The following is a 114,643-nucleotide window of genomic DNA, read 5'->3' on the forward strand; positions in this document are numbered from 1 at the left end:
CAGCCAGTTCGAGCAGGAGATCGAAAAGCGTCTGCGCTTTCCCGAAGACCATCGCGCCACCATCGACGAGATGTGGGCGTACCTGCAGTACATGGTGGACTTCACGTGGCGCTACCGCTTTCTCTATCGCGACCTGAACGACCTGCTCGCGCGCAACCGCACGCTGGAGATGCATTTCAAGCAGATCATCAGCCACAAGGTGCACTTCGCGAAGCAGTTCTGCGAGCAGCTCGTGGAAGACGGCGACATGGTCGCCACGCCCGCCGAGATCGATGTGATCTCGACCAACATCGGCGTGATCGCCACCTACTGGCTCTCGTACCAGTTCGTGATGAACCCGCGCAAGTACAACGACCAGGAAGCGATTCGCGACGAGCTGCACCAGGTGAGCGTGCAGATCGTCTCGCTGATGGCGCCGTATCTGCGCGGCCGCGCGCGCGAGCTGTTCGACGATCTCGTCTCGGGCAAGCTCCCGAAGCGCGAGTTCTACGACTACCTGCCGCCGCGCGAAGGCGCGGGCGCCGCCAAGGACAACCGCGAATAAAGGCCAAAGCCGAATGAAAGCAGTCTGCGTGTATTGCGGCTCCTCACCCGGAGCCAATCCGATTTATACCGAAGCCGCCCAGGCCTTTGGCCGCGCGCTCGTCGCCTCGAACCTCGCGCTCGTTTATGGCGGCGGCAAGGTCGGCCTGATGGGCGTGATCGCCGACACCGTGATGGCGGGCGGCGGCCGCGCCATTGGCGTGATTCCCGAGCTGCTGGTGGACAAGGAAGTGGGCCATGCGGGCCTCACCGAGCTGCACGTCGTGCCCGACATGCACCATCGCAAGAAAATGATGGCCGACCTCTCGGACGCGTTCGTCGCGATGCCTGGCGGCGCCGGCACGCTCGAAGAGCTGTTCGAGGTCTACACCTGGGCGCAGCTCGGCTATCACCGCAAGCCGGTGGGCGTGCTGAACATCGGCGGCTTTTACGATCCGCTGATGTCGCTGCTCGACCACACGGTGCGCGAAGGCTTCATGCGCCAGACCTACCGCGACATGCTGCAGACCGACAGCGATCCCGCGGCGCTGATCGCCAAGCTTCAGCGCTACCACGCGCCCGAGAAGGACAAGTGGGCGGACTTGCGCGAGAACGTTTGATCTAGCCGCACGCTTCTGTTCCCTCGACAAACCGCAGTCACTACGATGAGTACGTCGCAATGAGCAAGGTTGTCCTGATCACCGGCGCAAGCCGCGGCATTGGCCGCGCGACGGCGCGTCTGCTTGGCGCGCACGGCTGGACCGTGGGCGTCAACTATCTGCACAACGAACCGGCCGCCGACGAAACCGCCGCCGAAGTGGGCCGCGCAGGCGGCCACGCGCGCGTGCTGCGCGGCGACGTGGCGAACGAGGCGGACGTCATCGCGATGTTCGACGCGCTCGAATCGGCCTATGGCCGTATCGATGCGCTCGTGAACAACGCAGGCATCGTGGCGCCTGGCAGCCAGGTCGCCGACATGAGCGCCGAGCGCCTGAAGCGCATGTTCGACGTGAACGTGTACGGCGCGTTTCTGTGCGCGCGTGAAGCGGCGCGGCGCATGTCGAAGGATCGCGGCGGCGACGGCGGCGCGATCGTCAACGTCTCGTCTGCTGCCGCGCGGCTGGGCTCGCCCAACGAATATGTCGACTATGCGTCGTCGAAGGGCGCGGTCGACACGATGACAATTGGACTTGCCAAGGAACTCGGCCCGCAGGGCGTGCGCGTGAACGCCGTGCGCCCGGGCCTCATCGACACCGAGATTCACGCGAGCGGCGGTCGCCCGGATCGCGCCGCCGTGCTCGGCGCGCAAACGCCGCTCGGCCGGCCCGGCAGCGCCGACGAAGTCGCGCAAACGATCGTGTGGTTGCTGAGCGACGCCGCGTCTTACGTCACAGGCGCCCTGCTCGACGTGAGCGGCGGGCGCTGAAGCCGAGCGCAGGACTCAGCTAGAACGACGAACCGCGCTCGCGCAGGAACGCGGTCTCTTCGTCGGTGGACACGCGGCCCAGTTGCGCATTGCGATGGGGAAAGCGTCCAAAACGCTCGATGACCTTCGCGTGGCGCACTGCGTAATCGTAGTAGCCCTTCCCTTCAGGCTCTTTCGCCAGCTCGCCGAAGAGTCGCAGCGATTCGCGCTGCGCTTCGGCGCTTTCGGCATGCTCGAACGGCAGATAGGCGAACGAGCGGTGCTGCAGCGTGGGCAGACGCAGATCCGCGCCGCTCGCCACCATCGCACGCGCGACGGCAAGCGCCTTGTCGTCCGCGGAGAACGCGTGCGGCGTGCCGCGATGGCAGTTGCGCGAAAACTGGTCGAGCACGATCACGAGCGCGAGCGCACCTTCGGGCGTCTCGCACCATGCGTCGAGTTCGCCCGCGCACGCGGCGTCGAGCAGCGCGCCGAAGCGTTCGCGCAGCTTTGCGTCGAACGCTGCGTTCTTGCGAAACCACATCTTGCGCTCGCGGCCGAAAGCTTCCGAACCCGGCTCACCGAACCAGAAATCGAGCACCTCACGCGCTCGCGCGTCGAGATGCATTACGCCAGTTCCAGCACGAGACGCCGCGTGCGCGCGCTTTTCTTCTCCAGCTTTGCCACGCGCAGCGCACCGATCTCCTGCGTGTTGCGTACGTGCGTGCCGCCGCAAGGCTGCAAGTCCACGCTCTCGATGCGCAAGAGCCGCACACGGCCCAAGCCCATCGGCGGCTTCACGCTCATCGTGCGCACGAGTTCGGGGCGTTGCGCCATCTCTTCGTCGGTGATCCATTCGGTCGCCACCGCATGCGCGCCCGACACGAGTTCGGCAAGCCGCGCCTCCACCATGTCGCGCTCGATCGGCTCGACCGTGGCGAAATCGAGGCGCGCATAGTCGGTCGTGATGCTGCAGCCGTCCACGGGGTACGGCAGCACGGCGCACATCAGATGGCTCGCCGTATGCAGGCGCATGTGCCGGTGGCGGCGCGCCCAGTCGATCTCGGCGCGCACGCGCTCTCCGGCGGCGAGGCGCGCGAGCAGCGCTTCCTGGCCGGGCGCGGGAACGTGCAGCGCGTCGTCGGGCGTCGCGCCTTCGAACTTCGCCTTGCGGGTGTCGGCAATCTCGATGCGCGTGCCGTCGGCGAGCACCAGCGCGCCGGCGTCGCCGGCCTGGCCGCCGCCGAGCGGATAGAACACGGTCTGGTCGAGCCGCACGCCGTCCTCGCCAACGGCAAGCACGGTCGCTTCGCACTGCGTGAGATAGGCGTCTTCGCGAAAGAGCGCGCGGGTGGTCATCATCGTGGGTGTCTCCTTGTTTTGCTGACGGCTGGCCGCGCAAAGGCGGCCGCGATCCAAAGGGGCATTATGGCCGCCTCGTGGAACGCCCCGCTGGACGGCCGCGACGCGCGAGCGCCTGACTGTACCGGCCCACGGACCGGCACAATCGGGCGCGGCGAATCAACCCGGGTGATTGCGCATCCAGTCGGCGGTATCGAAGAACGAGTGCAGCAGGCGCTCGCGCAGCGGCTCCGGCAGGCCCACGTCTTCCATCGCCCACGCCATGCAGCGCAGCCACTGATCGCGCTCGGACGAGGCGATCGCAAACGGCAAATGGCGCGCGCGCAAACGCGGATGACCGAAGCGCTCGATGTAATGGTCCGGGCCGCCAAGCCAGCCGCAGAGGAACCAGAACAGCTTGTCGCGTGAACCGTCGAGCGTTTGCGGGTGCATCGCGCGAATGCCCGCAAAGTCGGCCTCGAGGTCCATCAGGTCATAAAAACGGTCGACGAGCTCGCGCACGCGCGCCTCGCCGCCGACGAGTTCGAAGGCCGTGGGTTTCTGCGGCGCTTCGTCGGCTGGATCGGTCATACGGTTGAATCAGAACAAAAAGAGGGACGGCAACACACTGCCGTAAACCAACAATTCTCGCATAGCGGCGCGTGGCGGCGGGTTGTCGCCTCGCGCCTCAGGCATCGCGCAGCGACTGCAGCGCCGGCCGCGCGAGCACGTGCCGCAGGCTGATCCACCCGCCCACGCCTGCGCACACCACGCCAGCGGCGATGCCGGCCGGGAAGAGCCACGGATCGAACGGGAGATAGAACAGAAACACGTGCGTGGCGAGCACCGAGCCGATCACCTGCGCGCCGATCGCCGCCAAGAGCCCCGCGAGCGCCCCCACGGAGATGAACTCGGCCACCTGCACCGCGCGCACCTGCTGGTGCGAAGCCCCGAGCGCGCGCAGCAGCGCCGACTCGCGCATGCGCTCATCGCGCGTGCCCGCGAGCGCCGCGTAGAGCACCAGCACGCCGGCGGCGAGCGTAAAGAGAAAGAGGAACTGCACCGCGCCGATCACCTGCTCGAGCACGCGCTCGATCTGCGCGAGAATCGGAGCGATGTCGATCGCGGTGACGTTGGGATAGCGCGCGACGAGACCGTCCACGACCTCGCGCTGTCCAGGCGGCAGGTGAAAGCTCGTGATGTAGGTCGCCGGAAAATCGCGCAGCAGCCCGGGCGGCATCAGCACGAAGAAGTTGACCTTGAACGAGCCCCAGTCGAGCTTGCGCACGCTCGTCACGGGCGCCGTGACTTCGAGGCCGGTCACGTCGAACTTGAGCACGTCGCCGGGCTTCACGTTGATGAGCTTCGCGAGACCCTGCTCGATCGAAAGCTGCGGCGTGCCCGAATCGCCATACCAGGCGCCCGCCTCGATGCGGTTGTCGTCGGGCAGCTTCGTCGTGTACGAGAGATTGAACTCGCGGTCCACCAGGCGGCGCGCATCCTCGCTCTTGTACGAGTCGGGATTCACGGGCTTGCCGTTGATCGAGATGAGGCGCCCGCGCACCATCGGCTGGAGATCGCTATCGTTGGCGCCGGCAATGCCATGCGTGCGCAGCCAGGCCGCCACGGCGTCGCGCTGGTCGGGCTGGATGTCGATGAGGAACTCATTGGGCGCGTCTGGCGGTGTGGACTTGCGCCAGCCATCGACGAGGTCGTTGCGCGTCATCGCGATCAGCAACAGGCACATGAGGCCGATGGCGAGCGCCGTGATCTGCAGCGCGCTTGCGCCCGGCCGCCGTTCGAGCGACGCCAGCGCATAGCGCCAGCCCACGCCCGCGCGCGCCTGGCCGGAGAGCCGCCCGCTGCGCGCCACGCGCGCAGCACACCAGAGCGCCACGCGCGCCACGCAAGCGAACAAGAGCAGCCCGATCGCGAAGCCGCCAGCGACGATGCCGCCGAGCTTCAACTCGCCCGCCGCGATCACGAGCAGCCCCGCAAAGAGCGCAATGCCAACGCCATACGCCGCCCACGCGGCGCGCCCTTCGTCGCCCCACTCGCGGCGCAGCACGCGCACCGGCGGCACGCGCGTGAGCGGCAAGAGCGGCGGCAGCGCGAAGCCGAGCAGCAACACGAGGCCAGCGGCGATGCCTTCGAGCACGGGCAGCGGTCCGGGCTGCGGCAGCACGACGTCAATGAGATTGCCGAGCCACGCCAGCAGCGCGAGGTGGCCCGCGTAGCCGAGCGCGACGCCTACCGCCCCGCCCGTGAGCCCGAGCCCAGCGAACTCCAGCACGAAGAGCGTGCGCAGCGTACGTTGACTCGCGCCGAGGCAGCGCATCGCCGCGCACGCATCGAGATGGCGGCGCGTGTAGCGATGCGCGGCCATCGCGATCGCCACGGCCGCGAGCAGCGCCGTGAGCAACGAAACGAGCGTGAGGAAGTGGCGCGCGCGGTCGAGCGTCTCGCGCACCTGCGGCTGGCCGTCCTGGAGCGATTCGAGCGCGACGCCGCGCATCTTGCCGCCATCCACACGCTCGCGCGACCAGGACGCGAACTGCGCGACGGCCGGATCGGCGCCCGCCACGAGCAACCGGTAGGTCACGCGGCTGCCATAGCCGATCAGCCCCGTCGACGCGACTTCGTCCGCGCGCATCATGAGGCGCGGCGAGAAGTTCACGAAGGAAAAGCCACGGTCGAGTTCTTTGGTGATGAGCGCGTTCACGGTGAAGGTGCGCGTGCCGACCTTCACTGTGTCGCCAATATGCAACTTGAGCGCTTCGAGCAGTTCGTCGTCCACCCAGACGGTGCCGGGTGGCGGAATGCCCTGCGCCGCATGATCGGGCGCGCCCGGCGCCGCGGCGATGCGCAGCGCGCCGCGCAGCGGATAGTTCGCCGACACGGCTTTGATGGCTGCAAGGCGCGTGGCCGTTGCGCCAGGAGCGGCGGAAGCGCCGGCCCCCGAACCCACCATGCTCGGAAAGATCGCCGTGGTCGCCGTGCGCAGCGAGAGCGACTGCGCCTCGCGCGCAAACATGGGATCGACCGGGTGATCGGCGCGCACGATGAAATCGGCGGCGATCATGCGCCGGGCGTCGCGTTCGAGACCGCGCTGCAGGCGGTCGGCGAGAAAGCCGACGCTGGCGAGCGCCGCCACGGCGAGCACGAGCGCGAGCAGCAGCATGGTCAGTTCGCCCGCGCGCCAATCGCGTGCCGTCATGCGCGCGGCAAGATGCACGAGATCGGACCAGCCTGGGGTGGTACGCACGGCCACGGGCCCACGACCGCCCTGGCCGCCGCCGGTTGCGCCGGGCGGCTCAGCCTGCACGAAGCCCGGGCCGCCTTCGCTGCGCGGAGGCTTTGCGTTGGAAGAAGGAGGCGCGCCGCCGCTCAATCGTGACGACCCCGCAACGAAAGACGCGAAACCATGTGCGTCGCCATGCCGCGAAAACCGCCTTGCACGCCGCGCCACAGGCGTGGCAGCGCCCAGGCCGCGAGCACGAGAAAGGCCACGAGCATGACAAGGAAGAGCAGCGGCACGAAGAACGCGAGCAGCACGCCCACGAAGGTCATGCCGTCCTCGGCGCTCGACGTGACGACGTTCGATACCGGCTCGGGAGAAAGATTGATGAGCGCGCGCGTGCCCGCCTTGGCGAGATGCGCCGTGCCTGCGAGTGTGCCGCCCGCCAGCGCGGCGACGGTCAACAGCGCCGGATCGGCGTGACCGAGCGCGCCGGCCGCCAGCACGGCTCCAGCCGGAATGCGAATGAACGTATGCACCGCGTCCCAGAGCGAGTCGAACGCGGGGATCTTGTCGGCGAGGAATTCGAGCACCGTGAGCGCTGCGGCAATGCCGATCACCCATGGCGAAGCGAGCACGACAAGCGTGTCGGGGAGGTGAATCAGGCCAAGACGTTGCAGTACGCCGGCCATCAGCACCGTGAGGTAGAGGCGCAGGCCGCTGCCCCAGGACAGGCCCGCTGCTAGCGAAAGTGGTTCCAGCATGGCTGCCTCCTCGCGCGGCGCGGCCGGGGCGCCGGCGCTCCACGCGCGAAACAGGAGAGCAGGCGCTGTGCGCACACGCTCGCCGCTCATGCGGCGCGGAGTGTTATCGGGTTATGACCGTTCCATTATAGCCACGCTCGCTGCGGTGCCGCAGCGGTGTTGCGCGGCCGCGGCACTGGGTGATGGCCGAAGTATGCACAGCGAATTGAATCAAGCCGCCGAAGAAAGCTTGAGACCGATGAGGCCAAGCACGATCAGCGCGGCACTCGCCACACGCGCGGCACTCACGGCCTCCCCCATCATGACGATGCCGAACACGAACGCGCCGACCGCGCCAATGCCCGTCCACACCGCATAGGCGGTGCCGAGCGGCAATTGACGCATGGCCATGGCGAGCAGGACAAAGCTGCCCAGCGCCGTGACCACGGTGAACACCGAGGGCCAGAGCCGCGTGAATCCTTCGGAAGATTTGAGACCGGCGGCCCACGCCACTTCGAGCAGGCCAGCGATGAGAAGAAGAAACCAGGACATGGGGAACGCTCCATTCAAAAATGGGGCCGTCCCCGATGACAAAGAACTGCAAGGCCGTCCTTACAGAACTGTAATTATAGCACCAGCTCGGTGCAGGCTCACTGCACGCCGACCAGCCGATACCCCACGCCTGTCTCCGTGACGATGTGCTCGGGCTGCGCGGGATCGCGCTCCAATTTCTGCCGCAGATGCGCCATATAGATCCGCAGGTAGTGGCTGCTCTCCACATGCGACGGCCCCCATACCTCGCGCAGCAGCTGCCGGTGCGTCAGCACGCGCCCCGCGTCGCGCACGAGCGTGGCGAGCAGGCGGTACTCGATAGGCGTGAGATGTACGGGCGCGCCTTCGCGCGTCACCTGGCGCAGCGCGAGGTCGACGTTCACCGCGCCGAAACTCACCTGCGGCGCCTCGTTCGCCCCGCCGCGGTTGCGCCTGCGCAACTGCGCCCGGATGCGCGCAAGCAACTCGGACACGCCGAACGGCTTGGTCAGGTAGTCGTCGGCGCCAGCGTCGAGTGCGGCCACCTTCTCGCTTTCCTGGGTGCGCGCCGAAAGCACGATGACGGGCAGGTCGCTCCAGCCGCGCAGCTCGCGGATCACGTCGAGGCCGTCGGTGTCGGGCAGGCCCAGATCGACGATCACGAGGTCGGGCTTGCGCGTGGCGGCCTCGACGAGGCCCTGCTTGCCGGTCTCGGCGTCGTGCACCACGAAGCCCTCGCCCTCCAGCGTGGCGCGCACGAATCGGCGAATCTGTTTTTCGTCTTCGATCAGAACAACGGCGATGCTCGGGTCACTCATTTGCGGGTTTGGGATCGAAGGTTTTTTCGGGGGCGGCCATCCGTGGGACGGCCATCCGTGGGGCCGGTTCGCCGCTGACGGGTTCAGTCGCGCTCGCGCGTTGCGCGTCGCCGGACGGCTCAAGCGGCTCAAGCGGCTCCAGCGGATCGAGCGCTTCATGCATCTCCGACGTATCGTTCACATCGGCGGGCAGCGGCGGCGGCGACTCCACGGGCAGCGCGAACCAGAACGTCGCGCCTTCCACATGGCCGTCGGCGACGACGCGATTAGCCGCGCCGATTGTACCCCCGTGCGCTTCGACGATCGCCCGGCAGATGGCGAGTCCGAGCCCGATACCGGGCTTGGCCGATTCCTTCTCGCCGCGCGTGAACTTCTCGAACACACGCTCGCCCATGCCGGGCGGCAAACCCGGCCCGTTGTCCTCGATGGACACGCGCACGAACGGCTGGCCGCCCTCCTCCACGCGGCGCGCCGCGATGACGAGCGGCGTGTCGGCGGGCGTGTACTTGGCCGCGTTCTCCAGCAGGTTCGAAAAGAGCCGCTCCATCAGCACGGCGTCGAGCTGGAGCAGCGGCAAGCCCTCCTCCAGCTTCACCTGGACCGGGTGCCGCGCAAGCACGCGGCGGCAAGCGGCGAGCGCCGCGCCCACGGTTTCCTCGAGCAACGTCCATTGTCGATTGAGCTTGAGGCTACCGGCCTGCAAGCGCGCCATGTCGAGCAGATTCGTGACGATGCCCGTCATGCGCAGCGCCTCGTCGTGAATTGCCTCGATCAACTCGCCCGAGCGGGGATCTTGCGCCTCCTCGGGCTCATGCGTTTGCGCGAGCATCGACGAGAAGCCAACGATCGCCGTGAGCGGCGTGCGCAGGTCGTGCGAAATGGCCGAGAGCAGCGAGTTGCGCAGGCGCTCCGACTCCATGTTGACGAGCGCGTCGCGCGCGATGTCCACGTAGTGCACGCGCTCGAGCGCGAGCGCGATTTGCGCGGCGAACGCGTCGAGCATGCGCTGCTGCTCGGGCACCTGCAGCTCGCGCGCGTCGCGCGTCACGACCGCGAGCACGCCGCGCGTGCGCATTGGCGCCTTGAGCGGCAAGTAGCGCGCAGCCGTGGCCGGCAGCGTATCGGTGCCGTGGCCTGCTGGCTTTTGCTGGTCGTACACCCACTGGCCCACGTCGATGTCGAGGTTTCCGGCGTCGAGCATGATCTTCGGATCGGGCTCTTCGATCTTCTGCTGCACCTTGTCGGCGCTATCGGGCAACAGCAGCGCCACGCGCGCGCCAAACACCTCGCTCACGTGACGGCTGCCGATCGCCACGATCTGCTCCGTGGTGAGCGCCGCGGCCAGCTCGCGCGCCATCGCGTACATCGCGCCCGTGCGCTGTTCGCGCCGCTGCGCAACGCTCGCCTCGCGGCGCAGGCTCGACGTGAGATGGCTGATGACGAGCGAAGTGAGCAGCATGCCGACGAAGGTCAGCAGATATTGCGTGTCCGTTACCGAGAACGACATGCGCGGCGGCACGAAGAAAAAGTCGTACGCCGCGACGCTCGCAAACGAAAGCATGACGCCCGGCCCGCGCCCGAGCTTCGTCGCCGCGAAGATCACGCCGAGCAGATACAGCATGACGAGATTCGCAAGGTCGATGCGGTCGATCAGCTGGCTAGCGACGAGCGTCACGCATGCGCAGATCACGAGCGCGGCCGCATATGCGCGCGGCGGCGAGCGCTCGGCCCCGCCCGCCGCGAGCGCCTCGCGCCATGCGTTGGCGGCGCGTGTTGCGGCGCTGACCGCGCCTGGCTCACTGCCCGAGCGCACCGCGTCGCCCGCACTCGCGCGCACGAGCGTGAGATCGACGTCGCCGGCCTTTTCGGCCAGGCGCTCGCCGAACGGGCGCTTCACCCAGCGCGAAAAACCCGTGCGCAACGAGCCGCCCGCCACGAGCTTCGATACATTGCGCAGCCGCGCGTAGCCGACGAGTGTCGTCGCGGCGTCCTCGCCCGCGAGCGTCGCCGTTTCGGCGCCGAGTTCGGAGGCGAGCTTGAGCGCGCCGAGCGTGCGCTCGCGCGTCGCGTCGGGCAAACGCTGGAGCTTCGGCGTTTCCACATACACGGCGATCCAGTCCGCTTTCAGGCTCGCGGCGAGTCTTGCGGCGGCGCGCACCAGCGCGCTCGCCTCGGGCCCCGGCCCCACGCAGACGACCAGGCGCTCGCGCGCCTGCCAGACGTGCTGGATCGAACGGTCGGCACGATACTCGCGCATCTGCGCGTCCACGCGGTCGGCCGTGCGGCGCAGCGCCAGCTCGCGCAGCGCGATCAGGTTGCCCTTGCGAAAGAAGTTGCGCACCGCGCGCTCGGCCTGCGCCGGCATGTAGACCTTGCCGTCGCGCATGCGGTCGAGCAGTTCTTCGGCGGGCAGGTCGACGAGCGTGACTTCGTCGGCGCGGTCGAACACGCGGTCGGGCACGGTCTCCCACACGCGAATACCGGTGATTTGCCCCACCACGTCGTTGAGGCTTTCGAGGTGTTGCACATTGACGGTCGTGTAGACGTCGATGCCCGCGTCGAGCAGCTCGTACACGTCCTGCCAGCGCTTCATGTGACGCGCGCCGGCCACGTTCGAATGGGCAAGCTCGTCGACGAGCACGAGTTGCGGTTTGCGCTCGAGCGCGGCGTCGAGATCGAATTCTTCGAGCAGACGCCCGCGGTAGGCAATGCGCTGACGCGGCATGACGTCGAGGCCGGCGGTGAGCGCGGCGGTCTCGCTGCGGCCATGCGTCTCGACGATGCCGACCACCACATCCACGCCTTCCTCGGCGCGGCGGCGCGCAGCCTGCAGCATTGCATAGGTCTTGCCGACGCCTGCCGACGCGCCGAAAAAAATCTTCAGCTTGCCACGGCGGCGTTTTTCTTCGTCGCGCTGCAGCCGGTCGAGCAGTTCGTCGGGATCGGGGCGGTTCATGCGGAAGTCGGAGTGGAATTCACGTGGATTGCACCTGGGGCACCAAAGATCGTCTCACCGTGGCACGAAAATGGCAAACCGCACGCTCGACGCACAAGGCATCGAGCGTGCGTTGCGACGTGGCAATCGTCGCTCAACCAACCTCTTTGCCGTCGAGCGCGAGGTTCAGCTCGAGTACGTTCACGCGCGACTCGCCGAACAGGCCAAACTGACGGCCCTTCGTGTAGCGGTCCACGAGCGCCTGTACGTCGTTTGCGCTCAGGTGGCGTGCCTGCGCCACGCGCGCCACCTGGTAGGCGGCGGCAGCCGGCGAGATCTCCGGGTCGAGGCCGCTGCCCGATGACGTCACGAGGTCGGCGGGAATGGGCTGCGAGACATCGGTGCCCGCGGCCTTCAAGGCGTCGATGCGGCCTTTGATCTCGTCGGCGAGCGCCGGGTTGGTCGGCCCGAGGTTCGAGGCGCCCGAACCCGTCGCGTTGTACGGCATCGGCGAGGTGGCCGAGAGACGGCCCCAGAAGTACTGGGGCGCATCGAACTGCTGGCCGATGAGCGCGCTGCCCACCACCTTGCCGTCGACTTCGACCAGGCTGCCGTTAGCCTGACGGTGGAACGCGGCCTGGCCGAATGCGGTCATCACGGCCGGATACACGAGGCCGGTGATGACCGTCAGCACGGCGAAGATCACGATCAGAGGACGAAACTGCGATTTCATTTTGGCTTCCTATGTATCTATCCGTGTCTATCCAGACGGCTCAAACCCAGCCGAATGCGGCAAGCGCCATGTCGATCAGCTTGATGCACGGGAACGGCAGCAGGATGCCGCCGAGGCCGTAGACCAGCAGATTGCGGCGCAGCAGCGTCGCCGCGCCGAGCGGCCGGTACTTTACGCCCTTGAGCGCGAGCGGAATCAGCATCACGATGATGAGCGCGTTGAAGATCACCGCCGAGAGGATCGCCGACGAGGGCGACGTGAGGTGCATGACGTCGAGCACGCGCAGTTGCGGATACGTCGAAGCGAACGCCGCCGGGATGATCGCGAAGTACTTCGCGACGTCGTTGGCGATCGAGAAGGTCGTGAGCGAGCCGCGCGTCATGAGCATCTGCTTGCCGATCTCCACGATCTCGATGAGCTTGGTCGGGTTCGAATCGAGATCGACCATGTTGCCCGCTTCCTTCGCGGCCTGGGTGCCCGTGTTCATCGCCACGGCCACGTCGGCCTGCGCGAGCGCCGGGGCGTCGTTGGTGCCGTCGCCCGTCATTGCCACGAGCTTGCCTTGCGCCTGGTGCTCGCGGATCGTCGCGAGCTTGGTTTCGGGCGTGGCCTGTGCGAGGAAGTCGTCGACTCCGGCTTCGGCGGCGATCGCGGCGGCGGTCAGGCGGTTGTCGCCCGTCACCATCACGGTCTTGATGCCCATCTTGCGCAGCTCGGCGAAACGCTCCTTGATGCCGCCCTTCACCACGTCCTTCAGCTCGATCACGCCAAGCACGCGCGCGGTGCCGTCGTGCATTTCGGCCACCACGAGCGGCGTGCTGCCACGGCGAGCCACATCGTCCACGGCGTTATCGACTTCGCCGGGGAAACGGCCGCCGTGGGCTTCGACATAATGCTTCACCGCGTCGGCGGCGCCCTTGCGGATTTCGCGACCCGGCATGTCCACGCCGCTCATGCGCGTTTGCGCGCTGAACGCGAGGAACACGGCGTGCAGCGCGTGCATGTCGCGCTGGCGAATGTTGAAGCGCTGCTTCGCGAGCACGACGATGCTGCGGCCTTCCGGCGTTTCGTCGGCGAGCGACGACAGTTGCGCGGCGTCCGCGAGCGCTTCTTCGCTCACGCCCGGCGCGGGAATGAACGTCGAAGCCTGACGGTTGCCGAGCGTGATCGTGCCGGTCTTGTCGAGCAGCAGCACGTCCACGTCGCCAGCGGCCTCCACCGCGCGGCCCGAAGTCGCGATCACGTTGGCCTGCATCATGCGGCTCATGCCGGCCACGCCGATGGCCGAAAGCAGACCGCCAATGGTCGTCGGAATCAGACAGACGAGCAGCGCCACGAGCGCCGTGATCGTGACCACGTGGCCCATCTTCGCCGCTTCGACCGAGAACATCGAGAACGGCAGCAGCGTCGCGGTGGCGAGCAGCAGCACGATGGAGAGCGCAACGAGCAGGATCGTGAGCGCGATTTCATTGGGCGTCTTCTGGCGCTTCGCGCCTTCGACCATCGCGATCATGCGGTCGAGGAAGGCTTCACCGGGGTTCGCCGTCACGCGCACGACGATCCAGTCGGAGAGCACGCGCGTGCCGCCCGTCACCGAAGAAAAGTCGCCGCCCGACTCGCGGATCACCGGCGCCGATTCGCCCGTGATGGCCGATTCGTCCACCGATGCCACGCCTTCGATCACTTCGCCGTCCGCCGGAATCGTGTCGCCGGTCTCGACCAGCACCACGTCGCCGCGGCGCAGGTCGGAAGCCGTCATGATGCGGATCGGCGCCTTCGGATGCGGCTCGTTGAGCTTCTTGGCCATCACGTCTTTCTTGGCCTGGCGCAGCGATGCGGCCTGCGCCTTCGAACGCCCTTCGGCGAGCGCTTCCGCGAAGTTCGCGAACAGCACTGTGAACCACAGCCACAGCGCGACCGCGAGGATGAAACCCGCGGGCGCTTCGGCCTGGCCCACGAGCGCCGCAATCCAGAGGATCGTCGTGAGCACGCTGCCCACGTACACGCAGAACATCACCGGGTTGCGCAACTGCGTGCGCGGGTTGAGTTTTCGGAATGAGTCCACGACAGCCGGACGCACCAGCGCCGGATCGAACATGGACCGAGTTGCACTATGCTGATTCATTTTCGTTTCGCTCATGTTGCGAAGGCCCCCGTTCAATGCACGCCCATCATGATCAGATGCTCGACGCCGGGACCGAGCGCGAGCGCGGGCACATACGTGAGCGCGCCGACCAGCAGCACCGTGCCGAGCAGCAGCACGACGAAGAGCGGGCCGTGCGTAGGCAGCGTGCCGCCCGTCACCGCAATGCGCTTCTTGCTCGCCAGCGACCCCGCGATGGCGAGCACCGGGATGATCGTGCCGAAGCGGCCGAACCACATCGCAATGGCGAGCAGCCAGTTGTAGAACGGCGTGCTCACGGTCAGGCCGGCGAATGCGCTGCCGTTGTTGTTGGCGGCCGAGCTGAACGCATACAGGATCTCGGAGAAACCGTGCGCACCAGGATTGGCGATACCGGCCTTGCCCGCCTCCGAGAGCACGGCGATCGAGGTGCCGAGCAGCACGAGCAACGGCGTGAGCAGCACGACGATCGACACCATCTTCATCTCGAACGACTCGATCTTCTTGCCGACGTATTCCGGCGTGCGGCCGATCATGAGCCCCGCCACGAACACCGCGAGCAACGCGAACACGAGCATGCCGTAGAGACCCGAACCGACACCGCCGAAGATCACTTCGCCAAGCTGGATGAAGAGCATCGGGACCAGGCCGCCGAGCGGCGTGAGCGAGTCGTGCGCCGCGTTCACGGCGCCGCACGAGGCGGCCGTGGTGGCGACGACGAAGATGCCCGTTTGCGCGATACCGAAGCGCGTCTCCTTGCCTTCCATGTTGCCGCCCGCCTGCAGCGCGCTTGCGTGCTGGTCGACGTTGAGCGACGTGAACATCGGATTGCCCGCCTGCTCGGCGGACAACACGCCGCCCACGGCCACGGCGAACGCGACCGTCATCACCGCGAGCACGGCCACGCCCTGCCTGCGGTCGCCGACCACGTTGCCGAACACGAGGCACAGCGCAGCCGGAATGATCAGGATCGCCAACATTTCGATGACGTTCGAGACCGGCGTGGGGTTCTCGTACGGATGCGCCGAGTTCGCATTGAAGAAGCCGCCGCCGTTGGTCCCGAGCATCTTGATCGCGACCTGCGAGGCGACCGGGCCCATGGCGAGCGTTTGCGACGTGACCTTCGTGTCGGCCGTTTCGGGATTGCCCTTCGCGTCCTTCACCGGGTTGCCCTGGGCGTCGAGCTTCGGCGCGGCGTAGGTCGTGGTTTGCAGCACCGGCACGTCCTGATACGCCTTGAAGTTCTGGATCATGCCCTGGCTCATCAGGAGCGCGGCGACGATCGCCGCCATCGGCACGAGAATGTAGAGCGTCGTGCGCGTGAGGTCGACCCAGAAGTTGCCGATGGTCTGCACCGAGTGGCGTGCAAAGCCGCGAATCAACGCAATCACGACGACGATGCCCGTTCGCCGCCGAAAGGAAGTTCTGCACGGTCAGACCGAGCATCTGCGTGAGATAGCTCACCGTTTGCTCGGGCGAGTAGTCCTGCCAGTTGGTGTTGGTGACGAAGCTCACGGCCGTGTTGAACGCGCCGTCCACCGTCATCGGGCCGAACTGCTGCGGGTTGCCAGGCAGCCAGCCCTGAATGCGCAGCAGCGCATAAAGAAAGCCCACGCCGAGCACGTTGAACGAGATGGTGGCGAGCGCATAGCGCTTCCAGTTCATCTCGGACTGCGGATCGACGCCCGCTACGCGATAGAGCAGGTTTTCGAGCGGCGCGAACAGGCGCACGACGCGCGAGCGCCCGTCGAGCACGCGCGTCATGTAGCCCGAGACAGGCACCGCGAGCGCGAGCAGGATGACGATGAAAAGCCCCGCCTGGAGCAGAGTGTTGCCGTTCATTCGATATCCTCCGCGCGCAGCAGCGCATGGACGAGATAGACGAACAGCAACAGCGTTGCCGCCCCCGATAGCCAGAAGATCCAGGTCATGGCCGCACCCCCTTCGCACCTTGATCGCGGCGGTACTGCATCAGCTTCTCGCAGCCTGCGATCAACGCGTATGTGAGCGCGGCGAAAACCACCAGCCCCCCGATATACAGCACATCCATTGTCGTGTTCTCCATTCGCGGATGACGGATGGCTGAAAGTTACCCGCTACGGCATTAAATCCGGATCAAAGGTTTTGGCGCGCGTATAAAAAACGCGTAAACGCGGGAGGCGAACGCGGGCGGGCGCGGAAAAGAAAAAAGGCGCGCAACATTGGCGTTGCGCGCCTTTTGGGTCTGGGTAACGGCGTAAAGAAGCGAAAAGGAACGAAATGGTCGAGTCAATACGCCGGCGCCGATGGCTCGTGCCATGCGACGCAACGGTGCATCAATTTTTACGTCACGGAATCAGGACGGTCGACCCCGTGGTCTTGCGCGCTTCGAGATCGGCGTGAGCCTGGCCGACGTCCTTGAGTGCGTAGCGCTGGTTGATCGACGTCTTGACCTTGCCCGAAGCGACCACGTCGAACAGTTCGGCGGACATCGCTTCGTAGTCGGCGCGCTTCGCGATATACGTGAAGAGCGTCGGGCGCGTGAAGAACAACGAGCCGCGCCCCGCGAACTCCGACGAATCGATCGGCGGCAGCGGTCCCGACGCATTGCCGAAGCTCACGAACAAGCCGAGCGGCGCGAGGCAATCGAGCGATTTCGTGTAGGTGTCCTTGCCGATCGAGTCGTACACAACGGGCACGCCCGCGCCGTTCGTGATCTCGCGCACGCGGGCGGTGAAGTCCTCGCGCGTGTAGACAATCGGATGGTCGCAGCCGTGCGCCTTCGCGATCTCGGCCTTTTCGTCCGAGCCCACGGTGCCGATCACGGTCGCACCCAGCGCCTTTGCCCACTGGCACACGAGCAGGCCCACGCCGCCCGCCGCCGCCTGGATGAGGATCGTGTCGCCGGCCTTCACGCGATACGTGCGGCGCAGCAGGTATTGCGCCGTGAGGCCCTGCAGCATGATCGAGGCCGCCGCTTCGTCGCTGATCGCGTCGGGCAGCTTGATCACCTGGTCGGCGCGCAGCACGCGCTCCTGCGCGTAGGCACCGGGCGGACGCGCGACGTACGCCACGCGGTCGCCCACCTTCAGCGCGCTCACTCCTTGCCCCACCGCCGTCACCTCGCCGGCCGCCTCCATGCCGAGCCCGGCCGGCAGCGGCTGCGGATAGAGACCTGTGCGGAAATACACGTCGATGTAGTTGAGGCCGCACGCGCTCTGGCGCAAACGCACCTCGCCCTCGCCGGGCTCGCCCACGTCGACGTCCACCCACTTCATTACTTCGGGGCCGCCGGCTTTGTCGTATCGGATTGCCTTGGTCATCACGTCTCCTTGGTGTTGTCCTGGCTAGCTCTTATCCACCTGCATGGCGCGGCGCGCCCGCGCGGGTCGGACCGCGAATCAGACCACAAATCAGGCCGCGTTTTTCTGGCGCAGCGTGAGCACGTCGAGGAGCATGCGCGCCGTCGAGATATTCGTCGCGCACGGCACGTCGTGCACGTCGCACGCGCGCACGAGCGCGTTGATGTCGGGTTCGTGCGGCTGCGGCGTCATCGGATCACGCAGGAAGATCACGATATCGACGTTGCCTTCCGCAAGCCGCGCGCCGATCTGCAGGTCGCCGCCGTGCGGGCCCGACAGCATGCGCTCGACGTTGATGCCCGTCGCGGCCTCGATGCGCGAGCCGGTCGTGCCGGTCGCGATGATCTCGCAGTGGCGCAGCGTCTCGACGTACTCGCTCGCGAGTTTGACGATGTCGTCCTTCTTGTGGTCGTGCGCGATCAGTGCGACGCGGGTTGGCATGGCGTAAGTCTCCTTGACGTATGGGTTGCGTGCTTGATAGTCGTAATGCGTGTGGTGACGCGGCGCGAGGGCGCCGCGGCTGCCCGGAAGCTGACTCAGTAGGTGCCCGGATAAGCCCCACCGTCGATCAGCCAGTTCTGCCCGGTGATATAGCCCGCGTGCACGCTGCACAGGAATGCGCAGGCGCGCCCGAATTCGTCGGACGTACCGAAACGTCCGGCCGGAATTGCCTTCATGCGGCGCGCGCGCGCTTCATCTTCCGAAATATGGCTCGCCTTCGCCTGCGCGACGATGGTGGCCTGAATGCGGTCGGTGTCGAAGGCGCCCGGCAGCAAGTTGTTGATCGTGACGCCGGTGGCGGCGACCTGGCGCGCCACGCCCGCGACAAAGCCCGTCAGGCCCGAGCGCGCGCCGTTCGAGAGGCCGAGCACGTCGATCGGCGCCTTCACCGAGGAACTCGTGATGTTGACGATGCGCCCGAAGCCGCGCGCGATCATGGCGTCGATGGTGGACTGGATCAGCGCGATCGGGGTGAGCATGTTCGCTTCGAGCGCCGCGATCCACGCCTCGTGCGTGTACGTGCGGAAGTCGCCCGGCGGCGGCCCGCCCGCGTTGTTCACGAGGATGTCGGGCGACGGGCAAGCGGCGAGCGCGGCGGCGCGGCCGGCTTCCGTGGTGATGTCGCAAGCCACGGCCTTGACGTCCACGCCTGTGCTCTTGCGGATATGCGCGGCGGTTTCCTCCAGCGTCTGCGCGGTGCGCGCGACGATCGTCACGTTGACGCCTTCGGCGGCGAGCGCCTCGGCGCAGCCGCGCCCCAGTCCCTTGCTGGCCGCGCACACCAGTGCGTTGCGTCCTGCGATGCCCATGTCCATTGTTTTCGTGTCCTTTTTGCGTGGATGACCGTCGTGTGACAGGGCGGACACGGCCAGACCTTGCGCCGCCCGCCCCGCGACCTTTTTGGGATTCTAGAAGAATCGGGCGCGGCGCGTGGAAGGCCGATGGCGGCGAAGCGCGTCAGCCGTGCGCGAAGTGGCGTCGCAACGCGCCATGCGCGCGCCGGTACGCGCGTGCTTACCGTATACTTGCGGCTGTAGCGCGGCCCGGCGCCTTCGCAAGCCACGAGCGCTTGCCGCGCGCGGCGGGCCGTGCTCGCCGCAACCGTACAGCCCGGGCGCGCCGCGCCGGGCTCGCGCGGCAGCGGCACGACCGATTCCCCGATTCCCTTGCAGCCTTGTGCGCCCCGCCATGAAACAGGACAGCCGTTTCCCGAATCTCTTCATCCTCGATCACCCGCTGATCCAGCACAAGCTCACGCATATGCGCGACAAGGACACGTCCACGCGCACGTTCCGCGAGTTGCTGCGCGAGATCACGCTGCTGATGGGCTATGAAATCACGCGCGACCTGCCCGTCGCGTCGCGCCGCGTGAAGACGCCGCTGGTCGAAGTCGACGCGCCCGTGATCGCGGGCAAAAAGCTCGCCATCGTGCCGGTGCTGCGTGCGGGCGTGGGCATGTCCGACGGCCTGCTCGAGCTGGTGCCCTCCGCGCGCGTCGGCCATATCGGCGTTTACCGCGCCGACGACCATCGCCCGGTCGAATATCTCGTGCGCCTGCCCGACCTCGAGGACCGCACCTTCATCCTGTGCGATCCGATGGTCGCGACCGGCTACTCGGCGGCGCACGCGATCGACGTGCTCAAGCGCCGCGGCGTGCCCGGCGAGCGCATCCTGTTCCTTGCACTGGTGGCCGCGCCCGAAGGCGTGGACGTGTTCCAGAAGGCGCACCCGGACGTGAAACTCTACGTGGCTTCGCTCGACTCGCATCTGAACGAGCACGCCTACATCATTCCGGGCCTCGGCGACGCAGGCGACCGGCTGTTCGGCACGAAGAACTGACACCGGCAACACAGTTGCATAAGGGCGGCCGGCAAGACCGGCCGCCCTCCCCCGTTCCCTGCCTTCTGCGGACATCCCTGATCCCGCCCCCTATGTACCCTGCGCGGCCGGCGCAACCTGCCATCGCCTGACGCCCCGTCACGTAGGCAGGCGAAGCCGGACGGTCCCGGCGTGATAAAATTCAGATCCACCTGAACGGGCGCTGCGTCCCGTCCTGCCGGCACAGGCTGCCGCACAGGCTTTACGCGAGAAGTGCGAGAGAGGCGAGAGACGCGCGAAGCATCACGCGCGCCGCGCGAACGACGCACGAAGACCGCGCCCGGGAACATCGCAGCGACAACAGCACATTGCACACTGCACGCGCACGGCGCGTGAGACGGAGAAAGGTATGGCGGGTCATTCGAAATGGGCCAACATCAAGCACAAGAAGGCTGCTGCTGACGCGAAGCGCGGCAAGGTCTGGACGCGGCTCATCAAGGAAATCCAGGTCGCGGCGCGCATGGGCGGCGGCGACGCCGACACGAACCCGCGCCTGCGTCTGGCCGTCGACAAGGCGTACGACGCCAACATGCCCAAGGACAACATCAACCGCGCCATCCAGCGCGGCGTGGGTGGCGTCGACGGCGCGAACTACGAGGAAATCCGCTACGAAGGCTACGGCATCGGCGGCGCGGCCGTCATCGTCGACACGATGACCGACAACCGCACCCGCACGGTCGCCGAAGTGCGCCACGCGTTCTCGAAGTTCGGCGGCAACATGGGCACGGACGGCTCGGTGGCGTTCATGTTCGATCACGTCGGCCAGTTCGTGTTCGCGCCGGGCACGCCCGAGGACGAGCTCATGAACGCCGCGCTCGAAGCCGGCGCCGACGACGTCGTGACGAACGAAGACGGCTCGATCGAAGTGGTCTGCCCGCCGTTCGACTTCACGAAGGTCAAGACCGCGCTCGAAGCCGCGGGCTTCAAGGCGGAAATGGCCGAAGTCACCATGAAGCCGCAAAACGAGGTCGAATTCACGGGCGACGACGCCGTGAAGATGCAAAAGCTGCTCGACGCCCTCGAAAACCTGGACGATGTCCAGGACGTGTACACCAACGCGTCGATCGCCGAGGAATAAGGCGTCGGCCCGGGAGGCCGCGCATGGGCGCCGCTTAGGCCCCGCTCACGCCCCGCCTCCTGCAAGCGATTTTCACGGCCGGCGCACTGTGCGCCGGCCGCAACTGTTTCTGGTCTTGGTCTTTCGGGGATTCTCATGAAGTTACTCGTCGTCGGTTCTGGCGGCCGCGAACATGCGCTGGCGTGGAAGCTCGCGCAGGCGCCACGCGTGCAGCTCGTCTACGTCGCACCCGGTAACGGCGGCACCGCGCAGGACGAGCGGCTCGCCAACGTCGACATCACGGACATCCACGAGCTCGCCGATTTCGCCGAGCGCGAAGGCGTCGCCCTCACCGTGGTCGGCCCGGAAGCGCCGCTCGCCGCGGGCATCGTCAACGTGTTCCGCCAGCGCGGCCTGAAGGTGTTCGGCCCGTCGAAGGAAGCCGCGCAGCTCGAAAGCTCGAAGGACTTCGCCAAGGCGTTCATGAAGCGCCACAACATCCCGACCGCCGCGTACGAGACGTTCTCCGACGCGACGGCCGCACACGCCTACGTCGAGAAAAACGGCGCGCCCATCGTCATCAAGGCCGACGGCCTGGCTGCCGGCAAGGGCGTAGTCGTGGCGATGTCGCTGGAAGAAGCGCATCAGGCCATCGACATGATGCTCGCCGACAACAAGCTCGGCGACGCCGGTGCGCGCGTGGTGATCGAAGAGTTCCTGGCAGGCGAAGAAGCGAGCTTCATCGTCATGGTGGACGGCAAGCACGTGCTCGCGCTCGCCTCGAGCCAGGACCACAAGCGCCTGCAGGACGGCGACCAGGGCCCGAACACGGGCGGCATGGGCGCGTACTCGCCCGCGCCCATCGTCACGCCGCAGCTGCACGCGCGCGTGATGCGCGAAATCATCCTGCCGACCGTGGCGGGCATGGAGAAGGAAGGCATCCGCTACACGGGCTTCCTCTACGCCGGCCTGATGATCGACGCGCAGGGCAACCCGAAGACGCTCGAGTTCAACTGCCGCATGGGCGACCCCGAAACGCAGCCGATCATGGCGCGCCTGAAGGGCGACTTCTCGAAGGTCGTGGAGCACGCCATTGCCGGCACGCTCAACCAGGTCGAGCTCGAGTGGGACCGCCGCACGGCGCTCGGCGTCGTCCTCGCCGCCCACAACTATCCGGAGACGCCGCGCAAGGGCGACCGCATCAGCGACATCCCCGCCGAGACCGCCGATTCGGTTACGTTCCACGCGGGTACGCAGATGGTGGACGGCAAGCTCGTGACCTCGGGCGGCCGCGTGCTGTGCGTGGTCGGTCTCGCCGATTCGGTGCGCAGCGCGCAGAACGTCGCGTACGAAACCGTGAACCGCATCTCGTTCGACGGCATGCAGTATCGCAACGACATTGGCTATCGCGCCGCGGGGCGCAAGCAGTAAGCAGTGCTTGCCTGGGGCCGCGAGCATCGATGCGGCCCCGAATGCAGTGAATGGCCATGGGCAGCCACCTGGCTGCTCGCCGTAGCAACGCGCAACGGCGCGCTCACGGTTTTCGTCTGCCCGCTTATGCTCGCCGCAAAGCCGGCGAGCGCGAGCCAAACAGCGCAGCAGCCTGAGCGCGCCCGGCAGGCAGCCCACGATGGCGCCGGGCGTCGCGCCAATCGGCGCTACACTGCCGCTGTCAGGCCGCCCCAGGCGGTCTATCCGAATAGCCCAACGAGCAAGCCGACGAGTAACCCGATTCCAGCGCCAGTGCGCTGCCGTCCCCATTTCATCGATGACCGACTCCCCTAACAGCGCCTCCCCCGACAGCGCCGCCGTCCGCGCCTGGCTCGCCAGCCTGCAGACGCAGATCGCCGACACCCTCGGCGCCTTCGACGGCACGCCGTTCGCCACGGACAACTGGCAGCGCGGGCCCGGCGAGAAGCTGCGTGGAGGCGGTTGCACGCGCATCATCGAAGGCGGCCAGTTCTTCGAGCGCGGGGGTATCGGCTTTTCCGACGTTTCCGGCGACGCCCTGCCGCCCTCCGCCACGGCAGCGCGCCCGGAACTCAACGGCCGCGGCTTCGAGGCGATGGGCGTTTCGCTCGTGCTGCATCCGCGCAATCCGTATTGCCCGACGGTGCACATGAACGTGCGCATGCTGCTCGCCACCAAGGCAGGCGAGGCGCCGGTGTTCTGGTTTGGCGGCGGCATGGATCTCACGCCCTACTACGGCTTCGAGGAAGACGCGCAGCACTTCCACCGCGTCTGCCGCGACGCGCTCGCGCCCTATGGCGCGGACCTCTACCCGCGCTTCAAGCGTTGGTGCGACGACTACTTCTTCCTGAAGCACCGCAACGAAGCGCGCGGCGTGGGCGGCATTTTCTTCGACGACTACGCCACGGGCGGCTTCGACGAGGCGTTCGCGATGCTGCGCAGCGTGGGCGACGGTTTCCTGAAGGCGTATCTGCCGATCATCGAAAAACGGCGCGCCACGCCCTACGGCGAAGCCGAGCGCGAATTCCAGGCGTACCGGCGCGGGCGCTACGTCGAATTCAATCTGGTCTGGGACCGCGGCACGCATTTCGGCCTGCAAAGCGGCGGCCGCACAGAGTCGATCCTGATGTCGATGCCGCCGGGCGCGACCTGGCGCTACGACTGGCAGCCGCAGCCCGGCACACCGGAAGCGCGCCTCTACAGCGACTTCCTGCCCGTGCGCGACTGGGTCTGACGCCGTGACGCAAGCTTTCACTGCCCCGCCCAACGCGCTCGAGAGGCGCGTCGGGCTGCTCGGCGGCACCTTCGATCCGATCCACGAGGGCCATCTCGCGCTCGCGCGTCATTTTGCGCGCGTGCTGGGCCTGAACGAGCTGATCCTGCTGCCGGCCGGCCAGCCGTGGCAAAAGCCGGGTGTGACCGCAGCGCAGCATCGGCTCGCCATGACGCGCGCGGGCGCGGCGTCGCTCGCGTTGCCGGGCGTAACGGTGACGGTGGACGCCGACGAAATCGAGCACAACGGTCCGACCTACACGGTCGAAACGCTGCGCCGCTGGCGCGCAAAAAGCGAAAGCAACGGCACCGCCGCGCTCACGCTGCTAATGGGCGCCGATCAACTGCTGCACCTCGATTCCTGGCACGAATGGCGCGAGCTTTTCGCGCTCGCGCATCTGGGCGTGGCGAGCCGTCCGGGCTTCGACTTCGCGGCGCTGCCGCCCGAGGTCGCGCGCGAGGCCGCCGCGCGCCGCGCGAGCGCCGCCGCGCTTGCGGCAACGCCGCATGGCCACTTGCTGGTCGACGACACGCTCGCGCTCGACGTTTCGGCGACCGAAATCCGGCGCGACCTGCCGGCCTGCGTGGCGAGCGGGCAACGTCGCGGCACCGCCGCCGACAAGCTTCCCGCAGCCGTGTGGGACTATATCCTTCAACATCATCTCTATCTGCAACACGAGTAACTATGGACATCCGCAAACTTCAACGCGCCATCGTCGACGGTCTCGAAGACGTCAAGGCACAAGACATTCGCGTCTTCAACACGAGCCATCTGACCGAGCTGTTCGACCGCGTGGTCGTCGCGAGCGGCACCTCGAACCGCCAGACCAAGGCGCTCGCCAACAGCGTGCGCGAGAAAGTCAAGGAAGCCGGCGGCGACATCGTGAGCACCGAAGGCGAGGACATCGGCGAATGGGTGCTCGTGGATTGCGGCGACGCAGTGGTCCACATCCTCCAGCCCGCGCTGCGCCAGTACTACAACCTCGAGGAAATCTGGGGCGACAAGCCGGTGCGCGTGAAACTCGCGACCAACACCGGCTTCGTGGGCGCGCGCCCGAGCGAGCCGATGGACGACGAGGACGAAGACGAGGAAGCCGCGCCGGCCGTGAAGAAGCCCGCACGCAAGACTGCAGCGCGTAAGACCGCGAAGTAAGCGCAGCGCGCTTACGAACGCCAATCGTCACGCACGATGAAACTGCATATCGTCGCCGTCGGCCACAAGATGCCGGACTGGATCGCCGAGGGCTTCGAGGAATATACGAAGCGCATGCCGCCGGAGCTGCGCATCGAGCTGCGCGAGGTGAAGCCCGAGCAGCGTTCGTCGGGCCGCTCCGCCGAGAGCGTCATGGCAGCCGAGCGCGTGCGCATCGAAGCTGCGCTGCCCAAAAATGCGCGCATCGTCGCGCTCGACGAACGCGGCAAGGACTGGACCACGATGCAGCTCGCGAAGGCGCTGCCGCTCTGGCAGCAGGACGGCCGCGATGTGGCGTTCCTGATCGGCGGCGCGGACGGGCTCGATCCCGAGCTCAAGTCGCGCGCCGATACGCTCCTGCGCCTCTCGTCCCTCACGCTGCCGCATGCGATGGTGCGCGTGCTGCTCGCCGAGCAGCTTTACCGCGCGTGGACCATCACGCAGAATCACCCCTATCATCGCGTGTGATGCAGGTGTAAAGCGCGCCCGCACCGCTTTTGGTCGTGCGCCTGCGGCTCGCTTTTGGCTCGCTAATGGCCCATTGAGCCCCGCCCAAGCCCCGGAAAGCAGGCGCGCACGTCAACCCGAAGTCCGTAACGACAAAGACGCTCCGATGCCCACCAACGCGCCCTATCCGTTCGTCTATCTCGCCTCGCAAAGCCCGCGCCGCCAGGAACTGCTGCAGCAGCTCGGCGTGCGCTTCGAGTTGCTGCTGCCGCGTCCCGACGAAGACGCCGAAGCGCTCGAAACCGCGCTGCCCGGCGAACAAGCCGCCGTTTATGTCGAGCGCGTGTGCGCCGCGAAGGCAGACGCCGCCCGCGCGCGCCTCGTCGCGGGCGCGCACAAGCATGCGCCGATTCTCACCGCCGACACCACGGTTTCCATCGACGGCCATATCCTCGGCAAGCCGCACGATGCCGCCGACGCCTATGCGATGCTCGAACGCCTGGCCGGGCGCGAGCACGAAGTGCTCACGGCGGTGGCCGTGGTGAACGCCGAAGGCGTGTGTCTGCCGGTCGCGGTCTCGCGTTCGCATGTGCGCTTCGCGGCTGCGCTGCCCGCTGCGATCGCGCGTTACGTGGCGAGCGGCGAGCCGTTCGGCAAGGCCGGCGCGTACGGCATACAAGGCCGCGCGGCGGAATTCGTCGAGCGAATCGACGGGTCCTATTCGGGTATCATGGGTTTGCCATTATTCGAAACGGCCGCCCTCCTGCGCGCCGCGGGCATCGACTTCTAGAACAAATCATGAACGAAGAAATCCTGATCAACGTCACGCCCCAGGAGACGCGCGTCGCATTGGTCCAGCAAGGCGCAGTACAGGAGCTTCACGTCGAGCGCACGCTGTCGCGCGGGCGCGTCGGCAACGTCTATCTCGGCAAGGTCGTGCGCGTGCTGCCGGGCATGCAGTCCGCGTTCATCGACATCGGTCTCGAGCGTGCCGCGTTCCTTCATGTGGCCGACATCTGGCATCCGCGCATTGCCGGTGAAGCGCATGCGCCCATCCATCATCAGCCGATCGAAAAGACCGTGTTCGAAGGGCAAACGCTCATGGTGCAGGTCGTGAAGGATCCGATCGGCACGAAGGGCGCGCGGCTTTCCACGCAGGTGAGCATCGCGGGACGCACGCTGGTCTATTTGCCGCAGGAGCCGCACATCGGCATCTCGCAGAAGATCGAGAGCGAGGCCGAGCGCGAAGCGGTGCGTGCGCGCCTCACGGCCGTGCTGCCCGCCGATGAAAAAGGCGGCTATATCGTGCGCACGATCGCTGAAGACGCCACGAGCGAAGAACTCGCAGCGGACGTCGCGTATCTGCGCAAGACGTGGGCGACGATACTCGCGCAGGCGCAGCGCGTGCCCGCCACGAGCCTGCTCTATCAAGACCTGAATCTCTCGCAGCGCGTGCTGCGCGACTTCGTGAACGACGAGACCTCGCGCATTCAGGTCGATTCGCGCGAAACGTTCCAGAGGCTCACGGAGTTCGCCACCGAATTCACGCCCGCCGTGCTGCCGAAGCTGCATCACTACTCGGGCGAGCGGCCGCTCTTCGACCTCTACAACATCGAGGCCGAAATCCAGCGTGCGCTCTCGCGCCGCGTGGACCTCAAGTCGGGCGGTTACCTCGTGATCGACCAGACCGAGGCGATGACGACCATCGACGTGAATACGGGCGGCTATGTGGGCGCGCGCAACTTCGACGACACGATCTTCAAGACGAATCTCGAAGCGGCGCATACGATCGCGCGGCAATTGCGTCTGCGCAATCTGGGCGGCGTCATCATCATCGACTTCATCGACATGGAAAACGTCGAGCATCGCGACCAGGTGCTCGGCGAACTGAAGAAGGCGCTCTCGCGCGACCGCACGCGCGTGACCGTGAACGGCTTCTCGCAACTGGGGCTCGTGGAGATGACACGCAAGCGCACGCGCGAATCGCTTGCGCATGTGCTGTGCGAGCCGTGCCCGACTTGCCTTGGCAAGGGGCAGGTGAAGACCGCGCGCACGGTTTGCTATGACGTGCTGCGCGAGATTCTGCGCGAGTCGCGGCAGTTCAATCCGCGCGAGTTTCGCGTGGTCGCTTCACAGCAGGTCATCGACCTCTTTCTCGAGGAGGAGTCGCAGCATCTCGCGATGTTGATCGACTTTATCGGCAAGCCGGTGTCGTTGCAGGTGGAGTCGAATTTGAGTCAGGAACAGTACGACATCGTGCTGATGTAGCACGACACCGTAGCAGGCATCACCGGAGCACCGCAGTTGAACCACCAGCGCGTCACCATCGAACAGATTGGCGAATTCGACGAGATCGTCGATGTACGGACGCCGCTCGAATTTGCCGAGGACCACGTTCCCGGCGCGATCAACGCGCCCGCGCTCAGCAACGAGGAGCGCGTGATCGTCGGGACGATGTACAAGGAGTCGCCCTTCGAGGCAACGCGAGTGGGCGCCGCCATGGTGGCGCGCAACATCGCCATGCATCTCGATACGCTGTTCGCCGACCGTCCGCGCAACTGGCGTCCGCTCATCTATTGCTGGCGCGGCGGCAAGCGTTCCGGGTCGATGACGGCGTGGTTCAACATGATCGGCTGGCGCGCGCGTCAGCTCGAGGGCGGCTACAAGGCGTACCGGCACACGGTCGTGGAGGCGCTCGGCACGTTGCCCGGAGCGTTTCGCTATATCGTGCTGGCCGGTCCGACCGGCAGCGGCAAGACGCGCCTGTTAAAGGCGCTGGGACAAGCCAACGCGCAGATGCTCGATCTCGAAGCGCTTGCCGCGCATCGCGGTTCGCTGCTGGGCGCGCTGCCCACGCGAGCGCAGCCCTCGCAGAAGTCGTTCGACACGGCGCTCGTCCAGACGCTGCGCGCCCTCGACGCCACGCGCCCCGTGTTCGTCGAGGCGGAGAGCCGGCGCATCGGCGCCATTACGCTGCCGCCCGCGCTCGTGGACCGTTTGCACGCCGCGCCTTGCGTCGTACTCGATGTGGCGCGCGAGGAACGGATCGACCTGCTGCTCGAGGAGTACGGACACCTGTTCGACGAGCGCACGTATTTCCAGGAGCAACTGAACAAGCTCACGCCCCTGCATGGGCGCGAGCGCATCGAATCGTGGTGCAAGCTGCTCAACGAAAATCGCAGGGCCGAGCTTTACGAGGCGCTGGTCGCTCAACACTACGATCCCGCCTACACGCGCAGCACGCGGCGCCACTTTGCGAAGCTCGAGAAATCGCTGCACTTCGCGTTTCAGCCGATGAAGGGCGACACGCTCGCCCAAGCCCGCACGCTGCTCGCACAACTCGAGGAAACGTCATACGCGGCAGAACCCGCGGGCAGCGAAGCCGAAGCGCCTCGCGCCGTTTGACGTATCCCCTTCCCTTCGCGCGCTTCACAATAAACGCGCGCGCCGCGATGGTTTAGCGCGAGTACATCGCGTTCCAGTCTTCAGGCGAAACCGTGGCGCGGCCGCCCGATTGCGAGGCGTTCGCTACGCCGCCGTAACTGCTGTTTGCACCATTCAATGCAGCGACCTTCGCCTGGGCGGACTGAATCGCTTCGGGATAGTGGGCGTTGTCGCCATCGCCCACGCGATAACCTACTTGCTGAAGCTGAACGAGTTCGGCGCGCACCTGGGCGCGGGTAATGGTCGAGTGCGACTGCGCGAACGAAGCGGTGGGAAGAGCGGCAGCGGCAACAACGGCGGCAACAGCAACGGCTTGAATCAGGGACTTCATGGAAACGACCTCCAGTTGGATCAGGCGGTCGACGTGCGACGGTATGTGCATGCGACCGATGTACGCATCGTATGCTTGTGATTTCCTAGGGTTAACCCCTAGAAATCTAAGGCACTGTTCCAAATCGAGGCAAAGTCTGCGCGATTCATCGCCAATGGGCTCAGCCGGCGCCTCCGCGCCAGCCGGCTCCCTTGGGACAACGCAGCGTTAACGCGATGACTTGCGCGGCGTGGCGCTGTCAGGCAACGAAGCGGTGTGCTGAAGCTGCGCGGGCAAATCGGGCTCCCACGCTTCGAGATCTTGAGTCGGGTAAAGGCCGAACGCGTACATGACTCGCTTCAGACGGCTCTTGAAGTTGGGCCGCGGCACGTTGGGAAGTGTGCCCGGCGCGGCGTCGGCCGTGCGTGCCATGTAGTTGTACTTGAAATCGCGCTGCGTCACGCCCCACTTCATGAGGAACTCGCGGCCGCCGCGATTGCGGCGAATGCGTCCTGTCGTGCGGCAGCCGAAATGGTAGACACGGCTCGCGCCAACCGAGCGGAACGTGCGGCAGCCGACCAGCCAGAGCTTCATCAGAAAGTCGTCGTCGCTGCTCATGCCGGGCCCGAACTCGATGCTGTAACCACCCACGCGCAGCCAGAGTTCGCGGCTCACGAGCGTCGGCTGCAGTGCGATGCCGTTGCGGTCGGCGGTGTTCATCTTCGCGGCGAATTCGAGTAGTCCCGCCTCGTTGAAGTCGGCAGGACCGGTGCCGAAATGGGCGACCGTCACGAGGTTGTTGCCCGTGTCGGTCGGTTCGATGATCTGCGAGGCGAGATAGGCGGGCGCTGCGCCGATTTCGCGCAATGCATCGACGAAGGCCGAATCCCAACCGGGCGTACAGAACATGTCGTCGTTCATGAACAGGATCCACTCGCTCGAGGCAAGGCGCGCCACATCGTTCACGGCGAGGCATACGCCCACGTTGCCCTTGCTCCACGTATGGCGGATGCCCTGTTCGCGGACCCAGTCGAGCGTGCCGTCGCTGCCGTCGTTCACATGCACGAGGATCTCGTGCTCGTACGCGGAGTGGCGCCGGATGCTGTCGACGCACAGTTTGAGGTACGGCAGATTATTCCAGGTCGGGATCAGAATGCTGAACATGAAGATTAGCCCTATAAAGGGTCTGAGCGATGCATGACGAGAAACGCGATATTGTACGCACGCCCGGACGTGCCGTAGAAGTTCATACCTCACGATGCCGTGCTGGACGCTGCCCCTGATTATTTGCGCAGCCTGCGAGCAAATATCATGGGATAATAAGCGGTTACTTCAAATAACAACTAAACCCGTGTTTCAGCAGACCAACTCAAACACTTCGTGGGTTTCGCCGGCAAGCTGGTTCGATCACGCCGTATCCCGGTCCTGCACGATCCCCTATCAGGGCGTGCCTTACGAGCCGGAAGCGTTTCTTCGTAGCACCAGTCGCCTCAAGATCGCGAAGAAATACCTGCACAAGCAGTTTCTTCTGAAGGCGCACGGCCAGACGCGCCTCGAACAGGCGCATCTGGACGCTTCGCAGCGAATCCTGTGGGTCTATGCCAAACGCAACTTCGGCGACGCGGCGATGGACATGGCCGGCCGCGCGCTGCTCAAGGGCCTGGGTGTGCGCATCGATCTGCTCGCGCTGCCGTCGCTCGTACCGCTGTTCAGCGAAGACGACGTATTCGGCAAGGTCTACGGCGACCCCAGTGAGGTCGATGCGCGCCGCTACGACGCGATTCTGCTCTCCGAGTACAACCTGCCCTCAATCCGCATCAAGACCCAGCACTTCGCGAAGCTGCCCTACGCGGGCCTGTTCCGTTACTTCAACGGGCCCGACCGCAACCAGACCTGCTTCAGCTTCGCGAGCGTGAACGACGTGTTCTCGCTCGGCCACGACGCCGGCACGCTCGCCGCGCTCAGCAAGCCTTATCTCGCCAGCAAGCCCGCAACGCGCGAATCCGTGCGCGCGCTCTTGCCCGCGCGTCCGTTCATCGCGCTCGCGGCGGGTGGCGTGGACCCCGATCGCACCTACAACCGCTGGTCCGAAGTCATCGAATTGTTGAGCAAGTACGACAACGCGAGCGCCGCGAAGGAAATCGTCGTGCTCGGTTCGGACAACGGCACGGACATCGCACAGCAGTTGTGCGCGAGCGCGCCCGCGAACGTGCGCATCCGCTCGCTGACCGGCAAGCTCGCGTTCCTTCAGGCGCGTGAGATCGTTGCGCACGCCGAGCTGTTCCTGGGCGCGGACGGCGGCCTGATGCACGTCGCCCACACCACGCAAACGCCGAGCGTTTCGCTGTTCAGGCATCAAGAGCCGCCCTCCCTGCGCTTGACCGAAGCCTGCCGATCCATCGGCCTGCAGGGCAGCGGCAACGTCGACACCATCCCGCCCGCGCAGGTCGTGGGCGCAGTGTTGCGCCAACTCGCTGCGCTCGTCCCCGCAACGGCGCCCGCCGCCGCCTGATCGCCCCAAACAGGGCTCCTCAAGCTCACGCCGCGCGCCAGCGCGGTTTCATGACGGTGGCGCGCCCAAACTCGCGCGCCGCCGTCATGGTCCATGCGGGTCAGGCCGCGCTCTGCTGATACTGGATCTTGTGCAGGTGCGCGTACATGCCGCCCTTCGTGAGCAGTTCCTGGTGCGTGCCCGATTCGACGATATGGCCGCCATCCATCACGAGGATGCGGTTCGCACGCTCGATCGTCGAGAGACGGTGCGCGATCACGAGCGTCGTGCGGCCGCGCATCAGCGTTTCCAGCGCCGCCTGCACGTGGCGCTCCGATTCCGAATCGAGCGCCGAGGTCGCCTCGTCGAGAATCAGGATCGGCGCGTCCTTGTAGATCGCACGGGCAATCGCCAGACGCTGGCGCTGGCCGCCCGAGAACTTCATGCCGTTGTCGCCGACCAGCGTCTCCATGCCTTCGGGCAGGGCCGAGATCGTCTCCCACAGGTTGGCGGCGCGCAGCGCGCGTTCCACGCGCTCGCGGTCGGCCGTCTGGCCATAGGCGACGTTGTTCGCGACCGTGTCGTTGAACAGCACCACGTCCTGGCTCACCATCGCGATCTGGTTGCGCAGCGCATGCACGTCGTAGTCGGCGATCGATACGCCGTCGACCATCACCTGCCCGCCGCTCGGATCGAAAAAGCGCGGCAGCAGGTTCACGAGCGTGGTCTTGCCGCTGCCCGACGGGCCCGCGAGCGCCACCATTTCGCCGGGATTGATGCGAAACGACACATGGTCGAGCGTCACGCGATGGCTCGCGCCATAGGCGAATGACACGTCGCGGAACTCCACCTCGCCGCGCGCGCGTTCGAGCGGCAAGCCGCCGCCGGCGGGCTCGGGCGGCTCGTCGATGAGCCCGAAGATCAGCTCGGCCGCGGTCATGCCGCGCTGCAGCGGCTGGTTCACGTCGATCAGGTGCTTGAGGGGCGAGATCACGAGCAGCATCGACGTGACGAACGCCACGAAGCCGCCAACCGTCGTCTGGTCGTTCGAGGCCTGCACGACCGCAATGGTGATGACGATCGCCAGCGCGATCGAAGCGAGGAATTGCGTAAGCGGCTGCGCGAGCCCGCCCGACACCGTCATGCGCATCTGGTAGCCGCGCAGGCGCTTGCTCATCTCGCCAAAGCGGTCCTTTTCGTATTGCTCGCCGTTGTGAACCTTGACGACCTTGTAGCCGCCCACCGTCTCCTCGACGATATAGGACAAGTCGTTCGTGAGCATCTGATGCTCGCGGTTCAGCCGGCGCAAACGCCGGTTGATCTTGCTGACGAGCCAGCCGATGGCCGGCAGCAGCACCGCGACGATCAACGTGAGCCGCCAGTTCAGATAGAACAGGTAGCCGAGCAGGAAGATGACTGTGAGCGAGTCGCGCACGATCGTGACGAGCACGCTGAGCAGCACGCCGAGAATCTGGTTGACCTCGAACACGATCGCGTTGATGACCGTGCTCGCAGTTTCGCGCTGGAAGAAGCCGACGCTCGCATGAATCATGCGCTCGAACATCTTGAGCCGCAGCGCGAGCAGCACGCGGTTCGACACGTACTGCAGCAAGTAACCGGACGCGTATTGCGCGAGGCCGCGTACGAGCGCCAGCCCGATCACCGCGGTGGGCACCAGCCATTTCGCTTTCGGGTCGCCGCGCGTGCCGAAGCCGTGATCGAGCAGCGGCTTGAGCAGCGCGGGAATGCCGGCTTCGGTGGCGGCCACCACGGCCATCGCGATCACGCCTGCGAGGAGCACCCACATTAGCGGCTTCACATACGGCCACAGCCGCCGGCCAATCACGATCGGCGACGACTTGGTGTCGGAGCCGATCGGCTTGCTCAAGGTTGATCTCTCGCTCAAAATTTCCTCGAAAAAAATGCGGGTAATCTGCCCGCCCCCCGGCAAACAGGTACGCCATTGTAAACGTTCGGCCCAGGGGGCGAGGTATCCGCCCGGCCGGTGCCTGCGCCGGAGCGCTTTCGTAGTGGCCGGCGTTTTTGTATATACTCACCGATTCGGCTTCGGGGCACGAACGCGCGCGCAAACGGCTTGCGCACGAACTGCTCTGCGAACGCGAGACCAGCACTAGCCGGCCCGCCCACCCTCTTCACCTTCTTCCAGCCATCGCGAGCCAGCGCCGATGAACGACAGCGCCAAACCCGATGCGATCAGTGTCATCGTCATCGTCAAAAACGAAGCACACGATATTCGCGACTGCCTCGCTTCCGTACACGGCTGGGTGGACGAAATCGTCGTGCTCGATTCGGGCAGCACGGACGGCACCCAGGCCATTTGCCGCGAGTTCGGCGCAACGGTCGTCGAGACCGACTGGCCCGGTTTCGGGCCACAGAAACAGCGCGCGCTCGACGCCGCCCGCGGCCCCTGGATTCTCTCGCTCGACGCCGACGAACGCGTGTCCCCGGCGTTGCGCGACGAGATTCTCGCGAGCGTCAAGGCGAACGGGGCCGACCTGTTCCGTGTGCCGCGCCAGTCGAATTACTGCGGCACGTGGATCCGCCATTCCGGCTGGTCGCCCGACTATGTGACGCGGCTCTTTCGCCGCGACGTAGCGCGCTTCTCGAACGATCTCGTGCACGAGCGCGTGATCGCCGCGCCCGAGGCGCGCGTCGGCACGCTCGCCCAGGCGCTGATTCACTACAGCTTTCGCGACTTCTCCGAGGTGCTCTGCAAGATCGACAGCTATTCGACCTACGGCGCGACCCAGGGCGCGGCGCGCGGCAAACGCGGCGGCCTGCGCAAGGCGCTGCTGCACGGCTTCTGGTCTTTCGTGCGCAGCTGGATCATCCAGCGCGGCTTTCTCGACGGCAAGATGGGTTTCGTGCTGGCGATCTCCAACGCCGAAGGCACCTACTACCGCTACCTGAAGCTCATGCTGCTCGAAGCACAGCAGTCCGCCGCGGCACAATCCCGCGACGCCGCAGCGGAGCGCCGATGAACGCGCGCCGCGACATGCTGGTTTCGGTGATCGTCAGCACCTATAACCGGCCCGATGCGCTCGAGCGGGTCCTCGCGAGCCTGAGCGCGCAATCCGACACGCACTACGAAATCATCGTCGCCGACGACGGCTCGGCCAACGCGACCCGCGAAACCGTGGAGCGCTGCGCAGCGGCGAGCCCGGTGCGCATGGAGCATGTGTGGCACCCGGACGACGGCTTTCGCCTTGCCGAGATCCGCAACAAGGGCATCGTGCAGGCCCGTGGCGACTACCTGATCTTCCTCGACGGCGACTGCGTGGCGCAGCACGATTTCGTTGCGCGCCACCGGCAGCTTGCAAGCGAGCGAGCCATCATCACCGGCAGCCGCATCCTGCTCGACGAAACGCTCACGCAAGCGGTGATCGGCCAGACGCTGCCGTTGGCGGATCAGGGCTTCGGCTTCTGGGTGCGGCAACGCCTTGGCGGCCACGTCAACAAGATCGCGCCCCTCTTTGCCAAGCTGCCGGACCGCAAGTGGCGCGTGATCGAGCAGTTCAAGTGGCGCGGCATCAAGGGCTGCAACATGAGCGCCTGGCGCAGCGATATCGAGCGCGTGAACGGATTCGACACGAGCTTCACCGGCTGGGGGCACGAGGACGCCGATTTCGTGGCACGCCTTGCCAACGGCGGCGTGCACCGCAAGCTCGGCGCCTACGCCACGGAAATCTTCCACCTGTGGCACCGCGAGCAACCGCGTGACCAGGCCAACTCCAATGAGCAGCGGGTCAGGGCGCGTATTGCGGATGGCACCGTGCGCGCCGAACGGGGTCTGGCCGAACTCGCGACTTAAGCAAGCGATTGCCGGACCGACGGCGCAGCATGGCAGCGTGAAAACTCCCACGCCGCCTGCCGCCCATTCCCCGTCACGTCAATAAACGATCTCGATCTCGCTGCCCGCAAACTCGCCGCGCAGCGCGGTGAGCAGGTCGTCGGAGGGCTTGACGCGCCAGGCGTCGCCCAAGCGCACTTCGCCTTCGGCCCGATCGTTGCGGTAGGCAATCTGCACCGCGAGTCCATTCGGAATGACTGCTTGCGGGCGATCGCCGCGATCGCGCCCGAAGCCGCCGCGCCCACGCGCTTGCGCGGCCGGCGCCGGCAGCGAGTCGTCGGGCTTCGCGCGATACGCTTCGAGCACCGTGCGCAGCGCGAGCGCATTGGCGTTGCCGTTCATCTGCAGCTTCACGGCCTGCGCGTAGCGGCTGCGCGCGCGCTCGAGATCCATCACCGTATCGACGGTGAAGCGAATGCCGCCCGTGAACGCGTCATTGCGCGCGCCGCCCTGCACGACTAGCAGCTCGTCTTCCTTGAAGAGCGCCTTGTGCGCTTCGAACTGCTCGTTGAACACCGTCACTTCGCACTGGCCGGTGCCGTCGTCGAGCAACGCGATCAACATCTTGCCGCGTTGGGTCATTTGCGTGCGCAACGAAGCGATCACGCCCGCGATGAGCTTGTCGCGCCCTTCCTTCAGCTCGCCGATCTTCTGGCGCACGAAGCGGCGCACTTCGTCCTTGTAGGCGTCGAAGAGGTGCCCCGAGAGGTAGAAGCCGAGCGCGGCCTTCTCTTCTTGAAGCTTGCGCTTTTCGCCCCACGCGGGTTCGTCGACCAGCTCATGCGCGGCGAGCGGCGCGTCGCCCATATCGAACAGGCCCGCCTGCATGGCGTTGGCGCTCGCCTGGTCGGCGGCTTCCATCGCCATCGGCACGGAGGCCAGCAACTGTGCGCGGTTTGCGTGAATCGTGTCGAATGCGCCGGCGCGGATCATCGCCTCGATCGTGCGGCGATTCACGAGACGACGGTCGATGCGCTCGCAGAAGTCGAACAGGTCCTTGAAGGGACCGCCCTCCTCGCGCGCGCGCAAGATTTCTTCGATGGCGTTCTGGCCGCTGCCCTTGATCGCGCCCAGACCGTAGCGGATCGTGCGCGAGCGCTTGCCTTCTGCGACGTTCGAGTCGGCCACCGGCTCGAAGCGATACGCCGAAGCGTTCACGTCCGGCGGCAGCACGGCCATCTTGTTGGTCAGGCAGTCCTCGAAGAGGATCTTCACCTTGTCGGTGTCGTCCATGGCGAGCGACATATTCGCCGCCATGAATTCCGCCGGATGGTGCGCCTTGAGCCACGCCGTGTGATAGGCGAGCAGCGCATAGGCGGCCGCGTGCGACTTGTTGAAGCCGTAGCCCGCGAACTTCTCCATCAAGTCGAAGGTTTCGTCGGCCTTCTCGCGCGTGAGACCGTTCTTGGCCGCGCCTTCCGCGAAAATTTCGCGGTGCTTGGCCATTTCCTCGGGCTTCTTCTTACCCATCGCGCGGCGCAGCAAGTCGGCGCCGCCGAGCGAGTAGCCGCCGATGATCTGCGCCATCTGCATCACCTGCTCCTGATAGACCATGATGCCGTAGGTCTCTTTCAGAACAGGTTCGACGCGCGGATCGGGATACTCCACCACTTCGCGGCCGTGCTTACGCGCGCAGAAGCTCGGGATCAGGTCCATCGGGCCCGGACGATACAACGCCACGAGCGCGATGATGTCCTCGAAGCGGTCGGGCTGCGCGTCCTTCAGCATGCCCTGCATGCCGCGGCTTTCCAGCTGGAACACGGCGACCGTGTTGGCCTTCTTGAGGATCTGGAACGACGCGGCGTCGTCGAGCGGCACCTCGGCGAGCGACCAGTCTTTCTTCGACGGGTCGAGCATGCGGATATAGCGCTCGGCCCAGTCGAGAATCGTGAGCGTGGTCAGACCCAGAAAGTCGAACTTCACGAGGCCGACTGCTTCCACGTCGTCCTTGTCGTACTGGCTCACGACGCCGCTTTCGTCGCCCTGCGTGTAGAGCGGGCAAAAATCCGTCAGCTTGCCGGGCGCGATCAGCACGCCGCCCGCGTGCATGCCCACGTTACGCGTGAGACCTTCCACGAGCTGCGCGAGGTCGAGCAGCTGGTGCACTTCGTCTTCGTTGTCGTAGCGCTCCTGCAGGAGCGGCTCTTCCTTCATCGCGTCGGCAATCGTGACGTGCTTGCCGGGCTTGAACGGAATGAGCTTGGCCACGCCGTCGGTGAAGTTGTAGCCGAGATCGAGCACGCGGCCGATGTCGCGCACCGCCGCCTTCGCGGCCATCGTGCCGAAGGTCGCGATCTGCGAAACCGCATCGGCGCCGTACTTTTCCTTTACGTACTGAATGACGCGGTCGCGCCCGTGCTGGCAGAAGTCGATGTCGAAGTCGGGCATCGACACGCGTTCCGGATTCAGGAAGCGCTCGAACAGCAGGTTGTAGCGCAGCGGATCGAGGTCGGTAATGCCGAGCGCGTAGGCGACGAGCGAGCCCGCGCCCGAGCCCCGGCCCGGCCCCACCGGCACGCCGTTGTTCTTGGCCCAGTTGATGAAGTCCGCAACGATCAGGAAGTAGCCCGGGAAGCCCATCTTGATGATGGTTCCGCACTCGAATTCGAGCCGTTCGTTGTAGCGCGCGCGCTCCTGCTCGCGTTCGGCTTCGTTCGGATACAGCTGCACGAGGCGCTTTTCGAGGCCTTCTTTCGACAGCTGCACGAGATAGTCGTCGAGCGACAGGCCGTCGGGCGTCGGGAAGAGCGGCAGCTTCGGCTTGCCGAGTTCGAGCGTGAGGTTGCAGCGCTTGGCGATTTCGATGGTGTTCGCAATGGCCGACGGAATGTCCGCGAACAGCGCGGCCATTTCTTCCTGAGTGCGAAAACGCTGATCGGTCGTGAAGCGCTTCTGGCGGCGCGGATTCGCGAGGATGTCGCCTTCCGAGATGCACACGCGCGCTTCGTGCGCGGTGTATTCCTCGTCGGTCATGAACTGCATGGGGTGCGTGGCGACCACCGGCAGCTTCAGCTGCGACGCGAGCGCCACGGCCTGCTCGACATACTGCTCGCCGCCGGGCTGGCCGCAGCGCTGCAGTTCGATGTAATACGCGTTCGGAAACAGCTTCGCCCAGCGCTGCGCATGGCGCTTCGCACTTTCGGCATTGCCCGCCGCGAGCGCGAGACCCACGTCGCCCTGCTGCGCGCCCGAGATCGCGAGCAGGCCCTCGGCCAGCCCTTCTTCGAGCCACGCAACGTCGACTTCCGCGCGGCCGCGATGCTGGTTCGTGAGCCACGCCTTGGACAGCAGCTCGCACAGATTCAGATAGCCGCGCTTGTCCTTCACCAGCAGCAGAAGGCGCGACGGCTTGTCGCGGTCGTCGGGATTCGTGATCCAGACGTCGCAGCCGGCAATGGGTTTGACCCCTTTGCCGCGCGCTTCGCTGTAGAAACGGACGAGGCCGAATGCGTTGCCTAAGTCGGTGAGCGCGAGCGCGCCCTGGCCGTCTTTGGCCGCCGCCTTGACGAGGTCGTCGAGGCGTACGATGCCGTCGGCAATCGAGAATTCGGAATGGACGCGGAGATGGACGAAGCGGGGATCTGACATGGCCGTCATTGTACCTTCAGGGGCACGCGATTATCGGCGCTCGCTCGCATGCGCGCGCGACATTGGCCGGGGCGGCCCAACCGATCTGGACAAGCGCTTGCGTAAGCGCTGCGCCGCCGCACGGTGTGTCGACTACGCCGCAGGCGGCGCAAGGCGCGATTGAGGGATAATAGCGGATTGCGCCCGCCGCGCGCCCTGCCCCAATTCCCGTTTTCGAGGGACCGGCAGTGAACAGGCAGTACGCGACGCACCACGCGCGCCCGGCTCCAGTTTCACGCGCTTTGATAGCGCCTTTCCCGTTGCACCATGCGTATCCTCAATCTATCCGCTTACCAGTTCGCCACGCTCGATAAGACCGCCGAGTGGCGTCCGCTAGTGCTCGAGCGTTGCAAAACGCTCGATTTGCGGGGCACGATCCTGCTCGCGCCGGAAGGCATCAACCTGTTCGTCGCCGGCGATGAAGGCAACGTGCGCGCCTTCATGGACTACATCAACCACGACCCGCTCTTCGAAGGCAAGTTCGCGACGCTGCGGTTCAAGGAAAGCTTCTCCGAAAACCGGCCCTTCAACCGTATGCTCGTGCGCCTGAAGCGCGAGATCATCACGATGAAGAAGCCCGCGATCCGTCCCGAAGAAGGCCGCGCGCCTTCCGTGGCGCCGGTCGTGCTCAAGCAATGGCTCGACCGCGGCTTCGACGACGAAGGCCGCCCCGTCGTCATGCTCGACACGCGCAACGCGTTCGAAATCGATGTCGGCACGTTCGATAACGCGCTCGACTACCGCATCGACAAGTTCAGCGAATTCCCCGGCGTGATCGAGGCGAACCGCGCCGACCTCGAAGGCAAGACGGTCGTGTCGTTCTGCACGGGCGGCATTCGCTGCGAAAAGGCCGCGATCCACATGAAGGAAGTGGGCATCGAAAGCGTCTACCAGCTCGAAGGCGGCATTCTCAAGTACTTCGAGGAAGTGGGCGGCGCGCACTACAACGGCGACTGCTTCGTGTTCGACCAGCGCACCGCGCTCAATCCGCAGCTCGAACCGACGGACACCGTGCAGTGCTTCGCGTGCCGCGCCGTCGTCACGCCGCAAGAGCAGGCTTCGCCGCTCTACGTGGCAGGCAAGAGCTGCCCGGCGTGCCATCCGGAGCGCGCGGGCGCAACGGATACGGCGCCGGCGGCCCAGGCTGCCGCTTAAGCCGCGCGCGTGAGCGCATCGCCGCAAGGGTATCGCGGGCGCTTCGCGCCCTCGCCCACTGGTCCGCTGCACTTTGGCTCGCTCGTTTCGGCGCTCGCGAGCTGGCTCGACGCGCGAGCGCATGACGGCACGTGGCTCGTGCGCGTGGAAGACATCGACGGCCCGCGCGCCGTGCCGGGCGCAGCCGAGGACATTCTCGCGACGCTTGCGGCCTTCGGCTTTCACGCCGACGAGCCGCCGCAATGGCAGAGCCGCCGCACCGATCTGTACCGCGCGGCGCTCGACCGCCTGATCGCCTCGGGCCACGTGTACGCGTGCGGCTGCACGCGCAAGGAAATCGCCGATTCGCAATTGCGTGCGCACCAGCGCAACACCACGCTGATCTATCCGGGCACCTGCCGCGCGGGCCTGCACGGCAAGCCAGCGCGCGCGTGGCGGCTGCGTGTGCCCGACGACGCGCCTTCCAGTGCGCAAAACCCCGCGCTGATCCGCTTCGACGATCGCTGGCAAGGCCCGCTGCAGCAGGACATCGCAACCGAAGTCGGCGATTTCGTGCTCCTGCGCGCCGACGGCCAATGGGCCTACCAGCTTGCCGTGGTTGTTGACGACGCCGAACAACGCATTACGCACGTAGTGCGCGGCGCGGACCTGCTCGACTCGACGGCGCGGCAAATCTGGCTCCAGCAGTGTCTTGGCGTGCCAACGCCCGCCTACCTGCACGTGCCTGTTGTGACGAACGAGGAAGGGGACAAGCTCTCGAAGCAGACCGGGGCGCAAGCGCTCGATGCATCACGCCCGCTGGAAGCGCTGATGGCCGCGGCACGCCATCTGGGCCTCGAATTGCACGACCCTTCGCCCGCAACGCTCGAAGCGTTCCAGCGAGACGCGATCGAAGCGTGGAAGCGGCGGCTCGCGCAATTGCCGGCCACCTAAACAAAAACGGCATGTCGTTGAAGGCGACATGCCGTTTTATCGTTGTGTCGCGCGCCGCTTCGCGCGCTCAAACTCAGTTCGATGAAGACGACGTCGGCTTGTTGCGCCACGACGAGCCGAGACCGCCCAGCAGCGCCGCGAGCGGCTGCTTCGACTGCTGTTTTTGCGGTGCGGTGTTCGCGGGCTTGTCTTCAGCCTTGCTGCGCGCGTTAGCCGAAGGCTCGTAAGGCTTCAGGAAAAAATCGTCGATCGGCTGCGAACGATGATGATGCGGGCGGTCGAACGACGCCGCACGGCGGTGCACACCGCGTTCGCCGCGCCCTTCGCGGCCTTCATGACCGTCGCGCTCGCGGCGGCGGCTGCCGCCTTCGTGATGCGGCACCGGCACGTCGACCACGAGGCGCTCCACGGTCAGCGGACGCTTGATGAGCTTCTCGATATCGGCGAGCTGCTTCTTCTCGTTCGGGCTGCACAGCGAAAGTGCGTCACCCGAGGCGCCTGCGCGGCCCGTGCGGCCAATGCGGTGCACATAGTCTTCGGCGTTGAAAGGCAGGTCGAAGTTGATGACGGCGGGCAGCTCCGCGATGTCGAGGCCGCGCGCGGCCACGTCGGTCGCCACGAGCGCTTCGATTTCGCCGCGCTTGAAGGCGTCGAGCGCCTGCATGCGCTCGTTCTGCGAGCGGTCGCCGTGAATCGCCGCCGCGACGATGCCCTGCTTTTCGATCTGGCGGGCAAGGCGGCTCGCGCCGATCTTGCTGTTACAGAACACGATCACCTGTTTGAGACCGCGGTCGCGGATCAGCTGAACGACCGCGCCGGTCTTGTCGCCCTCGGCGACTTCGTACACGACCTGCGTCACGTTGGTCGCCGTGGAGTTGCTGCGCGCCACCTCGATGGTCTGCGGCGTGCGCAGATAGGTCGCGGCAAGCTTCTTGATCTCGCCCGAGAACGTGGCCGAGAACAGCAGCGTCTGGCGCTCCTTCGGCAGCAGGTTCAGGATGCGCTGCAGGTCGGGCAGGAAGCCCATGTCGAGCATGCGGTCGGCTTCGTCGAGCACGAGCATCTGCACCTGGCCGAGGCTCGTGGTCTTTTGCTGCACATGGTCGAGCAGGCGGCCAGGCGTGGCGATCAGGATTTCCACGCCGCGGCGCAGTTCGTCGGACTGCGGATTCATGTCGACGCCGCCGAACACCACCGCGCTGCGCAGCGGCGTGTGCTGCGCGTAGGTGCGCACGTTGTTCGCGACCTGATCGGCCAGCTCTCGCGTAGGCGTGAGAATCAGCGCGCGCACCGGATGGCGTGCGGGCGAAGCGCTCGTGCTCGCCATCGGCAAGAGGCGTTGCAGGATCGGCAGCGAGAAGCTCGCGGTCTTGCCCGTGCCGGTTTGCGCGGCGCCCATCACGTCGCGGCCCGTGAGCACCACGGGAATCGCCTGTGCCTGGATCGGCGTGGGCGTCGTGTAGCCCTGCTCCTTGATGGCCCGGAGAATTTCGGGGGCCAGACCAAACTGGTCAAAGTTCGCAGTGCTGGGCGTGACGGCTGTGTCGGACATGGTGGCTTCGCTATAAAGGCGCTATTCGCGCAAGGCGCGGGAGCGCCTCAAAAGGTCACTGCTGGGCATTGCAGGTCGATGCAAAGGCGCCGAACAATACGTCGGGCGCCCTGCGGCGACGGGCGGAACGCACGCCCGCGAGGACCTCCCGGCAAACGGATGGCCGGGATGGCCCGTGGACGACGAGAGGATCTGCCGGGGACGGGGCGCTGGCGTCATCGCCGCGCTCGCTCGGGTTCAACCCGGCCAGACTCACTCGATTCCAGATGGTTCCGGCGCCGGCCTCGTCTATCGACTGGCGCGCGCACCGGATTGGTCAAAACGGCTCAACCGGCTTTTCAGGCCGATCCAGCGAGCCTCGGGGCGGCCTGCTGCTCACCCTTGCGGCAGGCGCAAAGGGCCGAAAGGCCGGTATTGTAGCACCTTGGCATAAATCCCTATGGCAGCAGGTCATGCGATCTGCAGCACGGCGCACGAGAGCACCCCGTGCGCCATGCGACGAAGCATCGCGCCCTTTTTCCTCCGGGCCCGCTGCTCACCACGTCTCGCGCATCACCATCAGCCGCAGCTCGGTCATGTCCTCGATCGCGTAGCGCACGCCCTCGCGCCCGAGACCGGAGTCCTTCACGCCGCCGTACGGCATGTTATCGACGCGAAATGACGGAATATCGTTGATCACCACGCCGCCCACGTCGAGGCCGTCCCACGCGCGGTGCGCGTTGGCGAGCGAGTCGGTGAACACGCCGGCCTGCAGGCCGAAATCGCTGTCGTTGACGATCTCCAAAGCACGGCCGAAGTCGTCGAAGCGCTCCAGGATCGCGACCGGCCCGAACGCCTCCTTGCGGTAGAGATCGGTGTCGCGACCCACGTTCTCGAGCAGCGTGGCCTCGAACATCGCACCGTCCACCTTGCCGCCCGCGATGATCTTCGCGCCCGCGAGCACCGCGCTCTCCATCCAGCCTGCGAGGCGCTTCGACTCGGACTCGGAGATCATCGGCCCGACAAAGGTGTTCTCGTCCTTCGGGTCGCCCATCTTGAGCGTCTTGACCTTGGCGATAAGCTTTTCGCGCAGCGCGTCGTAAAGCGACGCGTGCACGAGAATGCGTTGCACGCCAATGCAGCTCTGTCCCGACTGGTAGTACGCGCCGAACGCGAGGCGCTCGACCACATAGTCGAGCTTGCCGCCCTGATCGGCGTCGACGATGGCCGCCGCGTTGCCGCCCAACTCCAGCACCACCTTCTTCTTGCCGGCCTTCCTCTTGAGGTCCCAGCCCACCGCGGGCGAGCCCGTGAACGAGAGCAGCTTGAAGCGCTCGTCGGTCGTGAAGAGGTCGGCGCCGTCGCGGTGCGCGGGCAGGATCGAGAAGGCGCCCTTGGGCAAATCCGTCTCCGCCAGCACCTCGCCGATGATCAGCGCCCCCACCGGCGTGCGGCTCGCGGGCTTCAGCACGAACGGCACGCCGGCGGCGAGCGCCGGTGCGACCTTGTGCGCAGCCAGATTGAGCGGGAAATTGAACGGCGAGATGAACGAGCACGGTCCGATCGGCACGCGTTTCACGTAGCCGTGATAGCCCTTCGCGCGCGCTGAAATCTCGAGATTCACGATCTCGCCGTTGATACGCACGCTCTCTTCGGCGGCCACGCGGAACGTGTCGATCAGGCGCGTCGCCTCGCCGCGCGAGTCGTTGATCGGCTTGCCCGCCTCGATGCACAGCGCCATCGCCAGCTCGTCGAAGCGCTCGCGAAAGCGCGCCACGCAATGATCGATCACGGCCTGGCGCTTGTACGGCGGGAACGCGCGCATGGCGGGCATGGCGGCTTCGGCTGCGGCGATGGCCTGGTCGATCGCTTTCGCGTCGGCGAGCGCGACGCGCGTGGCGACTTCGCCGCTGTATTTGTCGGTGACTTCGAGGTCGGTGTTGGCGGCGACGGCCTCGTTGGCCAGGTAGTACGGATAAGTCGGTTTGAGCATGACGGGGTTCTCCGTAATGACAACGTCAAAGCTGCGTCAAAGCTGCGCGCTCAGGCGCTTGATGTCGCGATTGAGCACGCGCTCGTTGTCCGAGTAATCGATGGGCACGTCGATCAGGTGCACGCCGGGTTGGGCGAGACACTGCTCGACGAGCGGCTTGAATTCGTCCGCCGAGCCCACGCGGTGGCCATGCGCGCCGTAGCTTTGCGCATAGTCGACGAAATCGGGGTTCTGCAGCGTCATCCCGTAGTCGGGGAAATTCATGTTTTCCTGCTTCCAGCGGATCATGCCGAACGCGTCGTCGCGCAGCAGCAGCACGACCAGATCGAGCTTCAGGCGCACCGCCGTTTCCAGCTCCTGCGAATTCATCATGAAACCGCCGTCGCCGCACACGGCCACGACCTTGCGCTGCGGATGCACGATCTTGGTGGCGATGGCCGAGGGCAGCCCCGCGCCCATCGAGGCGAGCGCGTTGTCGAGCAGGATCGAATTGGGCTCACGCGCGCGGTAGTAGCGCGCGAACCAGATCTTGTACATGCCGTTGTCGAGGCACAGGATGCCGTCGTCGGGCATCGCGTCGTACACGTCGTGCACGAGCCGCACCGGGTACATGGGAAAGCGCTCGTCATGCTGCCCTTTGGCAAGATGCGCCTCGAAATGGCGCTTGATCTCCTCGAAGCGGGCGAAGTCCCACGCGTGCTCGCGCGGCTTGAGACTTTCCTTGAGTTGCCACACGGCGTTGGCGATGTCGCCCACCACCTCGATCTGCGGGAAATACACGGGGTCGACTTCCGCGCCGAGAAAATTCACGTGGATGACGGTTTTCTCTTCCGCGCTGCGCATGAAAAACGGCGGCTTCTCGATCACGTCGTGGCCGACGTTGATGATGCAGTCGGCGTGCTCGATCGCACGGTGCACGAAGTCGCCGTCCGAGAGCGTGGCGTTGCCGAGCCAGAGCGGATGCGATTCGTCGATCACGCCCTTGCCCATCTGCGTGGTAAAGAACGGGATGCCGGTTTCGTCGACGAATTCGCGCAGCACGTTGCGCGTGGTCTTGCGGTTTCCGCCCGCGCCGATCATGAGTAGCGGATGGCGCGCCTTGCAGATCGCCCCGACCGCATGGGCAACCGCTTTTTCCTCGGCCACGGGCCGGCGGCTGAAGCTCTTGGGAATGGGCTTGCCGTCGCCCTCTTCGTCAGCCACGTCCTCGGGCAGTTCGAGATGCACGGCGCCGGGCCGCTCCTGCTCGGCCTGGCGAAACGCCTCGCGCACGAGCGCGGGAATATTGCCGATGGAGACGATCTGCCGCGCGTACTTGGTGAGCGGCTCCATCATGCGCACCACGTCGACGATCTGGAAGTGGCCCTGCTTGCTCGACTTGATGGGCTTCTGGCCCGTGACCATCAGCATGGGCATGCCGCCCAGCTGCGCGTAGGCGGCAGCAGTCACGAAGTTGGTGGCGCCGGGCCCGAGCGTGGCGAGGCACACGCCGGTGCGGCCCGTCAGCCGCCCGTAAGTGGCGGCCATGAAGCCCGCGGCCTGCTCGTGGCGCGTGACGATCAGACGAATCTTCGAGCGCCGCAGCGATTCGAGCAGATCGAGGTTTTCTTCCCCGGGAATACCAAACACATATTCGACGCCTTCGGCTTCGAGCGCCTTCACGAACAGATCCGATGCTTTCATCGACCACCTCGTTGGCAAGAGCGTGGCCGGCGGCGCGGGCGGCAGCCGGCCTTCGCGAACAGGCCGACAGGTTACTCCGGCAAAGCGGAATGTGTCGTGAAGCGTGCGTGCGGCGTTAGCGCATGATCGTCGCGCAGCCGGAGAGCACCGGCTTCGGGCTCGCGTCGGACGTGACGTCGTAGAGATCCGCGCCGGGACCCTTGGTCCACCAGGTGTAGCGCTCGGCGACGTACTTCACGCCCGAGGCAGCGATCACGCCGACGAAGAGGAGCTTGCGGCCTTCCACGGGCACGAGCGCAAAGCTCTGGCCGTTGGCCGCGTTGAGATAGGTGACCTTGAAGCTCTTGCCGTTCGCGCAGGTGTAGCTGAACGTGTGGCGCGACTGGACCTGGATATCGCGCACTTCGAGCGGGGCCGCGTGCGCCGCGTCGAGGTGCAGGCCGGCCGCCAGACCACAGGCTGCCAGCGCAAGCGCGCCGCTGCGCTGAACTACGCGGATTGCGCGCATTGCGCCGCTTCGACCATCGATCATCGTGTTCTCCGTGTGTTGCGTTGCCCGTGCGCGTGACGCCATTTGGTATTCACGCGCGAAGTATTGGCTCACACGATAACCGGCACGCGCGAGCGCCGCCTTGTGCGCGGCCAACGCAGCGCGCTCGCCGCACACTCACTGCGCGGCGTCGCCCGGCACCGGACGCACCGCCGCGGCCGCTTCGCGGGCGCGCGAGCGGGCCTCGTCGGTGTCGGCGCCCGTAGCGAGCGCAACGCCCATGCGGCGCTTCACGAAGCTCTCGGGCTTGCCGAAAAGGCGCAGGTCCGCGCCCGGCACGGCAAGCGCCTGCGCGACGCCCTCGAACGCGATGCCGCGCGCATCCATGCCGCCGTAGATCACCGCCGATGCGCCCGGACCGCGCGCCGTCGTATCGACAGGCAGACCGAGGATCGCGCGCGCGTGCAGCTCGAACTCGGAGAAACGCTGCGAGGCGAGCGTGACGAGCCCCGTGTCGTGCGGACGCGGGCTCACTTCCGAGAACCACACCTCGTCGCCGCGCACGAACAGCTCCACGCCGAAGAGGCCTCGGCCGCCCAGCGCCTCGGTCACCTTGTGCGAGATCTCGCGCGAGCGCTCGAGCGCCTTCGCGCTCATCGGCTGCGGCTGCCACGATTCGACGTAATCGCCGTCCACCTGGAGGTGGCCGATCGGATCGCAGAAATACGTTTGCACCTGGCCGCTCGCCGGGTCGATGGCACGCACGGTGAGCTGCGTGATTTCATAGTCGAAGTTGATGAAGCCCTCGACGATCACGCGCCCGCGATTCACACGGCCGCCTGCCAGCGCATAGTCCCAGGCGCGCTCGACGTCGGCGTCGCTGCGCACGACCGACTGCCCCTTGCCCGACGACGACATTACCGGCTTCACCACACACGGGTAGCCCACCTTGGCGACGCCGGCCTTCAGCTCGTCGAGCGAATCGGCAAACGCGTAGGGCGAGGTGGCGAGGCCGAGTTCCTCGGCGGCGAGGCGCCGGATGCCCTCGCGGTTCATCGTGAGCTGCGCGGCGCGCGCGGTCGGGATCACCTCGGCGACACCCTCGGCTTCGACGGCGGCGAGCGCGTCGGTGGCGATCGCTTCGATTTCGGGCACGACGAGATGCGGGCGCTCGGCGTCGATGAGCGCACGCAGCGCCTTGGGATCGGCCATGTCGATCACGTGCGCGCGATGCGCAACTTGGTGGCCGGGCGCGTTTTCATAGCGATCGACGGCGATCACCTCAACGCCAAGACGCTGCAGCGCGATGATCACTTCCTTGCCAAGCTCGCCCGCGCCGAGCAGCATGACACGGGTAGCGGAAGCGGAAAGCGGCGTGCCGATGCGGGGGCGGGTTTGCATGATGTCTCCAGAATGGCGGTATGGCGCAAATGCGTAAGAGCGCCGATGTTAACACGCGGCCTTGCCGCGGCGAGGCGCTTCGGACCGCCGGCGGCCACCCGCTTCACGCGCTTTGCGCGCACGTTTGCGCTCGCATGCTGCAGCGCGGTGCGTTACGCTTACGCCTTCGCCGATTACGAGGAACGATGCGATGCCTATCCGCCAGACGCACAGCCAGACGCCGAGCCAGAGTCCGCGCGTGAATATGCGCCAGCGCCTGCGCCCGGCCCACGGCGTATTCGCGCGCAAGCTGGCCTCGCGCACGGCGATGCTCGCTGCGGCCCTGCTCGTGTGCGCGTGCAAGCTCCCGGTGCACACGGACGCCTCCGCGCCGCTGCCCGATCCGTTCAACCCCGCTACGACCCAGTTGCTCGACAACACGCACTGGCAGCTCACGGAGTGGAAGCGCGCCGACGGCACGCTGCGCGCCGTGCCAGGCCCGAACGCCGACGCCAGTAATACCGACAACCCCGTTGCCCGCCCCATCACGCTCGACCTCTCGACCGAGAGCGGCCAGCGCCGCGCAAGCGGTTTTTCGGGCTGCAACCGTTATTTCGGCGCCTATGCGCTGAAAAACGGCCTGCTCTCTTTCAGCCAGCTCGGCGGCACGCGCATGGCGTGCATCGGCGCGGGCGGCGATATCGAGGGCCCCTACCTGGAAGCGCTCTCGCATATCGCGCGCTCGGGCGTGCAGATGCGCCCTCCGCGATCGCTCTTTCTCGTGCTCGAAAACGGCGACCGCCTGACGTTCGCCGAGCAAAGCGCCGAGGCCAAGCCTGGCGTTGCGCCGGGCGCCGCCTCCGACGCCAAACCGGCGCAGTGAACGCTGCCCGCATGAACCGCCGCGCCCTTGCCCGGCGCGGCTCTTTTTTTGTTGCGCGCGAACCAAAACAGCGTGCGCAGGGTCTTTGGCGTGTCGGGCGCGCAACGCCCGCCGGGCCGAGCGCAACACAGTCCTCAAGTGGATGGCGGCGCACAGGGGCCGAGCGGTTACACTCCACACGTCGCACACCTTCTCTACGTACATCTTTGGCATGCACACGGTAGTTCCTGGCTGGTTCGGCGTTTCGGCCGTCTGGTTCATCCCTCTGATCTGGCGTCTCGTCAAGTCCGTGCTGCCCGGCGGCGCGGGCCTGCGCGGTCCGGGCACGATCCGGCTCTGGCTCGGCTTCCTTGGTGTGCTCGTCGCGAGCTGCGCGCTCGAGGCGACGCTCATCGACATCGCCGGTTTCGACGCGCTCGGCCACGCACTATCGGGCGGGCTCGGCAAGCTCATCGGCCACGTGGCCGCGCCGCTCGCCATGACGGCGCTCCTCCTCGTGAGCTTGCCGTGGCTGCTCGACTTCCATTGGCGCGAATTCCTCGCCTGGGCCGACATCTCGCTCGGGCTCGGGCTGAACATCCGCGCCGCCCGTGAGACCGACGAGAGCCCGCGCCGCGAACGCCGCAGCCGCCGCGCCGCAGCCGAAGAGGGACTTCCCGCCCATAGCGCCGCCACCGTCAACCTGCCGATGCCCGGCGACGGCACGCGACGCAAGCGGCCGACGATCTGGCGCCCGCCTGCACGCGAAGTGCGCGATCAATCGCGCACTGCCGGCGCGATGGCCGCGGGACTAGGCGCAGCGTCGACCGCTGCCGCCGCACAGGAGGCTTTTGCGGATAGCGCGCCGTGGCGCGCCGAACCAGGCGTCCGGGGTCCGGCCGATTCCTCCGCGGCATGGGCACGCACCGAGCCGACCGCGGCCGCCGACTGGCTGCGCGGCACGCGTGCTCCGGCGGCTCCGGTGCAAGCTGCGCCGAGAGCACCGATGGAGCCGCCACGCATGCCATTGCAGCAAGGCGCACCGCTTGGCGACGCGCGCCGCCAGCCAACGCGTGGCGCGGGCACTCCCTCGGATACGGCGGGCGTGCATGGCGCACCGGGCGTCCCCGCGCAACCCAATGCGCCATGGCGCGCTGAGCCTGGCCATGCGCGGCCGGCCATGGCCGCCGCGACCGTGGGTGCGCGCGCGGCTTCAGCGTCGGCTGCGGTGCATGCTGCGCCGCTCGCGGCCGGTGCCGCCGCGGCAGCAGCCGCCGCGCGCAGCGCCGCGTTCGGCTCGACGCCGGCGCCGCTCGATCCGCTGACTTCGCCGTTCGCGCAGCCAGTCACGCCTCGCCGCTCGGCGCCGCCGCCCGCGGCAGGCAGCACGGCAGCGCGCGCCGCGGCAGCAGCGCCGCCCCGCGTCGCGAAGCCGCCGCGTCCGTACGTCTGGCAAGGCCAGCCGGCGCGCGTGAACCCTCGCCCGCCCATGGCCGCGCCGCGCGCGCCGTTCACCTCGCAGCTGGCCGACACGCCGCCCGCTACGCCCGCGTACTCGCGCCCCGCTTCCACCAGCGCGCCGCAAGCGGAAGCGCCCCTGTCGATGAGCGTGCTCGAAACGTTGCGTTCGATCGAAGAAAACGCCGCACGCTGGACGTCCCTCGCCGGCGCGAGCCTCGCACGCCGCACGCTCGACGAAGCGGGCACGCTCGCGGGCGAAGAGGAAGCGCACGCGCAATTCCCAAGCGCCCCGCCAGACATGTCGAAGACAGCAGCGCCGGTGACGCCTTCGGGCGTATCGATGGAAGCGACGTTCGCGCCAGTCACGCAGCAGGACGGTGACGCCATCTCGCCGAACCGGGGCGTGCAATCGCTGGACGAGGCGCACGCCGCGCTGCAGCCGCACAACACGTCGACAACCTGGACGCCCGCTGCACAGGCTGCCCCCTACCCCGACGAGATTCAGCGCGCCGCGGCATACGAGCCGAAGTCGGTCAGCGCCGACGACACGGCAATGCCAACTCCGTGGCGACCGGTGCACACCCATGTGGACGAAGCCGCGCATGACGCATTGAGCGCAGCGACCGGCGTCGAGCCTGTGCAAGCCGCGGCGGCAGAAGCCGCAACGCCGTCCTCCTGGCCCACGCTGGATCACGGCATGCCATGGATCCTGCTCGACGACGAACCGTCGGCCGCCGCGCCCACGGAAACCCACGCCGCCGAGCCGTTCTACACGTTCACGCCGTTGTCGGCGCAGGAACAGGCGCCCGCGCCTGAGGTGGCAGTTGCTCCCGTTGCGGCGCCAGCACCCGCAGTCGCACACACACCGGTTGCAGCAAGCGTACAAGCGTCGCAGCCCGCTCCCGCCGAGTCGCAGGATGCAAACGACGCATCGGAAGCGGCGAACATCGTGCATTTGCCCCGTTTCGTTCGCGAGACACAACCGGAGGTGGCCGCGGCGCCTGTGCATCACGCAGCGCCCGTTGGCGAGCAACCGCTGGACGCAAGCACCCGCACCGAAGTTGTCGATACGGCGTCGGCGGCGACCCTCGACGAATCTGCGTACGGCACATACGGCCGCACGTTCGAAACGTCCGCGCGCGCAACGCCTGCACCTGTCGCGCCCACCGTCGCGCATGCAGCTCCCGCGACGCCGTTCGACGCAACGCCTTCGCCGGCTGCAGAGCAAATGGCGAGCGAGTCTTTCGCCCCTGTTGCGCGCGTCGTCGAAGAGCACCCGGCGGTCGATGAAGCACATGAGCTTGCGAACGCCGCGGCGGCGCAAGCATTGCCGCCGGTTGAAGCGCCGGCAACTCCGGCACCGGGTTTCGAGGCGACGCCCCTGCCCGCTGTGCAGCAAACGCCGGCACCCGTAGCAACGCCGCCGTGGGTCGCCGAACCGCAGCCGGAATACCGTCCCGCGCCTGCCGAAGCCACGTCCACGCCTGGCCCTTCGCATCCCGCAGTACCGGTTGCCACACCGATCGCGGCACCCTACCCCGCCATCGCGACCGAACCGGGCGCCGCGAGCCCCGCCTTCGAGCCCGAGCCCGAGCCCGAAGTCATCGAAGCAGCCGAAGCAGTCGAAGCGCCCGAACCGGCAGTCCAGCGCCCCGCCGTGCGCGGCCACGCGCCCACAGCTTTCGCGTTCGAGCCGCTCAGCGCCTCGGCGGTCGAACTGCCGGGGCTCGAACTGCTCGAGCGCGCGTCGTCCGAGATCGAGCCGGTCTCCGAGCAGAAGCTCGCCGAAACGAGCCAGCTCATCGAGCAGCGCCTCCAGGAGTTCAAGGTCCCTGTGACGGTGGTCGGCGCGTCGGCGGGCCCCGTGATCACGCGCTTCGAAGTGGAACCCGCGCTCGGCGTGCGCGGAAGCCAGATCGTCGGCCTCATGAAGGACCTCTCGCGAGGCCTTGGCCTCACGTCGATCCGCGTGGTCGAAACGATCCCCGGCAAGACCTGCATGGGCCTCGAATTGCCGAATGCGCGCCGCCAGATGATCCGCCTCTCCGAGATCCTCGAATCGGCGCCGTACCACCGCTCGCAATCGAAGCTCACGATCGCAATGGGCAAGGACATCGTCGGCCATCCGATCGTCACCGATCTCGCCAAGGCGCCGCACATGCTCGTCGCGGGCACGACCGGTTCGGGCAAGTCGGTGGCGATCAACGCAATGATCCTCTCGCTGCTCTACAAGGCGACGCCCGAGGACGTGCGGCTCATCATGATCGACCCGAAGATGCTCGAGCTTTCCGTGTACGAAGGCATTCCGCATCTGCTCGCGCCGGTCGTGACCGACATGAAGCTCGCCGCCAACGCGCTCAACTGGTGCGTGGGCGAAATGGAGAAGCGCTACCGGCTGATGTCGGCGGTGGGCGTGCGCAATCTCGCGGGCTTCAACCAGAAGATCCGCGACGCCGAAGCGCACGAAAAGAAGATCGGCAACCCGTTCTCGCTCACGCCGGAAGCGCCGGAGCCGCTCTCGCCGCTGCCGATGATCGTGGTCGTGATCGACGAGCTCGCCGACCTCATGATGGTCGCGGGCAAGAAGATCGAAGAGTTGATCGCGCGTCTCGCGCAGAAGGCGCGCGCCGCCGGCATCCACCTGATCCTCGCGACCCAGCGTCCTTCGGTGGACGTGATCACCGGGCTCATCAAGGCGAATATTCCGACCCGCGTGGCGTTCCAGGTGTCGTCGAAGATCGACTCGCGCACGATCCTCGACCAGATGGGCGCGGAGTCGCTGCTCGGCCAGGGCGACATGCTGTTCCTGCCACCGGGCACGGGCTACCCGCAGCGCGTGCACGGCGCGTTCGTCGCCGACGAGGAAGTGCACGCCGTGGTGGAGTATCTGAAGCAGTTTGGCGAGCCCGAGTACGTCGAAGGCATTCTCGACGGCCCGGCTTCCGAAGGTGCGCCGCAGGATCTCTTCGGCGACTCGCCCGACGCCGAGGCCGACCCGCTCTACGACGAGGCCGTGGCCTTCGTCGTGCGCACGCGGCGCGCGTCGATCTCGTCGGTGCAGCGGCAGTTGCGCATCGGCTACAACCGCGCTGCGCGTCTCGTCGAGCAAATGGAGACGGCGGGCCTCGTCTCGCCGATGGGCATCAACGGCAGCCGCGAAGTGCTCGTGCCTGGCGGCGGCCAGGGCGAATAAAAAAAGGCGCGAAACGCGCCTTTTTTATTCAACTCAACACACGCGCGCGTTACCGCGCGACGAACTTGAAATCGACCGGCGAGCCGATCTCGACGCGCTTCGGGTTCGGCTCCAGCAAACCGGTCTGCTGATCGCGGCGGAACACGTAGACGGTATCGCTGTTCTGGTTGCCGACGATGAGCCACTGCCCGGTCGGATCGATCGCGAACTCGCGCGGCGACTTGCCGAGGCTCGACTGGCGACCCACGCGCTTCAACCTCCCGCTGTCGCCATCGACGGCGAAGATCGAGATGTCGTTGGCGTCGCCGCGATTCGAGACATAAAGGAACTTGCCGTCCGGCGAAAGATGCAGCGCCGCCGCGCCCTGCGTGCCCTTGAAGCCCGGCTCCGCCAGCTTCTCGACCTGCTCCAGCTTCATATGCCCGTCGTGGTACGCAAACACCGTCACGGTGGCGGCCAGCTCGCTCGTGAGATACGCGTGGCGGCCGTCATTGCCGAAGATCAGGTGACGCGGACCGCTGCCCGACTTCACGTCGGTGTAGCGCCACTCGGTCGGGCTCACGAGCCCGCGGCTGCCGTCTGGCGTGTAAAGGTAGGTCCAGAGCTTGTCGGTGCCGAGATCCTGGGTGAAGAGATAGTGGCCGTCCGGCGAAAACACCGTCGAGTGCACGTGCGCGTTGTCCTGACGCCCCTTCACGGGACCGCCACCCTCGTGATGCACGGTCAGCACGGACTCGCCAAGCTTCCCGTCCTGCTGCACCGGCAGGACTGCGAAGCTGCCGCCGGGGTCGGCCGCGACCGAATAGTTCGCCACGAAGAGATAGCGCCCATCCGGCGAAAGGCTCAGGTAGCACGGATCGTTGCCCTGCGCCGACACCTTGTTGAGAAACGTGAGCTGCCCGCTCGCGGCGTCGAAGCCGAACGCGCTCACGTCGCCGCGCAGGCTGGCGGGACCGTTGTCGCCGGGCAGTTCGTTCACCGCGTAGACAAAGCGGTTGTCCTGGCTCACCACGAGAAACGAGGGATTCACCGTCTTCGCTACGCTGACCGGCTGCATGTCGCCCGTTTGCGTATTGAAGTGGTAGACGTAGAGGCCCTCGCTCTTGCCGCCCGTATACGTGCCGACGATCAGGTTGTAGACACCGCCTGCGGACGCGGTCGTGGAAGCGGATTGCGCGAACGCATGCGTCGCGGCGACGGAAGCCATGATGACAACACCTTTGATGAGCTGGCTGAAGAGATGTGCGCGGAGATGCGCGCGGAGATGCGCGGGTCCGCGCGCACGGGCACTGGAACGGGAGGGCGCGGGCACGGCGTTTGCGGCGGCACGGCGAAGGAACATGTCGACCTCCTTTTTCTTGTCGATGCAGTAAAGCGGATCGGCCCTCGTCGCGACGCTGACCGTACCCGTCTCGCTTTCGTCTGATACATGAGACACCGGCCCAGTATAAGAGAGGTCGCAAACGCCCGCCCCGCCGGCGCGCAGCAACGAGTCGCGCGGAAAAGGCGCGAAAAATCGCAGCAAAAAGGGATCAACGCAAACGATCGAAACCCGCCGCAACCAGGGAGCCGTCATGAACATTCACGTCGCCATCGGGCCGCTCGTCGCGCTCATCGCAGGCATTCTGATTCTTGCCGTGCCGCGCCTGCTCAACTATATCGTCGCGCTGTATCTGATCATCATCGGGATCATCGGGCTATTCGGCGTGAACGGCCATCTGTGACGCGCCTCGTCACGCTCGCCAACGTTTATTGACGCCGGCGAGATGCGTATTTGCATGGGCTGCCGCGCAAAACGCATTGCGCAGGCGACCCCGCTGCCACTACTCTTGTGCGTGCATGCCGCGCGCACTGCCCTGCACGCGGCGAGCGGCTTTCGTTTTCGAGCAACGCTGTCAATCTGCTTACTATGCCCGCACCCATTGAAGACTATGCATTGATCGGCGACGGCCACACGGCCGCGCTCGTTTCCCGCGCCGGCTCCATCGACTGGCTCTGCTGGCCGCGCTTCGACTCCGGCGCCTGCTTCGCCGCCCTGCTCGGCACCGAGGAGAACGGCCGCTGGCTCATCGCGCCCGCCCAGCCCGCCGATGGCGCGAAAGTCGAGATCAAAACCACGCGCCGCTATCGCGGCGACACGCTGATCCTCGAGACCGATTTCGAAACGCCCGAGGGCGCGGTCACGCTCATCGACTTCATGCCGCCCGGCAACGGCTGGTCCGAACTCGTGCGCATCGTCGTGGGGCGGCGCGGCACCGTGCGCATGGAAAGCCAGCTCGTGCTGCGCTTCGACTACGGCTTTTCGGTGCCGTGGGTCAGCCGTCTCACCTACGAGAGCGGCATCAAGGCGACGGTGGGCCCGGACACGGTCGTGCTGCGCACGCCCGTCGACCTCGAGGGCGAAAACATGCACACGGTCGCGCAGTTCGAGGTGAAAGAAGGCGAACGCGTGCCGTTCTCGCTTTCCTATGCGGCCTCGCACCTGCGTCTACCGCCGCCGCGCGACCCGTTCACGGCGCTTGCGCGCACGGAGAACTTCTGGACCGAATGGGCCTCGCGCAGCACGGTGGAAGGCCGCTGGGCCGAACCGATCCGCCGCTCGCTCATCACGCTCAAGGCATTGGCCTACGAGCCCACCGGCGGCATCGTCGCCGCGCCCACCACGTCGCTGCCCGAACAGCTGGGCGGCACGCGCAACTGGGACTACCGCTACTGCTGGCTGCGCGACGCGACGATCACGCTGCTTGCAATGATGCGCGGCGGCTATTACGACGAGGCGCGCGCATGGCGCGCTTGGCTGGGCCGCGTGATGGCGGGCTCGCCCTCGCAGCTGCAGATCATGTACGGGCTTGCCGGCGAGCGCCGCCTGCCCGAATTCGAACTCGACTGGCTGCCCGGCTACGAAGGCGCGAAGCCCGTGCGCGTGGGCAACAACGCAGTCGGCCAGCTGCAGCTCGACGTGTACGGCGAAGTGATGAACGCGCTGCACCTAGCGCGCGTGGGCGGCCTGCAGGCCGACGACACCGCGTGGTCGATCCAGTGCGCGATGCTCGAACACCTCGAAACGATCTGGACCGAGCCCGACGAAGGCATCTGGGAAACGCGCGGCGGCCGCCAGCACTTCACGTTCTCGAAGGTGATGGCGTGGGTCGCATTCGACCGTGCGATCAAATCGGCGGAAAAATTCGACCTGCCCGGGCCGCTCGACCACTGGCGCGAACTGCGCTCGACGATACACGCGACCATTTGCGAGCGCAGCTTCAACAAGGATCTGAACTCCTTCACGCAGATCTACGGCGGCACCGACCTCGACGCGAGCCTGCTGCTCATGCCGCTGGTCGGCTTCCTGCCTGCGGCAGATCCTCGCATTGCGGGCACGGTCGCGGCGATCGAGCGCGATCTGATGTGTGAAGGTTTTGTGATGCGCTACCGCACCACCGAATTCAACGATGGACTCCCGCCCGGGGAAGGCACCTTCCTTGCATGCAGTTTCTGGATGGTCGACAACCTGGCCCTGCAAGGCCGCATGGACGATGCACGCCGCATGTACGAGCGCCTGCTCTCGCTCGCCAATGACGTGGGATTGCTCGCCGAGGAATATGACCCCATTGCGGGGCGTCTGGTCGGCAACTTCCCGCAGGCGTTCTCGCATGTGGCGCTCGTGCATACCGGCTTGAACCTCATGCGGCATGAACAGGACATGGCGAAGGAAACGGGACATCCGGCGGTCGACGGCGCGTCGGCCGAGCCAGCTGTTGCATCCGCATCGTAAATGTTCGAAAGCGCCTGGACGTTTTTGCGAGCTGGGGTACACTAGGCATGCTGCGTTGCACAACGGCCAGGCGCAGAACAGTACCGCCCGCGCTAAAGCCCGCCGGGCTGCGGCCGATAAACAACCTGATTGACTGACCGACCAACCTTGCCGGCCCGCATCTGTTCCGCGCCTCACCCGCGCGCGACCCGGGTGCGAACCGCTCCTTGAAGATGCCGGAGCGCCCATGCTCTATCAAATCCGTGAATTCCAGCGTGCGTTGCTGAGCCCGCTGACCGCCTGGGCCCAGGCCGCCTCGAAATCGTTCTCGAATCCGACGAGCCCGTTTTCACTCGTGCCGGGCGCCACGCGCTTCGCCGCGGGCTACGAACTGCTCTATCGCCTCGGCAAGGACTACGAGAAGCCCGAGTTCAACATTCGCCAGATCGTGAAGGACGGCTTCAATATTCCGATCGTCGAGCAGACCATCATCGAAAAGCCGTTCTGCCGCCTGCTGCGCTTCAAGCGCTACGCCGACGACACCGGCGCCGTGGCCGCGCTCAAGGACGAGCCGAGCGTGCTCGTGTGCGCGCCGCTCTCGGGCCACCACTCCACGCTGCTGCGCGACACCGTGCGCACGCTGCTGCAGGACCACAAGGTGTACATCACCGACTGGATCGACGCGCGCATGGTGCCGCTCGAAGCCGGTGCGTTCCATCTCGACGACTACGTTGCGTACATCCAGGAATTCATCCGCCATATCGGCGCGAAGAATCTGCATGTGCTGTCCGTTTGCCAGCCGACGGTGCCCGTGCTCGCGGCCATCTCGCTCATGGCGAGCCGCGGCGAAGACACCCCGCTCACGATGACGATGATGGGCGGCCCGATCGACGCGCGCCGCAGCCCCACCGCCGTCAACTCGCTCGCCACCGAACACTCGCTCGACTGGTTTGCGAACAACGTGATCCATACGGTGCCGGCCAACTATCCGGGCGAAGGGCGCGAGGTGTATCCGGGCTTCCTGCAGCACGCGGGTTTCGTCGCAATGAATCCGGGCCGTCACACTACGGCGCATTGGGACTTCTACAAGAGCCTGCTGCGCGGCGACGAAGAGGACGCCGAAGCACATCGCCAGTTCTACGACGAATACAACGCGGTGCTCGACATGGCCGCCGAGTATTACCTCGAGACCATCCGCACTGTGTTCCAGGATTTCAGTCTCGCTGAAGGCACGTGGGACGTGGCCGGCGAACGCGTGCGCCCGCAGGACATTCGCGACACGGCGCTCTTCACGATCGAAGGCGAGCTCGACGACATTTCGGGCGCGGGCCAGACGCGCGCCGCGCACGACCTGTGCACGGGCATTCCCGAGGCGAACCGGCATCATCTGACCGCCGAGAAGTGCGGCCACTACGGCATCTTCTCGGGCCGCCGCTGGCGCACGATCATCTATCCGCAGCTGCGCGATTTCATCCGTCAACACCAGCAGGGCGCCGGCCAATCGGGCAAAGAAACGCCTGCCCGCGGCCGCTCCGCACAAGGCGCTGTCGCCTGACGCAGACGCGCGCTCCATGCGAGCGCACGCAGTACGCGCCAGCAGCACAACCCGCGCGCCGTCCCAGGACGGCGCGCGGCGTTTGTGGAGCGTGAAACGATCTCGTGCGCTTCGCTTGCGCTATTTGCGCTACTTGCGCATCAGATACGCGAGCAGCATTTCCGTATTGAGCTGAATGATTTCCGCGCGCTCGGCAGCCGTGCTGAAGTCGCGACCGAGCGTGGCGTTCAGCGTATAGCGGTTCGATACGATGTAGTAACCCATACCCGAGAGCGTCACATAAAGCCGCAGTGGATCGATGCTCGGGCGGAACAATCCCGCAGACTCGCCGCGTGTGAGGATCGAGCCGAGCGTCGCGACGATCGGCGAGATCATCTCGCGAATTCGTGTGGACTTCTGCATATAGCGCGCCTCGTGCAGATTCTCGTTGTTCACGAGCCGCAGCAGTTCCGGATTGTCTCGATAGTAGTCCCACACGAAATGCGCAAGCCGCGTGATCGCCTCGACGGGTGCAAGCCCCGCGAGATCGAGCGCGCGCTCGGCTTCGTTGAGCGCGCCGAATGCGTGCTCAAGCACTGCCGTGAACAGTTGCTCCTTGCTGCCGAAGTAGTAATAGAGCATGCGCTCATTGGTTTCCGCGCGTCGCGCGATCTGGTCGACGCGTGCGCCGAACAGGCCGCCATTGGCGAATTCTTCCGCCGCGGCGAGCAGAATGCGGCGGCGTGTGCCTTCAGGATCTCTTTTGATTTTTGGCTGATTCATGGTGGCAGGATCTCGTTAAGCCGCGTTGTCCGGTTTACGTTGTCGGGCGGTACCACGCCGGGCCTCTCCTAGCCCTGGGATCGACAAACGTTGTGCGGGGCGCGCCAGGTTAATGGACAGACACCCTCCGACCTACGGTCTTGCGTTCCTTCTTGTTTGTTTGATGTCGTTGCGAGCCGACACCGTTCTTCCCCCTGTCGCTTCATGCAAGACGCCATGCCAGCCGCCCATGCATTGCGCCACGCTTTTACGTCTACTGATTCCCCCTCAACCGCAAAGCGCTTCGCATTAAGCGCTTTGATTATGGCACATGGCCCGCCGATGGCAATGCGGGAAATCGGCGATAATGCAAGCTTTGGCGCTGTGCGTGTGCGCCCTGTCAGGCCAGCCGCGTAACCCTGCGCATGGCCATGTGCGCCCAAGGTCGCGCCACCGCCCGCCCCGCCCCGATGTAGCGAACGTGAACGATTCCAAAACACTCGCAGATCGCATCGAAGATCTGCTGCCCCAGACCCAATGCACGAAGTGCGGCTACGACGGCTGCCGGCCCTATGCCGAAGCCGTGGCAGCCGGCACCGCCAATTACAACCAGTGTCCGCCCGGCGGTCTCGAAGGCGTTGAGCGCCTCGCGAAACTGCTCGGCAAACCCGTCATCCCGATCAATCCGGACAACGGCGTGGAACGCCCGCGTCCCGTGGCGTTCATCGACGAACAACTGTGCATCGGCTGCACGCTGTGCATGCAGGCGTGTCCCGTCGACGCGATCGTCGGCGCGCCCAAGCAGATGCACACGATCGTCGAGGATCAGTGCACGGGCTGCGACCTGTGCGTCGCGCCCTGCCCGGTCGACTGCATCGCAATGATTCCTGTTACGGGCGAAGCGACCGGCTGGGACGCATGGACACAACAGCAGGCCGACGAAGCCCGCGTGCGACATGACCGGCGCGCAGCGCGGCAGGCCGCCGAACGCAATGCGGCCGAGGCGCGCGCCGCGGCACGCCGCGCGGCCACGAGCGCGCCTGCCGCCCCGGCACCGCAAGACACCGCCATACAGCCCGCAAGCCCCTGCGCCGACGACGCCGAAGCAAAGAAGAAAGCGATCATCCAGGCGGCGCTCGAACGTGCGCGCCGCAAGAAGGCGGAACTGGCTGAACAGGGTGTGGGACCGCGCAACGTCGAGCACGTGAGCGCCGATGTTCAAGCGCAGATCGACGCCGCCGAGGCGCGCCGCAAGCGTATCGGTATCGAGTCGAATGCATCGGACGCAGCGAACCCGGCGCCCGACGACGACAAGCCCGCGCGCTAGCGCATCGCACTGCCAAAGGCCCCACGCACAACGAGCATGAACGCCACCAAGCGCCGCGCCATCTACGAAACGCTGCAAAGCCTCAATCCGCACCCCACGACCGAGCTGGAGTTCAGCACGCCGTTCGAACTCCTGATTGCCGTGATGCTCTCCGCGCAGGCCACCGACGTTTCGGTGAACAAGGCCATGCGCCGGATGTTTCCGGTCGCCAGCACGCCGGAGACGGTGCTTGCGCTCGGCGAAGAAGGCGTTGCCGATTACATCAAGACGATCGGCCTGTATCGCACCAAGGCCAAAAACGTCATTGCGACCTGCCGCATTCTCATCGAGCAGTACGGCAGCGAGGTGCCGCCAACGCGCGAGGCGCTCGAAGGCCTGCCCGGCGTGGGACGCAAAACCGCGAACGTTGTGCTCAACACGGCGTTCGGCCAGCCGACCATCGCTGTCGACACGCATATCTTTCGGGTTGCGAACCGAACGGGGCTCGCGCCCGGCAAGGACGTGCGCGCCGTCGAAACCGCGCTCGAAAAATTCACGCCGCCGGAGTTCCTCCAGGACGCCCATCACTGGCTCATCCTGCACGGGCGCTATGTGTGCAAGGCGCGCCGCCCCGAATGCTGGCATTGCGTAATCGAGCCGCTGTGCGAGTTCAAGCCGAAGACGCCGCCGCCGGAGCTCTGAGCGAGCGCGAGCCCCCGGGCGTAAAATAATGAGTTCACGCGTTGCACGACGCCGCATCCCCCACTCGACCGACTCAAGATGTTCAATCCCAGCCGCGACGAAGTCCGCCGCTTTTTCACCGAGACCTGGCGCAAGCAGCGCGCGGGCGAAATCCTCACGCCGCTAGAGGCGATCGCCGCCGACTGGATCGTCGAGCACCCCGAATATCACGCCGAACTCGCCGACGCCGATGCGGCCGCCGCGCAGGACTACTCGCCCGAGCGCGGCCAGAGCAATCCGTTCCTGCATCTGTCGATGCACCTCGCGATCAGCGAGCAGCTGTCGATCGACCAGCCGCCCGGCATCCGCGCGGCACACGACCGGCTCGCCGCACGCATGGGCTCCACGCACGACGCGCAGCACGCGATCATGGAGTGCCTCGGCGAAACGATCTGGGAAGCGCAGCGCACGAACACGCCCCCCGACACGGACGCCTATCTCATGCGCATCGAGCGCCGCGCTTCACGCGACTGAGACCGAACGGAAGCGCAACGCAAGCCAACGAAGCCGCAAAAAAACACCCCGCGACAACCTCGCCGAAAACGAGGCCCACGCGGGGTGTTTCGCATGATGCGGCACGCATGGCGCGCGCCGCACTCATGCTTACTTCTTGTTGACGAGGTCGCCGCTGAGCGACTCGATATACGCAGCGATATCCTTCATGTCGCTCTGCGAGAGGCTCTGCACCTGCGCCTGCATGATCGGATTGTTGCGGCCGAGGTGCGGATTGCCTGTGCCCATCTGGTACTGGCGCAGCGCCCAGTAGATGTAGTCGGCATGCTGGCCGGCGAGCTTCGGATATTCGGGGCTCACGGGCTTGTTCAGGCCCGGGCCGTGGCAGGCCGCGCAGTTGTGGCTGTCGGCGAGGGCCTTGCCGTTGGAGACGTCGGCCGCGTGCGCGGGATTCAGCGCGAGCGCGGCGGCCAGTGCGAGAGCGGTACCCGCAAGCTTGATGGTTGCACCGGCAAACGAAGGCATAGCCGTGTAGGGCTTGTTCATGGGTTCTCCACCTGCCGGTTATTTGTTCGGATTGTCTTTCGACGCGGCCGTTTGCGACGCATAGTAGGCCGCGATGTCGGCGATGTCCTGTTCGGTGAGCGAGGACGCGATCGCGTGCATCGTCTCGAAATGCCGGTCGCCCTTCTTGTAGGCGAGCAACGCGTTCATGATGTACTGCGCGTTCTGGCCGCCCAGAATGGGCACGTGGTAGACCTCGGGGTAAGCGGTGCGGTAGTCGGGAATACCATGACAGCCGATACACATCGCCACCTTGTCCTGACCCGCCTTCGCGTTGCCCACGACGTCCGCGTGAGCCGTGACCGCGAAGCACGCCAGCATGGTTATTGCGCCCGTGATGACGTGCTTGCCGACAATTTTTTTCATAGCATCCAACCTGGCTTGAGGGGATTCGAACGCCCGAACCGCAGGCCACGGCCTGCGCCGCATTACTGCTGTTTTACTTTTGGGGTCGCCGTGCAGGCCGAAAAAAATCGGTCCGAGTATACCGCGACGCCGCCGCGGCCGTCCACCGGCCGCGCCACGCCTGGCGGGCCTCGGAGCGCCTGACGGGGCCCTGCGGCAGGCCGGCGTGGCCCACCGGGCGGCCACGCAGCGCCGTGTCGCGCAGGCTCGCTGGCAAGCAACCCGGAGGAACCCTGGCACACACAACGGACTCGCCGCGCGCTCGCCGCAGACGCCTCTGAGCCTGCGTGACCGTGCCCCAAAGAGCGGACCCAACGATACGCGGTGGCGCGCCGACGCAACACCCCATCTGACTTATACTGGGATTTTTTTCCCAGCGAGCGGATTCACCATGCGCGCCACGCGTTTCGAAGGCTCATCGCAGTACGTCGCCACCGACGACCTCAAGCTTGCGGTCAACGCCGCGATCACGTTGAAGCGCCCCTTGCTCATCAAGGGCGAGCCCGGCACGGGCAAGACCATGCTGGCCGAAGAAGTGGCCGCGGCGCTGGGCATGCCGCTCATGCAGTGGCACATCAAGTCCACCACGAAGGCGCAGCAAGGGCTCTACGAGTACGACGCGGTCTCGCGCCTGCGCGACTCGCAGCTCGGCGACGAACGCGTGAAGGACATCGCCAACTACATCGTGAAAGGCGTGCTGTGGCAGGCGTTCGAGTCGGAAGAGCAAAGCGTGCTGCTGATCGACGAGATCGACAAGGCCGACATCGAGTTCCCGAACGACCTGTTGCGCGAGCTCGACCGCATGGAGTTCTACGTGTACGAGACGCGCCAGCTCATCAAGGCGAAGCAGCGTCCGCTCGTGATCATCACGTCGAACAACGAGAAGGAGCTGCCCGACGCGTTCCTGCGTCGCTGCTTCTTCCACTACATCAGCTTTCCCGATCCGGCGACGATGCAGCGCATTGTCGAGGTGCACTATCCGGGCATCCGCAAGGAACTGCTCAACGCGGCGATGGAAAGCTTCTTCGAACTGCGCAACGTCGCGGGCCTGAAGAAAAAGCCGTCTACGTCCGAACTGCTCGACTGGCTCAAGCTGCTGCTCGCGGAAGAGATTCCGCCCTCGGCGCTGCGCGCGGCCGACGGCTCGAAGTCCATGCCGCCGCTCGCGGGCGCGCTGCTCAAGAACGAGCAGGACATGACGCTGTTCGAGCGCCTCATCTACATGAACCGCCACAACCGTTGACCAGGACCCCGCGCGCGAAAGCCGGAGACACCGCATGCTGATCGACTTCTTCTACACGCTGCGCGACGCGAAGCTGCCGGTTTCCGTGAAGGAGTACCTCACGCTCGTCGAAGCGCTCAAGGCCCGCGTGATCGCGCCCTCGCTCGACGACTTCTACTACCTCGCGCGCATGACGCTCGTGAAAGACGAGCAATACTTCGACCGCTTCGATCAGGCGTTCGGCGCGTATTTTCGCGGCATCGAGAAGAAGTCCGAACTCGCCTTCGAGATACCCGAAGACTGGCTCAAGAAGCGTCTGGAGCGTGACTTCACGCCCGAGCAGCGCGCGCAGATCGAAGCCATGGGCGGGCTCGACAAGCTCATGGAGCGCCTGAAGGAACTCTTCGAGGAACAGAAGGAGCGCCACGAAGGCGGCAGCAAATGGATCGGCACGGGCGGCACCTCGCCCTTCGGCCATGGCGGCTATAACCCCGAGGGCATCCGCATTGGCGGCGAAGGCGGCCAGCGCAGCGCCGTGAAAGTGTGGGACGCGCGCGCGTATCGCGACTACGACGACCAGGTCGAAATCGGCACGCGCAACATCAAGGTCGCGTTGCGCCGTCTGCGCCGTTTCGCGCGCGAAGGCGCCGCCGAAGAACTCGATCTCGGCGACACGATCCGCAGCACCGCCGCGAACGCGGGCTGGCTCGACCTCAAGATGGTGCCGGAGCGCCACAACAACGTGAAAGTGCTGATGCTGCTCGACGTGGGCGGCTCGATGGACGATCACATCAAGCGCACGGAAGAACTGTTCTCCGCGGCCAAAGCCGAATTCAAGCACCTCGAGTTTTACTACTTCCACAACTGCGTGTACGACTACCTGTGGAAGAACAATCGCCGCCGCCACGCCGAGCGCACGCCCACGTGGGACCTGCTGCACAAGTTCACGCCCGACTACAAGCTGATCTTCGTCGGCGACGCCACCATGAGCCCGTATGAGGTGCTGCAGCCGGGCGGCTCGGTCGAGTACAACAACCCCGAAGCGGGCGCCGTGTGGCTGCGGCGTCTTGCCGACCAGTTCCCCCATTTCGCCTGGCTCAACCCCGAGCCCGAGCGACTATGGGAGTACCGCCAGTCGGTGTCGATCATCCGCGAGATTCTCGGCCACCGCATGTATCCGCTCACTGTCGCCGGGCTCGAAACGGCCATGCGCGTGCTGAGCAAATAGGCGCAAGCACTCCCGCCCCTTTCCGCCTTTTTGAGGCGGCGCGTGCCTGAGTGTTTCACCAGGCCGCGCCGCCCGATGTCGCCATACCTACGCAAAATCTGGAGACCACCTGCATGACCGCTCCCTCCTCCCCTGACCTGCCCGCGACGTTCAGGCCAGGACCGCTGCGGCCCTTCGCCGATACCTCGGTCGCCACGATCGTGGCCGGTTTCGTCGCGATGATGACCGGCTACACCAGCTCGCTCGTGCTGATGTTCCAGGCCGGCCAGGCCGCGCATCTTTCCGACGCGCAAATTTCCTCGTGGATCTGGGCGCTTTCAATCGGCATGGCCTTGACGACCATCGGCCTGTCGCTGTGGTTCCGCGCGCCCATCGTGGTCGCGTGGTCCACGCCGGGCGCGGCGCTCCTCATCAGCTCGTTGCCACATGTGCCCTATGCCGAGGCGATCGGCGCCTATATCGTGTGCGCCGTGCTGCTCACGGCCGTGGGCCTCACCGGCTGGTTCGACACGCTCATGAAGCGCATTCCCGCGGGCATCGCGGCGGCGCTGCTCGCGGGCATCCTGTTCGAGATCGGCATTGAGATCTTCCACGCCGCGCAGGTGCAAACCCCGCTCGTGCTGACGATGTTCTTCGGCTACCTGATCGTGAAGCGCGTCGTGCCGCGTTACGCGATCGTCGCGACGCTCGTGATCGGCATCGCCGCCGCTGCCGTGCTCGGTCTGCTCGACTTCAGCCACTTCCGCGTGGCGGTGGCGAGGCCCGTGTTCACGATGCCGGCGTTCTCGCTCACGGCGGTGGTGAGCATCGGCATTCCGCTTTTCGTCGTGGCGATGGCCTCGCAGAACGTGCCCGGCATCGCCGTGCTGCGCGCCGACGGCTACGACCACACGGCCGCGCCCTCCTCGCCGCTCATCGCCACCACGGGCCTGGCCTCGCTCGTGCTCGCGCCGTTCGGCTCGCACGGCGTGAATCTTGCCGCCATCACCGCGGCGATCTGCACGGGCCCGCACGCCCACGAAGACCGCACGAAGCGCTATATGGCGGCCGTGTGGTGCGGCATTTTCTATCTGATCGCCGGGACCTTCGGCGCGACCATCGCCGCGCTGTTCGCGGCGTTCCCGCAGGCGCTCGTGGTCTCGATTGCGGCGCTCGCGCTGTTCGGCTCGATCATGAGCGGCCTCACCAACGCCATGCAGAACCCGAGGGAGCGCGAAGCCGCGCTCATCACCTTCATGGTGACGGCCTCCGGGCTCACGCTGCTTTCCATCGGCGCGGCGTTCTGGGGGCTCGTGGCGGGCGTGATCACGCAGTTCGTGCTGAATGCGCGGCGCGCGTGAAACGCAACACCAGGCGTTTCCGCCATAAAATAATGAAGTAAGCCGCGCCCAAACGCGCGGCAAGTGCGCCAGATCCGGCTGCACGCGCGTCTGACGTCCATCTGCGCGCGCCGGGCCGCAACGGCGCAGCGCCATTTCGCGTTCCGCCCGGCGCGCTCCAGGTTCACGCCTGAAGCGCACCGGCCGTTCAACTCTCACCGATGCAGGCGCGCACGCGCCCACAAGGCCTGACATGACTACCGCACTCGACCAGCTCAAGCAGTACACCACCGTCGTCGCCGACACGGGCGACTTCCAGCAATTCGTGCAGTACAAGCCGCAGGACGCGACGACCAACCCGTCGCTGATCCTCAAGGCGGTCCAGAAAGCCGAGTACCGTCCGCTGCTCGAAAAAACCGTACGCGATCACGCGAGCGAATCGCTCGAGTCGATCATCGACCATCTGCTGATCGCGTTCGGCACCGAAATCCTCAAAATCATTCCGGGCCGCGTCTCGACCGAAGTCGACGCCCGCCTCTCGTTCGACACGAAAAAGTCGATCGACAAGGCTCACCACATCATCGACCTGTACAAGCAGGCCGGCATCGGCCGCGAGCGCGTGCTGATCAAGCTCGCCTCCACCTGGGAAGGCATTCGCGCCGCCGAAGTGCTGCAAAAGGACGGCATCCACTGCAACATGACGCTGCTCTTCTCGCTCGCGCAAGCCGCCGCGTGCGCCGAAGCGGGCGCGCAGCTCATCTCGCCGTTCGTGGGCCGCATCTACGACTGGTACAAGAAGGCCAAGGGCGCCGACTGGGACGACGCGAAGGACGGCGGCGCGAACGACCCGGGCGTGCAGTCGGTCCGCAAGATCTATGCGTACTACAAGAAGTTCGGTCACAAGACCGAAGTGATGGGCGCAAGCTTCCGCAACACGAGCCAGATCGTCGAGCTGGCCGGCTGCGACCTGCTCACCATCAGCCCGGACCTGCTGCAAAAGCTCCAGGACAGCACCGAGAAGGTCGAGCGCAAGCTTTCGCCGGAAGCATTCAAGGACGCGAAGATCGAGCGCGTGGCCGTGGACGAGCCGTCGTTCCGCTTCCAGCTCAACGAAGACGCCATGGCGACCGAGAAGCTCGCGGAAGGCATTCGCGCGTTCGCCGCCGACGCGATCAAGCTCGAAAAGATGATCGAAGAGTTGCGCGCGAAGTAACGCGCCGGCGCTCCATGCCGAGCGCATCGAACTGTCGATAACCGAGGGCCGCACATGCCGCATGTGCGGCCCTTTCTTTTGCGCGCGGTCGAGCAACGTCCGTTCCCGTCTGCGCTCTCGCAAACCCTGACGACACATCGCTCGGTAGGGCGCTGACGCGCGCCTAGAATCAGGGCAGCGGTGCAACCCGCCGCGTGATCCGGCCCCGTGCCTACCCGCGCACGATAACCGGCCGGCCAACGTCCCGTCCGCAAGGAAACCGACGATGCAAATCCAGCCCTATCTCTTTTACCCCGGCAATTGCGACGAAGCGATCGCGTTCTATGGCGAAGCGCTCGGCGCGAAGGAAGTGATCAAGATGCGCTTCAAGGAAGCGCCGCCGGACCCCGCCCGCCCCATGCCGCCCGAATTCGCCGAAAAGATCATGCACGCGACGCTCCAGATCGGCGACGCGCAAATCATGGTGTCCGACGGCGGCTGCATGACGCAGAACGACAAGTTCCTCGGCTTCGGCGTCTCGCTGACCGGCCCCGACGTCGGCACCGCCGAGCGTTACTTCAACGCACTGGCCAAAGGCGGCACGGTCACGATGCCGTTCCAGAAGACCTTCTGGTCCCCTGGCTTCGGCATGGTGACCGACAAGTTCGGCGTGCCATGGATGGTCACGGCGCCGCACGACCAAGCCGCCTGACCCGGCGCCGCAACCGGCGTTGCGCGCCCGGCGTCACACCATGCGGTGCGTCGCGGCGCGCTCGATGTTCCAGCGCGGTTCGGTTTCGAGCAGGAGCGCACGCAGGCGCTCCACCTGCTCCTCCACACGCAGGCTGAGCCAGTATGGCCCCTGCATCTGCGGCTCCTGGCAGCCCTGCGGCGCCTCCGGCAAGCCTTCATGGACGCCCGCGCCCGCCTCGCCCGCCGTATCGTCCTCTGCGCCGCCATCCACCCATGCGGCTACCGGGCGCAGCGCCTGCTGCGCCGCCTCGGGGTGGCGCCCGCCGCCAAATCGCAGCGCCCGGGCCGTGGCGAGCAGCGCACGGCGCACGGTCTCGCTGCGCTCGGCGAACGCCTCTCGCACGAGCGACTGCTCGTAGCTGCCCGTGCCGGTGCAGAGCATCTCCAGCGCGCTCAGGAGCGAGCGATGCAAACGCTGCACCTGTTCGAGCTGCGCGAGCGGCACATCGATCTCCTTGGCAACCGATGGCATCAGCGCGCGCAGCTGCACGAGCCGTGCGTTCAGGCGCATGAAGGTCTGCACCTGGTCGTCCGAATCGACGTGCACGCCGCTCGCCACCTGCGCATACACGCGCGCGCATTCGCGCAGATTGTCGGCGAGGCTGTAGCGCCACGAATACGTGGCGTGCAGCGGCAAGGCGAACGAAAACACGAGCGCGATGACGATGCCGAGAATCACGTTGAGCGTGCGCCAGAGGCCCGTATCGATGAGGTTGTCGCCATGCCCCGCGACGATGCACATGGTGATGGCGGCAAGGAGCGCGACGTAGCCCGGCTTGCCAATGGCGTAGTACCCGCACACGGCCGCCACGAGCGACATCAGCACGTAGGTAAGCGGCACGGAGCCCGTGATGGCCTGCACGACGATCAGCACGAGCCCGATCACTGCGCCCAGCATCGTGCCGAGCGCACGCTCGGCGGCCTTCTTGCGGATGTTGCCTTGGTGCTGCAGCCCGCCGATCACGACGAGCAGCGTGACCGACGCCCAGATGCCGTGCGGAATATCGATGCCCGAGGTCGCGAGAATCGAGGCGAGCATGGCGAGGCCCACGCGCACGCTGTGTATCACCTTGGCGTTGCGGTAGCGGTAGTACGGCGACGTCAGCGCACGCCACATGCGCGCGAGGCGCGAGCGGCGGCGCGGCGTGCGCACGCGTCGCGCGCCGCTGTGCGCGGACCGGGAGCGGGATTCGGTTTCGGATGGGGCCATGGCGCGGGCTGGACGTGAGCCAAATCAGCCGCCATCGTGCACCAGAAAAACAAATGCCCGCAACTGTGTGTTGCGGGCATTGTCGGCAAGTCCGGACCGGCGGTGCGCGCCGGGCCGAAGTGTACCGAGCGGATCAGCCCTCGACGACGTCGAGATAGTCTTCCGGACGCGTGCGGTCCTGGCTCTTCTGCATGCCGACCAGATGCACGAGCGCCGACACGACAACCGAGACCACGAGGTTCACGATCAGCGACCACACCGCGGCGTAACCCGGAATCGCCATGCCGAACAGGTGGATCGTGAAGATCGAGCCTGCGAGCTTGAGCGAAATGGCCATCCACGTGCCGGTGCCGATGCCGACCGCCCAGCCCACCAGCAGGCCGCGGTAGTCGAGCATGCGCGTGTAGAGACCGAGCACGATGGCGGGCAGCGTCTGGATGATCCAGATACCGCCGAGCAGCTGCAGCTGGATCGCGTACGTGAGCGGCAGGCCCAGGATGAACGCCACCGCGCCGACCTTCACGATCAGCGAGACCAGCTTCGCGATGTTGGTCTCCTGCTCGTGATTCATGTTGCGGTTGATGAACTCCTTGTGGATGTTGCGCGTGTACAGGTTGGCCGCTGCAATCGACATGATCGCGGCGGGCACCAGCGCGCCGATACCGATGGCCGCGAACGCCACGCCCACGAACCACGACGGGAAGAAGTGCAGGAACAGCGCCGGCACCGCGAAGTTCGGACCGAAGGCCTTGAAGTACGGCGCGAATTCGGGCATGTCCTTCACACCGGCAGCAAGCGCCATGTAGCCGAGCAGCGCGAGCAGGCCGAGCACGAGCGAGTACGCGGGCAGCATCGCCATGTTGCGGCGGATGGTGTTGCCCGACGACGACGACAAAATCGCCGTGACCGAGTGCGGGTACAGGAACAGCGCGAGCGCCGACCCCACCGCGAGCGTCGCGTAGGCGCTATAGCCGTTCAAACTCGCGGCATCCGGCGACTTGAGCAGCAGCTTGGCCGGCGGCACCGCGCCGAAGATGTGGCCGAAGCCGCCCATCTGCGCGGGAATCACGATGATCGCGACGATGATCGTGATGTAGATGAGGATGTCCTTCACCACCGCGATCATGGCCGGCGCGCGCAGGCCCGAGGTGTACGTGTACGCGGCGAGAATCGCGAATGCGATGATGAGCGGCAGGTCGCCGACGAAACCCGTCGTGTCGAAGCCAAGCGCGCCGATCACCACTTCGATACCCACCAGCTGCAGCGCGATATACGGCATGGTCGCGACGATACCCGTCACGGCGATGGCGAGCGCGAGCATGCGGCTGCCATAGCGCGCGCTCACGAAGTCGGCCGAGGTGACGTATTGATGGCGCTTCGCGACGGCCCAGAGCTTCGGGAACACGACGAACGCGAACGGATAGATCAGGATCGTGTACGGCAGCGCGAAGAAACCCGTTGCGCCCGCACCGAACACGAGCGCCGGCACGGCAATGAACGTGTATGCGGTGTAGAGGTCGCCGCCGAGCAGGAACCACGTGACGATCGTGCCGAAGCGGCGGCCGCCGAGGCCCCACTCTTCGAGATGGGCGAGGTCGCCCTTGCGCCAGTGCGCGGCCACGAAGCCGAGAACCGTGACGCCAAGGAAGAACAGGATAAAGACAATCGTTGCTGTAACGTTCATTGCGCGCCCCCTGCATCGCCCTTGCGGCGAGTCTTCGTCTTGAAGTAGACGAGCGCGGTAATGGCAGCGCTAATCAGCACCCAGAGAAGCTGATACCAGTAGAAAAACGGGAAGTCCCACAGAGTGGGTTCGATCTTGTTGTACGACGGCACCCAGACCATCGCGATCCAGGGCAGCAGCAGAAGCCACAGCCAATGCTTGCTTGATTTTCCGGCGTCGGCGTCGTGAGCCATGACGTCTCCTCGTTGCTTATGTAGTTATGCGGCGTTGCTCTGTTCGCGGTCCGCCGTCCGGCCCGTCTGGCGTATAGCGGCCGATGGCCTCACAGACGGATAGCCCGCAAGGTCCCCGAAAGCGCTGAAAAGAGTATCGAGGCCACGCCGCACGGTCAAGCAGGGCGGACCCGAATTTCGAGGACGTTGTCAAGAGCCAACGGCTTGCGCCAGGTCCAGGAAATCGTCCGCGGATGCCTGGTGCGGGCGAAAAAAAACCGGCCCTGAGGCCGGTTTTCTGTGCTGAAACGGCGTTGCCGCCGTTCGCGCGGATCAGATCGAGAACGTCGCGCCGTTCTGGCCGCTCGATTCGCGCAGCGCCTTCACCCACTGGTGCGCCGGCAGGCCGAGCTTGCTCTCGAGCAGGCGCGCACGCTTTTCGAGGGCCTCGTACGTGACTTCGAGCGCCGGGCCCGAAAATGCGAGCGCCACGCGATTGCCTTCGTGCACTTCGGGCAGCGCGATCACGCGGCCGTCGAAGGCTTCATTCAGGCGCTTCATGTTGCGCACGAAGCTCGGGTGGTCGCCGAACAGGTTGATCGTCGCGACGCCGGCATCGGTCAGGCACGCGCGCACGGCGCGGTAGAACGCCACGCTGTCGAGCACCGGGCCGCGCGCGGTCGCGTCGTACACGTCGATCTGCAGCGCGCCGATCGTGCCGTGATTGGCGCGGTCCTGCACGAAGTCCCACGCGTCGAGTTCGCGCACGGTGAGACGCGCGTCGTCGTACGGCAGCTCGAACATCGTGCGCGCGGCCACGACGACCGCCGGATTCAGCTCGATCGCCTCGACCTTGGCGGGACGCAGATAGCGATGCGCGAACTTGGTGAGCGCGGCCGCGCCCAGACCCAGTTGCACGATGCGCTCGGGCGTGGCGATAAAGAGCAGCCACGCCATCATTTGCTGCGCGTATTCGAGTTCGATGTGCAGCGGCTTCGAAAGACGCATCGCACCTTGCACCCACTCCGTGCCGAAGTGCAGATAGCGCACACCGCTCTCTTCCGAGAACGTGACCGGCGCGAAACGCGGCTTGCGCGGCGCTTCGATGACCGGGGCGTTGTCGAGGTCGTCGGCGGCTGCGGCAGTTGCGCGGCGCGGGCGCTTCGTGACCTTCGCGGTCTTGCCCGCGGGCTCGCTCGACTGCGTCGCGTTGCCGGATTGCTTGAATGCGCGGGCCTCGGCGGAGGCGCGCTTGATGAGAGTCGTCATGGAGAAAATCGCTTGCTGTGGGGTCGCAAATTCAGGGGCATCTGCCCGGGCGACCGAGAGCATAGCATTCGTGGCGCTTCGCGCCTGATTTGGCGGCCAGTTCACACGCCTCGCACGCATGCGGCGCGCTTCAATGACTATCGCCTCCACTCCCCTCGTGGTTGTGGGCGCTATCGATGCCGGGCTGCCCCGGCTGCACCGCCAGCGGATCGACCCGTATGGGATGGAAATGCATGTCGATACGCGCGATATGCAGCGCGCGCGGCACCGGCGGCAAAGGAGAGGCGGCGGCAATCCCGCGCTCGACGGCCTCGTCGAGGTCGTCATTACCACTCGAACGCAGCAGTGTCACGGAGACAATAGCGCCATCCGGCGCGGCGCGGATCGACACAATGGCTTGCGCATCCGGTGGCACTTTCTTTGGATTGATGCGCATATTGCCGCCGAGCTTGCAGTGCACGTAGCGCCGCCATTACCACGAGTCGAGGCTCGCCTCCGTGGGCGGGGCGAACCCGGGCGTCGCGAGCGCCGCGAGGCACCGGTTCATGACCAGTTGCGGCGTGGGGCGCACGTGCGGGCCGACCTGCGATACGTCGTCCGAAGCACACGCGCTCAGGAAGCCTGATCTCCGGACTGCTCAAGATTCGCAGTACCGCTGCCGATATTCTGAGCGAAGGCTAAAGCGGCCCCACCAGACAAGACCTGACGTTCACCGGCGCCTTTTGCGCTCCGGGTGGCATGGCTTTACGGATCTTTCGGGTTCGCCGACTTCAACAATCACGAGGTGAATAAAATATGCCCTACACCGTTCGCGCAATCGGCATACTCGCGCCGATTCTCCTGTTGAGCGCTTGCTCCATGGTCGCTCCGCCCTATTCCCCCGACGTCGATAATATTGAGTCGCTCAAGAACGCCACGACGGCGCACGCGAAAATCGGCGCATTCGAATCGCATTCGGACGCAACGAATCCGTACCCGATCCCTCTGCGCGCCAATTCGATGAAATCGCCGGTTGGCGGCTCATTCAGCGCCTATCTTGCCGACGCGATGACGAAGGAATTGCAGATGGCCGGCAAGCTCTCGCCGCAAAGCGATGTCGAGATCAAGGCGACGCTGCTGGAAAACGACATCGACGTCGGCATTGCAACCGGTGCCGCGAGACTGTCGGCGCGTTTCGTTGTGATGCGTTCGGGCACCGTGCGTTACGACCAGGTCAAATCCGCGCACACGCAATGGGATTCGGCGTTCGCCGCCATGATTGCAGTACCGAAAGCGCGTGAAGAATATCCGCTTGCCGTACAGAAGTTGCTCGGTGAGCTATACGCCGACCCTGCCTTCCTTGAGGCAATTCAATAACGTTAATAACCGTAACCCGGGGAACTCACACAATGGCATTGATTCGATTGATCGCGACCGCAGGCGTAGTCGCAGCATTATCCGGTTGTGCGCACGAAATTTCGCTTACCGGTGACGCGAGCAAAATTCCGAGCCTTTCTACGCCCCCGCTCGACAAGACGGTGGGACTCGTCATCACCGATGATCAGTTGTCGAAGGAAGTGATTACGCCCGGCGGCGGCGGCGACAAGGTGAGCTACCACCCGTATCACGACCTTGAATTGCCGATGTACATCGGCCTCGGCCACGTCTTCAAGAATGTGACCAAGCTCAAGAGCGCACCGGACGCAGCAACGATTCTGGCCAAGCATCTCGATTACGTGATTACGCCGACGATCAAGACGTCGTCGTCGTCCCCTAGCCTGCTCACGTGGCCGCCCACGGACTTCTCCGTCACGCTCGCGTGCACCGTGGCCGACCCGAGCGGTCAGACCGTGGCCACCGAGGACGTAACGGGTAGCGGCCACGCGGAGTTTAGTGAATTCAAGCACAACCTCGGCCTGGCCGGGCAGCTTGCAACGGTCGATGCTGTGTCGAAACTGCAGTCGGCGCTGGCAAAGGCGCCCGAACTGCAAAAATAAACGTAGCGGCGGATGCCCTGCCAGGACACGCCAGCTGATCGAAGAAAAGCCCCGCATTTGCGGGGCTTGAGCGCTGCGTTGTCGCGCAGGCAGGCGCGCACCACGCCCTCAATTCGAATGCTGCAGCATTCGCCAGACCGCCAGCTTCTCCGCATAGGGAACGGAAGCATGGGCCGGGCTGCTCGATGGCAGGCGAAGCAGCCGATATCGATCGCCACACTCGCCAAGTGCCTTCACGCCAATCTTCGCTGCCGTCCCACCATTGAAGGCAATGGTCGTCAGATTCGGCAACGTCTCGATAAGCGCAATCAAATCATTGGCTGCATGGTCTCGTATCTGGCTATCGAGGCTTCCAGCGCGACGAGCCTGGGCAACCACATCCCATAACCCAAAGCGGTTTTCGAGCAACGTGTCGAGACGCGCCGCATAGTCCATGTCGACCAGATCACGACCGATCACCTCGCCCACCAGATGCCAGAACTTGTTCTGCTTATGCGCGTAGTACTGCTGATGTGCAAGCGACGCCTCGCCCGGCAGACTGCCGAGAATGAGCACGCGCGTATGCGCATCGACGACGGGATCGAAGCAGGTCTTGAAGGTCATGGCAACCGGCGCAGAAAGTTCAACGCGGTGCGTGATGCGCGCGCGAGGCCGTGTGATCGAGCGGGCCGCGCTCGCGGCCGAGATGCACGCCGGTTTCCTGTGTGAGCGGACCGCTCGCGAGACGCGACCATAGCGCGGGCAGCATGCATTCGGTCACGAGTAGCGGCGCGCCTGCGCGCTCGAACACCGAGCGGCGCGCGACGAACCGCGCGTGCGCCGGTTCGGCCGCGATCTCGCGAGCCGCGAGCGCGTAAAGCGGATGCCGCGCGCTCACGCGCCGGCTCACGAGCGCCGAGCGAGCCACGCCGCTATCGCTATAGAGCAGTTCCGCGAGCGGCCGCGTGCGCAGGCGCCGCATGGCCTGCCACACGCCATGACTCGCGGCGAGCGGCGTCACGCTGTGCGCGGCGACGAACGGCACGCCGTCGACTTCGAGCACGATTTCGCGCACCCACGCGCGCTCGCGCGGCGCGAGGCCGAGCGCGGCGCATTCGTCGGACCACGGCATATCGACGGCTTCGCGCGTCACGCGCACCACGACGCGTCCGAGCGTGCGCAAATGCGCCGTGAGCGAACCGCCGCGCGTGAGCCAGTCCTTCTGGTCGGCGCTCAAGGCGGGCAAGGGCGTGACGCGCCAGTGCGCGTTAGCGGCATCGAATCGGAGAGGCATGGCGCGCATTATAGGCCGCGAGGATTTCAGTTCGCTGCGGGCGGGGCGGACAAAAGAAAAACCCCTTGCGGCGGGCAGCCACAAGGGGTCTCGTCATGAAACGCTGCTGTTGCGGCTTCGGCCTTAGCCAGCGCGCCCCATCAACAACGCATTCGTGCGCTTCACAAAACTCGCCGGATCCTCCAGCGCACCGCCTTCCGCCAGCAGTGCCTGATCGAACAGCAGATTGCACCAGTCGCCGAAGTCCGCGCTATCGGTGCGCAGCGCCTTCACGAGCGGATGCTCCGGGTTCACCTCGAGAATCGGCTGCATCTGCGGAGCCTGCTGCCCCGCCGCCTTCAACATGCGCTGCAGATAACCGCTCATGTCGCCTTCGTCGGCCACGAGGCACGAGGGCGAATCGGTCAGGCGGAACGTGAGGCGCACGTCCTTGGCCTTGTCCTTGAGCGCTTCCTTCATGTGCTCGACGAGCGGCTTGAGTTCCTCGCTCACCTTCTCCTGCTGCTGCTTTTCCTCGTCGTTGAGCGCGCCGAGGTCGAGGTCGCCACGCGCCACGCTCGCGAGCGGCTTGCCGTCGAACTCGTTCAGGAACGAGAGCATCCACTCGTCCACGCGGTCCGTGAGCAGCAGCACTTCCACGCCCTTCTTGCGGAACACTTCGAGATGCGGGCTGTTCTTCGCGGCCTGCCACGTGTCGGCGGTGACGTAGTAGATCTTCGTCTGCTCGGGCTTCATGCGCGCAACGTAATCGGCAAGCGCGACGGTCTGCTCGTTCGTGTCGTTGTGCGTGGACGCAAAGCGCGCCAGCTTCGCCACACGCTCGCGATTGGCGTGATCCTCGCCAATGCCTTCCTTGAGCACCTGGCCGAACTCGGTCCAGAACGTCGTGTACTTCGCCTTGTCCTCTTCGCTTGCTTCGGCGTCCGTAACAGCGCCCGCCATTTCTTCGAGCATCGAGAGCACGCGCTTGGTCACGCCGTCGCGAATCGCCTTCACGTCGCGGCTTTCCTGCAGGATTTCGCGCGAGACGTTGAGCGGCAGATCGCTCGAATCGACCACGCCCTTCACGAAGCGCAGATAGTTCGGCAGCAGTTGCTCGGCGTCGTCCATGATGAAGACGCGCTTCACATACAGCTTCAGGCCGCTCTTGTGGTCGCGGTTCCACAGATCGAACGGCGCATGCGACGGCACGTAGAGCAGCTGCGTGTATTCGCTGCGGCCTTCCACACGGTTATGCGTCCACGCGAGCGGATTCTGATGATCGTGCGCGAGGTGCTGATAGAACTGCTGATACTGCTCGTCGCTGATCTCGCTCTTCGAACGGGTCCACAGCGCGCTCGCCTGGTTGATGGTCTCGTACTCGTCCTTCGTGACCATCTCGCTCTTTTCGGCGTCCCATTCTTCCTTCTTCATCTCGATGGGCAGACCGACGTGGTCCGAATACTTCTGGATGATCGACTTGATCTTCCAGGCGGAAAGCAGCTCGTCCTCACCTTCGCGCAGATGCAGCGTGATCGTCGTGCCGCGCTGCGCGCGCTCGATCGTCTCGACGGCGAATTCGCCCTCGCCCGCGCTCGTCCAGCGCACGCCTTCGGCAGCCGTCAGGCCCGCGCGGCGGCTTTCCACCGTGATCTTGTCCGCGACGATGAAGCCCGAATAGAAGCCCACGCCGAACTGGCCGATGAGCGCCGCGTCCTTCTGCTGGTCGCCCGAGAGCTTGCCGAAGAATTCCTTCGTGCCCGAGCGCGCGATCGTACCGAGGTTCGACACGGCTTCGTCATGGCTCATGCCGATGCCGTTGTCGTCGATCGTGATGGTGCGCGCGTCCTTGTCAAAGCCCACGCGAATGCGCAGGTTCGGATCGTTTTCATAGAGCGCGCTGTTCGCGATCGCCTCGAAGCGCAGCTTGTCCGCCGCGTCCGATGCGTTCGAGATCAGCTCGCGCAGGAAGATTTCCTTGTTGCTGTACAGCGAATGGATCATCAGGTGCAGAAGCTGTTTCACTTCTGCCTGGAAGCTCATGGTTTCTTGTGCCATGGTCGAGGGTCCTCTTTCGTTGCAGTTCTGGTCTGACAAATTGATGGCCGCAAGTGCTCAGCGGCGCGCCGCACGCGCAGTTGGGGACAGACGGCGCCGGTTTCAAGAGCCGCCGGCCGCGAAATCACGCTTGTGCGCCGCCGCCGCGCCGGGCCACGCCTTCGAGATAGTCGGCGAGGAATGCAGGCAGCGCCGGATCGCCGCAGTTGGCGATGTTGAAGCGCATCCACGTGGTGGGCGACTGGTGCGGCGAGAAGAGACTCCCCGGCGCGAGCAGGAAGCCCGTTTCGTGGCCCGCCGCAGTGAGCGCGTCCGCGTCGACGCCGGTATCGGCCCACAGGAACATCCCTGCGCCGGGCGCCGCGAAAAGGCGCAAACCGGCGCGCTCCAGCATGCGCGCCGCTTTGTCGCGCACGCCGTCCAGCCGCCCGCGCAAGCGCTCCACGTGGCGCCGGTAGTGGCCCTCCGTGAGCACGCGGTAGAGCACGCGCTCGTTAAGTTCGGGGCTCGTCATGCCGACGAGCATCTTCTGGTCCGCCACGGCCTGGGCCACGTCGAGCGCGCTCGCGATATAGCCCACGCGCAGGTTCGGGGCGAGCGTCTTCGAAAAGCTGCCGAGATAGATCACGCGGCGCAACTGGTCGAGGCTCGCGAGGCGCGTGGCCGGATAGCCCGCCGGGCAGAGGTCGCCGTAGATATCGTCTTCGACGACGATGAAGTCGTACTGTTCTGCCAGCCGCAGAATGCGGAACGCTTGCGCGGCCGTGAGCGACGTGCCGGTGGGGTTTTGCAGCACCGAGTTGATCACGAGCATCCTGGGCCGCCAGGTTTCGACCAGCGCTTCGAGCGCGTCAAGGTCCGGCCCGTCGGGCGTGTACGGCATGCCCACGAGCCGCGCGCCCTGCGAGGCGAAGCGCCCGAACATCTGGAACCACGCGGGGTCGCCCACGATGACCGTGTCGCCGGGCTGCACGTAGATGCGCGCAAGCAGGTCGATCGCCTGGGTAATGCCCGAGACGAGCACGATCTGGTCGGGCGTCGCGCCGATCTCGAGTTCCGCCATGCGCGTCTGGAGCTGCTGGCGCAGCGGCAGAAAGCCTTGCGGCGAGCCGAAGCCGAGCAGTTGCGTGCCGCTCTGGCGGCCCAGCGAGCGCATTGCGCCGGTCAGCAGTTCGCCGTCCAGCCAGCGCGCAGGCAGATAGCCAAGACCCGGCCCTTTTTCCGGCCGCGTGGAGGTGTGAAGCATGTTGCGCAGCAGCCAGACCACGTCGATGGTGGACGGCGCGGGCGCGGCGGCCTGCGTCGCGCCGTCCGCGCGCGCCGCAGCGCCTGCCGTCACCGGCGCGCGTTCGCCGCCCGCCACGAGCGCCAACCGCTCGCGCACGTAGAAACCGGAACCGCGCCGTGAGTCGAGGTAGCCCTGCGCGACCAGACGCTCGTAGGCCTCGACCACCGTGAAGCGCGACACGCCCTTGTCGAGCGCGAGCTTGCGGATGGACGGCATGCGCATGCCGGGGCGGAACACGCGCTCCTCGATGCGGCGGCGGCCCCACTGCACGAGCTGGTCGACGAGCGTGAGCGTGGCCGCGTCGTGCGGGGCGGGAATCTGGTCTAGCGGGACGGAGGACATGAGGACTCCCGGAACTCGAACTGTACAGAGCACTATCGGGCCGATTGTACCGTTACTGTCTGCAGCCATACCGGTACATTTGATCGCATGCGTACCGGTAAGGATTCGGTGGAGGCGTCGACACACTGTTGCGGCGCGCGCTTCCGCCCTCTTCGTTCCGGCCCCGAGATCACTCCGCGCCCCGTCCTGACATGACCGCCTCGCCGCTTCGCCTCGATCACCTCGTCGTTGCCGCGCGCACGCTGGAAGAAGGCGTGCAGTACGTGAACGACGCGCTCGGCGTCGCGCCCGCGGGCGGCGGCGCACACCCGCTCATGCGCACGCACAACCGTCTGCTCGGGCTGTGGGGTGGCGTCTACCTGGAAGTCATCGCGATCGATCCCGCCGCGAAAAACGACGCAAACGCCCGCGCGCGCCTCTTCGCGCTCGACGATCCCGCCGTGCAGGCACGTCTTGAACAGGGGCCGTATCTGTCGCACTGGGTCGCCCGTGTCGATCCGCCGAAAAACCTCGCGCGCTGGCGCGAACAGTATCCGCAGCGCATTCCCGAGCTCGTGCCGATGACGCGCGGCGACTTCTCTTGGCAACTCACCGTGCCGCAGGACGGCGCGTTCCCGGCCTGGCAAGGCGCGGGCGACGGCATCCTGCCCTCGCTGATCCAGTGGGACACGGCGCATCACCCCTCGCAGGTGCTGGCCGACACCGGCATCGCGCTCATCTCGCTCTCCGGCTTTCACCCTCAGGCGCAAGCAGTGCGCGAGCAGCTTCAGTGGCTCGGCGCGGCGCATCTGATCGCCGTGGAGGAAGCCCTCTCGCCCGCGCTCGTCGCGCAGTTCGAAACCCCGTCCGGTCCGCGCACGCTCGGCGCGCCGGCACGCTGATTCGTCGAGCGCAAAGTCCCGCATGAAAGCACGCGAAACCCAAGGCATGCTGCTCGGCCTCATCGGCGTCACGATCTTCAGTCTGACCCTGCCGATGACGCGCATCGTCGTCGCCGAATTCAATCCGCTCCTGAACGGCCTGGGCCGCGCGCTCGCCGCCGCCGTGCCGGCCGCGCTGCTGCTCGCCATTCGCCGCGAGAAGCGGCCCACCTGGCCGCAGGTGAAGAGCCTCGCCGTGGTGTCGCTTGGCGTGATCGTCGCGTTTCCGGTGTTTTCCGCCATTGCGATGAAGACCGTGCCGGCCTCGCACGGCGCCATCGTCAACGGGCTGCAGCCGCTCGCCGTGGCGATCTACGCCGCGTGGCTCTCGCACGAGCGGCCCTCGAAAGCGTTTTGGGTCAGCGCGCTGATCGGCAGCGCGCTCGTGGTCGCGTTCGCGCTCCAGGCCGGCGGCGGCGCACTGCACGCGGGCGATGCGTGGATGCTCATCGCCGTGGGCATCGGCGCGCTCGGCTACGCCGAAGGCGCACGCCTCGCGCGCCAGCTCGGCGGCTGGCAGGTGATCTGCTGGGCGCTCGTGGTCTCGGCGCCGTTTCTCGCACTGCCGGTCGGCTGGCTCGCGTGGGCGCAGCATGTGGCGCATCCCGGCCCGGTCGCGATGAAAACCTGGCTCGCTTTCGGCTACGTCACGGTGTTTTCGCAGTTCATCGGCTTTTTCGCGTGGTACGCAGGGCTCGCCATGGGCGGCACGGCGCGCGTGGGCCAGGTGCAGCTGCTGCAGATTTTCTTCACGATGGCGTTCTCGGCGCTCTTTTTCGGCGAGCAGGTCGCGCCCTCGGCGTGGCTCTACGCGGCCGCCGTGATTGCTACCGTGGTGCTGGGCCGGCGTGCGGCGATCCGCACAGCCCCGGCGCCAGCGCGCGCATGAGCCGGTTTCGCGTCATAATCGAAGGTTTTCGGCGGCATCCGGCGGCGCGTGATCGCGCCCCATGCCGCCAGTGAATTCAGTCACTCGCCCCACCCCAACAAGGAGACCCCATGGACCAGAGCGATCTCAAGGCCGCGCCCGCGTGGCAACTGTCCGAGCGTGCAATCAAGCTGACCAGCTCGGCGATTCGCGAAATCCTGAAGGTCACCGAGCGTCCCGAAGTCATTTCGTTCGCAGGCGGCCTGCCCGCGCCGGCCAGCTTCCCGGCCGAGGAAATGCGCGCCGCCGCCGACCGCATCCTGCGCGACGACCCCGCAGCCGCGCTCCAGTACAGCGCGACCGAAGGCTATATGCCGCTGCGTGAATGGATCGCCGCACGCCACTCGGTGGGCGGCGTGAAGGTTCGCCCCTCGCAGGTGCTGATCACCACGGGCTCGCAGCAGGCGCTCGACCTGCTCGGCAAGGTGCTGATTTCGACCGATAGCCCCGTGCTCGTGGAAACGCCCACCTACCTCGGCGCGCTGCAGTCGTTCTCGCTCTACGAGCCGAAGTACGTCCAGGTCCCGACCGACGAAAAGGGCCTCGTGCCCGAAGGCCTCACGCCCGAACTGACGGCCGGCGCGCGCCTGCTCTACGCGATCCCGAACTTCCAGAACCCCACGGGCCGCCGCCTGCCGCTCGAGCGCCGCCAGGCGCTCGCGGAGTTCGCGAAGCGCGCGCCCTTCCCCGTGATCGAAGACGACCCCTACGGCGCGCTGCTTTATGCGGGCGAGCCGCTGCCCACGGTGCACTCGCTCGCGCCCGAGCACGTCGTGCATCTCGGCTCGTTCTCGAAGATCCTCGCGCCTGGCCTGCGCCTTGGCTACATCATTGCGCCCGAAGATCTGCACTTCAAGCTCGTGCAGGCCAAGCAGGCCACCGACCTGCACACGCCGACCTTCACGCAGCGCATCGTCTACGAGGTGGTGAAGGACGGCTTCCTCGACACGCACATCCCGAAGGTGCGCGCGCTCTATCGCAATCAGTGCGAGGCGATGCTCGATTCGCTCAAGCGCAACATGCCGGAAGGCGTGAGCTGGAACCGCCCCGAAGGCGGCATGTTCATCTGGGTGACGCTGCCCTCGAACATCGACAGCATGAAGCTGCTGGCCGAAGCCGTTGCGCAAAACGTGGCCTTCGTGCCCGGCGCGCCGTTCTTCGCCGACGAGCCGCAACACAACAAGCTGCGCCTGTCGTTCGTCACGGTGCCGCCCGCGAAGATCGAAGAAGGCGTCGCGAAGCTCGCGGCCCTGATCCGCGCGCACGCCTCGCACGCCTGATAGGCACGGCAGGTTTTTTCCGACTCAATACCCGAACGAGGAATCCTGATCATGGCTGACATCAACATCTACGACCGTCTCGAACAACTCGGCATCACCCTGCCCGAGGCAGGCGCGCCCGCTGCGGCCTACGTGATGAGCGCCCAGAGCGGCAACACGGTGTACCTGTCGGGTCACATCGCGAAGAAGGACGGCAAGGTGTGGGCCGGCAAGCTCGGCGAGTCGCTCACGACCGAAGAAGGCAAGGCCGCCGCACGCTCGATCGCGATCGACCTGATCGCCACGCTGCATGCCCACACGGGCGACCTCAACAAGGTCAAGCGCGTGGTCAAGCTCATGAGCCTCGTGAACTCGACGCTCACGTTCACCGAGCAGCACATCGTCACGAATGGCGCTTCGGAGCTGATCGCCGACGTATTCGGCGAGAAGGGCAAGCATGCACGTTCGGCGTTCGGCGTCGCGCAGATTCCGCTTGGCGCGTGCGTCGAGATCGAGCTGATCGCCGAAGTCGAGTAAACAAGCTTTGGTAACGTGCGCGGGCCTGCATCAAGGTCCGCGCACTTTCACGCAGTTTTCTGTTGCGCGTTCGCGCAATCGGGCGCATCTTTTCGCGCCGTCCCTCCCCCTCCACGATCGCCCCGCCATGACCCAGCACAGCGTCCGCTTCAAACAGGTCGACGTCTTCACGTCGGTACCCTTCAAAGGCAACCCGCTCGCCGTGGTGTTCGACGCCGATGGCTTGAGCAGTGACGAGATGCAGGCCATCGCGCGCTGGACGAATCTCTCGGAAACCAGCTTCCTGCTCGCCCCGACCGATGCGCGCGCCGACTACCGCGTGCGCATCTTCACGACCAAGGGCGAGCTGCCTTTCGCGGGCCACCCGACGCTCGGCACGGCACATGCGTTCCTCGAGAGCGGCCGCACGCCGAAAACGCCGGGCCGCCTCGTGCAGGAATGCGGCGCCGGTCTTATCGACCTGGCCGCCGGCGAGAACGGTGCATGGGCCTTCGCCGCGCCGGCCGCGCGGATCACACCGCTCGCCGCCGCACAGTTCGATGCGTTGCGCACTGCGTTACGCTCGGAAGCCATCGACTTCACGGCGACGCCGTGCGGCGTCGATAACGGCGCGCCGTGGCTTGTCGTGCGTCTCGCGTCGGCGCAAGCGGTGCTCGCACTCGACGTGGACTACGTGGCGATCGAGGCCGTGGCCGCGAGCGTGGGCGCGCACGGCGTGGCCGCCTATGGCCCGCATGAGGCCGATGGCCCCGCCACTTTCGAAGTGCGCTGCCTGATGACGGGCCTCGGCAAGGGCGAAGACCCCGTGACCGGCAGCGCGAACGCCGCCATCGCCATGTTGCTCGAACAGCAGAACCGGCGTCAGGGCGCTCGCTATACGGTGCGCCAGGGCACGGCGCTCGGGCGCGACGGGCGCGTGCACGTCGACTATGACGATGCGGCGAACAAGATCTGGATTGGCGGTCATTCACTCACCGTCGTCGACGGAACCTGCCAGCTCGGCTAAGCGGCGGCAGCGCCGTTCTCATGCATGGTGCATGCTCCGCCATGCGCCGCTGCGCATCTATGCACCGCACATGGGCATCGCGCGCGTGTTGAGGTAACCCTCGCGTATACCCGGGGGACCACAGCTTCCTTAATCATTCCCCAACCAGTAATATCGAAACATCGGACGCATGACGCGTCCGGCGTTCATTGCTCGCGCGCAATGCGCGTATTCCCCAGCCACCCGTTATTCATGCCGCCGACTCAACTGAGCGCATCGTTGCCGTTCTGGCCACCGCAACCGCGGTGCGAACTCACGCGCCTACGGCGGCTGCAATGAGCACCACGCGGGGTCCGTTCTCGCGCGATTCGAGCCTGCGCAACGCGCCCGGCCCAGCGTACACGCGCCCGCGCGCGCTGCTCGCCATACCGTTACTCGGCGTGCTGGTGCTCTTGCTGCTGTGGGCGGTGATCTTCACGCGCCTCTCGGTCGAGAAGGAAGCGACCCTGCGCGAGGCCACGGCCTCGGCGGCCATCCTCTCGGCGGCGCTCGAACAGCACACCGTCAAGGCGATCCACCAGGTCGACCAGATCACGCGCTTCGTGAAGTACGAGTTCGAGAAGTCGCCGGGCCGCTTCGATCTCGCGAGCACGGTCGAGAAGGGTGTGGTGCAGAGCGACTCGCTCGTGCAGGTGTCGATCATCGACGAGCACGGCAAACTCGTTGCCAACACGGCCGACCCGAACCCCAAGCCCATCGATCTCTCGGACCGCGAGCACTTCAGGGTGCACGAGCACGAGAACGACGATCAGCTCTTTATCAGCAAGCCGGTGCTCGGCCGCGTGTCCGGCCACTGGACCCTGCAGATGACGCGCCGCCTCAATCACCCGGACGGCTCGTTCGCGGGCGTCGTGGTCGTGTCGGAAGACCCGAGCTATTTCACGAGCGACTTCTACAACAACGCGGCGATCGGCCGTGACGGCGTGATCGCCGTGATCTCGGACAGCGGCGCCGTGCTCGCGCGCCGCACTGGCAGCGCCGAACGTGCGAACGGCACGTTCTCGGCGAGCGGCGTGTATCCGATCTCGGAGCACGTATCGGGCACCTATGTCGACCCGATCGATCACGTCACGCGCATCGTCTCGTACCGCCATATCGACGGCTATCCGCTCGCCGTGCTGGTCGGTCTCTCGCAAGCCGAGGAGTTCGCCGACTACAACCACACGCGCGACGTCTACCTGATGATGGCGACGTTCATCTCGCTCGCCATGCTGTCGTTCTTCGCCGTGGCCACGGGGTTGATCGGCAAGCTGCTCGGGCGCGAGCGCGAGATGTCGCAACTCGTGCAGTACGACCTGCTCACGGGCCTGCCCAACCGCTACGCCACGCTGCAACGTCTGCGTCACGAAGTCTCGCAGCCGGGCAACCTCGGGCGCCTCGCCATTCTCTTCATCGACCTCGACAACTTCAAGACCGTCAACGACACGCTCGGCCACAACGCCGGCGACATCGTGCTGCAAATGAGCGCCGCGCGCCTTGCCGACGCCGTGGGCGGCGCGGGCACGCTCGCGCGCATCGGCGGCGACGAGTTCGTGGTGATCGTGAAGGGCGACGACATCGAAAAGCGCGCCATTGCGCTCGCCGAAGCGACCAATGCCGCGTTCACGCATCCGTTCGACGTGCGCGGCAGCGCGTTCGTGCTGCATGCGAGCACCGGCATCGCGCTCTTCGCCGTCGCGCACGAGAGCGAAATCGATCTGCTCAAGAAGGCCGACCTTGCGATGTACGCCGCGAAGGAGGCCGGACGCAACTGTTTCCGCTTCTACTCGCCGCAGCTCGCGCACCGCGCCGACCACCTGATGAAGTGGGAGCAGCAGTTGCGCGTTGCGCTCGCCGAGGACCAGCTCTTTCTCGCCTACCAGCCGAAGATCGATTTGCGCCGGCGCTGCATCACGGGCTTCGAGGCGCTCGTGCGCTGGAACCATCCGCAATACGGGCTCATTCCCGCGGGCGAATTCATTCCGGTGGCCGAATCCACGGGCCTCATCGTGCCTGTGGGCGATTTCGTGATCCGCACCGCCTGCGCCCAGCTCGCTCAGTGGCAGCAGCAAGGCTATGAGTCGCTCACGCTCGCCATCAACATTTCGGCAGTGCAATTCTGGCGAGGCGACCTCTACGAGACCGTGGCGCACGCCATCGAAGAAACCGGCATCGCCGCGCACCGGCTCGAACTCGAGATCACCGAAACCGCGATGATGGAGTACCCGGAGTTGGTGTCGGAGAAGATCTTCGCGTTGAAGCGTCTTGGCGTGCGCGTCGCGCTCGACGACTTCGGCACCGGATATTCGTCGCTCTCCTACCTGAACCGCTTCGCTGTCGACACGCTGAAGGTCGACCGCTCATTCGTGCAAGCCATTCCTGCGGACCGCAGCGTGTGCGTGATGGTATCCGCGATCGTCAACCTTGCGCGCTCGCTCGGGCTCACGGTGGTCGTAGAGGGCACCGAAACCGAAGAGCAGATCGCATGGCTCTCCGCGCTCGGGCCCATCGAGGCGCAGGGCTTCCTGTTCTCGCGCCCCGTGCCGGTTGAAGGCGTGGCCGCGCTGATCGAGCGCTTCGGCGTGTGCAGCGCAACGCAGCCTGGCGCACAAGCCGCTCGCGAAGATCACCGCAACGAGCGCCTGAGCGACGCACCGCAATCGCGCTGACGTTTGTCATTGCGCAGGTTGGGCCCATTTTCTGCGCACTTTCTGGTGACTTCCGCGAGCCGCGTGCTTTCGCGCACAGACGTCCACGCCCCCTCGCACGCATGATGCAGCCATGCAAACTCGCACCGACGAAGCGATCGCGGCCCCTGGTACAGGCACATTCCGCGACAACGACGAACCGCTCCTGACGCTCTTTCGCGTTGTACTGACCGTTTCCGCGGTCTCGTGGGGCGGCCTCGCGCTGATGGCGCAACTGGAGCAGCACTACGTGGAGCGCGAAGCGCGGCTCACGCAAACCGCGTTCTCGGATCTGGTGGCGCTCGCCTGGATGGTGCCGGGGCCGGTGGGCTGCAACGTCGCGGTGCAACTCGGCCACGCGCTGCGCGGGCGCGCGGGTGCCTGGATCGCGGGCGTGGCCAGCGTGCTGCCGTTCTTCGCGCTGATGACGGCGTTCGCCATCTTCTACCGCACGCCGCTCGTGCACTCGATTGCCTCACGCACGCTGCTCGACCATTTCAGCGTCGTGCTCGCCATGCTGATTGGCGTAACCTGGTACCGTCAAACCCGCGCGCTCGTACGCGGCCCGCTCGAATGGGGCGTGGCGCTCGCGGCTTGTGCGACGCTCGCGCTCGCCGCAAGCGCCGCGGCCTACGTGGCGATTCTGCTTGTTGCGTTTGCCGCGGGCTGGCTCGCGAGCCCCGTGCCTTCGCAGCGGCTCGAATTGCGCGTGACGCGGCGCGACGTGCAGTTGCTCGCCGCGCTTGCGGCGCTGATCGTCGTGTTCGCGCTGCCGCTGCCACACCCGCTCGACGCAGCGCTGCTCTGGCCGCGTCTCGCGGGCGCGGGCATGACGTTGTTCGGCGGCGGCTTCTCCGCGCTGCCCGTATTGAAAACGCTGTTCGTCACGCCAGCGGTGGGCATCACCAACGACGACTTCACGCTGGCGTTCACGCTCTCGCCGCTTTCGCCGGGGCCGCTCTTGAACGTGGTGCCCTTCTTCGGCTATCTCGTGGATGGCTGGGTCGGCGCGCTCGTCGCCACGCTCGCGCTCTTCGTGCCTTCGGGCTGCCTCGTCGTGCTCGCGCGGCGGCACCTGCATCGCATGAAGGCGAACCCGCGCTTCGAGCACGCCATGCGCGTGCTGCGCGCGGCGACTACCGCGTTTCTCGCCATCGCCGTCTGGCATATCGCGCGGCACGTGCCGCCGCATCCGTCGTATCTGCTGACGGCCGTGTTCTCGGCGATGTGCTTTGGCAAGCTCAAGCTCCCCGCTTACGCGGTCTACGCGACGGTCGGGCTCGCGTGCGGGGCGTGGCTGCTTTGGGCCTGAAACGCGGCATCACGCGCTGATCAGCGTGCTCCCATCAAGCCGCCAAAGAACGCGCGCGCGTTGTCTTCGAGGCTTTCGAGGTGGTAGCCGCCTTCCTGCACGATGACCGAAGGCAGGCCGAGCGCGCCGATCGCCGTGCCGAGCCGCCCGAAGCCTTCGGTGCTCACGGCAACCTTCGATTGCGGATCGTCCTTGTAGATGTCGAAGCCGAGCGCAAGCACGAGCGCGTCCGGCTCGAAGCGCTTGAGCACGCGCAGCGCCGACTCCACGCGCTCGAAGAACACCGCCTCGGATGCGCCGTGCGGCATCGGCAGATTGACGTTGTAGCCCTCGCCCGCGCCATGGCCGCGCTCGTCCTCGTAGCCCGCGACCACCGGATAGAAGTTGGTCGGGTCGCCATGGATCGAGATGTAGAGCACGTCGCTGCGGCCATAGAAGATTTCCTGCACGCCCTGGCCGTGGTGCATGTCGGTGTCGAGGATCGCCACGCGCTTGAAGCGGCTGCGCAGCGACTGCGCAGCGATAGCCGCATTGTTCAGATAGCAGAAGCCACCCGCCGCGTCCGCGCGGGCATGATGGCCGGGCGGACGCGACAACGCATACGACTCGCGCGCGCCTTCGTTCACGCACGCCGCTGCCGCCAACGCGCTTTGCGCCGACCAGTAGGCCGCGCGCCACGTGTTCGCCCCCACGGGGCAACTACCGTCCGCGAGATAGCGCGCCGCCTGCGCGAGTACGCCGCGCAGCGGATTCGGCTCGCGCACGTAGATGTTCGACATCACTTCTTCGCCCCAGTCTTCGGGCACGCGCTTCCATTCGGTGTGCGCTTCTTCGAGAAAGCGCAGATAGTTCATGTCGTGCACGGCGGCGATGGGCGCCGTGCCGAAGTCGGCGGGCGCCGCTACGTCGAAGCCGAGCGAGCGCGCCGCGGCAACGAGATGCTCGGCGCGCTGCGGCACTTCCTGCGGCTCACGCAGCTGGCCGCGCGAAAAATAGGCGCGCGGACCGTGCAGCAGCTGATCGGGGTGGAACCAGGTTTTCATGTTCAGTTCTCCTTCTATTTGTTTCACGCGGTGGCGGCGACAGCGACGCGCACGCCCGCACGCGCCGCAACGGCGTTGAGCAGCACGTTCGCGCCAGCCGTGACGTCTTCCGGCAGGGCGTCTTCGGCTTCGTTGTGCGACAAGCCGCCTACGCAGGGGATGAACACCATCGCGGTCGGGCAGTAACGCGCGAGGTGGATCGCGTCGTGGCCCGCACCGCTCACGATACGCTCGTGCGGATAGCCGAAGCGCTCTGTCGCTTCGGCCACCAGTGCGACGCACTGCGCGTCGAACGGCGTCGCCGGGCTCGTCCAGCAATGCGCGATCTGCACGCGAAGGCCGCGCGCCGTGGCCACCTGCTCGCATAGCGCGCGCAAGTCGCGCTCCATCGCGTCGATCTGCGCATCGTCGGGATGGCGCAGATCGACCGTGAAGGTCAGATTCGCCGCGATCGTGTTGCGCGACGAATTCGCGATCTGCGCCTGACCGATCGTCACGAGACCAAGCGGCGCGTAGCGCGCCATCACGCGCTCGATGTCGAGCGACATTTGCGCCGCGCCGAACCACGCGTCCTTGCGATAGCGCATCGGCGTCGTGCCCGCGTGCGCGGCCACGCCCGTCACGTTCACGTCGAACCAGCGGATCGCCTGGCCGCCCGTCACGACGCCGATGGTCGTGCCGTTCGCCTCCAGAATCGGGCCCTGCTCGATATGCGCTTCGAAGTAGGCGTCGACGGCCACGCCTTGCACGGCTCGCGTGCCGCGCGCGCCGCATGCGTCGAGCGCGGCGCCGAGCGTTACGCCGTCGGCGTCCGTGCGCGCCAGGGCGTCCGCCAGCGTCATCGCGCCCGCGAACACCGCGGAGCCCAGCATCGCCGGCGTGAAGCGCGCGCCCTCCTCGTTGGTCCACGAGCAAATCTCGATGGGCTTGACGGTACGCGCGCCCGCGTCGTTGAGCGCGCGCACGACTTCGAGCGCGGCGAGCACGCCGTACACCCCGTCGAAGCGGCCGCCTTCGGGTTGCGTGTCGAGGTGGCTGCCTATCAGCACGGGCGCGGCCTGCGCGTCATCGCCCTCGCGGCGCGCGAACAGGTTCCCCACTTCGTCGGTCCACACCGTCATGCCCGCCTCGCGGCACCAGCGCGCGAACAGGTCGCGTCCGCGCCGGTCTTCTTCCGTGAGCGCGAGACGGCGCACGCCGCCGCCCGCCGTCGCGCCAATGCGCGCCATCTCCATGAGGCTCGCCCACAGGCGCGGGCCGTCGATCTGCAAAAGGTCTTTCATCGGTCCATCCATTTCAGTCGAACTAATCAGTACACCTGCGCAGCATCAGCGCGCACTCAGCGCTTCGGCGGCCGCCTCGTTATGCGCGTGCTCGTGGCGGCGCGCGTCGAGCGCGACGATGCACAGCAGCGAGACGCCCGCGAGGCACGTATAGAACAGGGCGAGCGGCCACCACTGCCCCACATAGCGATGCGCGAGCCACGTGCCGACGAGCGGCGTGAGGCCGCCCGCGATCGCGCCGCACACCTGGTAAGAGAGCGAGATCGCGGAGTAGCGCACGCGCGTTGCGAACACACCCGAAACGAAGCCCGCGATCACCGAATAGAAACTCGCCATGCAGACCACGGCGATTGCGATGCCGATCACCATCGGCACGACCTTGCCGCTTTGCACGAGTACGAACATCGGATACGGCGAGAACATCGCGGCGATGGCGGCGCACTTGAGGAAACGCGCCCCGCCCATGCGTTCCGCGAGCCAGGCGGCGAGCGGCTGCACCAGGAACTGGATGATCGCGACCGCGAACAGGCAATCGAGAATGAGCGAGCGCGTGATGCCGACGTACTGCGTGGTGTACGCGATCATGAACGTGTTGGTGAAGTACACGCCCGCGATGCCGATGGTATTCGCGCCGATGCACAGCAGCACGAGGCCCCACGCCGAGCGGAACACTTCGGCGACGGGCAGCTTGAGCGTGCGGCGCTGATCCTTGAGCTTCTCGAACTCGGGCGACTCGTTCACGCCGAGCCGGATCATGATGCCGACCACGAGCAGCACCGCCGAAACGAGAAACGGCAGACGCCAGCCCCACGAAAGAAAGTCGGCCTTGTCGAGCGAGGTGACCGAGCGGAACGCCAGCAGCGAGAGAATCAGCCCCGCGGGCGAACCCAGTTGCGCAAACGAGGCGAAGAACGTGCGGCGGCCTTCGGGCGCATGCTCGCCCGCCATCAGCACGGCACCGCCCCACTCACCGCCCACGGCAATGCCCTGCACCACGCGCAGCAGCACGAGCAGCACGGGCGCGAGCATACCTACGCTCGCGTACGAAGGCAGCAGGCCGACGCACACAGTGGCGACGCCCATCATCATGAGCGTGGTCATGAGCGCCTTCTTGCGGCCGATGCGGTCGCCCAGGTGGCCGAAGATCAGGCCGCCGAGCGGGCGCGCGAAAAAGCCGACGGCGAAGGTCGCGAACGACGCCATCGTGCTCACGAAGCGGTCTTCGGAAGGGAAATACAGCTCGCCGAACACGAGCGCGGCGGCCGTGGCGTAGATGTAGAAGTCGTACCACTCGATCATCGTGCCGATGAACGCCGCAGCGGCGGCGCGCACCGGCTGACGGGTGCCGGGTTGGGGGTTGGCCATGCGTCGGTCTCCTTCTGGCGCGTTTGGGATGAATTTGCGTTGCAGGCATGCTTTATCGCCAGCCACAAATCATTAGTCAAATTTCGCGTTATTATTTAGCGCATAAATTTAGCTAATACCCTTGGCGCGCCACCGCGCCGGGAGACCACCCATGCGCGCCGATACCACCCGCTTTCTCAACGACCGTCTCGACTGGAACCTGCTGCGCACCTATCTCGCGATCATGCAGGAGCGCAGCCTGAGCCGCGCGGCCGCGCGCCTGTACGTCACGCAGCCGGCCGTGAGCCAGGCGCTCAAGCGCCTCGAAGACGCGCTCGGGCGCAAGCTCATCGAGCGGCGCGGCGCGCAGTTCGTGCCGACCGAAGCGGGCGAAGAGGTCTATCGCATCGCGAGCGACATCTACGGCACGATTTCCCAGCTCGAAACCGGGCTCGACGAGCGCACCGCCGACATCACCGGCTCGATCCGCCTGCTCACGGTGAGCCGCATCGAGTCGCGCGTGTACGACGAATTTCTCGCGGAATTCCACACGGCCTACCCGCGCGTCGACCTGCAGATCGAAGTCATGCGCTCGTCGGACATCATCTCGTCGCTGCTGCAGAAAACCGCGACCGCGGGCTTGAGCCTGTGCCGCACGCCCATCGACAAGCTGGACATGCGCTGCTTCCTGCGTCAGCGCTATGCGATGTTCTGCGGGCGGCATCACCGGCTCTTCGGGCTTTCGCAACTGACGATGGACGATCTGCTCGCGGAGAACTTCGTCTCATTCACGAGCGACCAGATCGGCGACAGCCTCTCGCCGCTGACGGTGTTTCGCGATCAGCGCGGCTTCACGGGGCGCATCGTGGCGTCGTCACCGAGTCTCGATGAAGTGCGGCGGCTGATCTTCGCGGGCTACGGCATTGGCTGCCTGCCCGAGCATACGGTGCGCGACGATCTGGCGCGGCAGCGCCTGTGGCGGCTGCCGCCGGAGGAAGGGCTCGTGGATGTCGACATCCACTTGCTGTGGCATCGCGAGCGCAAGCGCAATGCGGCCGAAGAAGCGTTCTTCGATGCGATGGAACGCTGCATGCAGCGCCACGCGCTCGCGGAGCGCCTGTAGAGCCTCAGGCGCGGACCGCGAACGTTGCGGGAGAAACGGAAAGAGACGCGGAAATGAAGCGCGGATCAGAACCCGCGCGCGAGCACCGCAACGCCGATGGTCACGATGCCGAGCACGAGATTGATGACGACAAGCCGCCGCACGGTGCCCACGGCGCGTGCGCCGTCGGGCCACTTCTGCGCCTGCACGGCGCGGCGAATGCGCGGAAACACGGCGAAGCGGATGTGGCCGAAGATCAGCATCATCAGCACGCCGATGCCCGCCATGGCATGCAGTTGCCAGGTGGCGTGCTCGCCGCCGAGCTGCATGAGCAGGAAGCCGCCGGAGAGCAGGATCACGATGACCGAGACGCCCACCCAGTTGAAGAAGCGGCCGAACACCGACTCGATGAGCGGCAGGCGCAGTTGCGGCGAGAGGTCCTCGAGCGCCGGGCGCAGACAGAAGTGCGCGAAGATCATGCCGCCTACCCAGACGGCGACGCCCAGCAGATGCAGAAAGAGCGCGACTGCGATCGCGTGGCCCATGCTTGAATTCCCTCGTAACGTGTAATTATGCGGCGCGAGCCGTTGTGCGCGGCATTATTCCATGCCGCGCTGACGTTTGCGCCGGATATGTGTCGACCGGAGTTAGTGCTTCAGCACTTACTCCGGTCCCACGCAAAGCGCGCTTACTGCTGCACTTTTACTGCGGCAACACCGGACGCATCTCCGTAATCACCTTGAGCTTCGAGTCCGGCGCGCGGCCCTTGCGTGCGCGCTTGCCGATCTGCGGAGCCAGCACCGCGCCCGCCATCAGGTCCTCGCCCGCCTTGCCGCCGCGGCCCGTGCCCACGAGCACGACGCCCGCCGCGCTGATCGCGAGCGCCTGCACGAGCTTCTCCTTGTCGTCGAGCTGCATGAGCGTGACGCCGCGGCCGCCGCCAGAAAGCGTCTTCATCTCGTCGACGCCGAACACCAGCAAACGGCCGCCCGACGAAAGGCACGCCACCTGCAGCGCGCCGGGCAGCATCGGCATCGGCGCGAGCGGCGCGCAGCCCTCGTCGATCGTCATGAACGCCTTGCCCGCCTTCACGCGGCTCACCATGTCGCCGATCTTCGCGATGAAGCCGAAGCCGTTGCTCGACGCCAGCAGCAAGGGCTGTTCCGCATTCGCCGCGAAGTAATGCAGCAAATGCGTGCCCGCTTCGAGTTCGATGAGCGACGTGACCGGCACGCCGTCGCCGCGCCCGCCCGGCAGGTTCGCAATCGACACCGAATACACGCGGCCGTTGCTGCCCCACGCGATGAGCGTGTCGGGCGTGCGGCACTGGAACGCCGCATAGAGACCGTCGCCGGCCTTGAACGTGAAGCCTTGCGTATCGAGCCCGTGGCCCTTGAGCGCGCGCACCCAGCCCTTCTGCGAGACGACGACCGTTACCGGCTCGTCCACCACGCGCTGCTCGAAGCTCGCGCGCTTTTCCTGCTGGATCAGCGTGCGGCGATCGTCACCGTACTGCTTTGCGTCGGCTTCGATTTCCTTCACGATGAGCCGCTTCATCGACGCGTCGTTCGCGAGCAGCTCTTCGAGCTTCGCCTTCTCTTCGCGCAGTTCCGCGAGCTCCTTCTCGATCTTGATCTTCTCGAGCCGCGCCAACTGACGCAGACGGATTTCAAGAATGTCCTCGGCCTGGCGCTCGGACAGCCCGAACGCGTTCATCAGCGCGCTCTTGGGCTCGTCCGACTCACGGATGATACGGATGACTTCGTCGATATTGAGGAAGACGATCATCCGCCCTTCGAGGATGTGGATGCGGTCGTCGACCTTCGTCAGGCGATGCTGCGTGCGGCGCGTGACCGTCGCGAAGCGGAAACCGATCCACTCGCCCAGAATCTCGCTGATGCCCTTCTGGCGCGGACGGCCATCGGCGCCGATCATCACGAGGTTCAGCGACGCGTTCGATTCGAGGCTCGTGTTGGCGAGCAGCGAGTTGACGAACTCCGACTGGTCGATCTTGCTCGTCTTCGGCTCGAACACGAGGCGCACGGGCGCGTCCTTGCCCGACTCGTCGCGCACGGCGTCGAGCAGCGCGAGCATGGTCTGCTTGCTCTGCAACTGCTCGGGCGTGAGCGTCTTCTTGCCGAGCTTGAGCTTCGGGTTCGTCAGCTCCTCGATCTCTTCGAGCACCTTCTGGCCCGAGGTATTCGGCGGCAACTCGGTCACGACCAGTTGCCACTGGCCGCGCGCAAGCTCCTCGATCTTCCAGCGCGCGCGCACCTTGAGGCTGCCGCGCCCCGACTCATAGGCCGCCGCGATTTCGGCGTCGCTCGAAATGATCTGGCCGCCGCCCGGGAAATCGGGCCCGGGCACCTTCTCCATGATCTCCGCATGCGAGAGCTTCGGATTCCGGATCATCGCCACCGCGGCCGACGCGACTTCGCGCAGGTTATGCGAGGGAATTTCAGTGGCGAGACCCACCGCGATACCCGACGCGCCGTTCAGCAGCACCATGGGCAGGCGCGCAGGCAGCGTCTTCGGCTCCTGGAACGAGCCGTCGTAGTTCGGCATGAAATCGACGGTGCCCATGTCGATCTCGTCGAGCAGCAGCTTGGCGATGGGCGTGAGGCGCGCTTCGGTGTATCGCATGGCCGCCGCGCCGTCGCCGTCGCGCGAGCCGAAATTGCCCTGGCCGTCGATGAGCGGATAGCGCATCGAGAAGTCCTGGGCCAGACGCACGAGCGCGTCGTAGGCCGACTGGTCGCCGTGCGGATGGTACTTACCGAGCACGTCGCCCACCACGCGCGCCGACTTCACGGGCTTGGCGTTGTCGCCGAGGCCCATTTCGTTCATCGCGAAGAGAATGCGCCGCTGCACCGGCTTCTGGCCGTCGCAGACGTCGGGCAGCGCGCGGCCCTTCACCACGCTCACCGCGTAGTCGAGATAGGCGCGTTCCGCGTAGTGGCCGAGCGTGAGCGTGTCGCCGTTCGGGGCGTCCGTCACTTCAGCAAAGAGATCGTCCATGTTTCAATCAATCCGTAATCGTGTACGCGTTCAGACGTGTGCCTGGTTATCGGCTCAGTTATCCGCTTAGATGTCCGCTTCGACTTCGTTGCCCTTCTCTTCGAGCCACGAGCGGCGCGAGGCGGCTTCGCCCTTGCCCATCAGCATCGTCATGCGCGCAACGGTAGCCTCGTAGTCGAGGTCGCCGAGCGCGATGGGCGACAGGCGCCGCGTGTCGGGGTTCATCGTCGTGTCCCAGAGCTGCTCGGCGCTCATTTCGCCGAGACCCTTGAAGCGGCTGATGGTCCATTGCGTTTCGCGCACGCCGTCCTTGCGCAGCTTGTCGAGGATCGCCTCGAGTTCGCCTTCGTCGAGCGCATAGAGCTTCTGCGCGGGCTTCTTGCCACGCGCGGGCGCATCGACGCGGAACAGCGGCGGGCGCGCCACGCACACGTGGCCGCGCTCGATCAGCTGCGGGAAATGCTTGAAGAAGAGCGTGAGCAGCAGCACCTGGATGTGCGAGCCGTCGACGTCGGCATCGGAAAGAATGCAGATCTTGCCGTAGCGCAGGTTCGACAGATCGACGGTCTCGTCGGGGCTGTGCGGATCGACGCCGATCGCCACCGAAATATCGTGCACTTCGTTGTTCGCAAAGAGCCGGTCGCGCTCGGTCTCCCACGTGTTGAGCACCTTGCCGCGCAGCGGCAGGATGGCCTGGTATTCCTTGTCGCGCCCCATCTTCGCGGAGCCGCCAGCGGAATCGCCCTCGACGAGGAAGAGTTCGTTGCGCGCGATGTCGGTCGATTCGCAGTCGGTGAGCTTGCCCGGCAGCACGGCCACGCCCGAGCTCTTGCGCTTTTCGACCTTCTGGCCCGCGCGCGTGCGCGCCTGCGCCTGCTTGATGACGAGATCGGCGAGTTTCTTGCCGTGCTCGACGTGCTGGTTGAGCCAAAGCTCCAAAGCGGGACGCGAGAACGACGACACGAGCTTCACGGCGTCGCGGCTGTTCAGGCGCTCCTTGATCTGCCCCTGGAACTGCGGGTCGAGCACCTTGGCCGAGAGCACGAACGAGACGCGCGCAAAGACGTCTTCGGGCAGGAGCTTCACGCCTTTGGGCTGAAGATTGTGCAATTCCACAAAGCTCTTCACGGCCTGGAAGAGACCATCGCGCAGGCCGCTTTCATGCGTGCCGCCCGCGGGCGTCGGAATCAGGTTCACGTACGACTCGCGCGTGAGCGAACCTTCCTCGCTCCACGCCACGACCCACGCGGCGCCCTCGCCTTCGGCGAAGGTGTCGTCGGTGGTGCGCGCGTCGGCGTAGCGCTCGCCTTCGAACAGCGGGATCAGCAGGTCGGCGCCGCCCATGCCTTCGAGCAGGTAGCCGCGCAGGCCGTCTTCGTACTTCCAGCTTTGGCGCTCACCGGTCTTCTCGACGATGAGTTCGACTTCGACGCCCGGCAGCAGCACGGCCTTCGAGCGCAACAGACGCTGCAGCTCGCCGAGCGGCAGATTCGGCGAATCGAAATACTTGGGATCGGCCCATGCGGTCACGCGCGTGCCGGTTTTCTTCTCGTCGCGCGCGGCGTTGCGCGTGGTGAGCGGCCGCGTGACGTTGCCGTCCGAGAAGCCGATTTCGGCGACCTTGCCGTCGCGCCAGACGGTCACGTCGAGGCGCGTGGAAAGCGCATTGGTGACCGAGACGCCCACGCCGTGCAGGCCGCCCGAAAACGTATAGGCGCCGCCAGCGGCCTTGTCGAACTTGCCGCCCGCGTGCAGTCGCGTGAAGACGATCTCGACGACGGGCACCTTCTCTTCGGGGTGCAGGCCGAACGGAATGCCGCGGCCGTCGTCTTCGACGGAGACGGAATGGTCGGCGTGCAGCGTGACGGTGATGCGACGGCCGTAGCCGCCGAGCGCTTCGTCCGAGGCGTTGTCGATGACTTCCTGGACGATGTGCAGCGGATTCTCGGTGCGCGTATACATGCCCGGCCGCTGCCGGACGGGCTCGAGGCCCTTGAGCACCTTGATCGACGCTTCGCTATAGCCAGTGTTTCCAGCGTTGGACTTCTTCGTTGACATGGTGATCCACAGGGGGTTGTCCGCGCGCTTGTCCACAGGTCCTGTGGACATCTGCGGGGAAAACGCGTTGAGCGTTCAAAAAAACCGATACGAAACAACGAGGTGAACCGGCTGCGCGCCGCGGTGGCAGATGCGCTCGCGGCGGCGAGGTGGTTCGCTCAGTTGTTCGAATTCGCGAGGTATTGTACTGATTTGGGCTCGCACGGCAATTTGCGCGAGGGTTGGCTGGCCGACCGGATGAGTACGCCGTACTCATGCGCCGTAAAAAAAAGCGGCCTTCATCAGGCCGCTCTCTCTCGCATTCACTTGCGCTTGCTCTCCAACTCCTCCCACCGCTCCAGCGCCACGAGCAATTCCTCGTCGATCTGCGCGTAACGCTCGGTGAGGCGAGCCCCCTCCTGCGCATCCTTCGCGAAGATCGACCCGTCCTCGATCTTCGCGCCGATGGTCTTCTGCTCCGTCTCGAGCGCCTCGATGCGCTTGGGCAGTTCCTCGAGCTCGCGCTGCTCCTTGAACGAAAGCTTCACGCTGCGCTGGGCATTGCGCCCCGCCGCGCTGTCCTTGGGCGCGGCCACCGCGGCAGCCGCTTCCTTCGGCGCGCGCGCCTCGGCAATTTCCTGCGCGCGGGCGCTCTGCGTCTGCCAGTCCGTGAAGCCGCCCACGTACTCGCGCCAGCGCCCCTCGCCCTCGGACGCGATCACCGAAGTCACCACGTTGTCGAGGAACGCGCGGTCGTGGCTCACGAGCAGCACGGTGCCGTCGTAGTCGGTCAGCAGTTCTTCGAGCAGTTCGAGCGTCGGGATGTCGAGATCGTTGGTCGGTTCGTCGAGCACCAGCACGTTCGCCGGCCGCGCGAACAAGCGCGCGAGCAGCAGACGGTTGCGCTCGCCGCCCGAAAGCGACTTCACGGGCGAACGCGCGCGTTCGGGTGCGAACAGGAAGTCGCCCAGATAGCTCATCACGTGCTTCTTCGCGCCGTTGATCTCGACCCAGTCGCTGCCTGGGCTGATGGTATCGGCGAGACTCTTTTCCATGTCGAGCTGCGCGCGCATCTGGTCGAAGTACGCGACCTGCAGATTCGTCCCCACGCGCACCGTGCCAACGTCGGGCTTCAGCTCGCCGAGGATCAGCTTCAGCAGCGTGGTCTTGCCCGCGCCGTTCGGACCGACGAAGCCGATCTTGTCGCCGCGCATGACCGTCGACGAAAAGTTATCGACGATCGTGCGGCCGCCATAGCGCTTCGTCACATCCGTGAGTTCCGCGACGATCTTGCCGGACTTCTCCCCTTGCGCGACGTCGAGCTTCACGTTGCCCTGCACGTTGCGGCGTTCCTCGCGCTCATGGCGCATCTGCACGAGGCGCGCGATGCGGCCCACGCTGCGCGTGCGGCGCGCTTCCACGCCCTTGCGGATCCACACTTCTTCCTGCGCGAGCAGTTTGTCGAACTTCTCGTTCTCCACGCGCTCGACTTCGAGCTGCTGCGCCTTGCGCTCCTGGTACTGCGTGAAGTTGCCCGGATACGAAAGCAGCTTGCCGCGATCGAGTTCGACGATACGTGTCGCCACGCGGTCGAGAAACGCGCGGTCGTGGGTAATGAACAACAGGCTCGAGCGCTGCGCCACGAGCAATTCTTCGAGCCAGCGAATACCGTCGAAGTCGAGGTGGTTGGTCGGTTCGTCGAGCAGCAGGATGTCGGGCTGCACAACGAGCGCGCGTGCAAGCGCCACGCGCTTTTGCATACCGCCCGAGAGCGCGCCCACGCGCGCTTCGCCTTCCAGGCCGATCTGCGCGAGCGTCGTGGATACACGCGTGCGCCAGCTCCAGGCGTCTGCGTGATCGAGCGACGATTGCAGCGTGTTCATGCGCGCGAGCAGCGCGTCGTGTTCCGCGCCTTCGGGCGTGTCTGCGAGCTTGTGCGCGACCGTGTCGTATTCGTCGAGCAGCGTGCGCACGTCGGCGAGGCCCGAGGCGACGGTGTCGAACACCGTGGCGTCGGCGTCGAAGTCGGGCTCCTGCGGCACGTAGACGGTCGAGAGATCCTGCTGGCGCGTGACGAGGCCGTCGTCGGGCTTCGCGAGATCGGCGACGATGGTCAGCAGCGACGACTTGCCCGCGCCGTTGCGGCCGATCAGCCCGACGCGCTCGCCGGCTTCGAGCGAAAAGTCCGCGTGATCGAGCAGCGCGACGTGGCCAAACGCCAGTTGCGCGCCTGTGATGGTGTAAAGCGACATGGATGGAAAGCGATGCGTGCGTTGGACCTGAAGCGGGCATTGTACCGGGCCGCGCAGGTCGGGCCGCGGAGGTCGGGCCGCGCAGGTCGGGCCGCGCAGGTCGCGGAATACAGCGACCCTTTAGCGCAGCGGCACGCGATCCGTTTTCCTGTACTATCGCGGGTTGCCCGCTCCGCCCAGCATTAGATAAAGGGCCGCATGACGGGTGATGCATCGAATCGACTGAACGAAGGACACGCTGTGAGTGAAGTAATCGAGTACAAGAGCTGGGTCTGCCTGATTTGCGGCTGGATCTACAACGAAGAAGAGGGTCTGCCCGACGAGGGGATCGCCGCCGGCACGCGCTTTGACGACATTCCCGACGACTGGCGCTGCCCGCTGTGCGACGTGGGCAAGCCGGAATTCGCCGTCGTCGAGTTCTGATCGAGACGACTTGCGCTGCCGCGCCGACTCGCGGGGCGCGATCGACGCGAGACCCAAAAATGCGGCGCCGGGGCTAAGTGGCGTCATTTTCGCGCCCGAACACGTTTGCTATACTCTTGGCCCTACGCCGCGATATGGCTCGGGCCCGCAAGGCCGGACCGCTTCGCGCGCCGCTCCGCGCCATGACGGGTCACTTGGGAAACATGGCGATCGAACGGAGCCATGCTCGACCGCGCTCCCTGTAGTTCAATGGATAGAACAAGTGCCTCCTAAGCGCTAGATGCAGGTTCGATTCCTGCCAGGGGGACCACCCACCCGAGCATGTCGGGCCGCGAAGACCGCAACCGGTTCGCGTGCCCCGTCCCTTCTCTTTCCCACATTCGCGCCCCTCTATCCCGAGCAGGTTTTCCATGGACATCAACAAGCAAGTCGCCGCCCTCACTGCCTCCGAACTGCAGACGGCAGGAGCCAGTCAGGCCACCGCCATTGCCGTGAGCGTGCTGCTGCGCCATCTCAATTCGCCTGAACTCTCGCGCCAGTTGGGCGCGGCGTTCGAAAACCATCAGGCCGTGATGCTGCAAACACCGTGGCCCGAGCAGATGCTGAACGCGTTCGAAGCGACGCGGCGTTTCTTCGAAAGCGCGGCTCAGGTGCAAGGCGCGACGCCGCCGGCTGCCGAATAAACGGCAAAGCGAACCGCAGATAACCGGCGAATTCAGGGTAAGTACTGAGATATTTTCCCTAAAGAAGAAAAAAATAGTGCCGTAATGGCCTTCATGGACACCCCGCGTCCCCTTCCCGCCGGTTATATGATGTCGAACCTCATCGACCAGGATATCACGCACATTCGTCGCGTGATGCCCTTGTCGCTCGCCGGCGACTTCGGTGGGCCGATTCTCCCCGCGAACTACTGGCGCCAGCGGCTGCACCGCCTGCTCGACACCGGTCATGTGAACAAGGGGCAGCTGTCCGAAATCGACAGCCTGCTGCTGATCCTCGACCTGCACGAGCTGAACGTCGCCTCGGCCTCCGCGGCGCTCCCGAAGCAGGCGAACGCCGCCCCGCAACACTCCTGACTTTTCCCTGAATTCGACGCACGCACGTGCAGGCTTTCGCCTGCGCGGCGCGCATCTGTGCACGCGCATCGGGAATTCCTGGTGCCGCGGGTCGACCATCGGTCATAATGTCCGCAAAAATACCCTAACGAGGACTCCGTGCACACGGCCGAACCGAGAGACCTGCTCCAGCAGGCACGCAAGCGTTTCACCCAACAGCAAATCGCCACACACGTCGGCCGCGACGTGAAGACCGTGCGACGTTGGGAAAAGGGCGAAACGCCCTGCCCCGCGATGCTCGAAGCCGCACTGCGCGAGCTGCTGCACGGCGGCGCTCACGTGAACGGCAATGCAGCGCGCTTTCGCTTCATCGACCTGTTCGCCGGCATCGGCGGCATCCGCAAGGGTTTCGAAGCGCACGGCGGCGAGTGCGTCTTCACGAGCGAATGGAATCCGTTTTCGCGCAAGACCTATCTGGAGAACTACGGCGAAGACCATCCGTTCATCGGCGACATCACGGCCGTGGACGCCGCCGACGTGCCCGATCACGACGTCCTGCTCGCGGGCTTTCCCTGCCAGCCGTTCTCGATCGCGGGGGTGAGCAAGAAGAACGCGCTTGGCCGTCCGCACGGCTTTGCCTGCACCACGCAGGGCACCTTGTTCTTCGATGTCGCGCGCATCATCGCCGAGAAGCGGCCCGCCGCGTTTATGCTCGAGAACGTGAAGAACCTCGTCTCGCACGACCGCGGCCGCACCTTCGACGTGATCCTCCAGGTGCTGCGCGATGAACTCGGCTATGACGTGCACCACCGCGTGATCGATGGACGCCATTTCACGCCACAGCATCGCGAGCGCATCATCATCGTCGGTTTTCGCGAGCCGACGCCGTTTTCGTGGGACGCGCTCGCGCTGCCGGAAGACGGCCCGCGGCTCGCCTCGATCCTGCATCGCACCGACGGCTGCGAGCCGCTGCTGCCTTGGGACGGCGAGCGCTTCTTCGATCACGGCGCGCGCCGCGTGCAGCCGAAGTACACGCTCACGCCGGGGCTCTGGGCTTATCTGCAGCAATACGCCGAGAAGCACCGCGCGGCCGGCAACGGCTTCGGCTTCGGCCTCGCCTTTCCCGACAGCGTCACGCGCACGCTTTCGGCGCGCTATCACAAGGACGGCTCGGAGATCCTCGTCTATCAAGGCGAAGGATTGCGCCCGCGCCGCCTCACGCCGCGCGAGTGCGCGCGGCTCATGGGTCTGCCCGACACCTTCCGCATTCCGGTGAGCGACACCCAGGCGTACCGTCAGTTTGGCAACAGTGTGGTGATGCCGGTGATGCGCGAAGTCGCGCGCACGATGATGCCGCATCTCGATGCGGTGCTGGCCGCGCAGCAGGAGGCGCTCCCTGCACACGCGCTGCCGGTTCCCGCCATTGCACGCACAACGCGTACGAACAAGGCCGCGCGCACCACGCGCGCCGCCCCGGCGAGCGCCACGGCGGGAGGCCGCTGACCGGCGCGCGCCACGGCCAACCGCAGCCCACCGCAGCGAGGCAACAGACGATGGTGGACGTCGTCGATACCGCGACCCGCAGCCGGATGATGTCCGGCATACGCGGGCGCAACACGAAGCCCGAAAAGCTGATCCGCAGTCTGCTGCACCGGCGCGGCTTTCGCTTTCGCCTGAACGTGCGCGACCTGCCGGGCCGGCCGGACATCGTGCTGCCGCGCCGGCGCGCTGTGGTGTTCGTCCACGGCTGCTTCTGGCACGGCCACAACTGCGCGCTTTTCAAGTGGCCACAAACGCGCCCCGAGTTCTGGCGCGAGAAGATCGCACGCAACCGTCTGAACGACGCCAAAGCGCTCGCCGCGCTCGCCGCGCAAGGCTGGCGTGTGGCGGTGATCTGGGAATGCGCGTTACGTGGCGCGCAGCACGATCCGCAGGCGGTCGTCGAGCGGCTTGCCGCCTGGCTAGAAGACGAGTCGTCCGCGTGGTTCGAGGCGCGCTCGTGATCGCGGCTCGATAAATCTCAAGCGCGACATCCCGCCGATGCGCCGTGCATGTCACGCTGCAAAGCTGGCCCTGGCTGAACAGCCTGCAGTGCTAAACTCAATCGATCGGCTGCGCACAAATGACGCGTCACGCGCGCAAGCGCCGCCGTCCCACAACGCGAAGTGAAGGAGACAACCGATGGCTGATTTCCGACTTTGGTCCGATGACTTTCCCAGCAACGGTTTCATGCCGAAGGCGCAGGAGTTCGACGACCGGGCCTTCGGTGTCGACGGCGACAACGTCTCGCCCGCGCTGCAGTGGGACGATCCACCCGCCGACACGCAAAGCTTCGCGCTCACCGTCTACGATCCGGACGCGCCTACGGGCAGCGGCTTCTGGCACTGGGTCGTGGTAAACATTGCGCCCGACGTGCGCTCGCTCGCACGCAACGCCGGCAAGCCCGACGGCAGCCTGCTCCCGCAGGGCGCGGTGCAGGTGCGCAACGACTACGGCACGGTGGGCTTCGGCGGCGCGGCGCCCCCGCGCGGCGACAAGCCCCATCGCTACATCTTCCGCGTGCACGCGCTCAAGGCGGCGCAACTGCCCGTCACGCCGGAAACGACCAACGCGGTGGCGCGCTTCATGACGCACTTGAACGAGGTCGACTCGACCACCTACGTCGGACTCTACGAGCTGAAATAAGCCGACAGACAACACCACAAAACAACCGCCAGCCGGCGGCGCACGACCATCGCGCGCCGCCTTGCCCATCGATGCCCACGCTTTCCGAACGCTCCGCCACGCCCTCCGCCGACATCGAAACCGGCCTGCCCTTCCCACAGCGTTACTACGCGATCCTCGTGGTCGCGCTCGGCATCACACTCGCCGTGCTCGACGGCGCGATCGCCAATGTCGCGTTGCCGACCATCGCGCGCCACCTTCATGCGAGCGCGGCCAGTTCGATCTGGATCGTCAACGCGTATCAGCTATCGGTGACCATCTCGCTCTTGCCGCTCGCCTCGCTCGGCGACCGCATCGGCTACAAGCGCGTGTACCTGGCCGGCATGGTGCTTTTCACCATCGCGTCGCTCGGCTGCGCGCTCGCGACGACGCTGCCCCAACTCGCGTTCGCGCGCATGGTGCAGGGCTTCGGCGGCGCGGGGATCATGAGTGTGAACACCGCGCTCGTGCGCATGATCTATCCGCGCGCGCAACTGGGCCGTGGCGTTGCCATCAATGCGATGGTCGTGGCGATCGCCTCGGCGGTCGGACCGACGCTCGCCTCGGGCGTGCTCGCCATCGCGACATGGCCCTGGCTCTTCGCAATCAACGTGCCGATCGGCATTGCGGCGCTCGCACTGGGTCTGCGCGCGCTGCCCGTGAACGAGCGGCATCCCGCGCCCTACGACTATCTGAGCGCCGTGCTCAACGCCATCGTGTTCGGTCTCCTGATCTTTGCCGTCGACGGCCTCGGCCACGGCGAGAGCAATCGCCTCGTCGCGCTCGAGTTCGCGCTCGCAATCGTGATCGGCTGGTTCTTCGTGCGCCGCCAGCTCACGCAGCCCGCGCCGCTCTTGCCCGTCGACCTGCTCGCCAACCCCGTGTTCGCGCTGTCGATCAGCACCTCGGTCTGTTCGTTCTGCGCGCAAATGCTCGCGTTTGTCGCGCTGCCGTTCATGCTGCAGGAAACCCTCGGCTTCTCGCAGGTCGACACAGGCCTTCTCATGACGCCGTGGCCACTCGTCATCATCGGCGCCGCGCCGCTTTCGGGCGCGCTCTCCGACCGCTATCCGGCGGGCATGCTCGGCGGCATCGGCCTCGCGCTGTTCGCGCTGGGCTTGCTCTCGCTCGCCACGCTCGGCGCGCATCCGACGGTGTTCGACATCTGCTGGCGTATGGCCTTGTGCGGCGTGGGTTTCGGCGTGTTCCAGTCGCCCAATAACCGGCAGATTCTCTCCTCCGCGCCGCGCGAGCGCAGCGGCGGCGCAAGCGGCATGCTCGGCACCGCGCGCCTCACAGGCCAGACGCTTGGCGCGGCGCTCGTCGCGCTCATCTTTGGCATTGCGCCGCAACACGGACCGACCGTCGCACTCTACGTGGCGACGGCCTTCGCCGCCGTCGCGGCGGTGGTGAGCCTGCTGCGCCTGATGCCGGGCGCCGCGGCGCAGACACCAGGCTAAGCACGGCCTAACCCTGCGCGCGCGCAGGCACTAACATGGGTTTAGGGCGAGCCATATTCGCGGCCGCGCCCGGCGAGTCAACCTGCCGAACCAGGCAAAGGGGGCTTCCCATGTCACTGATCGTCGCCGGTCGGTTCACGACCTTTCCCGCTGCCGAAGCAGCAGCTGAAAAGCTGTACGCGGGCGGCTTCCTCGAAGAAGACGTCAACCTGTTCTTCGTCAATCCACGCGGCCAGCATGCGCGCTATGACATGCCCGGCACGCACCCCGCCGCAGGCGCGCCGCCCGCGGCCGTCGGCGTGCCGCCGCATCACACGCGCAATATCACCGCTGGTGCGGTGGCAGGCGCCGTGGTGGGCGTGGTGCTCTTCAGCGCGTTCTCGGCTGCGCTGCCCTCGGTCGTGATCGCCGCCGGCGTGGGCGCCTGGATCGGGGCGCGCATCGGTGCGAGCGTGGGTGCGAAAGCCACCGCGCAGCACATGGCGACACACCACGAGCGGGTGCACCGCGAAACGCGCATCGACGGTGTCCTGCTCTCCGTGCACGTGTGCTACGAGAATCAGGGTCTCGCCGCGCAGTTGCTGCGCGAAGGTGGCGCCGTCGATATCGAGTGCGCCTCGGGCCAATGGCACGACGGCCACTGGGCCGATTTCGATCCGACCCGCGCGCCGATGCCGTTCGCGGCGCCAGGCGGTCAGCGGATCTGAGTACCCGCCGACTCGCCTATGACCCTGTGAGGCGGACGTAAAAAAACGCGGCGGCCCGAAGGCCGCCGCGAATCTGCATTTGAGTCGAGAGAACGTTAGACGCTCAAAGGCGGCGCGCACGCCGCCTTTACATCGCTACGCGCGCGCTGCGCGCTGCGCCTGTTCGGGCGCGGCGGCTTTCCCGGCCGGCGCGGCATTACGCGCTCTCGCCGTGACCGAAGCCGCCGTCGCGACGCTGCGCAGGTCGGCGAGGAACGTATCGCGCCATACCGATAGATTGTTCTCGCGCAGCGACGCCATCATGTCGTTGTAGCGCGACACGCGCTCGGCGTGCGGCATGGAGAGTGCGCGCTCCAGCGCTTCGGCCGTCTGATTCAGGTCATACGGATTCACGACCAGCGCGCCCGGCATCTGCTCGGCCGCGCCCGCGAACTGCGAAAGCACCAGCACACCGGGATCGTCGGGATTCTGCGAAGCCACGTACTCCTTCGCCACGAGATTCATGCCGTCGCGCAGCGGCGCCACATAGCCCACCTGCGCCTCGCGGAACAGCGCCATCAGCAGGTTGCGCTCGTACTTGCGGTTCAGGTACTGGATCGGCGTCCAGTCGAGCTGCGCGAAACGCCCGTTGATGCGGCCCGCCTCGCCTTCGAGATTACGGCGGATCGTCTGATAGGTCTGCACGTCGGAGCGCGTTGGCGGCGCAATCTGCAGGAGCGAGACGCGGCCATGCCAGCCCGGCCCGTTCTGCAGCAGGCGCTCGAACGCCTGGAAGCGCTCGGCGAGCCCCTTGGAATAATCGAGCCGGTCCACGCTCATGATCAGCTTGCGCCCGCGCATGGCTTCTCGCAGGCTGCGCACGGCCTTGCGGTCGGCGAACTGCGAAGAGGCCTTGGCGATGGCATCCGGATAGATGCCGATCGGGTACGCCCCGACCTTCAGGAAACGGTCCCACGCGTGGACCATGCCGTCATCGCTCGCCGTGCCATGGCCACCGCGCTCAATGTAGTCGAGGAAGGCCTGGCGGTCGGCGTCGGTCTGGAAGCCAACCACGTCGTAGTGGCACATGAACTTCATGAGCTCTTCGTGCGGCGGCACCGAGCGCATGACTTCAGGCACCGGCAGCGGAATGTGCAGGAAAAAGCCGATCGGGTTCTTCACCCCGAGATCGCGCAGGCAGCGCGCGAATGGAATCAGGTGATAGTCGTGCACCCAGATGATGTCGTCGGGCTCGATGAGCGGCTGCAACTGACGCGCAAGCGAGACGTTCACGCGCAGGTAGCCGCCGTACTCCTGGCGCTCGTAGCGCGCGAGGTCGTTGCGGTAATGGAACGTCGGCCAGAGCGTCGTGTTCGAGAAGCCCTTGTAGTACTGGTCATAATCACGCCGGGTAAGACCCACCGTCGCGTACGTGACGCTGCCCTGCTGCTCGATGACCGGTGCGGACGGCTCGGCGACCGTTTCGCCACTCCACCCGAACCACACACCGCCGGTTTCCTTGAGCGCGTCCAACACGCCGACTGCGAGCCCGCCCGCTGCGGGACGGCCCTCCTGGGTCGGCGCAACGCGATTCGATACCACGATCAGTCTGCCCATTGCGGCTCTACCTCCTGTTTCGTTGGGTCCGAAGACGATGCTTCCGGTATGTACGCAAGACGCGTGCCGGTTCGGCAGGGTCTGGAGCAAAAACCTTTTTCCGTAGACGACCAGACGAGCGAAATCCGCGCGGCAAGCACGCAAGTGCGCAATACCCCGGTGATTCATCAGGCCAGGAAACCGGCCTGCAAACAGCGCGTGGCGAGCGGCGCTTCGAAGCGAATCAGGCGTCCTGCTCCGAGCCGAGATCGCGCTGGTACTCGATGCCCTCCGCCCGCGCCCCGCCTTGGTTGTGCTCGCCATCGGGCGGCACGCCCGGCGCCGCGCGGTTCTGGCCCGCGGGGTCCGGCGTGACTGACGGCGCAGGATTGCTCTTCTCTTGCGAATCGCGCGGGCCACGCTTGCCCGTGTAACGTGCGGAGCGGCGCAAGGCAGGATGTCTCATGTCAATGCCTCCAGCGGCAGGCGGCCACGCGGTGGTGGCGTTTTTTTATAGTCTAGGGTTCGCCGCGTGAATTCGCCGGTAAAAATGGTCGGGCTTTTGTAACTAATACATAAAAGCCATCGGGGTCGTCCGATGACCTCGGCAGGCCGAGCGAGTAACGGCCGGCGTGGCGCGCAACGCACCAGGCGAGCGATGAATTCGAAAGGAAACCGAAGGGTCGAATGAATGTGCCGAATGCGCCGAATGCGGCGCTTCGTCCGGTTGCGTTGGCGGATCGCCGATGGGCGGCACGTCGGGCTCGCCGGGCTGATCCGGCGGCGGTTCGTCGGGCTGCGGGGTATGCGCGAGCCAGGGCTTCACGCGAACGGCATTACTGGATTGGCAGCTCGGCATCTTTCGCTCCTCATGATGGACGCGAAACTCACACTGCAAGCGTCGTACCGTGTGCGCGCGCCCGCGCGGGCGCACACGCGAGCGCTGCTCAGGCGCCCGCTACGCGCGCCGGCGCATCGCCCTTGCCGGCGCTTTCGTTGCCGTACTCCACAAGACGGTTATAGAGCGTCTTCAGGCTGATGCCGAGAATTTCCGCCGCGCGCGTCTTCACGCCGCCGCACTGCTCGAGCGTCGCGAGAATGAGTTGGCGATCGGCGTCGGCAAGCGAAGTGCCGAACGGGATCGTGACCGCGGTGCCCGCAATCGGCTTCGAGAGCGAGATCTGCAACGGTACTGTGGCTGTGAAGTCGCCTTCGTTGCCCGACATGATGTGCGCGCGCTGCACGTAGTTCTTCAGCTCGCGCACGTTGCCGGGCCACGGGTAGGCCGCCAGCATGTCGCGCACGGCCGCAGGAAACTGCTTTTTCGTGCCGTGGCGCTCGTTCAGTTCGTCGAGGAACGCCTGGGCGAGCAGTTCGACGTCCTTGCCCCGCTCGCGCAGGGGCGGCAGGCTGATCGGAAACACGTTCAGACGGTGATACAGGTCCAGACGTAGCTTGCCTTCGGCCACGGCCTGCTCCGGGTCGCGGTTGGTCGCCGCGATCAGGCGCACATCGGTTTCGATTTCCTTGGTCGTGCCCACGCGCATGAACATGCCGGTTTCGAGCACGCGCAGCAGCTTCACCTGCAGCTCGATCGGCATTTCGGTGATTTCGTCGAGGAACAGCGTGCCGCCGTTCGCGCGCTCGAAATAGCCCTTGTGCTGCCGGTCCGCGCCCGTGAACGATCCGCGCTCGTGACCGAACATTTCGGACTCGATCAGGTTCGGCGAGATCGCCCCGCAGTTCACGGCGAGGAATTCGTGCTTGCGGCGCAGGCTCAACTGGTGGATGGTCTGCGCGGCCACTTCCTTGCCGGTGCCCGACTCGCCCACCAGCATGACCGAAGCGGGCGTGACCGCCACACGGCTGATCTGGTCGTAGACCTCCTGCATGGCCGGCGAATTGCCGAGCATCAGGCCAAAGCGCCCCATGCGGCGCAACTCGCCGCGCAGCGTACCGATTTCGGCCTTGAGGTCGCCCGCGCGCGGCAGGCGGTTCAGGATCGCCTTCACACGCTGGAGATTGATCGGCTTGACCAGGTAGTCGATCGCGCCGGACTTGAGCGCGTCGACCGCCGTCTCGACGCTCGCGTGCCCGGTAATGATCACGAACTCCACGCCCGAGCGCGGGTCGAGATCCTCGAAAAGGTCGGTGCCACTGCCGTCGGGCAGTTTCAGGTCGGTGAAGACCACGTCCGGCGTCTGCCGCACGAGCTGGATGCGCGCCTCGCGCAGGTCGCCGGCCTGCGCGGTCGTGAGCCCATCTTCGCTCACCACGGCCGCCAGCGCCTCGCGGGTTTGCGCATCGTCATCGACAATCAATACATGTGGCATCGCGTCTCGTCAGCCCTGGTAGGTGAGTGGCTCCAAAGCGCGAGCGCCGCGCCCTTCGCAAGCGCGCCAGGCAGGGTTGCCCGGCGCGGCGGAAGTCGCGACGCACGTGATTGCGCTGCAGTGGAGTACGAAACGGTCGGACGTACGCCCCAGACGGCAAATGCCTGAAATTCGCGGTTTTGCTACAACTGAGCAACAATACCGTCAGCCGTGGGCCGCCCGAACCTCGATTGTTGTTGATATGACCATTATAGACACATTCGAGACAAGCGGGCACGGCTCTCGCATGGCGCCGGCCCCGCCCGCCTAGCTATGCGGAAACGGCCAGGGCATACCGTTCGAGCCGTTCACGCCATGGGTCATCCGGCCCTTCATACCGTGTTCCGGCGAGTCCGGAGCCCCTGCGGCCATCGCCATTTCCGGAGCCTGGTCGTCGTTGCCCACGCTATCCGCAAGCGAGCCGCCTTCGCCTTCCCAGCGGCTCAAGTCGCGATAAAAAGTTTGCCGTTGCAGGCGGTGACGCTGCGAGAAACGCCAGGCCAGCATGCCCGCCATGGCGCCAAGGGCGCCGACGGTCACCAAGGTTCCTACCAAACCGCTGCGGTTCTTCGACATATCGCTCTCCCAGATACGCCTCGTCAAAGACGGAAGACGCGCGAGTTGACTCCGAGTTGGCTCAAGCGGCATCGCCGGGGGCGCGGCCAATGCGCCGCCCCTACAACGCAGACGACACGCACTTGTGCAAGTTCCGCAGCAGGATGCGTGCCACGCCTCGCTCGCGGATGCCTGGGCAGGTCCATTGCCCTGTCAGGCGCGGCAGTGGTTAAATGTTTACGCGTTAACGAGCAAAAGCCGAGCGAACCTCGAGCAACCTTCGAGCAAAAGCCGAGCCAATCTCGGAGATGCAAACCTCGCGGCCGTCGGAGCGGCAAGTTCCGCACCTGTCCTGGACGGCCAGCCCCGGATCGCAGGGCCTGTTCCCGATGCGCGCAGAAGCATGCCGATGCGCGCAGAAGCGAACGCCCCGCACTACCTTTGCAGGACGAACATCCCTATGGCGTCAATCGAGCCGGGCTCGCCCGCCGCCACGAAACGAACCAGTGGAACCCGCGCAAACCCAGGAAACACCGGACCGGACGCCGACACGCGCGTCGCGGGACTGCAGTCGTACGGTCTGCTGTACGGCTCGTCGGCGGTCATGCTGGAACTTTACGCGCAGATCGAACGCGTGGCCGTGACCGAGGCCACGGCGCTCATCGTCGGCGAATCGGGCACGGGCAAGGAACTGATCGCCCGCACGATCCACGCGAACAGCGAACGCCGCGACGGCCCGTTCATCGCAGTCAACTGCGGTGCGATTCCCGACGAACTGATCGAGGCCGAACTGTTCGGCCACGAAAAAGGCAGCTTCACGGGCGCCGTGCAAGCGCGCGACGGTCACTTCGAGCACGCGCGCGGCGGCACGCTGTTCCTCGACGAAATCACCGAAATGTCGCTGCTGCACCAGGTGAAGCTGCTGCGCGCGCTCGAAACCGGCGAGTACTTTCCGGTGGGCGGCAACGAAGCGATTCGCGGCGACGTGCGCATCATCGCCGCCACCAACCGCGACCCAATCACAGCCGTGAAGGAAAACTGCCTGCGCGAAGACCTGATGTACCGGCTCGCGGTGTTTCCCTTGCGCGCCCCGCCGCTGCGCGAACGCGAGCGCGACCGCGAACTGCTCGCGCAGCATTTCCTCACCGAACTGAACGACCAGGAAGGCGCGCAAAAGACCTTCAGCAAGCGGGCGCTCGAGACGGTGCGCAACTGGTCGTGGCCCGGCAACGTGCGCGAACTGAAGAACGCCGTATACCGCGCGTTCATCCTTGCGGAAAAGGTTGTTGAGATCGCGCACCCGCAACTGGTGCCGCGCGTGAAGAAGCCCGTCACCCAGGGCGACGCGATGAGCGTATGGATCGGCACGCCGCTCGCCGATGCGCAAAAACAGATCATTCTCGGCACGCTCAAATATTGCGGCGGCGATAAACGTCTCGCGGCACGCACGCTCGGCGTGAGCCTCAAGACGCTCTACAACCGGCTAGGCAGCTACGGCGCCGACGACGGCGAAGCCGACGCGGGCGCCGACCCGGACACGAACGAAGCCTGATTGCCCTTCCCCACGCCTCGCGCGTTGCGCCGCTCTCGCGGCACGATCGTTGCGCGCAGAGGCTCAAGCCGAGCGGCAGGCCGATCAAAGATCGGTCTGCCGCGCACGCCCTTTTGCAATTTCTTGCACTTTACCTATCCCGGTTAACAATCGCCTGTTGCACAATCCGCAGCACGTTAAGTAAGCAAAACATGCTGGATGTGCACGCAACGTGACGCTATCCGGCAAGCGGCAGGGAATCATCATGCAAGAACGAAGTGCCCGGGCGCGCGTTGCGCCGTCCATGTCAGCGGCAGTCGCGGGAACGATTGCCGGTGTGCCCCCGCTCTCCTGCGCCCCCTGGCGACGTGTCATGTCGCTCACGCTGCTCGCCACGGTGGCGAGCCTCGCATGCTCGGCCTGCAGCTCGCTCTACTCCGAGGGCGCGCAAACGGGCGCCGGCATTGCCGGCGCGGCGGTCGCCTCGAAAGTGACGAGCAACGCCGCCGTCGCGACTGGCATCGGCCTGGGCGCCGTAGCCGCGGCGAAGGCCGGCGTGCAGTATTCCGAGCGCGTCGTCCACACCAACACCCAGAACAGCATTGCGAAGGCCGCGGGTCCGCTCGACGTCGGCGCGGTCGCGCCCTGGTCGATCACGCACTCGTTCCCGATCGAGGACGACGAGCATGGCCGCGTCACGGTGAGCCGCACGATCAGCAGCGGCGCGCTCGATTGCAAGGAAATCGTCTTCTCCGTCGACCACGAGGCCACGAAGGACAAGGCTGCTTCGAGCGCCTTCTTCGTCGCTTCGGTGTGCCGCGACGGCGACAACTGGAAGTGGGCCTCGGCCGAACCCGCCACCGCCCGCTGGGGTGCGCTGCAATGAACGGCATGAACGCGCGCGCGCGTCGCGTACGCCACGTGGAAACGGATTCGCCGACGTCTCGCCCCGTGAAGCTCATCGCGCTGGCCACGCTCTGCGCGGGCATCGCACTCGTCTCGAGCGGCTGCTCGTCGATTGGCGC

Annotated in this window: 100 protein-coding genes, 1 tRNA gene and 1 pseudogene (2 of these 102 running past the window's edge); 53 read left to right on the forward strand and 49 right to left on the reverse strand. The window is 66.0% G+C overall.

Features of this window, described 5'->3' with window-relative positions; all coding sequences use genetic code 11:
• The 3 genes in view from U5A58_RS31265 to U5A58_RS31275 are tightly spaced (at most 59 nt apart) and all read left to right on the forward strand, a layout consistent with a single transcriptional unit that may run on beyond the window.
• A protein-coding gene (locus U5A58_RS31265) for a TetR/AcrR family transcriptional regulator (RefSeq protein WP_158757374.1) crosses the window boundary here: on the forward strand, positions 1-544 show its 3' portion. It extends 179 nt beyond the left edge of the window; only the last 544 of its 723 coding nucleotides appear in the window; the start codon falls outside the window, past its left edge; the stop codon is at positions 542-544.
• A gap of 13 nt (positions 545-557) precedes the next feature.
• On the forward strand, positions 558-1,142 hold the full coding sequence (locus U5A58_RS31270) for a TIGR00730 family Rossman fold protein (RefSeq protein ID WP_321964310.1): 585 nt from the start codon (positions 558-560) through the stop codon (positions 1,140-1,142).
• 59 nt (positions 1,143-1,201) lie between these two features.
• The gene (locus U5A58_RS31275; RefSeq protein WP_321914685.1) at positions 1,202-1,948 is read left to right on the forward strand and encodes an SDR family oxidoreductase; all 747 of its coding nucleotides are present in this window, start codon (positions 1,202-1,204) and stop codon (positions 1,946-1,948) included.
• Between the two features lie 19 nt (positions 1,949-1,967).
• On the opposite strand, the gene U5A58_RS31280 is transcribed toward U5A58_RS31275, so the two are convergent.
• The 16 genes and pseudogenes from U5A58_RS31280 to U5A58_RS31355 all read right to left on the reverse strand — a co-directional run bounded on the left by U5A58_RS31280 (position 1,968) and on the right by U5A58_RS31355 (position 19,045).
• Entirely contained in the window at positions 1,968-2,555 is a 588-nt protein-coding gene (locus U5A58_RS31280) for a DUF924 family protein (RefSeq protein WP_321964311.1), read from the reverse strand.
• Complete coding sequence (locus U5A58_RS31285; RefSeq protein WP_321964376.1) at positions 2,555-3,286, reverse strand: alanyl-tRNA editing protein; 732 nt, start codon at positions 3,284-3,286, stop codon at positions 2,555-2,557. Before U5A58_RS31285 ends, U5A58_RS31280 begins: the two co-directional genes overlap by 1 nt.
• Before the next feature lie 162 nt (positions 3,287-3,448).
• Complete coding sequence (locus U5A58_RS31290; protein ID WP_158757369.1) at positions 3,449-3,859, reverse strand: group II truncated hemoglobin; 411 nt, start codon at positions 3,857-3,859, stop codon at positions 3,449-3,451.
• A 97-nt stretch (positions 3,860-3,956) separates the two neighbouring features.
• The gene (locus tag U5A58_RS31295) at positions 3,957-6,485 is read right to left on the reverse strand and encodes an ABC transporter permease (protein WP_321964377.1); all 2,529 of its coding nucleotides are present in this window, start codon (positions 6,483-6,485) and stop codon (positions 3,957-3,959) included.
• Between the two features lie 170 nt (positions 6,486-6,655).
• Positions 6,656-7,270: a DUF4126 domain-containing protein gene (locus U5A58_RS31300; RefSeq protein ID WP_321964312.1), complete on the reverse strand. Its 615-nt coding sequence runs from the start codon at positions 7,268-7,270 to the stop codon at positions 6,656-6,658.
• Positions 7,271-7,480: 210 nt separating this feature from the next.
• The gene (gene sugE / locus U5A58_RS31305; protein WP_254319094.1) at positions 7,481-7,801 is read right to left on the reverse strand and encodes a quaternary ammonium compound efflux SMR transporter SugE; all 321 of its coding nucleotides are present in this window, start codon (positions 7,799-7,801) and stop codon (positions 7,481-7,483) included.
• A 98-nt stretch (positions 7,802-7,899) separates the two neighbouring features.
• Positions 7,900-8,598 carry a two-component system response regulator KdpE gene (kdpE, locus tag U5A58_RS31310; RefSeq protein WP_321914688.1) on the reverse strand — a complete coding sequence of 233 codons (699 nt, stop codon included), beginning with the start codon at positions 8,596-8,598 and terminating at the stop codon, positions 7,900-7,902.
• The gene (locus tag U5A58_RS31315; protein WP_321964313.1) at positions 8,591-11,554 is read right to left on the reverse strand and encodes a sensor histidine kinase KdpD; all 2,964 of its coding nucleotides are present in this window, start codon (positions 11,552-11,554) and stop codon (positions 8,591-8,593) included. Before U5A58_RS31315 ends, kdpE begins: the two co-directional genes overlap by 8 nt.
• A gap of 133 nt (positions 11,555-11,687) precedes the next feature.
• Positions 11,688-12,266 (reverse strand): potassium-transporting ATPase subunit KdpC, encoded by a 579-nt coding sequence (gene kdpC, locus U5A58_RS31320; protein ID WP_321964314.1) that lies wholly within the window; start codon positions 12,264-12,266, stop codon positions 11,688-11,690.
• Positions 12,267-12,306: 40 nt separating this feature from the next.
• Complete coding sequence (gene kdpB, locus U5A58_RS31325) at positions 12,307-14,391, reverse strand: potassium-transporting ATPase subunit KdpB (RefSeq protein ID WP_321964315.1); 2,085 nt, start codon at positions 14,389-14,391, stop codon at positions 12,307-12,309.
• Positions 14,392-14,423: 32 nt separating this feature from the next.
• Positions 14,424-16,230: pseudogene (kdpA, locus tag U5A58_RS31330) on the reverse strand (potassium-transporting ATPase subunit KdpA).
• A complete protein-coding gene (kdpF, locus tag U5A58_RS31335; protein ID WP_027819619.1) occupies positions 16,227-16,319 on the reverse strand; it encodes a K(+)-transporting ATPase subunit F in 93 nt (30 codons plus the stop codon). Before kdpF ends, kdpA begins: the two are co-directional and overlap by 4 nt.
• Entirely contained in the window at positions 16,316-16,438 is a 123-nt protein-coding gene (locus U5A58_RS31340) for a potassium ABC transporter ATPase (protein ID WP_069265305.1), read from the reverse strand. The genes kdpF and U5A58_RS31340 overlap by 4 nt, the downstream gene beginning before the upstream one ends.
• Before the next feature lie 277 nt (positions 16,439-16,715).
• Positions 16,716-17,690, reverse strand: a complete 975-nt coding sequence (locus U5A58_RS31345; RefSeq protein WP_321914693.1) for a quinone oxidoreductase — start codon at positions 17,688-17,690, stop codon at positions 16,716-16,718.
• 90 nt (positions 17,691-17,780) lie between these two features.
• Positions 17,781-18,170: a methylglyoxal synthase gene (locus U5A58_RS31350; protein ID WP_321914694.1), complete on the reverse strand. Its 390-nt coding sequence runs from the start codon at positions 18,168-18,170 to the stop codon at positions 17,781-17,783.
• 95 nt (positions 18,171-18,265) lie between these two features.
• Positions 18,266-19,045 carry an SDR family oxidoreductase gene (locus tag U5A58_RS31355; protein ID WP_321964316.1) on the reverse strand — a complete coding sequence of 260 codons (780 nt, stop codon included), beginning with the start codon at positions 19,043-19,045 and terminating at the stop codon, positions 18,266-18,268.
• Positions 19,046-19,418: 373 nt separating this feature from the next.
• On the opposite strand from U5A58_RS31355, the gene upp reads away from it, so the two are divergent.
• The 10 genes from upp to mnmH all read left to right on the forward strand — a co-directional run bounded on the left by upp (position 19,419) and on the right by mnmH (position 28,951).
• On the forward strand, positions 19,419-20,069 hold the full coding sequence (gene upp / locus U5A58_RS31360) for a uracil phosphoribosyltransferase (protein WP_158757360.1): 651 nt from the start codon (positions 19,419-19,421) through the stop codon (positions 20,067-20,069).
• Positions 20,070-20,457: 388 nt separating this feature from the next.
• On the forward strand, positions 20,458-21,186 hold the full coding sequence (locus U5A58_RS31365; protein WP_112174299.1) for a YebC/PmpR family DNA-binding transcriptional regulator: 729 nt from the start codon (positions 20,458-20,460) through the stop codon (positions 21,184-21,186).
• Positions 21,187-21,321: 135 nt separating this feature from the next.
• Positions 21,322-22,596, forward strand: coding sequence for a phosphoribosylamine--glycine ligase (purD, locus tag U5A58_RS31370; protein WP_321964317.1), 1,275 nt, complete (start codon positions 21,322-21,324; stop codon positions 22,594-22,596).
• Positions 22,597-22,933: 337 nt separating this feature from the next.
• Positions 22,934-23,869, forward strand: a complete 936-nt coding sequence (hemF, locus tag U5A58_RS31375) for an oxygen-dependent coproporphyrinogen oxidase (RefSeq protein WP_321936831.1) — start codon at positions 22,934-22,936, stop codon at positions 23,867-23,869.
• 4 nt (positions 23,870-23,873) lie between these two features.
• Positions 23,874-24,590, forward strand: coding sequence for a nicotinate-nucleotide adenylyltransferase (locus U5A58_RS31380; protein WP_321964318.1), 717 nt, complete (start codon positions 23,874-23,876; stop codon positions 24,588-24,590).
• 2 nt (positions 24,591-24,592) lie between these two features.
• On the forward strand, positions 24,593-25,060 hold the full coding sequence (rsfS, locus tag U5A58_RS31385) for a ribosome silencing factor (protein ID WP_321964319.1): 468 nt from the start codon (positions 24,593-24,595) through the stop codon (positions 25,058-25,060).
• 36 nt (positions 25,061-25,096) lie between these two features.
• A complete protein-coding gene (gene rlmH, locus U5A58_RS31390; RefSeq protein WP_321914700.1) occupies positions 25,097-25,567 on the forward strand; it encodes a 23S rRNA (pseudouridine(1915)-N(3))-methyltransferase RlmH in 471 nt (156 codons plus the stop codon).
• Positions 25,568-25,712: 145 nt separating this feature from the next.
• The gene (locus tag U5A58_RS31395) at positions 25,713-26,336 is read left to right on the forward strand and encodes a Maf family protein (protein WP_321914701.1); all 624 of its coding nucleotides are present in this window, start codon (positions 25,713-25,715) and stop codon (positions 26,334-26,336) included.
• Positions 26,337-26,344: 8 nt separating this feature from the next.
• Positions 26,345-27,814: a ribonuclease G gene (rng, locus tag U5A58_RS31400; RefSeq protein ID WP_321964320.1), complete on the forward strand. Its 1,470-nt coding sequence runs from the start codon at positions 26,345-26,347 to the stop codon at positions 27,812-27,814.
• Between the two features lie 36 nt (positions 27,815-27,850).
• On the forward strand, positions 27,851-28,951 hold the full coding sequence (mnmH, locus tag U5A58_RS31405) for a tRNA 2-selenouridine(34) synthase MnmH (RefSeq protein WP_321964321.1): 1,101 nt from the start codon (positions 27,851-27,853) through the stop codon (positions 28,949-28,951).
• A 52-nt stretch (positions 28,952-29,003) separates the two neighbouring features.
• On the opposite strand, the gene U5A58_RS31410 is transcribed toward mnmH, so the two are convergent.
• Both U5A58_RS31410 and U5A58_RS31415 read right to left on the reverse strand, forming a co-directional pair.
• On the reverse strand, positions 29,004-29,321 hold the full coding sequence (locus tag U5A58_RS31410) for a DUF4148 domain-containing protein (RefSeq protein WP_321964322.1): 318 nt from the start codon (positions 29,319-29,321) through the stop codon (positions 29,004-29,006).
• 207 nt (positions 29,322-29,528) lie between these two features.
• Positions 29,529-30,464: a glycosyltransferase family 2 protein gene (locus tag U5A58_RS31415; protein ID WP_321914706.1), complete on the reverse strand. Its 936-nt coding sequence runs from the start codon at positions 30,462-30,464 to the stop codon at positions 29,529-29,531.
• A gap of 187 nt (positions 30,465-30,651) precedes the next feature.
• On the opposite strand from U5A58_RS31415, the gene U5A58_RS31420 reads away from it, so the two are divergent.
• Complete coding sequence (locus U5A58_RS31420) at positions 30,652-31,812, forward strand: glycosyltransferase family 9 protein (RefSeq protein WP_321964323.1); 1,161 nt, start codon at positions 30,652-30,654, stop codon at positions 31,810-31,812.
• Positions 31,813-31,912: 100 nt separating this feature from the next.
• Here U5A58_RS31420 and msbA read toward each other — a convergent pair whose 3' ends face one another.
• The gene (msbA, locus tag U5A58_RS31425) at positions 31,913-33,697 is read right to left on the reverse strand and encodes a lipid A export permease/ATP-binding protein MsbA (protein ID WP_321964324.1); all 1,785 of its coding nucleotides are present in this window, start codon (positions 33,695-33,697) and stop codon (positions 31,913-31,915) included.
• Positions 33,698-33,977: 280 nt separating this feature from the next.
• Between msbA and U5A58_RS31430 the strand changes: the two genes are divergently transcribed.
• Together U5A58_RS31430 and U5A58_RS31435 are read left to right on the forward strand one after the other, a co-directional pair.
• On the forward strand, positions 33,978-34,793 hold the full coding sequence (locus tag U5A58_RS31430) for a glycosyltransferase family 2 protein (RefSeq protein ID WP_321964325.1): 816 nt from the start codon (positions 33,978-33,980) through the stop codon (positions 34,791-34,793).
• Positions 34,790-35,623, forward strand: a complete 834-nt coding sequence (locus U5A58_RS31435) for a glycosyltransferase family 2 protein (RefSeq protein WP_321964326.1) — start codon at positions 34,790-34,792, stop codon at positions 35,621-35,623. Before U5A58_RS31430 ends, U5A58_RS31435 begins: the two co-directional genes overlap by 4 nt.
• A 78-nt stretch (positions 35,624-35,701) precedes the next feature.
• Here U5A58_RS31435 and dnaE read toward each other — a convergent pair whose 3' ends face one another.
• On the reverse strand, positions 35,702-39,259 hold the full coding sequence (dnaE, locus tag U5A58_RS31440) for a DNA polymerase III subunit alpha (protein ID WP_321964327.1): 3,558 nt from the start codon (positions 39,257-39,259) through the stop codon (positions 35,702-35,704).
• Between the two features lie 297 nt (positions 39,260-39,556).
• On the opposite strand from dnaE, the gene U5A58_RS31445 reads away from it, so the two are divergent.
• Together U5A58_RS31445 and gluQRS are read left to right on the forward strand one after the other, a co-directional pair.
• Entirely contained in the window at positions 39,557-40,444 is an 888-nt protein-coding gene (locus U5A58_RS31445) for a sulfurtransferase (protein ID WP_321964328.1), read from the forward strand.
• A 9-nt stretch (positions 40,445-40,453) separates the two neighbouring features.
• Positions 40,454-41,377, forward strand: coding sequence for a tRNA glutamyl-Q(34) synthetase GluQRS (gene gluQRS / locus U5A58_RS31450; protein ID WP_321964329.1), 924 nt, complete (start codon positions 40,454-40,456; stop codon positions 41,375-41,377).
• A gap of 73 nt (positions 41,378-41,450) precedes the next feature.
• On the opposite strand, the gene U5A58_RS31455 is transcribed toward gluQRS, so the two are convergent.
• From U5A58_RS31455 to purT, 5 genes are all read right to left on the reverse strand, one after another.
• Positions 41,451-42,929, reverse strand: a complete 1,479-nt coding sequence (locus U5A58_RS31455) for a DEAD/DEAH box helicase (protein ID WP_321964330.1) — start codon at positions 42,927-42,929, stop codon at positions 41,451-41,453.
• Between the two features lie 535 nt (positions 42,930-43,464).
• Positions 43,465-44,901 (reverse strand): aldehyde dehydrogenase family protein, encoded by a 1,437-nt coding sequence (locus U5A58_RS31460; RefSeq protein WP_321964331.1) that lies wholly within the window; start codon positions 44,899-44,901, stop codon positions 43,465-43,467.
• Between the two features lie 36 nt (positions 44,902-44,937).
• On the reverse strand, positions 44,938-46,584 hold the full coding sequence (locus tag U5A58_RS31465) for an acetolactate synthase large subunit (protein ID WP_321914716.1): 1,647 nt from the start codon (positions 46,582-46,584) through the stop codon (positions 44,938-44,940).
• A 115-nt stretch (positions 46,585-46,699) separates the two neighbouring features.
• A complete protein-coding gene (locus tag U5A58_RS31470; RefSeq protein WP_321936822.1) occupies positions 46,700-47,116 on the reverse strand; it encodes an MliC family protein in 417 nt (138 codons plus the stop codon).
• Between the two features lie 135 nt (positions 47,117-47,251).
• On the reverse strand, positions 47,252-48,475 hold the full coding sequence (gene purT, locus U5A58_RS31475) for a formate-dependent phosphoribosylglycinamide formyltransferase (RefSeq protein WP_069265349.1): 1,224 nt from the start codon (positions 48,473-48,475) through the stop codon (positions 47,252-47,254).
• A 190-nt stretch (positions 48,476-48,665) separates the two neighbouring features.
• On the opposite strand from purT, the gene U5A58_RS31480 reads away from it, so the two are divergent.
• Positions 48,666-49,337 (forward strand): META domain-containing protein, encoded by a 672-nt coding sequence (locus U5A58_RS31480; protein ID WP_415774321.1) that lies wholly within the window; start codon positions 48,666-48,668, stop codon positions 49,335-49,337.
• A gap of 211 nt (positions 49,338-49,548) precedes the next feature.
• Positions 49,549-53,970, forward strand: a complete 4,422-nt coding sequence (locus tag U5A58_RS31485; protein ID WP_321964332.1) for a DNA translocase FtsK — start codon at positions 49,549-49,551, stop codon at positions 53,968-53,970.
• 49 nt (positions 53,971-54,019) lie between these two features.
• On the opposite strand, the gene U5A58_RS31490 is transcribed toward U5A58_RS31485, so the two are convergent.
• On the reverse strand, positions 54,020-55,312 hold the full coding sequence (locus U5A58_RS31490; protein ID WP_415774322.1) for a lactonase family protein: 1,293 nt from the start codon (positions 55,310-55,312) through the stop codon (positions 54,020-54,022).
• A 232-nt stretch (positions 55,313-55,544) separates the two neighbouring features.
• On the opposite strand from U5A58_RS31490, the gene U5A58_RS31495 reads away from it, so the two are divergent.
• From U5A58_RS31495 to U5A58_RS31505, 3 genes are all read left to right on the forward strand, one after another.
• Positions 55,545-55,694, forward strand: coding sequence for a DUF3096 domain-containing protein (locus tag U5A58_RS31495; RefSeq protein WP_158757331.1), 150 nt, complete (start codon positions 55,545-55,547; stop codon positions 55,692-55,694).
• Positions 55,695-55,879: 185 nt separating this feature from the next.
• Positions 55,880-57,742, forward strand: a complete 1,863-nt coding sequence (locus U5A58_RS31500) for a glycoside hydrolase family 15 protein (RefSeq protein ID WP_321964334.1) — start codon at positions 55,880-55,882, stop codon at positions 57,740-57,742.
• A 226-nt stretch (positions 57,743-57,968) separates the two neighbouring features.
• Entirely contained in the window at positions 57,969-59,276 is a 1,308-nt protein-coding gene (locus U5A58_RS31505) for a polyhydroxyalkanoate depolymerase (RefSeq protein WP_321914722.1), read from the forward strand.
• A 129-nt stretch (positions 59,277-59,405) separates the two neighbouring features.
• On the opposite strand, the gene U5A58_RS31510 is transcribed toward U5A58_RS31505, so the two are convergent.
• On the reverse strand, positions 59,406-60,038 hold the full coding sequence (locus U5A58_RS31510) for a TetR family transcriptional regulator (RefSeq protein WP_158757328.1): 633 nt from the start codon (positions 60,036-60,038) through the stop codon (positions 59,406-59,408).
• A 460-nt stretch (positions 60,039-60,498) separates the two neighbouring features.
• Here U5A58_RS31510 and rsxB point away from each other — a divergent pair, with 460 nt between their 5' ends.
• The 3 genes from rsxB (at position 60,499) to U5A58_RS31525 (ending at position 62,538) form a co-directional block, all read left to right on the forward strand.
• Positions 60,499-61,344 (forward strand): electron transport complex subunit RsxB, encoded by an 846-nt coding sequence (gene rsxB, locus U5A58_RS31515; RefSeq protein WP_321964335.1) that lies wholly within the window; start codon positions 60,499-60,501, stop codon positions 61,342-61,344.
• Positions 61,345-61,380: 36 nt separating this feature from the next.
• On the forward strand, positions 61,381-62,025 hold the full coding sequence (nth, locus tag U5A58_RS31520; RefSeq protein WP_321964336.1) for an endonuclease III: 645 nt from the start codon (positions 61,381-61,383) through the stop codon (positions 62,023-62,025).
• A 78-nt stretch (positions 62,026-62,103) separates the two neighbouring features.
• Positions 62,104-62,538 (forward strand): DUF1841 family protein, encoded by a 435-nt coding sequence (locus tag U5A58_RS31525; RefSeq protein WP_158757325.1) that lies wholly within the window; start codon positions 62,104-62,106, stop codon positions 62,536-62,538.
• 129 nt (positions 62,539-62,667) lie between these two features.
• Here U5A58_RS31525 and U5A58_RS31530 read toward each other — a convergent pair whose 3' ends face one another.
• Positions 62,668-63,063, reverse strand: a complete 396-nt coding sequence (locus tag U5A58_RS31530; RefSeq protein WP_321964337.1) for a cytochrome c — start codon at positions 63,061-63,063, stop codon at positions 62,668-62,670.
• A gap of 18 nt (positions 63,064-63,081) precedes the next feature.
• Positions 63,082-63,447 carry a c-type cytochrome gene (locus U5A58_RS31535; protein ID WP_158757323.1) on the reverse strand — a complete coding sequence of 122 codons (366 nt, stop codon included), beginning with the start codon at positions 63,445-63,447 and terminating at the stop codon, positions 63,082-63,084.
• 430 nt (positions 63,448-63,877) lie between these two features.
• Between U5A58_RS31535 and U5A58_RS31540 the strand changes: the two genes are divergently transcribed.
• The 5 genes from U5A58_RS31540 to U5A58_RS31560 all read left to right on the forward strand — a co-directional run bounded on the left by U5A58_RS31540 (position 63,878) and on the right by U5A58_RS31560 (position 69,159).
• Positions 63,878-64,729, forward strand: coding sequence for an AAA family ATPase (locus U5A58_RS31540; protein ID WP_158757322.1), 852 nt, complete (start codon positions 63,878-63,880; stop codon positions 64,727-64,729).
• Positions 64,730-64,763: 34 nt separating this feature from the next.
• The gene (locus U5A58_RS31545) at positions 64,764-65,936 is read left to right on the forward strand and encodes a VWA domain-containing protein (protein ID WP_321914728.1); all 1,173 of its coding nucleotides are present in this window, start codon (positions 64,764-64,766) and stop codon (positions 65,934-65,936) included.
• A 113-nt stretch (positions 65,937-66,049) separates the two neighbouring features.
• Entirely contained in the window at positions 66,050-67,276 is a 1,227-nt protein-coding gene (locus U5A58_RS31550) for a benzoate/H(+) symporter BenE family transporter (RefSeq protein ID WP_321964338.1), read from the forward strand.
• A gap of 232 nt (positions 67,277-67,508) precedes the next feature.
• On the forward strand, positions 67,509-68,468 hold the full coding sequence (gene tal / locus U5A58_RS31555) for a transaldolase (protein WP_158757319.1): 960 nt from the start codon (positions 67,509-67,511) through the stop codon (positions 68,466-68,468).
• 265 nt (positions 68,469-68,733) lie between these two features.
• The gene (locus tag U5A58_RS31560) at positions 68,734-69,159 is read left to right on the forward strand and encodes a VOC family protein (protein WP_321964339.1); all 426 of its coding nucleotides are present in this window, start codon (positions 68,734-68,736) and stop codon (positions 69,157-69,159) included.
• Positions 69,160-69,192: 33 nt separating this feature from the next.
• Here U5A58_RS31560 and U5A58_RS31565 read toward each other — a convergent pair whose 3' ends face one another.
• The 5 genes from U5A58_RS31565 to U5A58_RS31585 form a co-directional block, all read right to left on the reverse strand.
• Entirely contained in the window at positions 69,193-70,317 is a 1,125-nt protein-coding gene (locus U5A58_RS31565; RefSeq protein ID WP_321964378.1) for an FUSC family protein, read from the reverse strand.
• Between the two features lie 226 nt (positions 70,318-70,543).
• The gene (gene mctP, locus U5A58_RS31570; RefSeq protein WP_321936813.1) at positions 70,544-72,094 is read right to left on the reverse strand and encodes a monocarboxylate uptake permease MctP; all 1,551 of its coding nucleotides are present in this window, start codon (positions 72,092-72,094) and stop codon (positions 70,544-70,546) included.
• Entirely contained in the window at positions 72,091-72,327 is a 237-nt protein-coding gene (locus tag U5A58_RS31575) for a DUF3311 domain-containing protein (protein WP_321914734.1), read from the reverse strand. The genes mctP and U5A58_RS31575 overlap by 4 nt, the downstream gene beginning before the upstream one ends.
• A gap of 312 nt (positions 72,328-72,639) precedes the next feature.
• Positions 72,640-73,575: a spermidine synthase gene (locus U5A58_RS31580; RefSeq protein WP_321964340.1), complete on the reverse strand. Its 936-nt coding sequence runs from the start codon at positions 73,573-73,575 to the stop codon at positions 72,640-72,642.
• A gap of 130 nt (positions 73,576-73,705) precedes the next feature.
• Entirely contained in the window at positions 73,706-74,035 is a 330-nt protein-coding gene (locus tag U5A58_RS31585; RefSeq protein WP_321964341.1) for an energy transducer TonB, read from the reverse strand.
• 335 nt (positions 74,036-74,370) lie between these two features.
• Between U5A58_RS31585 and U5A58_RS31590 the strand changes: the two genes are divergently transcribed.
• Complete coding sequence (locus U5A58_RS31590) at positions 74,371-74,931, forward strand: hypothetical protein (RefSeq protein WP_321964342.1); 561 nt, start codon at positions 74,371-74,373, stop codon at positions 74,929-74,931.
• A 32-nt stretch (positions 74,932-74,963) separates the two neighbouring features.
• Positions 74,964-75,551, forward strand: a complete 588-nt coding sequence (locus U5A58_RS31595; RefSeq protein ID WP_321964343.1) for a hypothetical protein — start codon at positions 74,964-74,966, stop codon at positions 75,549-75,551.
• A 108-nt stretch (positions 75,552-75,659) separates the two neighbouring features.
• On the opposite strand, the gene U5A58_RS31600 is transcribed toward U5A58_RS31595, so the two are convergent.
• From U5A58_RS31600 to U5A58_RS31615, 4 genes are all read right to left on the reverse strand, one after another.
• Positions 75,660-76,154 (reverse strand): DNA-deoxyinosine glycosylase, encoded by a 495-nt coding sequence (locus U5A58_RS31600; RefSeq protein ID WP_321964344.1) that lies wholly within the window; start codon positions 76,152-76,154, stop codon positions 75,660-75,662.
• 19 nt (positions 76,155-76,173) lie between these two features.
• Positions 76,174-76,824, reverse strand: coding sequence for a chorismate--pyruvate lyase family protein (locus U5A58_RS31605; protein WP_321964345.1), 651 nt, complete (start codon positions 76,822-76,824; stop codon positions 76,174-76,176).
• Positions 76,825-76,947: 123 nt separating this feature from the next.
• Positions 76,948-78,861, reverse strand: coding sequence for a molecular chaperone HtpG (htpG, locus tag U5A58_RS31610; protein WP_321964346.1), 1,914 nt, complete (start codon positions 78,859-78,861; stop codon positions 76,948-76,950).
• Positions 78,862-78,985: 124 nt separating this feature from the next.
• Positions 78,986-80,491, reverse strand: a complete 1,506-nt coding sequence (locus U5A58_RS31615) for a PLP-dependent aminotransferase family protein (RefSeq protein WP_321964347.1) — start codon at positions 80,489-80,491, stop codon at positions 78,986-78,988.
• Positions 80,492-80,682: 191 nt separating this feature from the next.
• On the opposite strand from U5A58_RS31615, the gene U5A58_RS31620 reads away from it, so the two are divergent.
• From U5A58_RS31620 to U5A58_RS31650, 7 genes are all read left to right on the forward strand, one after another.
• Positions 80,683-81,372, forward strand: a complete 690-nt coding sequence (locus U5A58_RS31620; RefSeq protein ID WP_321964348.1) for a VOC family protein — start codon at positions 80,683-80,685, stop codon at positions 81,370-81,372.
• Positions 81,373-81,394: 22 nt separating this feature from the next.
• Positions 81,395-82,300 (forward strand): DMT family transporter, encoded by a 906-nt coding sequence (locus tag U5A58_RS31625; RefSeq protein WP_321964349.1) that lies wholly within the window; start codon positions 81,395-81,397, stop codon positions 82,298-82,300.
• A gap of 110 nt (positions 82,301-82,410) precedes the next feature.
• Positions 82,411-83,619 carry a PLP-dependent aminotransferase family protein gene (locus tag U5A58_RS31630; protein ID WP_321914744.1) on the forward strand — a complete coding sequence of 403 codons (1,209 nt, stop codon included), beginning with the start codon at positions 82,411-82,413 and terminating at the stop codon, positions 83,617-83,619.
• A gap of 51 nt (positions 83,620-83,670) precedes the next feature.
• A complete protein-coding gene (locus U5A58_RS31635) occupies positions 83,671-84,135 on the forward strand; it encodes a RidA family protein (RefSeq protein WP_321964350.1) in 465 nt (154 codons plus the stop codon).
• Positions 84,136-84,262: 127 nt separating this feature from the next.
• Complete coding sequence (locus U5A58_RS31640) at positions 84,263-85,141, forward strand: PhzF family phenazine biosynthesis protein (RefSeq protein WP_321964351.1); 879 nt, start codon at positions 84,263-84,265, stop codon at positions 85,139-85,141.
• A 314-nt stretch (positions 85,142-85,455) separates the two neighbouring features.
• Complete coding sequence (locus tag U5A58_RS31645; protein ID WP_321964352.1) at positions 85,456-87,828, forward strand: EAL domain-containing protein; 2,373 nt, start codon at positions 85,456-85,458, stop codon at positions 87,826-87,828.
• A gap of 112 nt (positions 87,829-87,940) precedes the next feature.
• On the forward strand, positions 87,941-89,158 hold the full coding sequence (locus tag U5A58_RS31650; RefSeq protein WP_321964353.1) for a chromate transporter: 1,218 nt from the start codon (positions 87,941-87,943) through the stop codon (positions 89,156-89,158).
• A 20-nt stretch (positions 89,159-89,178) separates the two neighbouring features.
• Here the strand turns inward: U5A58_RS31650 and U5A58_RS31655 are convergent, their stop codons facing one another.
• Genes U5A58_RS31655 through U5A58_RS31665 form a run of 3 tightly spaced genes read right to left on the reverse strand, consistent with a single transcriptional unit; the run spans position 89,179 to position 92,849 of the window.
• On the reverse strand, positions 89,179-90,201 hold the full coding sequence (locus U5A58_RS31655) for a histone deacetylase family protein (RefSeq protein WP_321964354.1): 1,023 nt from the start codon (positions 90,199-90,201) through the stop codon (positions 89,179-89,181).
• A gap of 23 nt (positions 90,202-90,224) precedes the next feature.
• Entirely contained in the window at positions 90,225-91,484 is a 1,260-nt protein-coding gene (locus tag U5A58_RS31660) for a Zn-dependent hydrolase (RefSeq protein ID WP_321964355.1), read from the reverse strand.
• Between the two features lie 45 nt (positions 91,485-91,529).
• On the reverse strand, positions 91,530-92,849 hold the full coding sequence (locus U5A58_RS31665; RefSeq protein ID WP_321964356.1) for an MFS transporter: 1,320 nt from the start codon (positions 92,847-92,849) through the stop codon (positions 91,530-91,532).
• Between the two features lie 151 nt (positions 92,850-93,000).
• Between U5A58_RS31665 and U5A58_RS31670 the strand changes: the two genes are divergently transcribed.
• On the forward strand, positions 93,001-93,951 hold the full coding sequence (locus U5A58_RS31670) for a LysR family transcriptional regulator (protein ID WP_321914752.1): 951 nt from the start codon (positions 93,001-93,003) through the stop codon (positions 93,949-93,951).
• A 65-nt stretch (positions 93,952-94,016) separates the two neighbouring features.
• Here the strand turns inward: U5A58_RS31670 and U5A58_RS31675 are convergent, their stop codons facing one another.
• The 4 genes from U5A58_RS31675 to U5A58_RS31690 all read right to left on the reverse strand — a co-directional run bounded on the left by U5A58_RS31675 (position 94,017) and on the right by U5A58_RS31690 (position 101,237).
• Entirely contained in the window at positions 94,017-94,475 is a 459-nt protein-coding gene (locus tag U5A58_RS31675; protein ID WP_321964357.1) for a CopD family protein, read from the reverse strand.
• Positions 94,476-94,632: 157 nt separating this feature from the next.
• On the reverse strand, positions 94,633-96,948 hold the full coding sequence (gene parC / locus U5A58_RS31680; protein ID WP_321964358.1) for a DNA topoisomerase IV subunit A: 2,316 nt from the start codon (positions 96,946-96,948) through the stop codon (positions 94,633-94,635).
• Positions 96,949-97,014: 66 nt separating this feature from the next.
• Complete coding sequence (locus U5A58_RS31685; RefSeq protein WP_321964359.1) at positions 97,015-99,006, reverse strand: DNA topoisomerase IV subunit B; 1,992 nt, start codon at positions 99,004-99,006, stop codon at positions 97,015-97,017.
• 302 nt (positions 99,007-99,308) lie between these two features.
• Positions 99,309-101,237 (reverse strand): ATP-binding cassette domain-containing protein, encoded by a 1,929-nt coding sequence (locus U5A58_RS31690; protein WP_321964360.1) that lies wholly within the window; start codon positions 101,235-101,237, stop codon positions 99,309-99,311.
• A gap of 240 nt (positions 101,238-101,477) precedes the next feature.
• Between U5A58_RS31690 and U5A58_RS31695 the strand changes: the two genes are divergently transcribed.
• The 9 genes from U5A58_RS31695 (at position 101,478) to U5A58_RS31735 (ending at position 107,585) form a co-directional block, all read left to right on the forward strand.
• Positions 101,478-101,660, forward strand: coding sequence for a rubredoxin (locus U5A58_RS31695; RefSeq protein ID WP_158757294.1), 183 nt, complete (start codon positions 101,478-101,480; stop codon positions 101,658-101,660).
• A 235-nt stretch (positions 101,661-101,895) separates the two neighbouring features.
• A tRNA-Arg gene (locus U5A58_RS31700) sits at positions 101,896-101,970 on the forward strand.
• A 100-nt stretch (positions 101,971-102,070) separates the two neighbouring features.
• Positions 102,071-102,343, forward strand: coding sequence for a hypothetical protein (locus tag U5A58_RS31705; RefSeq protein ID WP_321964361.1), 273 nt, complete (start codon positions 102,071-102,073; stop codon positions 102,341-102,343).
• Positions 102,344-102,436: 93 nt separating this feature from the next.
• Complete coding sequence (locus tag U5A58_RS31710; RefSeq protein WP_321964362.1) at positions 102,437-102,736, forward strand: hypothetical protein; 300 nt, start codon at positions 102,437-102,439, stop codon at positions 102,734-102,736.
• Between the two features lie 138 nt (positions 102,737-102,874).
• Entirely contained in the window at positions 102,875-104,218 is a 1,344-nt protein-coding gene (gene dcm / locus U5A58_RS31715; protein WP_321964363.1) for a DNA (cytosine-5-)-methyltransferase, read from the forward strand.
• Between the two features lie 50 nt (positions 104,219-104,268).
• Positions 104,269-104,718 (forward strand): very short patch repair endonuclease, encoded by a 450-nt coding sequence (locus U5A58_RS31720; RefSeq protein WP_321914759.1) that lies wholly within the window; start codon positions 104,269-104,271, stop codon positions 104,716-104,718.
• A gap of 178 nt (positions 104,719-104,896) precedes the next feature.
• Positions 104,897-105,400, forward strand: a complete 504-nt coding sequence (locus U5A58_RS31725) for a YbhB/YbcL family Raf kinase inhibitor-like protein (RefSeq protein ID WP_321964364.1) — start codon at positions 104,897-104,899, stop codon at positions 105,398-105,400.
• A 71-nt stretch (positions 105,401-105,471) separates the two neighbouring features.
• Positions 105,472-106,878 carry an MFS transporter gene (locus U5A58_RS31730; protein WP_321914761.1) on the forward strand — a complete coding sequence of 469 codons (1,407 nt, stop codon included), beginning with the start codon at positions 105,472-105,474 and terminating at the stop codon, positions 106,876-106,878.
• Positions 106,879-106,988: 110 nt separating this feature from the next.
• Positions 106,989-107,585 (forward strand): hypothetical protein, encoded by a 597-nt coding sequence (locus tag U5A58_RS31735; protein ID WP_321964365.1) that lies wholly within the window; start codon positions 106,989-106,991, stop codon positions 107,583-107,585.
• A gap of 135 nt (positions 107,586-107,720) precedes the next feature.
• Here the strand turns inward: U5A58_RS31735 and otsA are convergent, their stop codons facing one another.
• The 4 genes from otsA to U5A58_RS31755 form a co-directional block, all read right to left on the reverse strand.
• Positions 107,721-109,181 carry an alpha,alpha-trehalose-phosphate synthase (UDP-forming) gene (otsA, locus tag U5A58_RS31740; RefSeq protein ID WP_321964366.1) on the reverse strand — a complete coding sequence of 487 codons (1,461 nt, stop codon included), beginning with the start codon at positions 109,179-109,181 and terminating at the stop codon, positions 107,721-107,723.
• A gap of 223 nt (positions 109,182-109,404) precedes the next feature.
• Positions 109,405-109,626: a hypothetical protein gene (locus tag U5A58_RS31745; RefSeq protein WP_321964367.1), complete on the reverse strand. Its 222-nt coding sequence runs from the start codon at positions 109,624-109,626 to the stop codon at positions 109,405-109,407.
• Between the two features lie 481 nt (positions 109,627-110,107).
• Positions 110,108-111,493 carry a sigma-54 dependent transcriptional regulator gene (locus U5A58_RS31750; RefSeq protein WP_321914765.1) on the reverse strand — a complete coding sequence of 462 codons (1,386 nt, stop codon included), beginning with the start codon at positions 111,491-111,493 and terminating at the stop codon, positions 110,108-110,110.
• A gap of 306 nt (positions 111,494-111,799) precedes the next feature.
• The gene (locus tag U5A58_RS31755; RefSeq protein WP_321964368.1) at positions 111,800-112,108 is read right to left on the reverse strand and encodes a hypothetical protein; all 309 of its coding nucleotides are present in this window, start codon (positions 112,106-112,108) and stop codon (positions 111,800-111,802) included.
• Between the two features lie 439 nt (positions 112,109-112,547).
• Here U5A58_RS31755 and U5A58_RS31760 point away from each other — a divergent pair, with 439 nt between their 5' ends.
• The 3 genes from U5A58_RS31760 to U5A58_RS31770 form a co-directional block, all read left to right on the forward strand.
• Positions 112,548-113,639 (forward strand): sigma-54 dependent transcriptional regulator, encoded by a 1,092-nt coding sequence (locus U5A58_RS31760; RefSeq protein ID WP_321964369.1) that lies wholly within the window; start codon positions 112,548-112,550, stop codon positions 113,637-113,639.
• 352 nt (positions 113,640-113,991) lie between these two features.
• Positions 113,992-114,504 (forward strand): hypothetical protein, encoded by a 513-nt coding sequence (locus U5A58_RS31765; protein ID WP_321964370.1) that lies wholly within the window; start codon positions 113,992-113,994, stop codon positions 114,502-114,504.
• Between the two features lie 5 nt (positions 114,505-114,509).
• Positions 114,510-114,643 carry the start of a hypothetical protein gene (locus U5A58_RS31770; protein ID WP_321936871.1) on the forward strand. 424 nt of this gene lie beyond the right edge of the window, so the window shows 134 of its 558 coding nt (coding positions 1-134); it begins with the start codon at positions 114,510-114,512; its stop codon lies beyond the right edge, outside the window.

It is taken from the genome of Paraburkholderia sp. J7 (assembly GCF_905220155.1).
Classification (GTDB): domain Bacteria; phylum Pseudomonadota; class Gammaproteobacteria; order Burkholderiales; family Burkholderiaceae; genus Paraburkholderia.

Excerpts from the sequence above, each read along its gene's own strand:
- U5A58_RS31670 (WP_321914752.1), top strand. The coding sequence starts at position 93,001 with ATGCGCGCCGATACCACCCGCTTTCTCAACGACCGTCTCGACTGGAAC.
- U5A58_RS31595 (WP_321964343.1), top strand. The coding sequence starts at position 74,964 with ATGGCATTGATTCGATTGATCGCGACCGCAGGCGTAGTCGCAGCATTA.
- U5A58_RS31525 (WP_158757325.1), top strand. The coding sequence starts at position 62,104 with ATGTTCAATCCCAGCCGCGACGAAGTCCGCCGCTTTTTCACCGAGACC.
- U5A58_RS31270 (WP_321964310.1), top strand. The coding sequence starts at position 558 with ATGAAAGCAGTCTGCGTGTATTGCGGCTCCTCACCCGGAGCCAATCCG.
- U5A58_RS31590 (WP_321964342.1), top strand. The coding sequence starts at position 74,371 with ATGCCCTACACCGTTCGCGCAATCGGCATACTCGCGCCGATTCTCCTG.
- U5A58_RS31510 (WP_158757328.1), bottom strand. The coding sequence starts at position 60,038 with ATGAATCAGCCAAAAATCAAAAGAGATCCTGAAGGCACACGCCGCCGC.
- U5A58_RS31365 (WP_112174299.1), top strand. The coding sequence starts at position 20,458 with ATGGCGGGTCATTCGAAATGGGCCAACATCAAGCACAAGAAGGCTGCT.
- U5A58_RS31635 (WP_321964350.1), top strand. The coding sequence starts at position 83,671 with ATGGCTGACATCAACATCTACGACCGTCTCGAACAACTCGGCATCACC.
- U5A58_RS31530 (WP_321964337.1), bottom strand. The coding sequence starts at position 63,063 with ATGAACAAGCCCTACACGGCTATGCCTTCGTTTGCCGGTGCAACCATC.
- U5A58_RS31535 (WP_158757323.1), bottom strand. The coding sequence starts at position 63,447 with ATGAAAAAAATTGTCGGCAAGCACGTCATCACGGGCGCAATAACCATG.
- U5A58_RS31345 (WP_321914693.1), bottom strand. The coding sequence starts at position 17,690 with ATGACCAAGGCAATCCGATACGACAAAGCCGGCGGCCCCGAAGTAATG.
- hemF (WP_321936831.1), top strand. The coding sequence starts at position 22,934 with ATGACCGACTCCCCTAACAGCGCCTCCCCCGACAGCGCCGCCGTCCGC.
- U5A58_RS31580 (WP_321964340.1), bottom strand. The coding sequence starts at position 73,575 with ATGACGACTCTCATCAAGCGCGCCTCCGCCGAGGCCCGCGCATTCAAG.
- U5A58_RS31280 (WP_321964311.1), bottom strand. The coding sequence starts at position 2,555 with ATGCATCTCGACGCGCGAGCGCGTGAGGTGCTCGATTTCTGGTTCGGT.
- kdpC (WP_321964314.1), bottom strand. The coding sequence starts at position 12,266 with ATGAAATCGCAGTTTCGTCCTCTGATCGTGATCTTCGCCGTGCTGACG.
- sugE (WP_254319094.1), bottom strand. The coding sequence starts at position 7,801 with ATGTCCTGGTTTCTTCTTCTCATCGCTGGCCTGCTCGAAGTGGCGTGG.
- mctP (WP_321936813.1), bottom strand. The coding sequence starts at position 72,094 with ATGAACGTTACAGCAACGATTGTCTTTATCCTGTTCTTCCTTGGCGTC.
- U5A58_RS31550 (WP_321964338.1), top strand. The coding sequence starts at position 66,050 with ATGACCGCTCCCTCCTCCCCTGACCTGCCCGCGACGTTCAGGCCAGGA.
- U5A58_RS31725 (WP_321964364.1), top strand. The coding sequence starts at position 104,897 with ATGGCTGATTTCCGACTTTGGTCCGATGACTTTCCCAGCAACGGTTTC.
- U5A58_RS31500 (WP_321964334.1), top strand. The coding sequence starts at position 55,880 with ATGCCCGCACCCATTGAAGACTATGCATTGATCGGCGACGGCCACACG.
- U5A58_RS31290 (WP_158757369.1), bottom strand. The coding sequence starts at position 3,859 with ATGACCGATCCAGCCGACGAAGCGCCGCAGAAACCCACGGCCTTCGAA.
- U5A58_RS31445 (WP_321964328.1), top strand. The coding sequence starts at position 39,557 with ATGCGTATCCTCAATCTATCCGCTTACCAGTTCGCCACGCTCGATAAG.
- purD (WP_321964317.1), top strand. The coding sequence starts at position 21,322 with ATGAAGTTACTCGTCGTCGGTTCTGGCGGCCGCGAACATGCGCTGGCG.
- U5A58_RS31730 (WP_321914761.1), top strand. The coding sequence starts at position 105,472 with ATGCCCACGCTTTCCGAACGCTCCGCCACGCCCTCCGCCGACATCGAA.
- U5A58_RS31600 (WP_321964344.1), bottom strand. The coding sequence starts at position 76,154 with ATGACCTTCAAGACCTGCTTCGATCCCGTCGTCGATGCGCATACGCGC.
- U5A58_RS31765 (WP_321964370.1), top strand. The coding sequence starts at position 113,992 with ATGTCGCTCACGCTGCTCGCCACGGTGGCGAGCCTCGCATGCTCGGCC.
- rlmH (WP_321914700.1), top strand. The coding sequence starts at position 25,097 with ATGAAACTGCATATCGTCGCCGTCGGCCACAAGATGCCGGACTGGATC.
- U5A58_RS31295 (WP_321964377.1), bottom strand. The coding sequence starts at position 6,485 with ATGACGGCACGCGATTGGCGCGCGGGCGAACTGACCATGCTGCTGCTC.
- kdpE (WP_321914688.1), bottom strand. The coding sequence starts at position 8,598 with ATGAGTGACCCGAGCATCGCCGTTGTTCTGATCGAAGACGAAAAACAG.
- U5A58_RS31410 (WP_321964322.1), bottom strand. The coding sequence starts at position 29,321 with ATGAAGTCCCTGATTCAAGCCGTTGCTGTTGCCGCCGTTGTTGCCGCT.
- purT (WP_069265349.1), bottom strand. The coding sequence starts at position 48,475 with ATGCAAACCCGCCCCCGCATCGGCACGCCGCTTTCCGCTTCCGCTACC.
- U5A58_RS31275 (WP_321914685.1), top strand. The coding sequence starts at position 1,202 with ATGAGCAAGGTTGTCCTGATCACCGGCGCAAGCCGCGGCATTGGCCGC.
- U5A58_RS31545 (WP_321914728.1), top strand. The coding sequence starts at position 64,764 with ATGCTGATCGACTTCTTCTACACGCTGCGCGACGCGAAGCTGCCGGTT.
- U5A58_RS31750 (WP_321914765.1), bottom strand. The coding sequence starts at position 111,493 with ATGCCACATGTATTGATTGTCGATGACGATGCGCAAACCCGCGAGGCG.
- U5A58_RS31480 (WP_415774321.1), top strand. The coding sequence starts at position 48,666 with ATGCCTATCCGCCAGACGCACAGCCAGACGCCGAGCCAGAGTCCGCGC.
- U5A58_RS31415 (WP_321914706.1), bottom strand. The coding sequence starts at position 30,464 with ATGTTCAGCATTCTGATCCCGACCTGGAATAATCTGCCGTACCTCAAA.
- U5A58_RS31565 (WP_321964378.1), bottom strand. The coding sequence starts at position 70,317 with ATGTGGCGTGCGCTGACGTCGCCGTACTACCGCTACCGCAACGCCAAG.
- U5A58_RS31560 (WP_321964339.1), top strand. The coding sequence starts at position 68,734 with ATGCAAATCCAGCCCTATCTCTTTTACCCCGGCAATTGCGACGAAGCG.
- U5A58_RS31605 (WP_321964345.1), bottom strand. The coding sequence starts at position 76,824 with ATGCCTCTCCGATTCGATGCCGCTAACGCGCACTGGCGCGTCACGCCC.
- U5A58_RS31430 (WP_321964325.1), top strand. The coding sequence starts at position 33,978 with ATGAACGACAGCGCCAAACCCGATGCGATCAGTGTCATCGTCATCGTC.
- U5A58_RS31505 (WP_321914722.1), top strand. The coding sequence starts at position 57,969 with ATGCTCTATCAAATCCGTGAATTCCAGCGTGCGTTGCTGAGCCCGCTG.
- U5A58_RS31285 (WP_321964376.1), bottom strand. The coding sequence starts at position 3,286 with ATGACCACCCGCGCGCTCTTTCGCGAAGACGCCTATCTCACGCAGTGC.
- U5A58_RS31485 (WP_321964332.1), top strand. The coding sequence starts at position 49,549 with ATGCACACGGTAGTTCCTGGCTGGTTCGGCGTTTCGGCCGTCTGGTTC.
- U5A58_RS31470 (WP_321936822.1), bottom strand. The coding sequence starts at position 47,116 with ATGATCGATGGTCGAAGCGGCGCAATGCGCGCAATCCGCGTAGTTCAG.
- U5A58_RS31745 (WP_321964367.1), bottom strand. The coding sequence starts at position 109,626 with ATGAGACATCCTGCCTTGCGCCGCTCCGCACGTTACACGGGCAAGCGT.
- otsA (WP_321964366.1), bottom strand. The coding sequence starts at position 109,181 with ATGGGCAGACTGATCGTGGTATCGAATCGCGTTGCGCCGACCCAGGAG.
- U5A58_RS31660 (WP_321964355.1), bottom strand. The coding sequence starts at position 91,484 with ATGAAAGACCTTTTGCAGATCGACGGCCCGCGCCTGTGGGCGAGCCTC.
- U5A58_RS31575 (WP_321914734.1), bottom strand. The coding sequence starts at position 72,327 with ATGGCTCACGACGCCGACGCCGGAAAATCAAGCAAGCATTGGCTGTGG.
- kdpF (WP_027819619.1), bottom strand. The coding sequence starts at position 16,319 with ATGACCTGGATCTTCTGGCTATCGGGGGCGGCAACGCTGTTGCTGTTC.
- U5A58_RS31465 (WP_321914716.1), bottom strand. The coding sequence starts at position 46,584 with ATGAAAGCATCGGATCTGTTCGTGAAGGCGCTCGAAGCCGAAGGCGTC.
- dnaE (WP_321964327.1), bottom strand. The coding sequence starts at position 39,259 with ATGACGGCCATGTCAGATCCCCGCTTCGTCCATCTCCGCGTCCATTCC.
- U5A58_RS31615 (WP_321964347.1), bottom strand. The coding sequence starts at position 80,491 with ATGTCCTCCGTCCCGCTAGACCAGATTCCCGCCCCGCACGACGCGGCC.
- U5A58_RS31755 (WP_321964368.1), bottom strand. The coding sequence starts at position 112,108 with ATGTCGAAGAACCGCAGCGGTTTGGTAGGAACCTTGGTGACCGTCGGC.
- U5A58_RS31685 (WP_321964359.1), bottom strand. The coding sequence starts at position 99,006 with ATGTCAACGAAGAAGTCCAACGCTGGAAACACTGGCTATAGCGAAGCG.
- U5A58_RS31760 (WP_321964369.1), top strand. The coding sequence starts at position 112,548 with ATGGCGTCAATCGAGCCGGGCTCGCCCGCCGCCACGAAACGAACCAGT.
- U5A58_RS31495 (WP_158757331.1), top strand. The coding sequence starts at position 55,545 with ATGAACATTCACGTCGCCATCGGGCCGCTCGTCGCGCTCATCGCAGGC.
- U5A58_RS31735 (WP_321964365.1), top strand. The coding sequence starts at position 106,989 with ATGTCACTGATCGTCGCCGGTCGGTTCACGACCTTTCCCGCTGCCGAA.
- U5A58_RS31455 (WP_321964330.1), bottom strand. The coding sequence starts at position 42,929 with ATGTCCGACACAGCCGTCACGCCCAGCACTGCGAACTTTGACCAGTTT.
- U5A58_RS31675 (WP_321964357.1), bottom strand. The coding sequence starts at position 94,475 with ATGGGCCACGCGATCGCAGTCGCGCTCTTTCTGCATCTGCTGGGCGTC.
- U5A58_RS31705 (WP_321964361.1), top strand. The coding sequence starts at position 102,071 with ATGGACATCAACAAGCAAGTCGCCGCCCTCACTGCCTCCGAACTGCAG.
- U5A58_RS31435 (WP_321964326.1), top strand. The coding sequence starts at position 34,790 with ATGAACGCGCGCCGCGACATGCTGGTTTCGGTGATCGTCAGCACCTAT.
- U5A58_RS31340 (WP_069265305.1), bottom strand. The coding sequence starts at position 16,438 with ATGGATGTGCTGTATATCGGGGGGCTGGTGGTTTTCGCCGCGCTCACA.
- rng (WP_321964320.1), top strand. The coding sequence starts at position 26,345 with ATGAACGAAGAAATCCTGATCAACGTCACGCCCCAGGAGACGCGCGTC.
- U5A58_RS31640 (WP_321964351.1), top strand. The coding sequence starts at position 84,263 with ATGACCCAGCACAGCGTCCGCTTCAAACAGGTCGACGTCTTCACGTCG.
- U5A58_RS31350 (WP_321914694.1), bottom strand. The coding sequence starts at position 18,170 with ATGCCAACCCGCGTCGCACTGATCGCGCACGACCACAAGAAGGACGAC.
- U5A58_RS31395 (WP_321914701.1), top strand. The coding sequence starts at position 25,713 with ATGCCCACCAACGCGCCCTATCCGTTCGTCTATCTCGCCTCGCAAAGC.
- kdpB (WP_321964315.1), bottom strand. The coding sequence starts at position 14,391 with ATGAATCAGCATAGTGCAACTCGGTCCATGTTCGATCCGGCGCTGGTG.
- U5A58_RS31460 (WP_321964331.1), bottom strand. The coding sequence starts at position 44,901 with ATGCTCAAACCGACTTATCCGTACTACCTGGCCAACGAGGCCGTCGCC.
- U5A58_RS31645 (WP_321964352.1), top strand. The coding sequence starts at position 85,456 with ATGAGCACCACGCGGGGTCCGTTCTCGCGCGATTCGAGCCTGCGCAAC.
- nth (WP_321964336.1), top strand. The coding sequence starts at position 61,381 with ATGAACGCCACCAAGCGCCGCGCCATCTACGAAACGCTGCAAAGCCTC.
- U5A58_RS31650 (WP_321964353.1), top strand. The coding sequence starts at position 87,941 with ATGCAAACTCGCACCGACGAAGCGATCGCGGCCCCTGGTACAGGCACA.
- U5A58_RS31625 (WP_321964349.1), top strand. The coding sequence starts at position 81,395 with ATGAAAGCACGCGAAACCCAAGGCATGCTGCTCGGCCTCATCGGCGTC.
- U5A58_RS31620 (WP_321964348.1), top strand. The coding sequence starts at position 80,683 with ATGACCGCCTCGCCGCTTCGCCTCGATCACCTCGTCGTTGCCGCGCGC.
- U5A58_RS31355 (WP_321964316.1), bottom strand. The coding sequence starts at position 19,045 with ATGGACATGGGCATCGCAGGACGCAACGCACTGGTGTGCGCGGCCAGC.
- upp (WP_158757360.1), top strand. The coding sequence starts at position 19,419 with ATGAAACAGGACAGCCGTTTCCCGAATCTCTTCATCCTCGATCACCCG.
- U5A58_RS31540 (WP_158757322.1), top strand. The coding sequence starts at position 63,878 with ATGCGCGCCACGCGTTTCGAAGGCTCATCGCAGTACGTCGCCACCGAC.
- htpG (WP_321964346.1), bottom strand. The coding sequence starts at position 78,861 with ATGGCACAAGAAACCATGAGCTTCCAGGCAGAAGTGAAACAGCTTCTG.
- parC (WP_321964358.1), bottom strand. The coding sequence starts at position 96,948 with ATGGACGATCTCTTTGCTGAAGTGACGGACGCCCCGAACGGCGACACG.
- U5A58_RS31655 (WP_321964354.1), bottom strand. The coding sequence starts at position 90,201 with ATGAAAACCTGGTTCCACCCCGATCAGCTGCTGCACGGTCCGCGCGCC.
- rsfS (WP_321964319.1), top strand. The coding sequence starts at position 24,593 with ATGGACATCCGCAAACTTCAACGCGCCATCGTCGACGGTCTCGAAGAC.
- U5A58_RS31665 (WP_321964356.1), bottom strand. The coding sequence starts at position 92,849 with ATGGCCAACCCCCAACCCGGCACCCGTCAGCCGGTGCGCGCCGCCGCT.
- U5A58_RS31300 (WP_321964312.1), bottom strand. The coding sequence starts at position 7,270 with ATGCTGGAACCACTTTCGCTAGCAGCGGGCCTGTCCTGGGGCAGCGGC.
- U5A58_RS31690 (WP_321964360.1), bottom strand. The coding sequence starts at position 101,237 with ATGTCGCTTTACACCATCACAGGCGCGCAACTGGCGTTTGGCCACGTC.
- U5A58_RS31710 (WP_321964362.1), top strand. The coding sequence starts at position 102,437 with ATGGACACCCCGCGTCCCCTTCCCGCCGGTTATATGATGTCGAACCTC.
- U5A58_RS31720 (WP_321914759.1), top strand. The coding sequence starts at position 104,269 with ATGGTGGACGTCGTCGATACCGCGACCCGCAGCCGGATGATGTCCGGC.
- U5A58_RS31315 (WP_321964313.1), bottom strand. The coding sequence starts at position 11,554 with ATGAACCGCCCCGATCCCGACGAACTGCTCGACCGGCTGCAGCGCGAC.
- U5A58_RS31630 (WP_321914744.1), top strand. The coding sequence starts at position 82,411 with ATGGACCAGAGCGATCTCAAGGCCGCGCCCGCGTGGCAACTGTCCGAG.
- tal (WP_158757319.1), top strand. The coding sequence starts at position 67,509 with ATGACTACCGCACTCGACCAGCTCAAGCAGTACACCACCGTCGTCGCC.
- U5A58_RS31490 (WP_415774322.1), bottom strand. The coding sequence starts at position 55,312 with ATGTTCCTTCGCCGTGCCGCCGCAAACGCCGTGCCCGCGCCCTCCCGT.